The sequence below is a fragment of the uncultured Marinobacter sp. genome (assembly GCF_947488835.1).
Taxonomy (GTDB): Bacteria; Pseudomonadota; Gammaproteobacteria; order Pseudomonadales; family Oleiphilaceae; genus Marinobacter.
In genome coordinates, this window is sequence record NZ_CANLBK010000001.1 from 865073 (window position 1) to 980415 (window position 115343).

The following is a 115343-nucleotide window of genomic DNA, read 5'->3' on the forward strand; positions in this document are numbered from 1 at the left end:
ATTCAGCATATCTATCAGCAGCATCGAGACCCGGGCCAAAGCGAATCCTTAGCTCCTCAATTATTGTCAACGCTGGAAAACCACCCTTGGCCAGGGAACATTCGCCAGTTGGTAAACGTTTTGAAAGTAGCCATTGCCTTGGCTGATGGGGAAGACGTACAAATTTGGCACTTGCCTGCAGACTTTCTGGCCGAGTTCGGCGGTACGGCACCCCCGGACGAAACTGCAGCTCCAGAATACTCAGAACGACACACACCGGAACCGGCAAAAGTTCCCATTCAGCGGGAGGGCGGCGAGCACAATAGCCATGCCCATATACTGCAGGTTTATCACAGGTGTAAAGGTAACGTTTCCAGCGCTGCCAAAGAGCTTTCGATCAGCCGAAACACGCTATACAAACGACTTCGGGAACTGGGGCTGCGCTAACCCTCAGTTCCCGACCATACCTAATCATTTCAAGAGATCTGATCAGAGCTTCTGTACCGCATGAATCCATCCCTCATACAACTCATCACGCTTTTGTTTTGTCATGATGGGCTCAAAGCTGCGGTCACACCGCCAGAGGTCCGAGAGCTCGTCGAGCGATTCATAGACCCCTGCTTTAAGCCCTGCCAAATACGCCACACCCAAAGCCGTAGTTTCTATAACTGAAGGCCTGTCTACCCTCGCGCCCAGAATGTCTGCAAGGAACTGAAGCACCCAATTATTCGCTACCATTCCGCCATCAACCCGCAGAGTAATCGGGCGCATGCCGTCTTTTTCCATGGCCTTCTGCAAGTCTTTGGTTTGATAACACACCGACTGCAGCCCCGCAGTTACGATTTCTTTTATGCCCGTATCTCTGGTCAAACCAAAAATCGCTCCCCGCGCGTTGGGATCCCAATAAGGCGCCCCCAGCCCGGTAAATGCAGGCACAAGATACACACCGTGATCTAGCGGCGTATCCTTTGCCAATGGTTCTGTGTCGCAGGCGTTCTCAATTAACTGCAGACCATCGCGCAACCATTGAATCGCAGCGCCCGCCACAAAAATACTGCCTTCCATGGCGTAGGTAGGCTTGCCATTCAGGCGGTAGGCCACGGTTGTTAACAGCCTGTGCTCTGATTTCAAAGCCTTCTCGCCCGTGTTGAGCATGAGGAAGCAGCCGGTGCCGTAGGTGCTTTTGGCCATTCCTACATCGAAGCAGGTTTGGCCGAACAGGGCTGCTTGCTGATCACCCGCCACACCCAGCACCGACACGCCATTGAGGGCTTCACACTCAGTAATCTCACCAAAATCGTCGGCAGAATCCAAAACCTCGGGCAACAGGGATTCAGGAATATTGAACAGTTCGAGCAGATCCGGATCCCACTGCTGGGTGTGAATGTTGAACAACAAAGTTCGGCTTGCATTGGTGGCGTCAGTTTTGTGCACTCGCCCGCCAGTCAGGCGCCACAAAAGAAACGTATCGATCGTTCCAAAAGCCAGCTCTCCCCGCTCTGCTCGCTCGCGAGCGCCAGGAACATTATCAAGAATCCAGCGAATTTTAGTGGCTGAAAAATAGGGATCGATCAGCAGGCCCGTTTTGCTGTGGACCGCAGGTTCACGGCTTTCGCTCTTGAGGGTCTTACAATAGGACGCTGTTCGGCGATCCTGCCACACAATCGCATTGTAAACAGGCTTGCCTGTCTTCCTGTCCCAAACAATGGTGGTTTCCCGTTGGTTGGTGATGCCTACCGCAACCACCTCATCGTCTGTTCCGCACTCCTCCGCCATGACCTCAGTGCACGTTTTGGTCACGGTTGACCAGATATCCTCCGGATCGTGCTCAACCCACCCGCTATCCGGAAAATGCTGAGGGAACTCCTGCTGGCGTACGGCGTGAATGTTGCCTTTCAAATCAAACAGAATGGCTCGGGAACTGGTTGTGCCCTGATCAATGGATAGCAGGTACTGGCTCATTGCTATTTCGTCCTCGCTTTCTTATTTGTTCGTATGTTTACTTTTTTGAATATGATTGCCAAGATATTTCGCAACCATCATCTGCTGACGAACAGTTAAGTGGCTCTAAATGCTGTATAAAACGCTCAAAAAGACTAAACTTTACTCTACCTGAGTTTATAATTGCTCATTATTTCGCATAAGAACAACCACAGGGTGGAGGCTTTTTGAATGGCACAGCGGCGGCGACAGGATCAGATTATAGAGCTGATCCAACAGAACGGCTTTGTAACCACCGAGCAGCTGGTAGACCAATTCAAGGTAACCCCACAAACCATTCGCCGGGATCTGAACGAACTCGCCAAAGAGAACAAGTTACGCCGACATCATGGCGGGGCCGGGATTGACTCCAGCACCATGAATACTTCCTACCATGATCGAAAGATCATGGATCTGGAAGCAAAGGAACGCATTGCCGAAGCCATGGTTGCAATGATTCCTGATAACTCGTCAATGTTCATCAATATTGGCACCACCACCGAAACCATCGCCAAAGCTCTGCTCCAGAAGAATAACCTGCAGATTGTGACCAACAACCTGCACGTTGCCTCCATCCTTTCTGCCAAGGAGGATTTTCATGTGATTATTGCCGGCGGCGAGGTCAGAAGTCGTGATGGCGGCATTGTTGGCGAGGCAACCCGCGACTTTATTAATCAATTCAAAATGGACTTCGGCATTATCGGAATCAGCGGTATCCACAATGATGGTTCCCTGCTTGATTTTGACTACCGCGAAGTTCGGGTGGCGCAGGCTATTATCGCTAATTCCAACCAGGTACTACTCGCCGCCGACCATTCCAAGTTTGGCCGAAATGCAATGGTAAGACTGGGTAATATATCCCAGGCAGATCACGTATTTACCGACCAAAGGCCACCTGCCGAAATCTCCCGAATTCTGAAAGAGCACAGCATCAAACTTCACATTGTTTAATTAGCACCAGGTATTGAGCCTCCTGCTCCCCATTAGCACCCCTCACAATCTTCGTTTATTTTCCATATTTTCCTTTACGAAAACGAAAGTCTTTCGCATACTACTCAAACAACCTATTTAGCTTCAGAAAAGTTCGCTTGCAGCACCTCAAAATGGCGCCTTTTCCCACAGCATCAGGAGATGAGTAGCAATGACTATGGGGCATGAACAGTACGATGTTGTCGTGATTGGCGGCGGCGTTAACGGCACAGGCATAGCGATGGATGCGGCTGGCCGCGGCCTGAAAGTGCTGCTCTGTGAAATGAACGACCTGGCATCTGCAACCTCCTCGAACAGCAGCAAACTCATTCATGGCGGGCTTCGTTATCTGGAGCACTATGAATTCCGGCTTGTGCAGAAAGCATTGGCCGAGCGCGAGTCTCTACTCAAAAACTCACCCCATATCATGCGCCCAATGCGCTTTCGTCTTCCGCATCGCCCTCACCTGAGGCCAGCCTGGATGATTCGCACAGGTCTGTTCCTTTATGACCACCTGGCGAAACGTGAAATGCTACCCGGGTCACGTTCAATCCGCTTTGATAAGTCAGGGCCATTGAAGCCAGATATTACCAAAGGGTTTGAGTACTCTGACGGGTGGGTTGATGACGCAAGACTGGTCATCCTCACTGCGAAAAAAGCACAGGAATCCGGTGCAACCATTCTCACCCGAACCAAGTGCGTGAATGCCGTGCGTGGGGACAAGAACTGGACCGTCACCCTCCGCAATATGGTCAGCGAAGAAGAAAAAACCGTTTCAGCCAAGGTTATTGTTAACGCTTCTGGACCCTGGGTAAGCAAGCTGTTTGGGGAAACCCTCTCCATGCCTGCCCCCAAAACGATTCGAATGGTCAAAGGCAGCCATATTGTTGTGCCCAAGATCAACGAGGATCAGGAGGCCTACATTCTCCAGAATGAAGATGAGCGCATCGTGTTTGTGATCCCCTATGAGGACCAATTCTCTCTGGTGGGCACTACAGATGTTGAATACGAGGGCGACCCCAAGGATGCAAAAATCTCCCCGGAAGAGACAGACTACCTGCTGAAAATTGTGAATGCGCACTTTGTCAGGCAACTGGAACCATCAGATGTGGTCTGGTCCTACTCCGGTGTCAGGCCGCTAATGGATGGTGAAGAAGAAAATGCCCAAAAAGCCTCCCGCGACTACTCGTTTGAGATTGACCAAGCAAAAGGCAAGGCGCCTTTAATTTCAGTTTTCGGCGGCAAAATAACCACCTACAGAAAGCTTGCTGAGGTCGCAACCAACAAGCTTTGCCACTTCTTCCCGGAAGCCAGTGGCCGCTGGACGAAAACCGCAGTTTTGCCTGGTGGCGACTTTGCTACCAAGGATAGCCTTTCAGCAGAACTCAAGCAGAATTACCCTTGGCTAGCGGACGACATTATTAGCCGTTATGTGAGAACTTACGGCACAGCCTCCCGCGAACTACTGCAGGGTTGCACCTCTATGGAGGAGTTAGGCCAGCTCTTTACCGGCAACCTGTATGAGAAAGAGGTTCAGCACCTTGTGAAACACGAGTGGGCAATGACCTCAGAGGATATCCTTTGGCGCAGAACCAAGCAGGGGCTCTATGCATCAGTCAGCGATGTTGAAGCGCTTGACGCCTATCTTGAGATAAACTCATAGCAGCTGCGCTATCCGCTCCTGAAGCTCCGGAATCACCTCGTTTTCAAACCAGGGATTCCGGCGCAACCAGAGGTTATTACGCGGGCTCGGATGGGGCATTGGCAGCTTTTCTGGCCAGTATTGTCGCCAGTTCTGGACATTTTCAGTCACGGACTTTTTTGCATCTGGCAGATGCCAAGCATGGGCATATTGGCCTATCACAAGAGTCAGCTCTATATTAGGCAAGCGCTCCAGTAATGCGCTACGCCAAGCAGGCGCGCACTCCGGCCTTGGTGGCAGATCTCCAGATTTCCCCGTTCCGGGGTAACAAAAACCCATGGGCAAAATGGCCAGCTTTCGGTCATCGTAAAACTCTTCCTTCGTAACCCCCATCCATTGCCGAAGCCGGTCACCGCTGGGATCGTTGAATGGCAAGCCCGTTTCGTGAACACGCCTTCCAGGGGCCTGTCCCACCACAAGGATTCGGGACTCCTCAGACACCTGCACAACGGGTCGTGGGCCCAATGGCAAAAACTCCGCACATAGGATGCAGGCACGCACTTGGCGAACCAGTTCACCGAAAGGTAAATGTGCAAGGTTATCCGTCATAAGTTCCGAATCATCCCGGCGATTGCATAATAACCGTTTTCCCGTAACCATATAGCTCAAAACGCAATGCGGCAAGCAGCCTTAATTTGCTCACCACAACACAATCAGGTATTCAAAATGAACGCAAAAGCAGGCCCCCTACCCTTGCCAGAAATTGATGTTGAGGAGTTTCGCAAGGTCGTTCGAAGCCGCCGGTCTGTTCGACGCTTTACGGATGAGCCTATCCCCGATGCCGTGCTTGAGGACTGTCTGGAGCTTGCGACGCTGGCACCAAATTCCAGCAACCTGCAGCCTTGGGAGTTTTTTGTCGTCAGAACACCAGAACTGCGAGGCAAGCTTGCCGAGGCCTGTCTAGGCCAGAACGCTGCGACCACTGCCCCGGTATTGATTGCAATTGTTGCGCGCCCAGACACCTGGAGAAAGCACGCTCGCCTTGCGCTGGAAGAATGGCCAAAGGATGAAAAGCTGCCTGGTATTGTTGAGAAGTACTACAAAAAAATCGCACCTATTCACTACAACCAGGGGCCATTTGGTGTCTTGGGAGTGGCCAAAAAATCCCTCGGACTAGCCGTAGGGCTGACCCGCCCGATTCCCCGTGGCCCATACTCAGTGAACGAAATGAAGGTGTGGGCAACCAAATCCACCGCCTTGGCGGCCCAAAACCTGATGCTTGCACTTCGGGCACACGGCTACGACTCATGCCCTATGGAAGGCTTTGACGAGTGCCGTGTGCGCAAACTGCTAAAACTCCCCCGTAAAGGGCTGGTCACCATGGTATTGGCCGCAGGCCGCCGAGCTGAAAATGGCGTCTACAACCAACAATACAGGTTCGATCAGGACACCTTGATTCACTATCTGTGAGGGATCAGAGATCAGCTGCCCAAACCCTTATGGCAGCTGGTCTCCGAACACACTGGCACCTTCTTCCGGCGTGCTGACCGCGCGCCGCATCCAGCCAAACAACTCTCGACCAAAACCTTTTTGATACCCCGATAAGTCTGGCTTCGCGGGTTCCCGGCTTGCAAACTCCGTTTCATCCACAAGGATGTCCAGGGTGCACTTATCCGCATCCAGGCATATAGCGTCACCATCTTTAACCCGGGCAAGCGCTCCACCTTCAAGGGCTTCCGGGTACACGTGAATCGCTGCGGGAACCTTGCCGGACGCCCCAGACATTCGACCGTCCGTAACAAGGGCAACCTTGAACCCTCTATCCTGCAATACCCCGAGATACGGCGTCAGCTTGTGCAGCTCCGGCATACCATTGGATCTTGGACCCTGAAAGCGCACAACAACAACGCAGTCTTTATCCAGTTCGCCCGCATCGAACGCAGCTTTCAGTTCATTCTGATCATTGAACACCACAGCGGGCGCTTCAACTTTGTGGTGCTCTGCCGCAACCGCAGAAACCTTGATCACGCCCCGCCCAAGGTTGCCGTGCAATACCTTGAGGCCACCGTCTGGCGCAAAAGGCTCAGATGCAGTGCTTAGCACGTCTGGGCGCAGGCTTTTTCCAATAAATGGCTGCCACGCCAACGTGCCAGATTCCAATATTGGCATTTGGGTATAGCGTTCCAGCCCGCGCCCTACAACCGTCTCCACATCGTTATGCAAGAGCCCGTTATCAAGCAGTTCCCGAATCAGGAAGGGTGTTCCACCAGCTTCGTGGAAGGCGTTCACATCTTCTTCGCCATTAGGGTATATGCGGGTCATGGACGGCACAGCAGAGGACAGATCGGCGTAATCATCCCAGTCGATAATAATGCCGGCAGCGCGGGCAATCGCCACCCAATGCAGCGTATGGTTGGTGGAACCTCCCGTTACCAGAAGTGCAACCAGCGCATTTACAATGCTTTTTTCATCAACCATATCACCCAAGCCAAGTTCTCCCCCCTGAGGCTTGGATAGACGGATCACTTGCTCGGTTGCAGCACGGGTTAGCTGATCCCGCAACGGGGTGTTCGGGTGAACAAAGGCCGCCCCGGGTAAATGCAGCCCCATAACCTCCACCAGTAACTGGTTGCTGTTCGCAGTTCCATAAAAGGTGCAAGTGCCTGGGCTGTGGTAGGACTTGCTCTCAGCCTCGAGCAACTCCTCTTTGCCAATCTTTCCTTCTGCGTACAGTTGCCGGATTCGCTGCTTTTCTTTATTCGGAAGGCCAGAAGGCATAGGGCCGGCTGGAACAAGAATGGTAGGCAGGTACCCAAAACTGAGGGCACCAATCATTAGCCCCGGAACAATCTTGTCACAAATCCCCAACAACAACGTCGCATCAAACATGTTGTGGCTCAGAGCCACGGCAGTGCTCATGGCAATAGTGTCCCGAGAGAACAAGCTGAGTTCCATGCCGGGCTGGCCTTGGGTCACGCCATCACACATGGCCGGCGTACCACCAGCAAACTGGGCCACAGACCCCATACCATGGGCGGCTTCACGAATAACATCGGGAAAGCCCGCGTATGGCTGATGCGCTGAGAGCATGTCGTTATAGGCCGAAACCATGGCCACATTGGCTTTGCTCATGAGCTTCAAGGTGTCTTTATCGCTCTGACCGCAAGCCGCAAAGCCATGGGCAAGATTGCTGCAGGAGAGCGCCCCCCGGTGCGGCGACTGTGCTTTAAGCTCATTCATCTGGCCAAGGTAATCCTCTCGAGAGGCGCGGCTGCGGTCGATAATTCGCTGGGTAACTTTTTGAACCGTCGGATGCATCTTGAAGCTCCAATATCTGCCAGTTATGCAATAACACTCAATAGTACGTAATTTTACCTTCTTTTTATTGCAATCATTACTACGATGTTCATAAACGAGCATTATTTTGTTATATTTACTACATTAACAACAAAGTTCGAGCGAGAATCGAACACAACATCCAGATCAGGATCCAGAAAATGACAATTCGTATCGCAATTAATGGTTTTGGACGGATTGGCCGCAACATCCTCCGCGCGCTTTATGAAAATGACTACCGCAACCGACTCCACGTAGTTGCAATCAACGACCTTGGCGACGCAGAAACCAATGCCCACCTCCTAAAGTATGACAGTGTTCACGGGCGTTTTAATGCAGAAGTCAGCCACGATTCCGAATCTATCAGCGTAAATGGCGACCGGATTGCTATCACCGCCACTCGCAACCCGGAAGACCTACCCTGGGGCGAGCTGAATGTTGACCTTGTTTTAGAGTGCACCGGATTGTTCACCAAGCGTGATGAGGCAGAAGCCCACATCAAAGCCGGCGCCCGCAAGGTTATTATCTCGGCTCCAAGCCCGGATGCCGATGCCATGATTGTTTATGGTGTAAACCACAACACACTCACGGCACAGCACTCTATTATTTCCAGTGCATCCTGCACCACTAACTGCCTGGCGCCGGTTGCCGATGCGCTACATAAAGCAATAGGCATCGAAAGCGGGTTAATGACCACCATACATTCCTATACGAACGATCAGAATTTAAGCGATGTGTACCATACTGATCTCTACCGCGCCCGCTCCGCAACCCAGTCGATGATCCCTACCAAAACTGGCGCCGCAGCAGCCATCGGGAAAATCATTCCCGAGTTGGATGGTAAGCTTGACGGCCTGGCAGTGCGAGTGCCAACGATCAACGTATCGTTGGTCGATTTCGGTTTTATCGCAAGCCGGGAAACCTCCATTGAAGAAGTAAATGCGGTGGTAAAGGCCGCGGCTGAATCCAATCCGGTACTAGGCTACAACATAGAGAAACTGGTCAGCATTGATTTCAACCACAATGCCCTATCCAGCATTTTCGACGCAAACCACACTCGCGTGCTTGGCTGTCATGTAAAAGTCATGGCTTGGTACGATAATGAGTGGGGATTCTCAAACCGGATGCTGGACAATGCTCTCGCACTGATGGAAGCCAGCCAATAGAGGCGACCACTCCGGAACAAGCGTAAACTTGAACGACATTAACCCGAACAACCAAGGGACACTATATATGCTCAGGCGTACCAAAATTGTCGCCACCCTAGGCCCTGCTACGGACTCCCCGGAGTCCCTGGCTGCCATCATCCGTGCTGGAGTCGATGTTACCCGGCTCAACTTTTCCCATGGCAGCGCAGATGAGCACATGGAGCGAGCCCGTCGAGTGCGGGACGCAGCTGCAGCACAGGGCCGGTTTGTAGCACTGCTCGCAGACCTGCAAGGCCCAAAGCTCCGCATTGCCCGATTCACGGAAAACAAAGTCATTCTGAAGGCAGGCCAAACGTTTGTACTGGATGCCTCGATGGACAAAGAGGCTGGCACCGAAGAACGCGTCGGCATCGACTATGAGCAACTGATCAACGATGTAAAGCCCGGCGATATTCTTGTTCTCGACGACGGCCGCATCGAAATGGAAGTGCAGTCTGTAGAAGACCACTGCATTACCTCAACCGTATTGATTGGCGGCCCGCTCTCCAACAATAAGGGCCTTAACAAACGTGGTGGTGGGCTATCTGCCGATGCACTGACCGAGAAAGACAAACAAGACATAGTGACCGCAGCGCGCCTTGGTGCAGACTACGTGGCAGTGTCATTCGTGCGAACAGCAGAAGACATGCACACAGCTCGCAAGCTCCTTAAAGAGGCAGGCTCTAATGCCGGGCTCATTGCCAAAATCGAACGCGCTGAACTGGCCCATGATGTCGCAGCTCTGGATGCGGTTATAGAGGCCTCTGATGTGGTTATGGTCGCCCGAGGCGACCTTGCTGTTGAGATAGGTGACGCGGAGCTTGTGGGCGTGCAGAAGCTCATCATTGCCCGAGCCCGGGTTCTTGACCGCGCGGTTATAACAGCAACCCAGATGATGGAATCCATGATCACCAGCCCCATGCCGACTCGCGCGGAAGTGTCTGATGTGGCGAACGCTGTTATGGATTACACAGACGCGGTTATGCTATCTGCCGAAACAGCAGTAGGCGACTACCCGGTAGAGGCTGTTGAAGCAATGGTGCGCATCTGTATAGGTGCAGAAAAGCACCCGACAATGCACCAGTCGAATCATCGGATTCACGAAAGCATGGAGCTTGTTGACGAGGCCATTGCCTTGTCGGCCATGTATGCAGCAAACCACTTGAACGGCGTTACTGCCATTATTTGCATGACAGAAACGGGCGCAACTCCGCGTTTAATGTCCCGCATAAAGTCCAGCCTGCCGATCTTTGCCTATTCACGGCATCATTCAACGCAGCATCGGGTGGCTATGTACCGGGGAGTGCAAACCGTTCCTTTTGATTCTGCGAAAATCCCCAACGAGCGCACGAATGCACAGGCTGTGTCTGAGTTGATTACCCTGGGCGTGGTCAATGAGGGTGATCTGGTTGTCATCACCAAGGGCGACTATGTGAACGCCCAAGGTGGAACCAACACCATGAAGATTGTGCGAGTCGGCGCCGATATCAGCTAAGAGCAGCCAGACTGGCCTCTGCGATCTCGGTAATCCTGGGCCAGTCCCTCTCTGCTACAACGCCGCCTGGGGTTAACCAGCTCCCCCCCACCGTTAGCACATTGCCCAAAGCCAGGTAATCCCTGGCCGTTTCCCGGCGGACACCGCCCGTTGGACAGAAAACCGCATCCGGGAAAGGGCCTTCAAAAGCCTTCAAGGCGGGAGGCCCACCCGCCACTTCTGCGGGAAAGAACTTGAACTCCCGGTAGCCCAAGCCGTACCCAAGCAGCAACTCGGAAGCGGTAGAAATGCCCGGCAAAAGAGGCGCCTCAGAGGTTAAAGCAAAATCCAGAAGCGCTTTGGTAACTCCGGGGGTGACAACAAACTGAGCGCCTGCCATTTCAGCCTGCCGGTACTGATCCACACAGGTCACGGTGCCAGCGCCAACCCAAGCTTCCGGCAGGGCTTCTCGTACCTGCTTTATCGCCTCGATCCCATATTCCGTGCGCAATGTTATTTCCATCACTCGGATACCGCCCTCAAAGAGCGCCCGACAAAGCGGCACCGCGTCATCAGGATGCTTGATTGTGATCACAGGCATAAGCTGAGACGCTGCCAGAACGGATCTGATGCGGTCGCGATGAAAGTCGGACACGTAATTCATGATTCTCTCCACACGGGCTAAAAAGAGGCCAAATAAGGCTCAGGGGCTCCAGAAGACCTGGAGGCCCGGCTTCAGGAATCCACGAACAGGCATCGCAAACGTACGGCCGGGCTCACTTAATGCTTTCTTCAGGGTGTCCAGTTTATCGTTGCCCTTGAGATGCAGCGCAACAAAGCGGGCCCTGTGCATAAAGGCATAGGTAAGCGTAATGCGCTGATGTACTTGGGAAGGTGGCGTCATCGCAGCCAAGGTTTCCCGGCTTTCCAGGCTCATGCCATGGGCCAGCTCCGGAGCATCAGGAAACAGAGATGCGGTATGGCCGTCATTACCCATCCCGAGAATCAGCACATCTAGCGGACGAGTGAGCTTAACAAGCTCTGCATTAGCTGCGGCCAAGCCGTCTTCCGGTGTATCACCCTTCTGCTTGAGAGAAAAATACCTGGCCGCTGCTGCGTTATTCTGCAACAGGGTCCCTTTGACCAGCCGAGTATTGCTGGCGTCATCGGCTTCTTCAACCCAGCGCTCATCCACCAGCAATATATCCACCCTCTCCCAATCCAGCTCCTTGTGCGACAAGGCCTGAAAAAATGGCAAGGGGGTAGAGCCGCCAGAAACTGCCAGACTCGCACGCGGGGCACTTTCAAGACGCATTCGCAGGAAATCAGCAACTGTGCTGGCGAGTTGATGTGCAACCTGTTGAGGCGTCTCTCCAAAACGCGTCTCTATACCTTCGGGTAAATCCAGTTCAGGCATCTTCATACCAACTCCTTCCATCCCGCGTGATCATTGCGATGGAGGCCACTGGCCCCCAGGTTCCCGAAGCGTATCGCTTCGGTGGGTCACCACCATCACTCCAGTTCTGAATAATCTGATCAACCCAGCGCCAGGCATGTTCTACTTCATCCCGCCGAACAAACAGGTACTGGTTGCCCTTCATGACCTCCCAAAGAAGACGCTCATATGCATCGGGAATGCGCTCCGCTTCAAAGGTTTCCGAAAAGGTCAATTCCAGCGGTCCCTGGCGAAGGCGCATGCCTTTGTGCAAACCTTGATCCTTGGTAAGTATTTTAAGCGACATTCCTTCATCCGGCTGCAGCCGGATAATCAGCTTATTGTTTGCCAGATGTTTTTGGTCCGGATCAAAAATATAATGGGGGGCTGGTTTGAAATGAATAATAATTTGTGACAGTTTTTCAGGAAGACGCTTCCCGGTGCGTATATAGAACGGCACGCCCGACCAGCGCCAATTGTCGATTTCCACTTTCAGTGCCACAAAGGTTTCTGTCTCGCTCCTCTTATTGGCACCTTCCTCCTCCAGATAACCCGGAACCGGCGTTCCAGTGCTGGCGCCGGCTGCGTATTGCCCCCGCACCACGCAGGTATCCATCATATCCGGCGTGATAGAGCGAAGCGCCTTGAGCACTTTTACTTTTTCATCACGGATACTGTCGGCAGTCAAGTCTGAAGGTGGGTCCATGGCGATCAGACACAACAGCTGCAACATGTGATTCTGGATCATGTCGCGGATTTGCCCTGCCTTGTCAAAGTAGCCCCACCGCCCCTCAATTCCAACACTCTCCGCAACCGTAATCTCAACGTGGGAGATATGATTCTGGTCCCACTGGGAAGCAAACAGGTTATTGGCAAAACGCAAGGCAATCAGGTTCTGGACGGTTTCCTTGCCCAGGTAGTGATCAATCCGGAATAGCTGGCTCTCGCTGTACACCTCACCAAGCTCATCGTTGATCACACGGGACGAATCAAGATCATGACCAATCGGCTTCTCAACCACCACACGGGTGTTTTCGGTACAGCAACTGGCAGAGCTGAGATTGCGGGCAATGACGCCGTACATGGAGGGAGGGCTCGCCAGGTAAACGATGAGTTGATTATCGTATTCGGTGCGCCAACTGTTAAGCACACCGAACCCCTCCTCATCATGAAAATCCAATATCTGGTATTCAACCCGCTGCAGAAAAGCTTCGGCTACCGAGGGCTCAAACTCGTCGGGCTTCACGTGCTTCTCAAGCCTCTCCATCAACTGCTTACGAACCGCTGCCGTATCAAGCTCCCTGCGGGCAATCGCCAGTATTCTGCTGCCATCGGCCAGGAGCCCGGCTCTTTCAAGCTGGTAAAACGCTGGAAACAACTTCCGCTGAGCCAAATCACCCAGAGCTCCAAACAGCATTATGTCGCATCGGGTCGTCATTCTGTGGGCCATTAAGCACTTTTCTCCGGTGAGTCAGGCGTTAACAATGCATCTTGCACGTTTCTAAATGTAGTAGTTTTATCTAAATAATGGCACCAACCCCGGATTAATCCAAGGACCTCATCAGGCTGATGATACGTTTACTACCCCAAATACGCTAAAATCCCGGTATAATCACCCAATATTCGAAATGATCTCATCCGAAATTCAGGGAGCAGCTTTGATGGCCGCAAACCATGCGCATCGTGACGACAACCTTCTGGAGGACATACAGTCCAGACTTGATACTCTGAATAAATCAGAGCGCAAAGTCGCAGAAGCAATCCTGCGCGACCCCAGTGCAGCAACACGCTACAGCATTGCAGCTTTAGCTCGAGCCTCCAACGTAAGCGAGCCCACCGTTAACCGGTTTTGCCGGGGCTTCTCTGCAACGGGCTTCCCAGACTTCAAAATACGCCTCGCACAAAGCATTGCCACAGGAACCCCTTATATAGGCCAGAACATTGAGCCTGATGACACCGTTGCAGAGTTTGCCGACAAAATCATGCTGAGCACCATGGCCAATCTGGAAAAGGCCCGGCAGGCGCTGGACCCCCGCGCACTGGCAACGGCGATTGATTATCTGATCCAGGCTAAGCAGATCAACTTTTTCGGCATGGGGGGTTCCGCGTCCGTGGCGCTGGACGCACAGCACAAGTTTTTCCGATTTAATATCCCGGTGATGTCTTATGACGATGCACTGATGCAACGAATGGTCGCTGCCGGCGCCAGTGTCGGGGATGTTATCGTTATGATTTCCTACACCGGGCGCACCAAAGAAACCGTGGATATTGCCCGCATCGCACGAGACAACGGCGCTGCCGTTATCGGCATTACAACACCAAACTCTCCTCTGGCGGAGGTTTGCACCGCCACGCTGGAAATCACTGCTCCGGAGGACATTGAGGTGTATATGCCCATGTCATCCAGAATCATTCACCTGACGGTTATCGATATCCTCGCCACCGGCGTTACGCTAAAACGCGGTGCAGACTTCCTCGGGCATTTAAAGAAAATTAAAGACAGCCTTATGCCGACGCGCCTTCCGTCAACCCCGGAGTAAGCGCCTCTACCAAAATTCAGGCAACAAAAAACCCGGACAATTACTTGCCCGGGTTTTTTTGTGCTTGCCTCAACCTACGGTCGGGATACTTCAGCGGTGCTCCTCAGGAACTGCTGGTAAGCAGCGTATTCGCGCTGGCCTTCCAGTGAAGCCAGGAACGTACGCAACTGATCCAGATCAGCACTGTTGTCTTCTGTGCTACCTTCATGGACTGCATCCAGTGCGACCACGACAACACCGCTCTGAGTCATCGCAGAGCCGTAACTTGGCGTATCCTCAGCAGGCCGGGCCAACGAGAAGGCGGCCTGCACAACCTGTGGATTGACACCCACAGCATTACGCGCCTGCTCCTCAAACTGCTCCCATTCGCCGGCATCAAACGCATCCAGCGCCTTGCCTTCTTCAAGTCCGGCAATGATGGCATCTGCACGCTCATTCAACAGCTTCCGCGTTTGGCGAGCCTCAAGGGTTCGGCGTATATCGTCTCGTACGTCGTCCAGAGCGAGCTTCTGGGCTTTGCGGTGCTCTCTCACGCGGGCAACAACGGAAACATTGTCACCCACATCGATCAGCTCAGTGTTATAACCACCCTCAAGAACATCCTCCGAGAACAGCTGGCGAACGAGCCCTGCATGGTCAAACGGCGCCTGCCCACCATTTTCGGTGACTCCAGTAGCCTCACGAATCTCCAGACCCAGTTCCTTCGCAGGGCCGGCCAGATCGTCTGCGGCGTAGGCTGAATCCGCCAGTTCTGCTCGGACTTCTGCGTATCTCTCCTGTGCTCGTTCAAGGCCAAGTTCTGTGCGTAGCTGCTGCTCAAGCTCGGCCAATGATGGAACATCTGACCGACGAACATCGTCCAGGCGGATCAAGTGCACACCAAACGTAGTTTTCACAGGGTCTGATACCGCGCCTTCTTCCAGCGCAAACAAAGCTTCTTCGAAGGCTTCGTCATACACGCCGCGGCCTGCATAGCCAAGATCGCCACCGTCTTTCGCAGAAACAGTATCTACCGAGAACTCTTTGGCCAACGCCTCAAAGCTTTCACCCGCACTCAGGCGCTCTTTGATGGACGCCAGAGTCTCCTCCGCATCGGCACTGTCCTCAATCAGAATGTGGGAGGCACGACGCTCCTCACGGGCAAGATCGCCTGACCTTTGCTCGTAGTAGGCCTCTAATTCTTCCTGGCTAATCTCAACTTTTTCTGCCATGGAACCTAAAGACAGGGTTATATACGCAGCATCCACCTGTTCAGGTTGCTGAAAGGCGGCACTGTTACCCTCATAAAAAGACTCGATATCTGCATCCGTAACCTCAACGTCTGTAGAGACAGCGGTTGCAGGAATCTCAAGAATACGAAAATCCCGGGTCTGGTTCTGAATTCGCAACAGCTGCGCGGCGTTCTCATTGGCGACCAAACCGCTTTGCATAATACCGGTACGAATCTGGTTGACCACATACTGCTTGCGCATGGCTTCCCGGAACTCGCCAACGCCCATACCCAAGTTCCGCACTGACGCTACAAAACGATCACGATTGAATTGCCCTTCTACCTGAAACTGGGGCATCTGAGTAATCAACGCACTAATTTCATCATCACTCAGCGCAAGCCCCTGGGCACTTGCGTCCTGGATCAGTACCTGCTCCTGGATCAGTGAATCAAGTACGTCCTTACGAATCTGGTCTTCATTCAGCAAGGCAGGATCGGGACGCTCCATCCCGGCCAGGCGACGCTGGCTTTCCATCTGAACTACCCGCAGGAAGTCCCGCTCTGTTATGTCCTCACCGTTCACTGTCGCCACTTCCGGCTCGCCGGAGAAACCGCCAACAATGGCATCCATTCCCCAGACGGAAAGAGACACGACCAACAGACCGATAATGATCTTGGCAATCGTTCCTTGGGAATTTTCCCGCATATCTTGAAGCATATTTATCCCGAATCCCTATGCCGATAATCTCAACGTAAAAAGGCGCACCCTGTTGGAATGCGCCTTCAATTCTTCTTGGTGGCTCCCTTTAACAGGCACCACCGGAGAAAGAACCGTTACTTAACGGCGTCTTTCAGAGCCTTACCTGCTTTAAACCCAGGCACTTTGGAAGCCGCGATCTTGATCTCGGCACCCGTCTGCGGGTTACGACCAGTGCGTGCTGCACGGTCTTTAACAGAGAATGTACCAAAACCGATCAGAGTTACCTGGTCGCCGCTTTTCAGAGCACCGGTAATAGAATTGGTCATTGCATCCAGAGCACGGCCAGCGGCGGCTTTGGAAATATCTGCTGATTCTGCAATTGCATCGATAAGTTCGGACTTGTTCACACTAAACCCCTTCGCTTTCAGGTTGAAGATGTTCTCGGTTGGATTGTTTTTTCTTGGACGTTCTCGACTATCGCACAAGCGGTCGGAGAATTCCATTCTTCGGTTTTCTTATTCCTTTCGGCATTCAACCGGTGTTTGGAATAGGTACACACTGCGCGGGAGCCCTTGGTATTGGCTGCTTCACGGCGAAACAGTTATACCAATGGGTTCTCCGGCGTGTCAACAACTCATCTCGGGTTTAATGCGTATTTATGCGCTCTGCACTGTCATTTTCGTCATCGCGGGGCTTACCTGAACCCTTTTCAGACGATGAACTGGCGGTGTGCGGCTCGGGTGCATAAGCCAGCGCAATGTCCAATACTTCATCAATCCATTTAACCGGAATAATCTCCAGAGACTCCTTTATATTATCCGGTATCTCTTTGAGATCTCTAACGTTTTCATCGGGAATCACAATGGTCTTGATGCCGCCGCGATGCGCTGCAAGAAGCTTTTCCTTGAGCCCGCCAATCGGCAAAACCCGACCGCGAAGAGTAATCTCACCGGTCATCGCGACGTCTGCACGGACCGGAATTTTGGTTAATGCAGAAACCAGCGCTGTGCACATGCCAATACCGGCGCTAGGACCATCTTTGGGCGTTGCACCTTCCGGTACATGCACGTGCAAATCGTGTTTTTCATGAAAATCGTCTGCAATTCCAAGACCCGCTGCACGACTTCTGACAACCGTGAGCGCTGTCTGGATAGATTCCTGCATCACATCCCCAAGTGACCCGGTTTTAACAACCCTGCCCTTACCAGGCGTGAGAGCGCACTCAAGTGTAAGTAGCTCACCACCCACCTGGGTCCATGCAAGGCCAGTCACCTGCCCGATCTGATTGGTTTCTTCCGCCAGCCCGTAATTGAACTTCCGTACACCGGAATAGTCCTCAAGCATGCCGGGCTCGATCGTGATAACAGCTTTGTCGTTGGCTTCCACATGCTCGCGAACAACCTTACGGCAAATCTTGGCGATTTCCCGCTCAAGCCCACGGACACCGGCTTCCCGGGTGTAATAGCGAACTATATCTCGCAGGGTATCATCACGCAGTGTGAGCTCATCCTTACGCAACCCGTTGGCTTTGATCTGCTTTGGCAACAGGTAACGTAGTGCAATATTGACCTTCTCATCTTCGGTGTAACCCGGGATCCGGATAACTTCCATGCGATCCAGCAACGCAGAGGGAATGTTCATGGAGTTGGAGGTGCACACAAACATCACATCGGAAAGGTCGTAGTCCACTTCCAGGTAGTGATCGTTGAACGTGTGGTTCTGCTCAGGGTCCAGAACTTCCAGCAAGGCAGAGGCCGGGTCACCGCGGTGATCCATGCCCATCTTGTCAATTTCGTCGAACAGGAACAGCGGGTTTTTAACACCGACTTTGGCCAACTTTTGCAGCAACTTGCCTGGCAGGGCCCCAATATAGGTTTTGCGGTGGCCACGAATCTCGGCCTCATCCCGCACACCGCCTAGCGCCATGCGCGTGTATTTGCGGTTGGTTGCCCGTGCAATGGACTGCCCGAGGGAGGTCTTACCCACACCAGGAGGGCCCACCAGACAAAGCACAGGCCCCTTTACTTTTTTCACACGGCTCTGCACTGCAAGGTATTCAAGAATGCGCTTCTTGACCTCATCAAGGCCGTAGTGATCCTGATCAAGAATCTCCCGTGCTTTTTCAATGTCGTGACGCACCCGGCTGCGTTTTTTCCAGGGCACTGCCAGCATCCAGTCGATATAGCCACGGACAACCGTCGCCTCGGCAGACATGGGTGACATCATTTTCAGCTTGTTCAGCTCCGACTCTGTCTTTTTACGAGCCTCTTCTGGCAGCGCCGCCTCTTCAAGCTTCTGCTCAAGCTCTTCAAAATCGTTATTACCCTCTCCGAGGTTACCCATTTCTTTCTGGATAGCCTTCATCTGCTCATTGAGGTAATACTCGCGCTGACTGCGCTCCATTTGCTTTTTAACGCGGCCACGGATGCGCTTTTCAACCTCAATAAGGTCGATCTCGCCATCAAGCTTTCCAAGCAGAAGCTCCACACGGAGACGAATATCGAGTGCTTCGAGCAATTCCTGTTTTTCAGGGATGCGCATTTCCAGATGGGCAGCCATGGTGTCAGCAAGGCGCTCCAACTCTTCAATACCCGTCAAGGCGCTGGAGACTTCCGAAGGCACTTTTCTGGACAGCTTTACGTACTTTTCAAACTCTTCGGTAAGGGTCTTCATAAGCACGTCTTCTTCGCGCTCAGGAAGGCTCTCTTCGTCAAGCAGAGTGGCATCACCGGACAGATATTCGCCCTCTGACACGTTACTGATCGCGGCCCGGGCATTGCCCTCAACCAATACCTTCACAGTGCCATCTGGGAGGCGCAGCATTTGCAATACTGTCGCCAAGGTGCCCATTTCGAAGACGTCATCGGGGCCAGGCTCATCGGTGGAAGCATCCCGCTGGGCCACCAGGAGGATTTCCTTGCTCCCTTCCATTGCGGCTTCAAGTGCCTGGATGGATTTCTCGCGGCCCACAAACAGGGGGACCACCATGTGCGGAAACACCACCACGTCCCTAAGGGGGAGAAGCGGGTATTCTTGCACGATATCTTGGGGTATCCGGGTCATAAGGAATCCTCTGACTGTGTTTCATTCAGCATACCACCCTTCATTGGGGCGACCTCTGAAATTGCAATCTTTTTACCAAACAGCACAGCGCACCGTCCTGTTGATACAAACCATTAAAAAAGGGGCGTTTCCGCCCCTTTTTCTGATTTCTTCAGGTTATTTAATCAACCCGGCTATGCAGAACTGATTAATCATCAGGCACCGCTTTAGCATGATCATTGTTCGCGTATATCTTGAAGGGCTCAGAATCTCCCTTAATTACGCTTTCATCAATCACAACCTTGGAGATATCGTGCTCCGAAGGAATCAGATACATGGTGTCGAGCAACGTGGCTTCCATGATGGATCTAAGTCCCCGGGCGCCTGTTTTACGCTCCAGAGCCTTACTCGCAACTGCGCGCAGTGCGTCATCCCGGAAATCCAGCTCTACGCCTTCCATGTCAAACAGCTTCTGATACTGCTTGGTCAGCGAATTTTTCGGCTCTGTAAGAATCTGCACGAGCGCTTCTTCATCCAACTCAGTCAAGGTAGCTATGACTGGCAAACGCCCAACAAACTCGGGAATCAAACCGTATTTGACGAGATCTTCCGTCTCAACGTTCTTGATCACATCACCGGTGTTTTTGCTCTCATCCCGGCTCGCAACTGCTGCCGAAAAGCCGATACTGCTCTTTTCAGTGCGGTCACGGATAACCTTGTCCAGCCCGGCAAACGCACCACCGCAGATGAACAGCATATTGCCTGTATCAACCTGCAGAAACTCCTGTTGCGGATGCTTGCGACCACCCTGGGGCGGCACAGAGGCAACAGTGCCCTCTATCAACTTCAACAAGGCCTGCTGAACGCCTTCACCTGAAACATCCCGGGTGATGGAGGGGTTATCTGACTTGCGTGAAATCTTGTCGATCTCATCAATATAGACAATACCACGCTGGGCCTTGTCCACATCGTAATCGCACTTCTGAAGCAGCTTCTGGATGATATTCTCAACGTCCTCACCCACGTAGCCCGCTTCAGTAAGCGTTGTGGCATCGGCAATGGTAAAGGGAACATTGAGCATCCGCGCCAGAGTTTCCGCCAATAACGTTTTACCGCTACCCGTCGGGCCAATCAGCAGAATGTTACTTTTACCAAGCTCTACGTCGCCCTTACCTTCACCATAGCGAAGGCGCTTGTAGTGGTTATAAACCGCTACCGCGAGTACAACCTTGGCTCGGTCCTGGCCAATGACATATTCATCAAGCGTGTTGCGGATTTCAGCCGGCGTTGGGAGGCGATCACTCGGCTCCTCCTGTGCGTTCTCCTGAATTTCTTCGCGGATAATATCGTTGCACAGGTCGACGCACTCGTCGCAGATGAACACCGAAGGCCCTGCAATGAGCTTACGGACTTCATGCTGGCTCTTTCCACAAAACGAGCAGTAGAGCAACTTGCCGTTATCGTCGCCTCTGCCGTTTCTTTCATCTGCCATTGAAATACCTCTGATCTCGTTTTGCCGGCGCGCTAGATAAACGATGAGGCGCCGGCCAGGGTGATGCAATTACTGCCAGTATTATTTATTCGGCACGCGCTTATCAAGTATCGAGTCGATCAACCCGTACTCTTTCGCCTGTGTCGGATCCATAAAGTTGTCACGATCCGTGTCCCGGGCGAGGGTTTCCAGATCCTGACCTGTGTGGTGAGCCAGTATTGAATTCAGCGTATGCCGGATTTTCAGAATTTCGCGGGTATGTATTTCGATATCCGTTGCCTGGCCCTGATAACCTCCCAAAGGCTGATGAATCATAACCCGGGAGTTAGGCAGACATGCACGCTTACCAGCAGCGCCGCCAGCCAGAAGGAAAGCGCCCATGCTCGCAGCCTGACCTACACACAGAGTTGAAACATCAGGCTTGATAAACTGCATGGTATCGTAAATTGACATCCCAGCTGTCACAGAGCCACCCGGGCTATTAATGTACAGATGGATGTCTTTGTCCGGGTTTTCAGACTCCAGGAACAGAAGTTGCGCTACGATCAGGTTAGCCATGTGGTCTTCCACCTGCCCAACCATGAAGATCACCCGCTCCTTGAGCAGACGAGAGTAAATATCAAACGAGCGCTCCCCACGGGCGGTCTGCTCGATAACCATCGGCACCAGGGCGGACCTGGTATCCATTGCGAGACCATCGATTGGTTTCTGCATCATGATTCGCCTGAACTCCTTATGGATAATTGGGGCGTGGCATAAAACCACGGCATCCTCAGCTTTTTGCACCTGTTACTTTGCCAGCCTCAAGCCTAGATGAAAACAGCCGGACATGCCGGCTGTTAATTTCATTCGGCCAGCACCGGAGCCAAACGCATTCTGGCTCAGGTACTGTCACGCCGCCAATATCAGCGCTGGGGCTGCCCTGCCTGAATGGCTTCTTCGTACTTGACCTTCTTCTCTTTGACATTAGCCTGAGAGAGAACGTAGTCAACAACCTGGTCTTCCAGAACTGAAGATTCGATCTGACTCTTCTGCTCCGGGTTACCGGTGAAGTGCGCAATGACTTCATCTGGCTGTTCATACGTTGACGCAATTTCCTGGATCTTTTCGTCAACCTTGGCCGCATCTACTTTCAGGTCGTTTGCCTTTACAACTTCCTGGAACAACAGGCCGGTCTTCACACGACGCTCAGCCTGCTCCTGGAAAATTTCCTTGGGCAGCTGCTGAAAATCAACCTGCCCGCCAAAGCGCTGGACCGCTTCCTGACGTAGACGATCGATTTCCTGATCTGCCAATGCAGCCGGGATATCAAACTCGGTTGATTCGAGAAGGCCGTCTACAACGTCATTCTTGACCTTGTTGGATACAGCCTGCTTCAGCTCACGTTCCATGTTCTTTTTAACTTCTTCACGGAATGCCGCTTCGTCTTCCGCCTCGATACCAAACTTGGTAAAGAACTCGGCATTCAGCTCAGGCAACTGAGGCTCTTCAACCTCATGAATCTTGATTTCAAACTTCGCAGGCTTACCTTTGAGCTCTTCGTTGTGATAGTCCTCAGGGAACGTCACTTCGATTTCCAGCTCCTCACCGGCCTTTCCGCCAACGATGGCTTTTTCAAAACCAGGAATCATCTGATCCGAACCCAGAGTCAGCTTGTGGCCTTCTGCAGCACCACCTTCGAACTCCTCACCATCAATAAAGCCCTTGAAGTCGATGGTCAGCACATCCTTGTTCTTGGACTTACGCTTAACAGACTTCATGGTGGCCTGCTGACGACGCAGGTTATCGATCATGGTGTCGATATCTTTGTCGGTGATTTCAGAGGTCATTTTCTCAATAGAGACTTTGCTCAGGTCGCCCAACTCTATTTCTGGCAACACTTCAAAAATGGCAACAAACTCGAGGTCTTTGCCCGCTTCCATGGTCTTGGGCTCAAGCTTGGGCCAGCCAGCTGGATTGATATCCTGCTCCTGCAAGGCCTTAATGTAGTTGTCGCGCATGATTTCGCCGACTATTTCCTGGCGCACGCTGTCACCGAAACGACGCTTGACCACGCTCATGGGCACCTTGCCAGGACGGAAACCGTTCAGGCGTACAGTGCGAGCAGTTTCCTGCAGGCGTTTCTGAACCGCCTGTTCAATTTCCTGGGCGGGCACACCAATCGTCATGCGACGCTCGATGTTGGAGGTCGTTTCTACAGACACTTGCATGGAAGATCCTCAAAATTCAGGTTCGGTATGTGAATGAAATTAAAACTAAAAGACCATTCCGAAGCGTTTCCCCGGAAATGACCCAAAATTAAAAGCCGATAGTTTATCACGGTTTACCCTGACGAGAGAATCATCTCCCAAATGTAGTTTCAGGGATCGTGACGCCAGCGGCACTTGTAGGCAGGAGTTTGGGACGAAAACTGCAAAATAAAGGGGGCAGGAGCAATAAAAAAAGGCCCTTAGATTATCTCTAAGAGCCTTCTCAAGGTGGTCGGGTTGGGGAGAATCGAACTCCCACTCCTCTCGGAACCAGAACCTAAATCTGGCGCGTCTACCAATTTCGCCACAACCCGGAATTCTAAAAACCTGTACCGCGTTGCCGTATCACTTAATCGCTGACACTTAACAGGTGTTACAGCGCTGACACATTCAACATATGCGGATTTCATTACTTTGAAAAGTGGGGTGGACGAAGGGGATCGAACCCTCGACCGCAGGAGTCACAATCCTGAGCTCTACCAACTGAGCTACGTCCACCACATCGGGACATACCTTTCGGTATCTTCGATAACCTGGATTAACTGCAACCAAACTTCTCTGCAGATAATCTTTAATCCTAAACCTGTTAACTTTGCCTGCAGTTCGGTTTCGATCAAGCCGACGGCTTTAATGGCGCGCCCGGCAGGACTCGAACCTGCGACCCTCGGCTTAGAAGGCCGATGCTCTATCCAGCTGAGCTACGGGCGCTTGACCGTTGGCCTAGCTGAACATGTAGAAAAGTGGTCGGGGTAGAGAGATTCGAACTCCCGACATCCTGCTCCCAAAGCAGGCGCGCTACCAGACTGCGCTATACCCCGTTCAAACTGATCAACTCTTGCTTCAGCAAAGTTGGCGCGCATATTACCGTCGCAATTTCGCTTCGTCAACAAAGAAAATCAAATTCTCTCTTAAATCAGTAATTTTGACGCTCAACCTGCACCGGGGCTGCGACAACTCCCCATGCTCCACTGATTGGAGTTAGGCGACAGGCGTGCGACAATAATGCCCCTTTTAATTACCAATGCCAACCGACAAGACGAATCATGAGCGCCAAACTAATCAATGGAAAAGAAATTGCTGCCGCAGTCAGACAACAAGTCGCTTCCGGCGTAGAGACCCGCATACAAAATGGACTGCGCGCACCCGGCCTTGCCGTGGTTCTGGTGGGCAACGATCCGGCTTCCGAAGTGTATGTAGGCAACAAGCGTAAAGCCTGCGACGCTGCCGGCATCCTGTCTCTCTCCTACGACCTGCCCTCAGATACCACACAGCATGCCCTGGAGGCTCTGGTTGATGAACTGAATGAAAATCCGCTGGTGGATGGGATCCTTGTACAACTGCCACTGCCCAGCCACCTGGATGCCGACCCGATATTGCTGAAAATCCGACCAGATAAAGATGTTGATGGCTTCCACCCTTACAACATAGGCCGCCTGGTGCAGCGTAAGCCTGCGCTGAGGCCCTGCACGCCCGCTGGCGTGATTACCCTACTGGATAGCATCAACACCCCCTACAAAGGGCAGCACGCGGTGATTGTGGGCGCATCTAACATTGTCGGTCGCCCCATGACCATGGAGCTGCTACTCAAGGGCGCCACCACTACTGTGTGTCACCGTTTCACACCAGATCTGGAAAAATACGTTCGTGACGCAGACATTCTCATCGCTGCCGTAGGAAAGCCTGGCCTGATCAAAGGTGAATGGGTAAAGCCTGGCGCAACCGTGATCGATGTCGGCATCAATCGAATGGAAAACGGAAAGCTGCAGGGCGACGTAGACTTTGAAACAGCTTCAGCCCGGGCAGCCTATATCACTCCAGTACCTGGCGGCGTTGGCCCTATGACCATTGCTACGCTCCTGCAAAACACCCTGTACGCTGCAAACGAACTGCACACCAACTAATCCCGCGGCGCCCCCAATCTTTAAAGAACACCAAAGCACGCACAAAAAAACCCGCCGAAGCGGGTTTTTTTGTCTCGGCCGAACTTACTGGCCAAGCGCCTGCTTCGCCTTCAAGCGATACGCGTGCAACAGCGGCTCAGTGTAACCACTCGGCTGCTCGCGACCCTTGAGAACCAAGTCCATGGCCGCATTGAAAGCAATGCTGCCAGCAAAGTTTGGCGCCATAGCCCGGTAAGTTGGATCGCTGGCATTCTGCTTGTCCACAACCTGCGCCATACGCTTCATGGTTTCTTCAACCTGAGCCTCGGTGCAAATGCCGTGATACAGCCAATTAGCCAGATGCTGAGAGGAGATACGCAGGGTTGCGCGGTCTTCCATCAGACCAATATCGTTGATATCAGGAACCTTGGAACAGCCAACACCACTATCGATCCAGCGCACAACATAACCCAGAATACCCTGGGCGTTATTGTCCAATTCCTGCTGAATATCTTCCGCTGTAAGCTTGGAAGGATCTTCCATCACCGGCACTGTCAGGATATCGTCCAGGCTGGCACGGGCACGGCTTTCCAGCTCTTTCTGGATGTCCGCAACTGATACCTGGTGGTAGTGGGTCGCGTGCAGGGTCGCTGCCGTTGGCGAAGGAACCCAAGCAGTGTTGGCACCAGATTTCGGGTGACCAATTTTTTGCTCAAGCATAGCCGCCATCAGGTCTGGCATTGCCCACATACCTTTACCAATCTGTGCAACGCCACGGAAGCCGGTTTCCAGACCTACATCTACGTTCCACTGCTCGTATGCACCAATCCATGCGGCCTGCTTCATTTCACCCTTACGGATGAACGGACCAAGCTCCATAGAGGTGTGCATTTCATCACCGGTGCGGTCCAGGAAGCCAGTGTTAATGAACACTGCACGCTCTTTGGCGGCGTGGATACACGCTTTCAGGTTAACCGTGGTGCGACGCTCTTCGTCCATGATGCCGACTTTGAGAGTAAAGCGCGGCAGACCCAGAGCATCTTCGACACGACCAAAGAACTCGTTGGTAAACGCTACCTCTTCAGGGCCATGCATTTTCGGCTTAACAATGTATACAGAACCTGTTGCGGTGTTCTGGAACTTACCGTCGCCCTTCAGATCGTGAATGGCGATCAGGGAAGTAAGGATACCGTCCATCAACCCCTCAGGCACTTCACTGCCGTCTTTCAGCAGAATGGCCGGGTTGGTCATCAGGTGACCAACGTTACGAACAAACATCAGGCTGCGGCCTTTCAGTTTGATCTGGCTACCGTCAGCTGCAGTATATTCACGATCTGCGTTCATTTTACGGGTCAGGCGCTCGCCGCCCTTCTCGAAAGTTTCTTCCAGATCACCCTTCATCAGGCCGAGCCAGTTGCTGTATGCCAGAGTCTTATCATCGGCATCTACTGCAGCAACAGAGTCTTCGCAGTCCATGATGGTGGTCAGCGCAGACTCCATCAGTACATCTTTTACGTGAGCGCCGTCATCTTTGCCAATGGGGTGAGTGGCATCGATCTGGATCTCAAAGTGCATGCCGTTCTTGACCAGCAGAATGCCCGTAGGCGCATCAGCAGCACCGGTGTAACCCACGAAACCAGATTCATCTTTCAGGCCGGTCACATCGCCATTTTGCAGTTTAACAGCCAGCTTGCCGCCAGAAACCTGATACAAGACTGCATCTTTATGGCTGCCTGCAGCCAAAGGCGCAGAGTTATCCAGCAAGTTGCGTGCAAACTCAATAACCTTGGCACCACGAACCGGGTTGTAACCACGACCCTTTTCAGCTCCACCCTCTTCGGAAATAGCATCGGTTCCGTAGAGCGCATCGTAGAGGCTGCCCCAACGTGCGTTTGCAGCGTTCAGCGCAAAGCGGGCATTCATGATTGGCACAACTAACTGAGGGCCAGCCATGGTTGCCACTTCAGGGTCAACATTCGCAGTAGAGATACGGAAGTCCGCTGGCTCTTCTACCAGATAACCAATTTCTTTGAGGAAGGCTTTGTAAGCGGCCATATCGAGCTTCTGGCCCTTATGGTCGCTGTTCCAGCTGTTCATTTTTTCCTGGATAGCACCGCGCTTAGCCAGCAGCTCACGATTTCTCGGCGCCAGATCGTTTACGATCTTGTCGAATTCCGCCCAGAATTTATCTGCATCCAGCCCAGTGCCTGGAATTGCTTCGTTAGTTACGAAGTCATACAAGTTCTTTGCGACCTGAATGCCGCCGAGTTGTACGCGATCTGTCATCGTTAATAAGCCTCAGTGGGTTAGCCCTGTCCCAACCGCTACTCAGCAGCCGGGCTCGAAAAATCGAAGGCCGCATTATACGGGAAGTTCCTTATAAGGTCATTTCCCTGAGTACAACGCGACCTTGGTATCAGCGTTAACTGCGCCGCCAACTTGTTCCCTCACGGGAATCGTCCAGAATAACGCCCTGCTCTGCCAACTCGTCACGAATGCGGTCGGCACCCGCAAAATCTTTGGCTTTACGGGCATCAGCGCGGGCCTGAATTTTCGCTTCAATGTCTTCTGCCGTCAGCTCTCCACCGGAATCAGCCTGAAAAAAAGCATCCGGGTTTTGCTGCAAGATCCCGAGAACATCACCAAGCCGGATCATCACAGCTGCCGCCTGCCTTGCGTCATCTTCACGGCCTTCCCGGCGGTGTTGATTTATGTCATTGGCAAGCGCGTGTAAAACCGAGATACCCCCCGGACAGTTGAAGTCATCGTTCATTAACTCAACAAAACGACGATCTTGCTCAGCTTCAGGCACGTCGTTTGAATTCATTGGCTCTATGCCACGCAGTGCATGGTATAGCCTGGCCAGAGAACGTCCTGCCTCAGCCAGATTGTCTTCAGAATAATCGACCTGGCTGCGGTAGTGACTGGAAACCAAAAAGAAGCGGACCACTTCGGGCGGGTAGGTTTCCAGTATTTCCCGTATGGTGAAAAAGTTGCCCAGGGATTTGGACATCTTTTCTTTATTCACACGGATTGCGCCCGCATGCATCCAGGTGTTCACAAAGGTATGCCCGGTAGCGCACTCGGACTGCGCAATTTCATTTTCATGGTGAGGGAACAGCAAATCCGGTCCGCCTCCATGAATATCAAAGGTATCGCCCAGGCATTTTGTTGACATGGCAGAACATTCAATATGCCAACCCGGTCGACCATTCCCCCAAGGTGAAGGCCAGCTGACCTCACCTTCATCGGCGGCTTTCCAAAGCGCAAAATCAGCAGGGCTTCGCTTGGCTTCCTGTACGTCGATGCGCGCACCGGCCAGCAGATCTTCGAGTTTTTTCTTGCTGAGTTTTCCGTAGTCTTTGAACGACTCTACAGAAAAATAGACGTCGCCATTGTCCGCGGCATACGCATGGTCGGATTCGATCAGCGTATTGATCATGGCTTTAATGTCAGCAATGTAATCCGTGGCACGAGGCTCTGCGCTGGGTGACAACACACCAAGCCTTGCTTCATCCTCGTGCATCGCCGCGATCATACGCTCGGTCAGCTCGTTAAACGGTTCGCCATTTTCCTCGGCTCTGCGAAGAATCTTGTCGTCTATATCAGTGATATTGCGCACATAGGTCACATCGTAGCCGCGATTGCGCATGTAGCGCGTTACCACGTCAAAAGCCACCAGCACCCGTGCGTGACCCAGGTGGCAGTAGTCGTAAACCGTCATACCACACACGTACATGCGAACCTTTCCCGGCTCGATGGGCGTAAAGACTTCTTTTTGCTGGGTGAGCGTATTATAAATCCTGATCAAAGCTGGTCTCCCGAATGCTTACCCTTATTTACTCTTTATTTACCCCACGAATCCCGCAAGGTAACGGTGCGGTTGAATACCGGCTTCCCGGCTTTGGCTGTCAACTCCTGATCACAGAAGAAATAACCTTCGCGCTCAAACTGGTACGGCAAGTCTGTAAGCGGCGTTGCCAAGCTTTGCTCTACCCGTGCACCCTTCAACACCACAAGCGATTGCGGGTTAACGTGATCCAGGAAGTCTCCTTCCTTGTCACTGTCCGGAGATTCGTGGTTGAACAGTCGGTCGTACAGGTTAATATCGCACTCCACACTGTTACTGGCAGACACCCAGTGGATCACGCCGTTGGGCTTGTAACCCTCGGGGTTAACACCCAGTGTGGCCGGATCGTATTCACAGCGCAGCTCCACAATTTCGCCACTGGCATCGCGCACAACTTCCTTGCACGTCATCACATAGCCGCCGCGTAAACGAACCGCTTGCTCAGGTGCCAATCGCTTCCACTTGCGCGGTGCCTCTTCCACGAAGTCATCCCTGTCGATAAACAGGGTCTGGCTCCAGGTAACTTCTCGCTGCCCCATATCCGGGTTCTGAGGATGCACAGGCAAGGAGAGCGTTTCGATCTTGTCGGCCGGGTAGTTGGTCAGCGTCACTTTCAATGGGCGCATCACGCACATGGCACGGGGTGAACGAGTGTTGAGATCCTCGCGGATAGCGAATTCCAGCATCCCCATATCCACCGTTCCGCCAGCCTTGTTAACACCGATCATGTCGCAGAACGCACGGAGCGATTCCGGCGTATAGCCGCGACGGCGCATACCCGAAATAGTCGGCATGCGAGGGTCATTCCAGCCTTCGACCAAATGCTCATCCACCAGGCGCTTGAGTTTACGCTTGCTGGTGATGGTGTAGTTCAGATTCAGACGAGCAAACTCTATCTGTCGCGGCTGACATGGCGCAGTAATGTTATCAAGCACCCAATCATAGAGGGGGCGGTGATCTTCAAATTCGAGCGTGCACAGAGAGTGAGTAATCCCTTCCATGGCATCTGAGATGGGATGAGTGAAGTCGTACATCGGGTAGATGCACCATTTATTGCCCGTCTGATGATGCTCAGCAAAACGAATGCGATACAGAATAGGGTCTCGCATATTGATGTTAGGGGACGTCATATCAATCTTCGCCCTTAACACCAGCTCACCGTTTTTGAACTTACCATCCCGCATGTCACGGAATAGCGTTAGGCTTTCATCTGCAGGGCGGTCGCGATAAGGGCTGTTTTTGCCCGGTTCAGTCAAGGTGCCCCGGTACTCCACCATTTCATCTGCAGTTAACGCACAAACATACGCCTTGCCTTTCTCGATTAGTTCCTCTGCAAAATAGTAGAGAGAATCGAAATAATCAGAGGCATAACGTACTTCCCCATCCCAGGTGTAACCCAGCCATTCAACGTCTGCCTTGATGGCATCGATGTACTCCTGGCTCTCCTTTTCCGGGTTAGTGTCGTCAAACCGTAGGTTACACACACCGGAAAACGTATTGGCGATGCCAAAGTTAAGGCAGATAGATTTCGCATGGCCCACGTGCAGGTAACCATTAGGCTCAGGGGGAAATCGGGTCACAACCTGGCCGGTATGCTCGCCTTTGGCAACGGCGTCTTCAATCAGGTTCTGAATAAAGTTATGGGCTTTCTTCGGCTCGGCGCTCATACAATCTCTATTAAAAGAAGTGGGTCGTAAACCGTCTATTATACTCATAAATCCAGACCGGACTCATGCATCACCGGAAACTCTTGCGTACAATACCGGCTTTAAGCGATTCCAACTCAATGAACAGGAAACCCTGATGATTCTGCTGACAACCAACCACGGCGATATCAAGCTCGAACTGGATTACGAAAAAGCCCCAGAAACCGCAAAGAATTTTGAACAGTATGTTCGCGACGGTTTCTACGACGGCCTTATTTTTCATAGAGTTATCAGTAACTTTATGGTTCAGGGCGGTGGTTTTGAGCCTGGCATGGTGGCACGCAAAACCCGCGACCCAATCAAAAACGAAGCGGACAACGGTTTGAGCAATATGCAAGGCACCGTCGCCATGGCCCGTACTATGGACCCACACTCGGCTTCAGCCCAGTTTTTCATCAACGTGGAAAACAATGGGTTTCTGGATCACACAGCAAAAAATTCCGAAGGCTGGGGTTACTGTGTTTTTGGCAAGGTTGTAGAAGGTATGGAGACAGTTAACGCAATCCGCGCCGTCCGTACCACCATGGATTCCGGCCATCAGGACGTACCCTACGAGGACGTGGTCATTGAAAAGGCCACTGTTATCGAGGACGGAGGCGCAGCGTGACCACGCTGTTTATTTCCGACCTGCACATGGAAGAGTCACGCCCCGATATTATCGGGGCGTTTCTTCGCTTCCTTGAAGAAGAAGCACCCGGTGCAGAGCAGCTGTTCATACTTGGCGATTTCTTTGAGGCCTGGATTGGTGATGATGAGCGTACCCCTCTCCAAGACCAGGCTGCAGCCGCACTGCGCACCCTGAGCGACAGCGGTACCCGCATTTTCCTGATGCACGGCAACCGGGATTTTCTGCTAGGCGAGGATTTCTGCGCACGTGCCGGCGCCACTCTGCTGGATGACCCCACACTCATCGATCTCTATGGCACCCCTACTCTGCTGATGCATGGTGACAGCCTTTGCACCGCTGATGTGGAATACCAGAAATTTCGCGCCAAAATGCGTAATCCGCAAATGCAAAAGATGATTCTGTCCCGCCCTCTTGAGGATCGCCAGCAAATGGCACGGCAACTGCGGGAAATGAGCATGGCATCGAACCAGGGGAAAACCGAAGACATCATGGACGTAACCCCGGAAGAGGTAGAGCGAGTTATGGAAGCCCATGATGTACCTCTCCTAATTCACGGACACACCCACAGACCTGCCGAACATTTTCTGGAGGTAAACGGGAAATCCGCAAAGCGAATCGTTCTGGGCGACTGGGACACGCATCTCTGGTGGCTGGTTGCGCAGTCTGAACAAGAGCCAGAGCTGAAAAAGATGCCGTTACCAAACTCCTGAGGCGCCCACTGCTTTATGATTCAGGGGATCACTACCTAGAGCCGTCCATGCAAGGAGTGCAGAATATGAAGCAACGTCCGACCCATTGTGCAGCTCTGGCAACATACATGGCCGGCTTTATTCTTCTCTGTTCTCTGGCATTTCCTGCCTGGGCCGAAAACTCCGGGGATACAAACACGCAATCAGACACAGCCACCCGGCAAAGCAAAGAAAGCGCTGAACAGCCAGAGGAATCGCGACCGGCCGTTCAACCAGAACTGGAAGCTGGCACGGATGCTCCTCCCGAAATCAAGCTACCAGAGGTGGCCAACTCAGACATTCTGGAGCAGGTGCGCACGCTGCAATCCTCGCTAACGCAGCGTCAGACAGCAGTGAAAGACAGCCAGGAGCGGCTAACCTATGCCGAATCCATTCTGACCCGCTTGCAGGATGAGTATAAGAGTTTTGAGCTGAGACTTGAGAAGGCGGGCCTCAACCTTACTGCAAACTATGCCAACTTGTTAAAGCAGAGACTTGAGCGCCTACAAAGACAGAGTATTGCCAGCGATTTGATAGAAGGCATTGAGAATAAGCTTGCTTCCGCAAGAGAAGAGCAACTGAGACTGGAAGAGTTTGAAGCCATTGCGGAGCCTGGTGATGATGCCCGCGGGCAACTGCAAACCCACCGCTCCGAGTTGCTACGCGAACTGCACAAAGCCGTTACAGAACACATTGATGTGCTCAATGAATACTACAGCACAGTATCGGCCCTTCAAGACCAGGTTCAGGAATATCAGAAGCTTCTTCAACAGCGCCTGTTCTGGCTGCCAAGCGCTGCTGTTGTGAGTACTGAAACCGCGGGCGGGCTTTACCAGTCTGCAAAATGGTTTGTCTCCCAACTGCGCTTCGGTGCCATCAGTGACACCATCGCCCTGTCCTGGAAAGAACGTGGCACTCGCATAACCCTTGTTGCCCTGCTGTTTCTGGCCCTGCTTATAACGCGAAAAGCCATCGCGGGTAATCTGATCGAAAACAGCCGCTACATCGGTAATGTTGGCCATGACCGCATGGCGTTTACCATAAAGGCACTGATTAACAGCTTCCTGCTGGCATTGCCCGGCGTGCTTGTATTTTCTTTGGCCGCCCTGCTGCTGATGGAAGGCAATGAGTTTTTCTCTGCCCTTTCGAAAGGGCTGACAGCGGCGGGTTTCATCATGTTTTTGCTGGCGTTTATCCGCAACGTAGCACGCAAGCACGGCCTTGGTGAAAACCACTTCCACTGGAACCCCAACTCCCTGCTGGTTATCCGCCGGGAAATCCCCCTGCTGATGGCATTCGTATTGCCAGTAACCATCATAACCACATCGACAACCTCAACCCCTGAAGGCGCACAGTTCGACGACAGCCTGGGCCGTCTGTTGTTTACCCTGGTGTCCATCGCACTGGCGGTATTTGCACAGCGCATCATGAAAGCCGTGAGGGCGTACAAATCCCAACATGGCTTCCTGGTATTCCTGCACATTATCGCCGTTATCACCCCCCTTGTTCTGGCCCTTGCGGCGCTGTTTGGCTACCACTACACAGCCCTTCAACTTGAACGCAACTTGTTCATCTCCATTTGCTGGCTGGCTTTCACTTCATTGCTCTACTATCTGGGATTGAGGGCTCTTTCTGTGCGTGAACGCCGCCTCACCCTCGACATTCTGCGCGAACAGCGAGCAGCGGAGCAAAAAGCAGCTGAAAGCCGGGAAGCCGACGACACGTCCGAAGAGAACATTCTGCCTTCACTGGATATGCCAGCAATGAACCTAAAGGACATCAGTCATCAGAGCACATCACTGCTGGGCATCGTAATAGCCGCACTGGCCATTACCGGGCTGACGATGCTTTGGGCCGACGTTTTCCCTGCACTCAAACTGTTTGACAACATCACGCTGTGGACCATCGCTACCGACCTGCAAGGTGGAGATCCGCTCCCCATAACTCTTGCTGACGTGCTTCTGGCTGCTTTGATTGGCGCAGGAACCATATTGGCAGCCCGCGACCTCCCGGGCACCCTTGAAGTAACCATTCTGAGCCGGCTGAACCTGGAGCCCGGCACCGGCTATGCGATCAAAACTCTCACAGCCTATCTGCTGGTGTTCGCTGGCGTGATAACCTGTTTCGCGGTAATAGGGGTTCAGTGGTCAAAACTGCAATGGCTCATTGCCGCCCTGGGTGTCGGCCTCGGGTTCGGACTTCAGGAAATCGTCGCTAACTTTGTCTCGGGCATCATTCTTCTGTTTGAACGCCCTATCCGGGTGGGTGACATGGTCACAATAGATGGCATTACCGGCACGGTTGCCCGCATACGTATTCGAGCCACAACACTGGTCGACTGGGACAGAAAAGAACAGATTATCCCAAACAAAACCTTCGTGACCCAGGACCTGACCAACTGGACCCTCTCGGATCCAATTACACGAGTTACCCTTCGGGTGGGAGTCGCCTACGGTTCGGATGTAAATAAGACACAGGAAATTTTGATCGGCGTTGCTGGCAACAATGAACGGGTAGTGAGTGACCCCGCTCCCGAGGTATTCTGTGTAGGGCTGGGGGATAGCAGTATTGATTTCGAGCTATGGGTATACATCAAAGACCTGCAGGACATGATGCCCCTGTCCCACGAAATCCACGCCTCCATTACGAGTGCGCTCACCGAAGCCGGCATTGAAATTCCTTTCCCGCAGCGGGACGTTCATGTGCGCAACCTGCCTGAGATTACCAAGGCGCCCCAAGGTAGTTGCGCAACCTGAGAATAGAAGCTCGGAAAACCTCAGGAAGAAGCGCCAGTTACCGACCCCATATCGACGGGTTCTTTATAGGTGTCCAGGCGCTTTAGCCACCCAGCGAGCCAGCGTTCACGCTCAACCGGGTTGTCGGCATTCCCGGCGCGGCGGGTTAACACTTGCGCAGCCGCTTTCCGGAATTGCGCCAGCACATCGCCAGTCTGCGTCGCCTCCGGCATGGCCAGTAAAACCTGAAGCAACCCCCAGCCCTCATCGTTATAACGCTCGCTCAGGGAAAGCCCCTCACCCTTGAAATTCACATAATCCATCAGGGCATAGACACCACCCGGCGTTTGGCTCAACGCCCGCAGCTTGGCTTGCACATCCCCTTGACGGGCGTCAGGCGCGGCCTTCACCACCTTGACTAGTGACTCCTTGGCACGGCGAAAAATAAACTCGGCCTGAATGCCTTGGCTGCCTGCAAGAAATTCTCTCAGTTCGGCCACTTGGGGCGAGTCAGCAACCTTGAGAAAGGTTTCCCGATTTGGCCAGGGCGCATAGAATGGCTCAAGCTCTCGTAGCCATTCAGGAATATTACGCTGGCGCTGCTCCATGTATTGGTAAAGTGCAGGAAAACTCTCGGTAAACCTCCCATTCACACCTTCCGGGTACCAGATAAAATGGCCAATACCCAGCGAGGGGAACGCCTCCGATTCGTTCCAGTGAACAAGGCAGTCGAACTTGCCCGCACATTCATTCTGAAATATTTTCTGGCCGACCCAGTCTAGCTGGGCAGGCGTGAGGGTGAGAGAAATGTCACTGAAGGGCTTCTCGGAAGCCAGACCAGTATTTTCAACCAAAGCATCGATTCCTGCCTCGGTATTTCCAGAACTGCTTTCGGAATTACAACCTGACAACATCACAATGGCCACTATACACAGCAATCCAGGCGCCCTGTTCAAATCGTTTCCCCTCACCAAAAAAGTCGCCCAGTAGTATGAAGAGATTATTTTTAATATAACAGCGCAAGCACCCCTTGGCTCGGTGTGTCAGCCGCAAATTTCCGCTGCGATCAAGCTCTATTTTCTGAGCGCACTTACAAAAAACCCCGGCATGGGCCGGGGAAATGTCATCGTCAAATTAATACACGCTCATTCTTAACCGGTAAGCTGACTCCTCAGCACGTGCTTTTGCAATTTCCCCGTCGATGTCTTCGGCAAGTCATCCATAAATACAATTTTCTTGGGTACTTTGAAGCCTGCTAGATTTGCCCGGCAATAGGTTTCAATGTCCGCTGCCGTGAGGTGATCGTTGCCGGATTTCAAGGTGATAAACGCACAGGGTATTTCACCCCAGTGGTTGTCGGGTGCTGCAACAACCGCTGCTTCCAGTACCGCAGGATGATCGTAGAGCGTACTTTCCACCTCAAGGGTCGAAATATTCTCTCCACCCGAAATGATAATATCTTTGGAGCGGTCTTTAATTTCCACATAGCCGTCGGTGTGCCATACCCCCAAATCTCCAGTATGGAACCAGCCTCCGCCAAAGGATTTGGTAGTTTCCTCCGGGTTGTTCAGATACCCCTTCATAACGGAGTTGCCTCGAACAAACAGCTCACCAATCGCCGTACCGTTCTGTTCAACTGGCTCGAGGGTCACAGGGTCTGCCACCATCATGTCCGCCATGGACAACGACAGTATCCCCTGCCGAGCCATTTTCGCCGCTTTGCCTTTGCCATCCAGGGAATGCCACTCATCCTGGAACTCACAGATCAAGCTGGGGCCATAGGTTTCTGTCAAACCATACAGGTGCACTACTTTCACCCCCATGGATTCCATAGCTGCAATCGTTGCCGCGGGAGGTGCCGCACCACCGGTCGCTGCGGTTACTTGCTGGCTGAACGGCTTTTTATATTCTTCGGGGGCGTTAATAAGCATATTCAACACAACCGGTGCAGCGCACAGATGGGTAACCCCGTACTCGGCAATGGCATCATATATTGGCTTAGGTTGTGGAGAGCGCAAGCACACATGAGTGCCTGCCACAGCGGTTACCGCCCATGGATAACACCAACCATTGCAATGAAACATCGGGAGTGTCCAGAGGTAAACCGCACCTGATGGCAACCCAAAACCGATGATATTGCTCAAAGCGTTCAAATGCGCGCCACGATGATGGTAAACCACACCTTTGGGGTTCCCGGTAGTGCCTGACGTGTAGTTCAGGGCAATTGCCTGCCACTCGTCGTCAGGCATATCCCACGCGAAATCGTCATCACCCATCGCCAGCAAATCTTCGTAGGTCATCTTGCCGATCAGTTCGCCGCCAGCGAAATTAGGGTCATCAACATCAATAACAATCGGCTTGGCGTCACAACCGACAAGAGCATCACGGGACCGATCACTGTACTCCATGTCGGTAAAGAACACTTTTGCACGCCCATGGTTGAGCATGAAGGTCATGGTTTTGGAATCAAGCCGGGTGTTCTGGGCGTTCAGAACAGCTCCAATCATTGGCACCGCAAAATGCAATTCCAGCATTTCGGGGATATTTGGCAAGAGTGCCGCTACTGTGTCCCCTTTCCGAACGCCCAGTTTTCGCAGGGCAGATGCCAACTTTAAGCAGCGTTGGTAGGTTTCGGCCCATGTCCGACGGATGCTGCCGTGGATAACCGCGGTGCGGGTTGGGTGCGCCAGGGCCGTTCTCTGTATAAAAGAAATCGGCGTGAGGGGCGTGTAGCTAGCGTCTGTTTTATCGAGCCCGAGCTCAAACATATTATCCATTACTTTAAACCCTTGGTTGTTCGTTCAAACGTGCTTTGCCGCAATCAACTAACGTTGTTCGGTTGCGGTATCGTCTGCCATTTCGTCATCGTGATGCTTTGCAACGTATGCATCCGCAAACCAGTTCTTCTCCAGGAAGAACCAGAGTACAAGGCCGACACCCAGCCCCCAGGCTGCGCCCTGCACGGCTAGAACGGAACCGACAATAACCGCGATGCCACGCTCAAGATTGGTCTGACGATCAAGCATTTCGATGGCGAGATACCCACACAGATACCCTTGGATCAGCAACGTAAGCGCCATGCCGATATTGAGACCAGGCTTGAATAACGTCACAACAGGAACCAACACAACGGCAATGGTCATGCCCCAGTACAGGCTGGTCGCACCACCCCAATAGCTGTCCATCACCGAACGTGGGTTATTCATGTAGCGGTTAATCACCAAAGCTTGACCACCGGTCCACGCTGGGCCAGATAGACTGATAAAGGGTGCAAAGATTCCATGCACCAAATTGCGAATACCCACGATGATGCTGTTCCGGCGCGGGCTGAAAACCAGTTTTTCGTCCTTGCGAACAGCATCAGCATTCTTGAACAAAGAATCCATAACCAATATGTCGCCAAAGGCAATAATATAAGCCGCCAGCGCAAGAGGAATCGCATCAATAAAGTATTGCAGTGGCGGCATGCCCAGCCCGAACACGCTGTAGTCTCGCAAGATAGTGCCCAAAGGAATGGTGGTAAAACCCCACTCAATAACAGGCGCATCCACCTCACCGATAATAAGGCCCAAAACATAAGCAATCAGAAAAGGCACAGCTATGCCGTATTGGGCGACAAAGCGAAAGAAGCCGTATCGAGCACGAAGTGGGCTTGCTGTCTCTGAGAACAACATGAAAAAGCCCAGCACAGCGCCCGTCAATATGGTAATCGGCATTGTCCATACACGGCCATCCGCGCCAAACTCGCCCATGATGGCCGAAATACCCGCACCGATTAAAATGCCTGATTTCAGTGACGCTGGCATTTTCCGCACCAGCGCATCAGCCCCCTTGAACACCCCCAGACCAAGAAATATAGCTGAGACGGTTAACTGTAAGGCAATTAACGCCAGTATTCTGGCGTCCCCCTCTGGGTAGCTCGACAAGAAGGCTACATACAGCGGAATCCCGGCTGTAATCCAACCGGCAACCGTGGGATCACCGAAATGCGTGTGTACCAGATAGAGAATGTTGTTGAGGAGGACAAAAGCAACCGCGATTTCAAACGGAATCCCCAGAACAGATGTCATCAGTGCGGTAATACTCAGCGGAACGACACACAAGATCGCACCTTGCAGAATATCCGGAATCTCAATTTTGTAATGCACAAAGGGCACACGAAGGTTTAGTGCACCCAAGGCTGACGGCTGCTCACCGCCAGTTGATCTCTTTTTTAGGGACATTGTTGTTGTTCTCCATCCAACTGAATTTCGAATTGCATAGCGAAGAGACTATCTCCGCCCAAATACTAGTCACTAACACCTGCCCGATCAAGGGTTTTTACTTGAAATTTTAAGCCAATATTCTTTAATTCGGGTGCCACTCAATAGCGCAAGCACATTTCTTGTCACTGACCAGGTGCTACACAGGTAAAAAACTGAAGGTTCAGGAGCCCGGAACAGCTTCGCTACGGATTGCAGGCGGCGAAAAGGCGCCCATCGGCATAGCCGAAGCTTCCCCCTCAAACAATTCAATTTCCACGAGGCATGACAATGCACTCGGCCCCTGGGCCAGGCGGGATGTTCCGTCATCCCGGGTAAGAACATTCGGGTTACCATGCCGGCAAGATATCGCTGAATCTCCCGGCAGTGGTGGGTCAAACCAGGCTCCCGTACTCAGCTGCAAAACTCTGGGGCGCACTTCGTCGCTCACGACGGCAGAGCACAAACAGGCGCCCCGTCCGTTGAAAAGGCGAACCAAACTGCCGTCTACAATGTTTCTGGCCTTTGCATCAACCGGGTGAATAACCACTGGCTCTCGGCCATTTATCTTCGACTTCCGGCTATAAGAACCGTGATCCAATTGAGAGTGCAGTTTGTTTTTCGGCTGATTGGAAATCAGGTGCAAGGGGTATTCGGGGGATTCCTGCCCTAACCACTCTTTGGGCTCACTCCAAAATGGAAAGCCTGGGCATTCTTCATAACCGAAGCCAGCGACAGTTTCAGAGAATATCTCTATTTTCCCACTTGGCGTTCCAAGTGGATTCGCCGCAGGGTTCTCGCGGAAGGCTTTCATTAAAACCTGGGGTTCTTTCGGCATCGAGTTTTCGAACCACCCCTTTGCCTTGAACGCTTCAAAAGTTGGTAGATCAATACCACTGTCACCCGCTTTTTGCCGGGTTTCGTCATAAATGACCTGCAACCATTGCTCTTCATCGCGGCCTTCTGTGAAAGCTTCTCGCGCGCCTAACTCTTCTGCCAGCGCGCTGAATATTTCATAGTCTGTCAGGCTTTGACCTACAGGCTCAGCAGCTTTTTGCATGTACACAAGGAAAGGATCCCGGCTGGATGAAGCGATGTCATTGCGCTCTAAAAAGGTCGCTGCCGGCAGCACTATATCTGCGTGTTTAGCCTGAGCGTTCCAGCACCATTCATGGACAATAATCGTTTCGGGCTTCTGCCATGCCCTTCTCATGCGCACAAGATCCTGATGGTGATGAAAAGGGTTGCCACCCGCCCAGTAAACCAACCGAATTTCCGGATAGGTTCCAACTACGCCGTTGTATTCAAAGCGCTTACCGGGATGGAGAAGCAGGTCCGTAACTCTAGCGACAGGAATAAAGCTCTTTATCGGGTTTTTACCTTGGGGAAGAGAGGCGCCGGGAATGCCTTGATAATTAGCACCGATAGCATTCATGGCGCTATACCCAAAACCAATACCACCACCAGGTAGTCCTAGCTGCCCCAACATGGAAGCAACTGCGATTGCGGCCCAATAGGGTTGCTCACCGTTGTCCTGTCGGGTAAGAGACCAGCTCACAGAGATCATTGTGCGCTGGCGAGCCATATCTCGCGCCAAATCCCGGATGCGAGAAGCTGCGATTCCCGTCTTGATCGCGGCCCAAGAGCAGTCTTTAACGACACCATCGGTCTCGCCCATAAAATACTGCTGAAAGCGTTCGTAGCCCACGGTATAGGTCGACAAAAACTCAGTATCTGCCAGATTTTCAGTATGGAGGGTGTGGGCAATACCCAGTAGAAGTGCCACATCGCTGCCCGGATAAAGAGCGACCCAGTCTGCGTCCATTTCATCCAGAACATCTGAACGCAAGGGGCTAACATTCACGACCTTTACTCCGTTAGAAGCTGCATCCAGCATGCCCTGCTTCTGCACATGACGACCAACCCCTCCATTGGTCACCTGACCATTCTTGGCGGGCGCCCCACCAAATGCCACGAACAGGCTTGTGTGCTCCTTGATAACGTCCCAACTGGTTGCGCCATTGACCATGGAATAGAAGTCCCCGAGCACGTGAGGCAAAGTGACTTCAGCCGCTGCATAGCTGTATGTATTCAGTGAGTAGGTGTACCCACCAACCGAGTTGAGAAATCTCTTTAGCTGGCTCTGGGCATGATGAAAACGGCCTGCACTGGACCAGCCGTAGGACCCACCATAGATGGCCTGGTTACCATAGCGATCGCGCACACGATTTAGTTCTTCCACCACCAACTTGATTGCTCTAGGCCAGGATACCTCGACAAACTCATCGGCTCCCCGAGCGCCCCCTGCATTTCCCGGCCCGTTTTCCAGCCATCCACGTCGAACCATTGGCTTTTTAATACGCATGGGCCCGTCCAGCACATCAACGATACCTTGTCCGATGGGCGATGGATCTTCATCCCGCTCGAACCCTTCTAAAGCGGTAATACTTCCGTTATCTGCATGAACTCGATAGGTTCCCCAATGACTACTGGTAAGCGTCCCTTTTTTCGCGTGCTCAAATGGCATGGGTTGAGCCCTCTTCATTTTGTTATTAGGAAAAGACAGCATAGACCAAACTCAAGTATTTGTACTCGGTTTGTGTAAATTTAATTAAGCGTAAATACTCGCATCTGTATGGGTATGCACTCAGGCACGACGGGGAGCGGCATGACGCACCCATGCCAAAGCTGGCTTACGCGCCAGGAAGGGGCGGACAATTTGACATACATACTGCCGTGCGCAATGCTCCGACTCCTTTAGCCCAGACGAAAGGGGGAACCGAAAATGGCAGCTGACGCGACTAAAGATTGGACTCTGGAACAGTTTCCGCATCGCACCTACGACAAACTGCGCTATGCAGACACGGATCGACAGGGGCATGTGAACAATGCGGTATTTTCAACGTTTATTGAAACGGGGCGAGTTGAGCTGATCTACGATTCGGAAGCACCACTCACTTCACCTGGTACCTCCTTCGTAATCGTCAATCTGAATTTGCAACTGCGCGCTGAAATTCACTGGCCAGGAACCGTAGATATTGGAACGGCCGTCACGCGTGTTGGCAACAGCTCGATACAGCTATATCAGGGCATTTTTCAAGATGGGGTATGTTGCGCGACCGCTGAAACGGTGATTGTTTGCGTTGACGACAACACCCAAAGACCGATCAGGTTACCGGACGCTGCAAGAGAAAACCTCGCTCGGCTTTGACCCGTTAGGCGGTTGGATTTACAAGCTTGTAATACCCTGTACCAATCCTAGCGCGATGGCTACCTGTACCAGTTCCGCAAACGAATCTACTTTCATCTTTGCGGTCATATTGGCCCGGTGGCCTTCAACTGTTTTCCTGTTAATACCGAGTTCGTCTGCCGCCTCCTGGTTAGACAACCCCTTAACGATCAACTCTAGTACTTGACGCTCTCGCCGGGTCAAGCGTTCATAACAGTCCCGTATACGAGACTGTGAGCGACGATGAACAGACCGGCTCCTATCTCTTTCCAATGCGTTATGCACATGATCGATCAGGGTTTGGTCATCAAATGGCTTTTCGATAAATGTAATGGCACCCTGAGTCAGGGCCGTCACCGCCATATCGACATTACCGTGGGCCGAAATCATGATCACCGGCAGCTCAATATTGTATTCCGGCAGCTTTTTCTGAGCGTTAATGCCGCTCAATCCTGGCATTCGCACATCCATCACGATACAGCCACTCGCGCCGGTATCGAAAGCTTCAAAGAACGCCATCGCATTCTCGTAGGTTTGAACATTGAGACCTACAGACTCAAGCAACCACTTCAATGAATCTCTCACGTCCGTGTCGTCATCAATAACGAAAACTGTTTGTGCGTCGTTTTTAGAGGTCATGAATTATCAGTCAGTAATATTGAGAGTAAATGAAAAACGTGCGCCGCCCGTAGGGAGGTTTTCTGCCCAAAGCTCGCCACCAAGATTCTCTACCAATGAACGGCTTATGGCCAGCCCCATTCCTAGCCCAGTTTCCTTGGTTGAGAAAAAGCGATCAAAAAGACGAGACATATCCACCTCGGAAATCCCCCGCCCCTGATCCTCAACTTCTACTCTTAATTGCCCACTCTCATGAGGTACAACTCTGACTCGCACAATGGCAGCGTCGTCACGATCAGCAGAACCACTCGCCTCCACAGCATTCACGATCAGGTTCAACACTACCTGTTCCAACTGCACCCGATCACCTTTAACGTCTGGCAAATTCAAGTCGGGCTCGAAAACTACGGACACGTTGTGTCTTTCCGCCGTACTCTCGCAGAAGTTGATCATCTCCCCGATCAAATCCGGTAAATTGAGGCGAGTAACGACTGGCTCCTGCTTTCTCGTGAAATCCATCATCCGATGGATGATCTCACCTGCTCTCAACGCCGTCCGGATGCTTCGGGTAATCGGCAGTTCCACATCGCTCCACGCGAGAGTGGGCTTGTCCGCAAAACGCCGTTCAATGCCCCGGAGATAATTCACCATAGCGGAGAGTGGCTGGTTCAACTCATGGGCCAGGCTCGATGCCAGTTCGCCCATAGTGACCAACCGGCTGGCATGATCAATTTCGGCCTGATACTGCTTGAGTTGGTCTTCAGCTGCTTTTTTTTCGGTGAGATCGTGTGCGACCAGTGAGAAATACTCAATATCCCCATGCAAGGAGCGGTGAGCCAAGAGCTCGAGCAGGACCGGTATGCGAGATGCGTTCAGGTTTTGCATCGTTAGCTCTCCACGCCAACTCCCTGTTTCCTTTGCTGCCGGAAAGCCTTCTTCCATCAAGGTGGCCAGGCCCTTCTCGGTCACAAGCCTCGAGAGCGGGAAAGAGCTGTATTCCATGCACTCCATTTCAAGAGCTTTCCGGGCGGCTTCGTTAAGGTGCGAAACGGTAAAATCCAGATTGGCAAATATAACCAGGTCCTGAGTGCTCTCCAGCACCCGCGCCAAACGCCGGCTTGCTTTATCTGCCATGATTCGATGGGTTGCATCCCGAGACACCACAAGGATTTCCCGGATATCATTGGTCTCCGGGTCTCGAATGGTCCGGCTGGTACTTTCCAACCAGATGTAGTGTCCATCTTTACAGCGAAAGCGATAAGTATGGGTGTACAACCCCCGGTCATAACTCACCGTGGGTGCCCGTAACCGGAAGTCTTCAACATCGTCTGGATGGTAGAGATCGTAAGCCGAGATACCAACAATTTCTTCGACCGTATAGCCCAGCAAATGCGTAACCGCCGGAGACGCATAGATAAACAGCCAATCCTCCGGTGTGTGCCGGGAAATCATATCGGTAGACTGCTCAGCCATTTCCGCCAGCAAGCGGTTGCGCTCAGCGTCGTCGGTCAGGGCGGTAAGCCCTTCTTCCGGGGTGCGATTTTTCATGGGTAACGGGTTCTCGGAACGCGGGTTGCCTGGTCGGACCCTATTCTGACGGTCTCCGGGGCCCTTAGCCACAAGGCATCAGGACCCCGTGACTTGCTAGCGCAGGAACTCTTTGCTGAAAGCCTTGAATTGAGCCGCATCAGAACGTCGTATCCACTCGAACCCGACCATTTCTTTTGTGACAATTCTGGCACCGGCCTGCTCCATACGACGCAGTGCTACTTCGGTGTCGTATGAGTTACGTGCAGAAATGGCATCAGCCACCACAAATACGTCCAACCCCTTCTCCAGCAACCTGACGGCTGATTGCATCACGCAGGCTTGAGACTCCATGCCGCACAGGACAACCTGTTTTCGATCATGCGCCTGGAATGCTTTTTCGAACCCGGGGTCGTCAATGCATGAAAAGTAAGCCTTGCCGTATATATTGGCCGGGCCCACCAATTCACGCAAACCTTCTTCAGTGGGCCCCAGCCCATCCGGGTATTGCTCCGATCCCACCACTGGGACATCCATCAGCTTTGCCAGACGAACCAACCAACTGCAGTTATTCACCAGTTTATCGGCTTCATGCACTCCACCCAATAGTCGGGCCTGAACATCAATAACCGCAACGATGGACTTCTCTATATCCATTAACATAATAGTCTCCAGACTCACGCAGGGCGGCGATCAACCATGTTGGTGGCGACACCTTCCGCAACAACCTTATCACCCACCTTGCAGATGGTTTCCAACTTTACTCGGCGACGCTCTTCGTTTATCTCGATAACTTTTGCAGACGCAACCACCGTATCGCCAATATGAACCGGTGCTTTAAATTTAATCTGCTGATCTATATATATCGCCCCAGGGCCAGGCATACGCGTACCCAATACAGCTGAAATCAGTGCTGCACTGAACATGCCATGAACAATCCGCTCTTTAAACGGCGTGGTCTTCGCGTACTCAGCATTAATATGTACCGGATTGTCGTCACCACTGATGCCCGCGAACAAAACCACATCTGCTTCAGTAATAGTCTTGGCGTAGAACGCCTCCATTCCAATTTCCAGATCTTCCAGATAGTACCCGTGTAATTCTTGCATTGTGCTTCCTCATGTTGATCCATTCACCGACTACACTACTGGTTTATATCCATCAAACCAAGTACTTTTACTTGGTTTTTTCAAAATGCTCTGGTAGCCTTCTCTCATCAATCCAAACAACCCCGCTTTGCACCAAGGGAGTCGCAGTCATGCAGAGGCAACCCGTAAGCATTTTTGAAAGGGCCTTCAAGAAGCTGGTTTCAGGTGGACTGGAATCCGTAGGCCGACGTGGCTCAGACATCCTGAGCGTTGCGGAAGACCTCCCGGAATCTGACATCGCAATCGTTAAGGAGTGGATAGACGACTGCCTCTCTGAGAATGGCGGTCAGGTAGAAGCTCGCAAGCGGGCCGCTTTGTTGGGCCGCGCCTACCTGAAGCTGACTACGACCGGAAGGACACGCTTCCTGGGATTGCTTGCAGAGCATTACGGCGTTAACGAGGCATCCGTCGAGAGCGCTATCGATCAATGGCACAACGCCAAACACAACGAGAAAACAGAAGCCGCCCAGTCCTTACGCAAGGCTTTGATACCCAGCCGAACGGCACTATTGAAGCAGTTCAACGGGGTTCCTTCCGGGGTGAAATTCCTGGTGGATATGCGAGAGGAACTGCTTCGCCTGCGCAAAGATTATCCACAGCTGAAGCCATTGGAAACGGATCTTCGCGACCTGCTCGCCACGTGGTTCGACATCGGTTTGTTGCAGCTGGAAGAGATCAGCTGGAACTCCAGTGGTGCCATGCTCGAAAAGTTGATCGCCTATGAAGCCGTGCACGCCATCAAGAGTTGGAGCGACCTCAAGAACCGACTGGACTTCGACCGTCGCTGCTTCGCCTTTATTCACCCGAACATGCCAGACGAACCACTGATTTTTGTGGAAGTGGCTTTGGTGAATGGCCTTGCCGACAATGTTCAAAGGCTTCTGGACGAGCACGCGCCGACAGAGGACATCGATAAAGCCGACACCGCCATTTTCTACTCGATCTCTAACGCCCAACAAGGCTTGGCGGGTATCAGCTTCGGTAACTTCCTGATCAAACAAGTGGTCAGCAAGCTGCAAGTGGAGTTCCCTCAGCTTAAACAGTTCGCCACCCTGTCACCCATCCCCGGCTTCCGCCGCTGGCTGGACAGCACGCCAGCCGACCAGCTAATGCTGTTACCTGGGGGTGAACAGTGGCTCAACACACCGCCGCCACGTGATCCCGTGCTCGCTAGTCAGGGGGATGCCACTGGCACCCAGCAAGAAGCCATCATGAAACTGGCTGCGACCTATCTAAGCTCGACCAAGCCTGGCACCTCCCGTGCGAACGATCCTGTCGCAAACTTCCATTTGAGCAATGGTGCGCAACTCGCGCGGCTCAACTGGATGGCAGACACATCGGATAAAGGCCTAAAGCAATCAGCCGGGTTGATGGTGAACTATCTATACGAGCTTCCAAAAATCGTACATCGCAGTAACCAGTACACCTCACAGGGAACCATTTCCCTGTCATCCAATATCAAGAAACTTTTGAAATAAACCACCCTGAAAAGTAAGGAGAACACCATGACTAATCGTATCGCAGTTATTACCGGAGCAGCCGGTGGCCTGGGTACCGCCATGTGTAAGGCACTGGCCGCTCAGGGCCGTAAAGTGGTGGGCACTCACCTGCCCGGTGAAGAGTTCACAGCCCAAGCAAAAGACTGGCAGGCCAACCTTCGTGAAGAGGGTGTTGACGTGGCTATCTACCCGCTCGACGTAACCGACTTTGAAGCCTGTAAAGCATTCACAGCCGCTGTAGAACAGGATTTGGGCCCCATCGACATTCTGGTCAACAACGCCGGTATCACCAACGACGCACCGTTGAAGAGAATGCAGCCAGAACAGTGGAATCAGGTTATCAATGTGAACCTGACTTCCATGTTCAACATGTGCCAGCAAGTGTTCGAAAACATGTGCGAGCGCGGTTTTGGCCGCATCGTTAACATTTCGTCGCTCAATGGAGAGAAAGGCCAGTTTGGCCAAAGCAACTATGCCGCAACCAAAGCAGGCATTTATGGATTCACCAAATCCATTGCTCAGGAAGGCGCCCGCAAAGGCGTAACTGCAAACTCGGTTTCCCCCGGCTACATCGACACTCCCATGGTGCGCCAAGTACCCGAAAAAGTGCTGAATAACATTGTTGCGGGCATCCCTGTTGGCCACCTTGGCAAGCCTGAAGACATTGCCCGAGCCGTTGTCTATCTCACAGCGGACGAAGCAAGCTTCGTGACCGGCACCAATATGTCGGTCAACGGCGGCCAGTACATGAGCTAAGGGAGTAAACCATGACAGCGTTCAGAGCACCCACCCGTGAGATGATGTTCACCCTGCAGCACGTCGCCGGGTTTTCAGAAATGGCCAAAGCGTGCGGCTATGAAGACGCTTCCGAGGATGTCGTCGCCGCCATTCTTGACGAAGCCGCTCGCTTTGCAAGTTCCGTCATCGCACCAACCAACGTCATCGGAGACCAAACCGGTGTGCGTCTGGATTCTGACCTCAATGTGGTCACGCCTGCCGGCTTCCGAGACGCATACCAGCAGTATGCGGAAAGTGGCTGGGCCAGCCTGCAGTTTGACCCGGAGTTTGGCGGCCAAGGCCTGCCTTTCTCACTGGCCATTCCTGTTCAGGAAATGTGGCATGCCGCAAACATGGCCTGGGGGCTCTGTCCGCTGTTGTCTCAGGGAGCGGTTGAAGCGCTTTCCGAGAAGGGCAGCGATCAGCTTAAACAGCTGTTACTGCCAAAAATGATTTCCGGACAATGGACCGGAACCATGAACCTTACCGAACCGCAGTCTGGTTCGGACCTATCGGGCATTCGCACTCAAGCCCGTCCGGATGGCGATGTATACCGAATAAAGGGTCAAAAGATTTTCATCACCTGGGGTGAGCACGACATGGCGGAGAATATCATCCACCTGGTGCTCGCCCGCTTGCCCGACGCGCCTGCCGGGGTAAAGGGCATCTCACTGTTTGCCGTACCCAAATATCTCCCGGATGCTTCCGGTGAGCCCGGGGAGCGAAACGACTGCCAGGCGGTCTCGCTGGAACATAAGCTCGGCATCCACGCCAGCCCAACCTGCGTCATGAGTTATGGCGACAATGAGGGTGCCATTGGCTATCTGGTGGGCGAGGAAAATCGTGGTTTGGCCTGCATGTTCACAATGATGAATAACGCCCGCCTGACCGTTGGTTTGCAAGGCGTGTCCATTTCCGAGCGAGCGTATCAACAGGCACGGGATTACACCCTGGAACGCACTCAGGGCACGGCTCCGGGCGAACAAGGCGTGTCACCTATCATCAAGCACCCGGACGTACGCCGTATGCTGATGATCATGAGAACCTTGACCGAAGCAGCGCGCGGACTCGCCTACACCGGCTGCGTGGCCGTCGATTACGCCAATGCGGAGAACCTGCCAGACGACATCAGGGCTCGTTATAAGCGCCGAGTAGACCTGCTGACACCACTGGTTAAGGGCTGGTGCACTGAAATTGCCCAGGAAGTAACCTCTCTGGGCATCCAGTGCTATGGCGGCATGGGATTTATCGAAGAGACGGGCGCTGCACAGCACTATCGTGACGCCCGCATTCTGCCGATTTATGAAGGTACTAATGGCATTCAGGCACTGGACCTGATTGGTCGGAAAACCGTTCGCGATCAGGGTCAGGCAATGGCTGAACTGATTGAAGACATGCGCCCGTTCACTGGCTCACTGCAACGCAATTGTGTGTTAACCGCTGAGCGCCAAGCGAAATTTGACCAGGCAGTCGCCTTCCTTGAGGATGCGACACGCGTGGTTCTCGAGCGGGGTAATGACGACCAATTCACCGGTGCCGTTGCATTCGACTACCTTATGTTGAGCTCCACAGTAACGGCAGGCTGGTTGATGCTGAAAGCAGCTATCGCTGCGGCAAATGATCTGGGTGACCAGAGCACATTTGCAGCCAGCAAGCTGGCGACAACCAGCTTTTTTATTGACCACATCTTACCGCGTTGTTCATCACATCTGAGCGCGATACGATCTGGTGACGATGCCATAATGGCGCTTCCAGAGATTGAATTTTAATACCGGCCAGAAGGTAAAGCCTCATGTACATAAACGGTGAATGGTTAACCGGGCGCTCTGAGCTCTCGGTCACCAATCCGGCAACGGGCGAGATCATCGGGCAAGTGCCCAATTGCACAGACCAAGACATTGAGGCCGCCATCGCGGCCGCAGATTGCGCATTTAAAGAATGGAAGAAAACCACGGCTCATTACCGTTCCTCACTGCTTTACCGGGCTTGGGAGCTGATGATTCGGCAGAAGCGTGAGCTGGCTGAATTGATGACCCGCGAACAGGGAAAACCCCTTAAAGCATCACTCAACGAAGTACAGTACGGTGCAGATTTCCTGCTGTGGTTCGCTGAAGAAGCCAAGCGTGTATACGGGCAAAGTATCCCTTCCGCCCGTGAAAATCAGCGTTTTATTGTCCAGAAATCACCCGTGGGTGTGGTCGGCGCAATAACGCCCTGGAACTACCCGATTTCCATGATTACACGCAAGCTGGCACCTGCATTAGCTGCCGGCTGCACGGTGATACTGAAACCCGCCGAAAGCACGCCCTTGTGTGCTAAGGCCATGGTTGAGATTTTTGCAGAAGCAGGCTTTCCCGCCGGAGTTGTCAACATGCTCACTGTGCGGGATCCAGCGCGGGTAGGCGACGCTTTCTGTACTGATCCAAGAGTCCGCAAACTGACGTTCACAGGCTCCACTCCCGTTGGCAAAAAGCTGAACGCGCTGGCGGCAGCCAACATGAAGCGAGTGTCTATGGAACTTGGCGGACATGCACCCGCCATTGTGTTCCCCGATGCCGATCCAGTGCACGCAGCGAAAGGTCTGTCTCTGGTGAAGTTTCTTAATACCGGCCAGGCCTGCATTAGCCCTAACCGGATATTTGTGCACGAGGACCACCTGAAGCCGTTTATTGCGGAACTAACCAGTCGGGCCAATCGCCTTGTAGCCGGTAATGGCATGTCCGAAGGCGTTGGTATCGGACCGTTGATCAATGAGCAGGCCATTCAAAAGGTCGATGCGCAGGTTCAAGATGCAATTGCTCAAGGCGCTACGTTGGAAACCGGTGGGCAACGTTTAGCAGAAAACGGCCTGTCAAACGGCTATTTCTACGCTCCAACCGTGCTATCCGGCGTAACGCCGGCAATGAAAATCTACCGGGAAGAAACCTTTGGCCCGGTCGCTCCTGTGATCACCTATCGCTCCGACGACGATGTGATTGCGATGGCCAACGACACCGAGTTTGGGCTAGCGGCATACATCTACAGCAACAACATGACGACAGCGATGCGCGCATTTGAAGCTCTGGATTTCGGCATTATTGGCATCAACGACATTAACCCAACAAGCGCAGCGGCCCCATTTGGCGGCATGAAAAATAGCGGGCTTGGTCGGGAGGGTGCTCAGGAGGGTATTGGAGAATATCTGGAAACCAAACTGGGTGGCTTCGCGATCTAGTTAAACGATCCAAATATGTGCCCCTGCGTGTAGGCACGTTTTTCTTGAAATCAAGCAGGACGGAAATTACGCTTCCGTCCTGCTTGCACACTGTGCTTAACGAGCGCGGACCTACTTCTCCACAAACGCCCTTTCAATGACGTAGTGACCCAAATCGCCACCCCGAGCTTCCTTGAAGCCCATTTCATCAAGAATGGAGCAGGTGTCTTTAAGCATGCTTGGGCTACCGCAGATCATGAATCGATCATCTTCAATGTTCAGATCAGGCAAACCAAAATCACTGGTGATTTTGCCACTCTGCATAGCGCGGGTTAGCCTGCCTTCATTACGGAACGGCTCCCGGGTAACCGTCGGGTAGTACTCAAGCTTGCCTTTCACCATCTCGCCGAAGAACTCGTTTTCTGGCAACTCTTCAATTTCTCTCTGGTAGGCAAGCTCTGAAATATATCTCACGCCATGGGTCAAGATGACTTTATCAAACGCCTCATAAATCTCAGGATCTTTTATAATGCTCATGAATGGCGCCAGCCCGGTACCCGTGCTGATCAACCAGAGATTTTTACCCGGCAGAAGGTTATCCAGAACCAGGGTGCCAGTGGGCTTACGACTGACGAGAATCTCATCACCCACCTGAATTTTCTGCAGGCGGGATGTCAACGGGCCGTCCTGAACCTTAATTGAGAAAAATTCCAACTCTTCTTCATAGTTTGCACTGGCAATGCTGTAGGCGCGCATTAAAGGCTTACCTTCAGACTCCAGGCCAATCATCACAAAGTGACCATTCTTGAACCGAAACCCGGGGTCGCGGCTGGTCTTGAAGCTAAACAAAGTATCGTTCCAGTGATGAACGCTGGTTACCGTTTCTTTTATCAGGTTACTCATTGAAGCCCCTCACCCGTTCGATTCATTATCGGCGGAGAATGTTTAAAATATGAATTGCCTAAAGTCTAACCTGCCTTTAACCTATCGATGAAATGGGATATTCCCATAACCCTATTCGGTTTCATCGATTTAGAGCGTTTTGGTATGAAATACAGTTTCAGGCAACTTGAAGTCTTCCTGGCTGCCGCACACTTTCAGAACATTACCCGGGCCGCGGAATCGCTGGCGATGTCTCAATCTGCTGCCAGCAGTGCGCTTAAAGAACTGGAAAACCAGTTCGACATCCAGCTGTTCGACCGTGTTGGCAAACGCCTGCAACTGAATGAACTTGGGCGTCTCTACCGACCCAAGGTGGAAGCTGTCCTCGCCCAGGCCACAGAGCTGGAACAAGCGTTCAGCAAAAACTCCGAAATAGGCGCCCTTAAAGTCGGAGCCACCTTAACTATAGGTAACTATCTAGCCGTAGGCGTTATGGCCCAATACATGAATACCCCTACTCGCCCCCGGGTTGCACTGGAAGTTGCCAACACCAGCACCATCGTACGGAGAGTCAAGGATTTCGAGCTGGATATAGGGCTTATAGAAGGCGAACTGCAATCTTCCGAGCTTGAAGTTTTGCCATGGCGCGGAGACCAATTGGTTGTGTTCTGCTCACCAACCCACCCACTCGCCAAGAAAGAAACTCTGACAGACGAGGATCTACGAGGCGCCACCTGGATTATGAGAGAGCAAGGCTCTGGCACCCGGCAGAGCTTTGAGCGTGGTATGCATGGACTGTTACCGGACATGAACGTACTGCTCGAGCTGGAACATACTGAAGCGATTAAACGCGCTGTGGAGGCCGACCTGGGTATAGGGTGCCTGTCGGAAGTGGTACTGGAAGATGCGATCAGGCGGGGCAGCCTGGTAGCTCTGAAAACGCCTCAACACCGAAGTTTTGAACGACAGTTCTACTTTATTCTACACAAGCAGAAGTACCGCAGTGCCGGTATTGATGCCTGGATCAAGCTGTGTCGGGCCCTACCCTGAATCTCAGGCTACAGGGCCACTATGGAATCGGAACTCAGTATCCGGCTCCAGAATGAGTTGTTTTTCAATGGCAATGAAATCCGCAAGCCGTTCATCAACGGGCCCCTTATTGGCCTGCACGGCCAGCGCGAGGTAATCTCGATAGTGTCGCGCTTCCGACTTGAGTAGGCTGCCATAGAAATCCGCGAGTTCATCATCAAGAAACGGCACCAGTGCCGCAAAGCGCTCGCATGAGCGGGCTTCGATGATGGCACCCACTAGCATTACATCTACCAGTCGCCCCGGATCGTCGGTGCGCACTTCTTTACGCAAGCCGGCAGCATAGCGCGCAGGGGTAAGATGGCAGTATGGGATGCAGCGCTTATCAATAATGGCCAAAACCTGTTCGAAATGACGCAACTCCTCCCTGGCCAGCCGCGACATTTTGTTGAGCAAGTCGCTGTTATCTACATAGCGGTACATCAAGCTCAGCGCCGTCGATGCAGCTTTTTTCTCGCAATGTGCGTGATCGATCAACATCAGGTCCTGATTGGCTAATGCGTTATCAATCCACTGCTTGGGCGTAGCACAAGGCAGAAAATCGTGAATATCTTGCAGGGCTTTGGTTATGGAATCAGTTTTCTGGGTCATGGTAAGCAACAGCGTCAATTCAAAGGGTGGGCGATTATAGCGCAGCTATCCGTGTTCTCCGACTTCTGGCCAGCTTAACTTTATAGGTGCTTTCCTATAGAATACAGCGCCAACTTAAAGTCCATCCGCCATAAAATTCCCGCCAGGCGTGTGCTAAAGGCGCGGGACATACCAACTGATGAGGGTTCAAATCGTGTTAGAAGCCTACCGTGAACACGTTGCAGAACGTGCGGCTCTGAATATTCCCCCCAAGCCGCTGAACGCAGAACAAACTGCAGCGCTGGTTGAGTTGTTGAAAAACCCGCCTGCTGGCGAGGAAAACACTCTGGTTGACCTGCTGGAAAACCGTATTCCACCGGGTGTAGATGAAGCCGCTTACGTAAAAGCTGCGTTCCTGACCGCCATTGTGAAAGGTGAAGCTGCATCCCCCCTGCTGGACAAGCCTAAAGCTGTTCAACTGCTGGGAATGATGCAAGGCGGCTACAACATTGAAACTCTGGTAGACCTGCTCGACGACAGCGAACTGGCCGAACTGGCTGGCGAGCAACTGAAGCATACCCTGCTGATGTTCGACGCGTTCAACGATGTGAAAGACAAAATGGACGCTGGCAACGCTATTGCCAAGTCTGTTGTTGAATCCTGGGCCAATGCCGAGTGGTTCACCAAGAAAAACAAGGTTGCCGAAAGCACCAAGATGGTGGTGTTCAAGGTTACCGGCGAAACCAACACCGACGACCTGTCTCCGGCTCCGGATGCATGGTCCCGCCCGGACATCCCGCTGCACGCCCGCGCTGCCTATAAAATGGAACGCGACGGCCTGAAGCCGGAAGAGCCCGGCGTAACTGGCCCAATGAGCCAGATTGATGAAATCAAAGCCAAAGGCTTCCCTGTTGCTTTTGTTGGCGACGTGGTTGGTACTGGCTCCTCACGTAAGTCTGCCACCAACTCTGTGCTTTGGTTCTTCGGTGACGACATCCCGGGCGTACCAAACAAGCGTGCCGGCGGTGTGTGTATCGGTAACAAGGTTGCCCCCATCTTCTTCAACACCATGGAAGATGCCGGCGCGTTGGTATTCGAGGCCCCCGTAGACAACATGAACATGGGCGACGTAATCGAAATCCGCCCATACGAAGGCAAGATTCTGAACGAGGCTGGCGAGACCATTTCCGAATTCGGTTTCAAGTCTGACGTTATCCTGGACGAAGTGCAGGCTGGCGGACGTATCCCTCTGATCATTGGCCGTGGCTTGACAGCCAAGGCGCGCACAGCTCTGGGTCTGGGCGCGACTGATCTGTTCCGTCTGCCAAACGATCCCGCTGCTGGCACCAAGGGCTTCACCCTGGGTCAGAAGATGGTTGGTAAGGCATGTGGACTGGAAGAAGGCCAAGGCGTTCGTCCAGGCACCTACTGCGAGCCTCACATGACCACTGTAGGCTCTCAGGACACCACTGGTCCTATGACCCGTGACGAACTGAAGGATCTGGCTTGTCTGGGCTTCCAGGCGGATCTGGTTATGCAGTCTTTCTGTCACACCGCCGCTTATCCGAAGCCGGTTGACGTTGAAATGCAGCACACCATGCCGGACTTTATCCGCAACCGCGGTGGTGTATCCCTGCGCCCAGGCGACGGTATCATCCACTCCTGGTTGAACCGCATGCTGCTGCCTGACACTGTGGGTACCGGTGGTGACTCTCACACCCGCTTCCCAATGGGCATCTCTTTCCCGGCCGGTTCTGGCCTGGTTGCATTTGCTGCAGCTACCGGTGTTATGCCACTGGATATGCCAGAGTCTGTTCTGGTTCGCTTCAAAGGCGAAATGCAGCCAGGCATCACTCTGCGCGATCTGGTACACGCTATTCCGCTGTACGGCATCAAGCAAGGCATGCTGACCGTTGAGAAGAAAGGCAAGATCAACGAGTTCTCTGGTCGTATCCTGGAAATCGAAGGTCTTGAGCACCTGACTGTTGAGCAAGCATTCGAACTGTCTGATGCTTCTGCTGAGCGTTCTGCGGCTGGTTGTACTATCAACCTGTCTGAAGAGTCTGTTGCCGAGTACCTGCGCTCTAACATCACCATGTTGCGCTGGATGATTGCTGAAGGTTATGGCGATGCCCGTACTCTGGAGCGTCGTGCCCAGCAGATGGAAGCATGGCTGGCTGATCCCAAGCTGATGCGTGCTGACAAAGATGCTGAGTACTCACACGTAGTTGAAATCGATCTGGCTGACATCAAAGAGCCAATCGTTTGCTGCCCGAACGATCCTGACGATGCCAGGTTCCTGTCTGAAGTAGCTGGCGACAAGGTAGACGAAGTGTTCATCGGTTCTTGCATGATCAACATCGGCCACTTCCGTGCCGCTGGTAAATTGCTTGAGCAACACAAAGGCGGCCTGAACACCCGCCTGTGGATGTCTCCACCTACCAAGATGGACCAGGCGCAGTTGATGGAAGAAGGTTACTTCAACATCTACGGCACCGCCGGTGTTCGCACCGAGATGCCAGGCTGCTCCCTGTGCATGGGCAACCAGGCGCGTGTAGCTCCCAAGTCTACCGTTCTGTCTACCTCTACCCGTAACTTCCCGAACCGCTTGGGTGATGGTGCCAACGTGTACCTGACCTCCGCGGAACTGGCTGCTGTGGGCGCTATCCTGGGCAAACTCCCCTCTCCTGAGGAGTACATGGAATACGCCAAGGATCTGGACAGCATGTCTGCTGAGATCTACAAGTATCTGAACTTTGATCAGATGGAGAACTACACCAAGAAGGCTGCGGAAGCGACTGTCGCTTAAGCATTAAACTTCAAGGTTTAGATCTACGAAAACGCCAACCTTCGGGTTGGCGTTTTTTTATGGATACTGAAAAACTACGAAGGTTATCGCAGTAGAAGTATCTTGCCTGTAGCTAGCCCGGATTCAAGACGACGATGGGCATCGCCCACATCGGCAAACGAATACTGTTCCTTGTCGAGCAACGGTTGTAACACCCCCTGTTCCAACATATCGCTCATGGCAGAAATAAGCCGCGGCTGATCATCCATCCCAATTCCGTGTAGCAAAGGAATAGAACGAAAAATCACATGCAGCGTCAGGCCTTTGGCATGCATCAAGCTCAGATCATGGCTGGAGCGAGTATTAATGGAGCAAAGACGCCCGGAAATGGCAGTTGCCTCGATTGCCCGATCCACGTTCTCTCCACCCACAGTATCGAAAACCAGGCTGAAACCTCGCCCGTCAGTCAACCGCTGCTTGTAGCTCTCTACAGACTCTTCGCGGTAAAAAATAATATCGTCTGCACCCAGCTTCTTTGCCAACGCTGCTTTTTCAGGCGTAGACACGGTTGTAGCCACTCGCGCACCAAAATGCTTGGCTATCTGAATGGCAACATGCCCCACCCCACCTGTGCCAGCATGAATCAGTACATGCTCACCAGCCTGGATTTCTGCGCGCTCAACAAGAGCTGCCCAAGCAGTCAAAAACACAAGCGGTACTGCAGCACATTCAGCCAGAGGCAGTTTCATAGCGGGCGTGCGTTTTGCGAGTAGCCTGGCATCGGCCACCATGAAGTCTGCAAGTGCACCAGGCCAGCCCTTTGTCCCGCCTGCGCACCCGAATACCTCATCACCCACGGCAAAAGAGGTTACGCCCGGGCCAATCTTGTCTATAACGCCAGACACATCCCCATTGAGGATGGCCGGCATATCGGGCCCGGCTTTTACAAATCCTGAGCGTATTTTGGTTTCAATAGGGTTAATACTCGAAGCCACCACCTTGATTCGAACCTGCCCAGCCGACGGCTCAGGCGTCTCTACTTCCCGCTCTACAAATACCTCGGGGCCACCAAACTCCTCGATAACCATCGCCTTCATTGCCCTATCTCCTTCTATCAGAAAGTGATCAGTAAACGATTAATCGAACCAGAATCGCCGCGGCCATCACAAGGGTAATCCACTTCACCCATTGCGCGCCCTCATTGCTCAGATTCACCTTAACGGCTACAAATGCTCCAGTAATATTGCCGAGCGCCAGAACCAACCCCATACCCCAGCGCACTTGCCCATTAAGGGCGAAAATCATCAATGCGGGAACCGTGTAAAGCAGAATAATAGACACCTTGAAAACATTGACCTGGCGTAGATCAATGCGCAGCAACCGGTACAAAACCACGATAAACAGAGCCCCCACACCCACCTGAATAAACCCGCCATACACGCCAATCACAAACATGGCGATGTAAATCACCGGGCCAAGCCTGTTTACAGTCAGCGGGTTGGTTTCCAGCCGGGGTTGTGGCAACAGCATGAACGCCGAAGCGAAAATCATGGCAAAAATCAGCACCCATTCAAATACCACGTCGGGCACCCATGTGGCCACCCAGGCACCCAGTAGAGATCCAAGAACCGCCGGTACCGCAAGGTGCAAGCTAACACGGAGATTACCGTGACCCATGCGGCGAAAGCCGGCAACAGCGGTGGTGCTTTGCAGAACAATTGCTACCCGGTTGGTGCCATTGGCAACCTGAGGAGGAAGCCCAAGAAACATCAACAATGGCAGCGTAAGCATTGACCCGCCTGCCGAAAGCACATTAATGAATCCGGCAATTCCACCTAGCGCCAGCAATGCAATAACGTCTGTAATGCTCATGCAGCGTTCGCACTTCCTGCGTTATTCCCCGAGCGATCTCCGCTGAGACGTTTACCACAACGACTGCTCCACACCAGAACAGCGATAAATATAATGAGCCCTGCCCCATCGATCAGTAGCTGCCCATGGGGCCATAGCATCAAGGCACCAAGGGGAAACATCAACGCTCGAACCAACAGGTTGAGCTTGTGCTCCAGATAACCCTCAAGGCCCGCGATGATGGCGTAGATACCGAATAGGGCAAAACAGAATACCTGGATCATTTCAGTAAAATCACCAGTAATCAGTGGCGAATAGGCAAACAGAAGCGGCACTATGTAAAGCCCCTTTGCCAGCTTCCAGGCAGTAAACCCGGTGCGCATCTGTGGGGTTCCAGCAATAGCGGCCGCAGCAAAGGCTGTAAGGCAAACCGGAGGTGTCACGTTAGAATCCTGGGAAAGCCAGAAGATGACCATATGCGCAGCCACCAGCAACATGGAAAGTGATTCCGGCGATAAAGCCTGCTCAAGGAGTTGGCTACTGAAGGTATCTGGCACCAATGCGAGCATCTGTCGCGCGGTAGTGGCATCCATGGGGCCATCCAATAACGACAGTTTATCCGGTGCTGCGAGCATGAAGATGGCTTTGGCCTGCTCGGGAAGATTGCCATTTACCATCAACTCCAATAACTGGCTTTGTGCGATCAGGTTGTAAATCGCCGGTGCTGAAAGTGTCGCAAGAACAATATACGCCGCCGTTACTGGTAGCCCCATTCCCAAAATCAGCGAAGCCAGAGCCACCAGAAAAATGGTGATCAACAGGCTTCCGCCGGCCCAATCGGTAATCATCAGCGAAAACGTATTACCTATGCCCGTGGTGGACACCACCATCACAATAAGCCCGACGGTAATCAGCAGGACCGCTGTGGTCGTAATGTTTCGCGTCCCCATCGCCAGAGCGTCGAGTATATCTCTTAGCCCCATTGGGTTCTTCGATAGCCATGACGCAGCAATAACAGACACAATGGCTATCCCCGCAGCGTAGGTTGGTGTAAACCCGTAAACAAGCGCGGCCACAAGAACGACCAGTGGCAGCAAAAAGTGCCAACCGCCTTTCAGCACGTCCTTTAGCGAGGGCGCAGCTTCATCTTCCAGTTTGTCTGCATGGCTGCGTTTGGCCTCGATGCGTACAAACATGGCGACCGAGATGAAATAGAGAAGGGCTGGGAGTGCAGCAACAGCAATGATGGTGAGGTAGGAAACTTGAGTGTAGGAAGCCATGATAAAAGCACCCGCACCCATCACTGGAGGCATCAATTGCCCCCCGGTTGAAGCGGCGGCTTCAACGCCTGCAGCAAAGCGTGCGGGAAAGCCCGCTTTTCGCATCAACGGGATGGTAATAACACCGGTAGAAACCGTATTGGCTACGCTGGATCCGGAGACAGACCCCATTAGGCCGGAGGCAAACACCGCCACAAATCCGGGACCGCCCACGAAACGCCCTGCGGCACAGCGCGCCAGTTCGATGATAAAGTCCCCGGCTCCGGATTTCACCAGAAAGGCACCGAACAAAATGAACATGAATACGTAGGTCCATGAAATACGTGCGATGGAACCCAGCATTCCCTGACCACCGATATATGAGCGATACAGAACTGTCTCCCAGGAAAGCCCGGGGAAATTAAAGATGCCGTCAACGTATTGGCCCCACCAAGCCACATAGGTCAGAGCCACAATACATAGCACGGGAATAAACCAGCCTACTGTGCGACGTGCCAATTCCAGTATCAACGCCACGGATGCGATGGAGAAAACCCAGTCCCCGGTAGAGAAATTGAACCCGCGCTGATACAGAGCATCTTCAAAGAAAATCAGATAAAAAGCACAGGCAAGTGCAGCAAGCCCGAGCATCACATCTACACCAAGCGCTACCCTCTGCCCACCAACCGTTTGAGCCTTGAACATGGGGGTGGTTAGCGTGCAGATCAGCCCGAAAAGACCAAAGTGCAGAGCTGAACTCCACAGCTCAGAGAGCGTCGAAAAAGTGTTGAAATACAGATGAACCAGCGCAGTGGCGATCGCGAGCCAGAAAATCACTGGCCCTAACAACCAGTGATCTACTCGCTCACTCGCCTCGCTGGCACTTTCATCCCGAACCGCAATTGCGGATTCGCCTTCTGCTTTACCTGTCACCATTACTTCGCAAGCAGACGTTCAGGAATGGACAGGCCCTGCTCTTGATAGAAACGGGCAGCCCCGGGATGGAGCGGCATTGGCAGACCTGCTATGGCTTTCTCCAGCGCCATCGCTTTCGTTGCCTGATGTATGTTGTTCAAGAACGGAAGGTTCTCGTAGATGGTTTTCGTGATTTCATAGACATCGCTCTCCGAGACATTATCTCGAACTGCCAGGATATTGGGCTGCGCAATGGTATTAATATCCTCGGCCTGCTTGGGATAGGTTCCTGCTGGGATGGTATAAGGCGTCCACAGCTCAAAGTCACTGTTGACCTTGGCAACCTGCTCTGGCGTAAAGTTCAGGGTGGTAATTTTGTCACCCACATTGGCATAGGCTCTTGTTACCGCTGCCGCTGGCACGCCCGCTGGTATATTCATGCCATCGATATTGCCATTCTGCAGGGCATCCGCACTGGGCCCATAGCCTTGATATGCGAGGTTTACTTTTTCCAGATCAATGCCAACCTTGCCCAGAATAAAGCGACCGGAACCCTCGGTTCCTGAGTTTCTGGCACCAATGGAGAAACTCTCCCCGTACAGATTTTTCATATCGTCGATCGTGCCGGTTTTGGCGATGCCCTTGGTTACTACGAAGTGCTCAACGTTCTGCCAAAGCATTGATACCGAACGCAAGTTCTTATAAGGCTTGTTAACCGGCCCTGTGCCGTTCCAGGCGTAAGCTCCATATAGCCCCTGAAGAATGCCGAACTGGATCTGATTTTCGTCCATAAGCTTCAGGTTCTCAGCAGAGCCTGCTGAACTGATGGCTGAAACCGATATGTTGGTCGAAGGCTCCAACTTAACTTTGATCAGCGTTGAAATAGCAACGCCCACCGGATAATAGGTACCGCCCGTTGTGGCTGTACCCATCACGTAATTGCCCTCCGCCTGTACACCGCTGGAAAGAGAGACTGCGGCAGCTGTCAGCAGCCCCGCGGCGTATTTCAAAACCCTGCGCTTACTCATGGATAACTCCCTTTTTATCATTGTTCTTGCCCAATCATAGAAGTGTAACTAACTAAAGATAGTTGCACTCCACTGGATCTACCAGTCCATACGGCTAAACAGGCCACAAAAAAGGGCCCCCGCAGGAGCCCTTTTTTACTTACTTATAATGCATCACCGCACTCGCGGTTAGCTGTACTGCTCTGCCTGATACTCATTGGCATCGGAAGTGATAAGACTAACCACTATGATTGCAATGAAAGATGCTGCAAAGCCTGGCATGATTTCATAAACGCCGGGGCCTCCCATGAACTCACCATTCCAGCCCAAGGATACCCAGATCATTGCCGTACCGGCACCTGCGATCATACCCGCCAGTGCGCCAGCACCATTCGTGCGCGGCCACATGAGTGCGAGAATGATCAGGGGCCCAAATGCCGAGCCGAAGCCCGCCCATGCGTTACCAACCAGGCTCAGCACGTTTGAGGTTGGGTCAGATGCGATAACCGCTGCCACCAGACCAACAAGCACTACGCACACCCGACCAACGTTTACACACTCGCGGTCACCTGCTTCTTTGCGCAGGAACAAGCGGTAAAAGTCTTCGGTCAGTGACGAAGATGCTACCAGCAACTGGCTGGAGATGGTGCTCATTACTGCGGCCAGCAAGGCTGCATACAGGAAGCCTGTAATTAGCGGGTGGAACAGCAAGTCTGCGAGAATGATAAAAATCGTTTCGGGATCGTCAATTTGCATGCCATTACGCACGGCATAGGCGCGGCCGAAAATACCGAGACCAATCGCACCAATCAAGGAAATCGCCATCCAGGACATGCCGATATTACGAGCAGTCGGTACTTCTTTCACTGAACGGATTGCCATGAAGCGAACGATGATGTGCGGCTGGCCAAAGTAGCCCAAGCCCCAGGTCACTGCGGAGAGCCATCCAACAAAGGTAAGCCCTTCTGTCCAGGATAGCAGGGTGGGATCTACCTCATTCAGCGTAGCGGTCGCCTGGGCAAAGCCGCCACCGCCTTCGCCAAATAGCACAACGGCCGGCATGAGAACCAGCGCAATCATCATGATGCAGCCCTGCACAAAGTCCGTCATACTCACCGCCAGGAACCCGCCAACCACGGTGTAGGCAAGTACAACACCCAACGTTATGACGATACCCACGCCGTAATCACCCATACCGCCGAAGTTGAATATTCCGGCAAATGCACTTTCAAAGAGCTTGCCGCCGGCTACCAGGCCAGAGGCTGTATAAACCGAGAAGAACACAACGATAACGATCGCCGCCACAGTTCGTAGTGGCAACGCCTGAGTGGGGAAACGGTTGGCCAGAAAAGCTGGAATAGTCAGGGCGTTACCGTAATGAACTGTTTGTGATCGTAGCCTCGGAGCAACAAGAACCCAGTTAAAAAACGCACCTACAAACAGACCAACGCCGATCCACGCTGAAGCAAGGCCTGACACATACATCGCCCCCGGAAGACCCAGAAGCAACCAGCCACTCATATCGGAAGCGCCAGCAGACAAAGCGGCTACTTTGGGGCTCAGCCCCCTACCACCAAGCATGTAATCTTCGGATGAAGAGGTAGATGTGCGCATCGCAAAAAGGCCGATGCCAATCATCACCGCAAAATAAGCAAATAGACTAATCCAAACACCAATAGCCATGGAACTCCTCCGGTTTAATGAGTCGGATTATATCCGCTCGCTATGCACAGCCTTGGCGAGAGCGCCAGCAAACTGTGTCGTTCTTCTTGTTTACGGGTATGCCTTACGAATCTGAGCGAAACAACGTATCGCACACTCAGGCTTAACTATAGTTAAGTATTGCCATTTTGCGACCGAACCAAGCAACAGATTCTCAGCATGAGATTTGACGCAACCAGCCTAGTATTACTACGTATTATCCGCTTACAAAATCCTACGGTAATTTTGTCGAATTCTACGGGAATGACGCAACTTCAGATTAGATCAGGCAACGTTATCACGAACTTGCAGTTTTGTAGGGGTAGTTCCTTTGTGTTTGCGCAGTGCATTGGTCAACGCACTCTGGGATGAAAAGCCAACCCGATAACTGATTTCCGAAACAGAAAGCGGCGTCGAAATTAAAAGTTTCATGGCCTGATCCAGCCGAGCCTCCAACAAAAACTGGTGCGGTGTGGTTCCTACCACCTCACGAAACACCTCATGAAAACGGCTTACGCTCAAACATGCCTCACTGGCGAGATCCTGCACTCTGATTTTTTTATGCAGATTTGCCCGAATATAACGGTTCATGGCATCCGGGTTCAGGCTGTGGCGGTGAGACGTCCGAACTCTCTGATCAACCACTCTGTCAGCCATACAATAGAGAATACTGGCCGCAAGATGACCCTGCATTGCCTGATTTCCGGGTGACCGATCGAATTCGCCGGCCGCAAACTGGACCAGGCCCTGCAACCGTCTATCCATATGAATGGTACGGGGCTTTTCAAACACACGAACCATGCGCTCATAGTCAGCATGATTTGGTGTAGAAATAGCAGGCGTTGATGGATCAAGATTGATGACCATCACGTGATTCTGATGATCACCGCAATAGTCGTGCCTGGCCTCTGTGGGCACGAGGCAGGCCTTCCAGGTGTCCAGATGAGATCCGGTCCCGTCAACGCTCAAATCTGCCTCGCCCTGAACACCTATAACGATCTGGTGATGCTCATGGCGGTGCTGGTGAGCTGCTATGGGCAATTTGAGTAGACGGGCATCCAACATAGACGCGACCGGAACCTATAATTGAGAATGTGACTCAATTAAAGCAGATCTGATTGGAACTTGCACATAAGTTCACGGATATGGGCGCTAACCTGCTCCAATGGGTCTGCCGCATTCACAATGCTGTAGCGAGAAGGGGCCGCTTCGGCGCGAGCCAGATAGGTATCACGAATGCGCTGAAAAAAGGCCACCGCCTCTTGCTCAAAACGGTCCAGCTGCCCTCGATTCCTCGCGCGGGTCATGCCGGTTTCAACAGGCGCATCCAATAGGACCACCTGATCCGGGCGCACATCACCCTGCACCAGGCTTTCCAGCAGAGCAATCCGTTCACTTGGAACACCACGCCCTCCGCCCTGGTAGGCAAAGGTCGCATCGGTAAAGCGATCGCAAAGCACCCACTGCCCTCTCCCCAACGCAGGAAGAATCAATGTGTGCAAGTGTTGCGCACGGGCTGCGAACATCAACAACAACTCAGTGAGTTCGTTCACAGACTCATCCCGCGGCGCCAAAAGCAATTCACGAATCGCTTCGGCCATGGGCGTACCGCCCGGCTCACGGGTCACAATGCAATCAACACCGAGTTCTTTGAGGGTTTCAGCAGCGGTGGCTATCTGAGTGGATTTCCCTACCCCCTCGGTTCCCTCGAAGGTAATAAACCGGCCACGAACAGTCATTCTTTGTCATCCTTGCCAGGAGCAGGTGAAGATCGGTAATCCGACCGACGATTCAACTGAAACGCGCGAACTGCCTTCTGATGCTCCGCCAAAGTGTTTGAAAACTTGTGGGTACCATCGCCGCGAGCCACAAAATACAGAGCCGAACCAGAGCCCGGGTGCAAGGATGCGTGTATGGCCTCACGACCTGGCAAAGCAATGGGTGTTGGCGGCAATCCATTGATACGATACGTGTTGTAAGGCGTGTGAGTACGCAGATCACGACTGCCAATACGGCCTTTATACTTGTCGCCCATTCCATAAATGACAGTAGGGTCTGTTTGTAAACGCATGCCTTTCTGAAGACGGCGAACGAACACACCCGCTACTTCATTTCGCTCATGGGGGGCACCGGTCTCCCGCTCTACGATCGAAGCCATAATCAGGGCTTCATAGGCGCTATCGTATGGAAGACCTTCTGCCCGACCTTCCCACTCTTCATCAAGAACGGACTCCATACGCCGATACGAACGCCGGAGCAGATCAAGGTCGGATTCACTGCTGGTAAACAGGTAAGTGTCCGGGAAAAACCGGCCTTCCGGGTGCTCACCCTCTGCGCCAACGGCTTCCATGATCTGCTCATCAGACCATTCTGTAGTGAGTTTCTTAAGGCGATCGGTAGCGGCCAAAGCTGCGCGCATGTCCTGGAACGTCCAACCTTCAATAAATTGAACGGACCAATGCTTGGTGTCACCCGTGACCATTTTATCGAGCATGGCTCTAGCGCTCATGCCATCGATAAATTCATACTCTCCCGCCTTTATTCTGGCTTGATCTGGATACAGCCGACCGAACACACGAACCCACAAGCTATCTTCGACCAACCCGCGAGCTTTTAATTGCCTCGCAACATCACTGAACGCTGTGCCGGCCGGCACATCAAATAGTACCGGCTCATCCATAGCTACGGGCTTCGATAAGGACCCTAGCCCCTGCCAGACCCATAACCCTGTGCCCGCAGCCACGAGCAAGGCAGCGCAAATTCCTGCAATTAAGAGTTTCTTGAACAAATGAATTATTCCAGCATTTCGAGAGGATTGAAGATTGTCGCAACTCCGCCATCTACAGGCAAATCTTGGCCGGCAAGCCGCCGCACAGGAACCACTCCTATAACGCTGTTCAAGAGGAAAAATCCCTGACAGTGGGAGCCCATAATATCTGCGATGCTCACCGGGCGTTCAAAGACGGACTCTCCCCGCGCACGCAGCCGTTCCAGCACCCACTGTCGCATGATACCGGCAACAGCAAGGCTTTTTAATGGAGGCGTTACCCAGCCATCAGGCACTTTGAGAAGCAAATTAGTGCGAGTCCCTTCAACCAGGTTGCCGGCACTGTCAGCCATGATGACCTCATACAGTTCCCCGTTAATTTCTCTGGCTGCCATAACCTGTTCGAGTCGGTTCAGGGATTTGATGCCAGCAAGCAGAGGGTTAACGGTGAGCGGTATTCGGGAAAAGTCAGCGATAACACCTGAGCTTGCCGGTGATTCAGGCATGGGGCCAGCGGACACCATCAGGTTTGGCCGGGCTCCAACACTTGGCTGGTAGCCACGGCCACCTTCGCCTCGGGTAAGCATCAGCTTGAGCACCCAGCCACCCTCTGCGTCGGCTTTGTCGAAACGTTCCAGATAGCGATCGATAGCTGCCGTGCAGGCTTTGCGAAGATCCGTAAGTGCAACGGGAATCCCCAGCCTGCCCGCATCACGAGCCATGCGATCCAGGTGGCAAGATAAAAGCACTCCCCGATCACCATGCATTCTTACGGTCTCAAAAAGGCCATCACCGTATGACGCTCCCCGGTCACCCGCGGGAAGTCCTCTTTCATCCGCCCAGTACAGGTTGAACATGGCCCCTTAGCCTTCGTAGCGGCGCATAATCAAGGTGCCGTTGGTTCCACCAAAGCCGAACGAGTTGGATAAAGCCACGCGAACATCAGATTTTCGGCAGGTATTAGGCACCAAATCCAGATCGCAACCTTCATCGGGATTATCCAGATTGATCGTGGGCGGCAGTACGCCATCACGTATAGCAAGCAATGAAAATATAGCTTCAACCGCACCGGCTGCACCGAGCAAGTGCCCTGTCATGGACTTGGTGCTGCTCATTGCCAGTCGGCCCGCGTGTGCACCAAATACCCGCTTGGCGGCTGCAATCTCTGCCACATCGCCGACCTGCGTTGAAGTGCCATGGGCGTTGATGTAATCAACATCTTCCGGTTTCAGGCCTGCGTCTCTCAGCGCATTGTCCATCGAGCGGGCAGCGCCCTCGCCATCTTCCGGCGGCGCGGTAATATGGTGAGCATCATCACTCATACCAAAACCCACCAGCTCGCCATAAATGGTCGCACCACGCTTTTTGGCGTGCTCCAACTCTTCCATCACAAGAACCCCGGCACCGTCACTCAGTACGAAACCGTCGCGATCCCGATCCCATGGGCGACTGGCTTTTTCAGGCTCGTCATTACGGGTTGAAAGTGCGCGGGCGGACGAGAAGGCCGCAACGCCTGTGCGCGTTGTTGCCATTTCAGAACCACCTGCAAGCATGACATCGGCATCGCCGTAAGCAATAGTGCGGGCAGCGTATCCAATGTTGTGAGTACCGGTAGTGCAGGCGGTCACTATGGCAATGTTCGGGCCTCGGTACCCGAAGCGAATGGCGGCATTACCGGAGATCATGTTGATCACCGACGCGGGAACAAAGAACGGCGACACTTTGCGCGGGCCAGACTTTTCCATTGTAAGCACGCTCTTTTCGATATACTCAAGCCCGCCAATACCTGAGCCGATAGCAATACCAACTCGATCCTTATCCAGCGCTGCATATTCTGCAAGCCCGCTGTCATCGACAGCTTGCTGAGCGGCAATCAGGCCGTAGTGAATAAACGCGTCCAGTTTTCTGGCATCTTTTGTCGAGAGATACGACTCCAGATCCAGGTTTTTGATTGCACCACCAATGCGGGTGCCATACCCGGACGTATCAAAACGGTCGATCATGCCGATCCCGCTGCGCCCGGCAAGAACAGCCTCCCAGGACGTCGCTACATCGTTTCCCAGTGGAGACAACATCCCCATGCCCGTGATAACAACCCGTCGTTTACTCATAACTGCGCTCACCTGGTCATTTCATGCGTCAGTGTTACTGAATGAACCCGCATTTCGGGTCATTTTCAGGCAATAAAAAAGCCGTCCTTCACTGAATGACAAGGACGGCTTTTCGCCTGGCTAACTACAATGCAGAGTATCAGGTATGCGCGACGATGTAGTCGATCGCGTCCTGAACACTGGCCAGCTTCTCGGCTTCTTCATCAGGAATTTCAGTTTCAAATTCCTCTTCCAGTGCCATCACCAGCTCAACGGTGTCCAGTGAGTCAGCGCCAAGATCCTCTACAAAAGAAGATGAGTTCTGAACTTCGGACTCTTTAACGCCCAGCTGTTCACAAACGATCTTCTTAACGCGCTCTTCAACTGTACTCATAATGTCCTCACTTATTGTGTATCTACCAAGCAACTCAAGTGCTGCCAGTTTAGTGTAAACCCTACCTGCAAACAAGCAGGGATCCGGTTAAACATGTTGCGCGACAACGAGTTGCGCACGAGCTCCGATGCTGGAGCCTATCCCATGTACATTCCGCCGTTCACATGAATGGTTTCCCCAGTCACGTAACCGGCAACATCCGACGCCAGGAAAGCAACAAGCGCTGCCACCTCTTCCGGCTCCCCCAAACGACCCGCGGGTATGATTTCCAGCATAGCCTCACGCTGCTTGTCGTCCAGTTTTTTTGTCATATCTGTGTCGATAAATCCAGGGGCTACACAATTCGCTGTGATGCCACGATTCGACATTTCTTTAGCAAGGCTGCGGGTAAACCCCTCAACGCCGGCTTTTGCTGCACAGTAATTGCTCTGCCCGGCATTGCCCATACTGGCAACCACAGAGCTTACGTTGATAACGCGCCCCCAACGTGCCTTCGCCATGCCTCGCAACACAGCTTTAGTCGTACGGTACACGCTTGAGAGGTTGGTTTCGAGAACCGCCGCCCAATCATCATCTTTCAACCGCATCAGCAGGTTATCACGGGTGATGCCAGCATTATTGACCAAAATCAGAGGTGCCGCAGATTGATTGGCTATTTCTTTCAGGCCAGCTTCAATGCTTTCGGCATCCGCTACGTTCATCACGATGCCATAACCGTTTGCACCAGCCGCCTGGAGGTTTTCGGTAATAGTTGCTGCCCCCTCTGCGGTTGTGGCAGTGCCGACAACCTCTGCACCTTGCTTTGCGAGCGCCAGAGCAATAGCTTTTCCGATTCCGCGAGTCGCACCGGTTACCAGTGCTGTTTTACCTTCCAGAGACATGCACAACTCCATTTACATCAAGACGGTTCAAATGCCGCGAGTGCAGCAGCCAATGCCTCGGGGTCTTCGATGCCATGAACGGCGAGCCCCCGGTCAATTCGCTTGGCCAGCCCTGCAAGCACTTTGCCTGTGCCACACTCAAGGGCAACCTTAACGTCATTCCCCACCAGTGTGCGAACCGAATCCGTCCACAATACCGGAGAATACAACTGCTTCAACAGATTTGCCTTTAGTGTAGCTGAATCTGTAACCGCTGCAGCGTTAACATTCTGTATAACCGGGATGACAGCATCGTTAAAACGAACCTCATCCAGAGCCTGACCCAGCTCTTCAGCTGCGCCCTTCATTAAAGCACAGTGCGAAGGAACGCTGACCGGCAAAGGCATAGCCTTACGCGCGCCCCTGGCTTTACAGGCTTCAATAGCCCGATCAACAGCGGCAATTGAGCCGGCAATGACAACCTGGCCGGGCGCGTTAAAATTAACCGCTGCCACCACATCGCCATTCGCAGCTTCTTCACAGGCCGCAACAACATCGGCGTCCTCCAGGCCAAGAATAGCCGCCATTTTGCCTTCGCCAGCAGGAACGGCCTCTTGCATCAGCTCACCGCGCAGGCGCACCAATTTCACAGCCTCTACAAAATCAAGGCTTTCAGCAGCTACCAGCGCACTGTACTCACCCAGACTGTGCCCCGCCAGAAAATCGGGCCGCGGCCCACCGGCAACAAACCACTCACGCCATAGTGCGACGCTTGCAGTCAGCATCGCGGGCTGGGTAATCATGGTCTGATTGAGCTCTTCTGCCGGCCCTTTCTGGCAAAGATGCCACAAGTCGTAGCCCAGCACATTCGAGGCTTCTGCAAAGGTTTTGTTGATCATGGGCCAAGATTCGGCAGCGATGGATAGCATGCCAACCGACTGGGAACCCTGTCCGGGAAATATAAAGGCTGATTTCATAAGCGGGATCTTATCGTCATTGGGAGTTTCAGGAGATTAGCCAATAGTACAAGTTGGCTGGATTTTGCGCGAATAAACCGAATGATTTCAAACAAGCTCTTTTTCAAGGAGCCAGAGGCAGAGGGCAACTCAAAGCATCAAATCGTCGAGGCGCTCATTAATGCGCCTGGGCACCTCAAGCTCAACCTCAAGAACGGCTTGGCGAATGGCCGCAAGCATAGCCCGCTCATTGGCGTTGCCGTGGCTTTTTATAACCACGCCCTGAAGACCGAGAAGGCTGGCACCGTTGTGCCGCGAAGGATCCATCAGGCGGAGAAGCCTACCGATGATAGGACGTGCGAGAAGACCTACAAAACGGCCGTAAAGAGTGCGGGTAAATGCCTGCTCCATCAACTCAATAAGCAACCCGGCGACACCCTCGCCCGTTTTCAGCGCGATATTACCCACAAAGCCATCACAAACCACTACATCCGCAACATCACGAAACAGATCACTGCCTTCCACGTAGCCGATGTAGTTAATGGAGTCGCATTGGGCGAGCATGTGAGAGGCAAGGCGAACTTGCTCGTTGCCTTTTATCTCCTCCTCGCCTACGTTCAGCAGCGCCACGCGTGGCTCGCCCTGACTGCAGATTGCCGATGCCATCAATGAGCCCATCAGAGCATATTGGTAGAGGTTTTCCGCACTGGAATCAACGTTGGCGCCAAGATCCAGAACATGGCAGCGCCCCCGTAGCGAGGGGATAAGTTTGGTGATTGCAGGGCGTTCAATGCCCGGATACATACGGATAATGGAACGACCAAATGCCATCAAGGCCCCGGTATTCCCCGCACTGACACACCCCTGAGCCTCGCCATCACGCACCAGCCTCAAGGCAATTGCCATGGACGAGTTTTTTTTATGCCGCAACGCATGGGACGGGCGCTCGTTCATGCGCACAACATCGGCAGCTTCAACAATTCGAATTCGTGGGTGCCCCTCATGCAACAAAGCCTCGAGCTCACTCCGGATTCCCACCAGAATGAAACTCAAGGCTTTGTTTTCACACACCGCTTCGAGGGCCGCTGCAACTACTACTGCCGGGCCTCGATCGCCACTCATGGCGTCAACCGCTATGGTAACCGGATTCACCGCTTGCCCACTCGACTGAGGTTTGCGCGGCTATACAACGAGATTACTCGTCGTTAGCTTCGATTACCTGCTTGCCACGGTAAAACCCGTCTGGAGATACGTGGTGACGGCGATGAACTTCACCCGTTGTTGAATCAGTGCTCAGAGCTGCAGTGCTCAGGGCATCGTGGGCACGACGCATGCCACGCTTGGAACGAGTCTTACGGTTCTTCTGTACAGCCATGGTTCTACTCCTGACCTGTTAACGTAAACTTTACTTGAATAGGGTTACGAATAACGTGTGTTCGTTTGATTGCGCCGGCGCCCACTAAGGATGCCCACGCCCTGATTAATGCTTTGTATTCTTGAGCCCCGCCAGCACACTGAACGGGTTTTCGCCTGCCTTCTTCTCAGGTTTTGCAGAAGAACCATCTGGCTCATAAGCTTTCAGGTCTTCGTTAGCCGGGCATTCGCCCCGATCGTGAAGAGGGTACGGTGCCAAAACCAGCAGCAACTCGTCCTCTGTCATCGACCACAAATCCGCACTGAAATCATCAGTCAGAAAAGGCTCAAGGTCTTTAGGCAAACCTTGGGCCTGCTCATCACTGGTCACCAGCCCAAGTACGAACTGAGAAACCAACACAGATTTCATAGGCCCCATGCAACGCTGGCACTCCAGATTTACCGGAACCTCCAACTCACCCGAGACGATGCGGCGACGCTCGCTATCCTTATAAAAGGACAGCTTTACGCGACAGACAGCACCATCTTCAAACCCAAAAACAGCTTCACGGAAACGAGACAATGCACTGAGAGGAATTTCTCCCTCCAGTACGCTGTTGTGCTCCGCCAACTTATATGGGTCGACTATTTTCGGTAATTCGGCACTAGACGCATTTGACATAGGCGCGCAATTCTAGGGGCGAAGCTCGCTGCTGTCAAAGACTTCGTCCGCTTTTGCCAAGGGCTTTCCGTTTTCGTAGGTGTATTTTACGATACGGGCACAGAAATTGGCCCAAAATTATCGAAGGAGCACCGACTCATGCCCCAGAAACACCTGCTGCTGGCATCTTCTTCCCCATATCGCCGGGAGCTTCTAGCCCGGCTCGGGCTGCCCTTCAGCTGTGCAAGTCCGAATATTAACGAATCACCAGTGCCAGGAGAAGCTCCCGGGGCTCTGGCAACGCGTTTGGCCGAAAGCAAATCCAGGGCCCTGGCCTCCAGTTACCCAAGCCACTGGATTATTGGCTCGGATCAAGTTGCCGCCCTACCCAACGGCACTCTGTTAAATAAACCCGGAAATTACTCAACTGCCTTCCAGCAACTGGAGCAGTGCAGTAACAAAAGCGTCAACTTCCATACCGGACTTGCGCTTCTGGACGCTGACTCCGGAAATTTACAAACTTATTCTGAGCAATTTACCGTACATTTTCGCGACCTGACGACCCGGGAGATCGACGCATACCTGCGCAAAGAAGAACCTTACGACTGCGCAGGCAGCTTCAAAATGGAAGGCCTGGGAATAACCCTGTTCCGGGAACTGCAAGGCAGAGACCCGAATAGCCTTGTCGGCCTTCCACTTATCGCGCTCAACGAAATGCTGATAGCCTGGGGCAGAAATCCGCTACTGGAGCCCTAGCAACCTCTCCCGCCCGCTATTAGCGTAATTCCAGTCGAGACTCCACGAGTTGCGAGGCAATGCCCTGGCCAAAAGAGACACCAAGCTGGTCCACAAGATCTCGCAGCGCTCCCTTGCGGCGACTGTAATCGACCAGGTCTTCCTGACCAACAATCTGCCTGGCAACATAGGAGGTGCTTCCCAGGCCATCAATCAGCCCAAGCTCAAGAGCCTGCTCTCCACTCCAAACCAACCCGCTAAACAGCCGTTCATCGTCCGCAAGGCGGTCTCCGCGCCCTTTCTTTACAGCCTCTATAAATTGCTGATGCGTGTTCTCGAGCACGCTTTGCCAGAAAGCCACCTCCCCTTCTTGCTCTGGGGAAAACGGGTCCAGGAACGCCTTGTTATCGCCTGATGTATAAAGCCTCCGTTCAACACCCAGCTTATCCATAGCACCTGTAAACCCGAAACCACCAGCCACAACACCAATAGAGCCCACAAGGCTGGCGCGGTTTGCGTAGATTTCATCAGCCGCTGCCGCAATATAATAAGCGCCGGACGCACCGATATCCGAGATCACCGCATAGACTTTCTTTTCCGGGTGCTCGCCCCTGAGGCGCTTGATCTCGTCGTAAATATAACCGGACTGAACAGGACTCCCTCCCGGACTATTAATACGTAATATCACCGCCACAGCATTCTCTTGCTCAAATGCTGATCGCAACGAGCCAACAATATTGTCGGCACTGGCAATCTCATCGGCAGAAATTGGCCCGTTAATTTCGACAACCGCTGTGTGCTCGCCAGTTGTGGCCTCCAAGCTCCCACCGAGCGGTGACCAAACAATCGCCAACAGTGCAAACAAGTAAGCAAAGGTAAGGAACTTGAAAAAGATACCCCAGCGCCGGCTACGACGCTGCTCGGACTGCAATGACATCACCAGCTTTTCTATCAACTTCCAGTCACGCCCTGTCTCCGGCGGCAGGTTTGGCTTGCGTCGCAACGCACCTTGCTCAGCAGGTTTATCTCCCCACTCAGGCGCTTTATCGGAATCCCAGTCACTCATGCATTTTTCCCGTCAGAAATGGATTTACCAAAACTTACTTATAAACCGAGTACGTCGCGAAGGTCCGTAACAGTATCTACAATTGCGTGAGGTGCATAATCACCAAGCACGTCGCGCTTGTGCACACCCCACTCCACACCAATAGAAGGCATGCCGATTCGCTGCGCCATTTCCAGATCATAGCGGGTATCGCCGATCATGACGGCTTCAGCAGGTTTGATGCCATAAAAAAGCAAAATCTCTTCCAGCATGCGCGGATCTGGCTTGGATCGGGTTTCATCGGCGCAGCGGGTAATATCAAAGTGCGACCCCAACCCACTGGAAACCAGCGCGGGCTCCAGCCCTCTGCGACTTTTGCCAGTTGCTACCGAACACCCGCGACCAGAACTCCGAAGATCCAGCACAACATCCGCCATACCCTCAAAAAGATTCTGTGGCGTTGTTACTTTACGAAAGAAATAATTCGCATACCCTTCTCGTATGCTTGTTATCTCGTCGCGACCAAGCCCCGGATAAAGCCGCTCCAAAGCCTCAACCATACCCAAACCAATTATGTCCCGGTATGCCTCTCGCTCCAGCGCCGGGTACCCGAGATCCGTGGCTGCCTGATGCAGGCTCTCGGCAATATGGTCCACGGAATCCACCAAGGTCCCATCCCAATCGAAGATAACCGCTTTCACATCCATTAATCTGCTCCCGTCGCACGCACTTCAAGCCTGCCTAGCACGTGACTGAATACATCATCATAAGGCGCCTCGAACCGAACCGCTTCCCCGGTAACAGGCAGGGAAAACTCGAGCGCTCTGGCGTGCAACATTAAACGCTGCCCGCCGACAGCCCGAAAAGCTTTGAGGCTTACATCATCCATATACTTGTCATCACCCGCTATCGGATGACCGGAACACAAACTGTGAACGCGAATCTGATGGGTTCGGCCAGTAATGGGCGAGGCCTCCACCAGACTGTACCCTTTGTAGCGCTCCAGACAACGAAAGGTTGTCAATGAGGCCTTGCCAGCTTCATCTACCCTGACCCGACGCTCCCCATTAGGCATTTCATAGCGCAACAAAGGCTCCTCAACACGATTAAGCTTATCCGGCCAATCCCCGGCTACCAGTGCATGGTACTGCTTGCGAATGCGCCTTTGCCGAAGCTCATCTTGCAAAAAACGCAAAGCAGAGCGTTTCTTGGCAACCATAACCAGACCGGAAGTGTCCCTGTCCAGGCGATGCACCAACTCGAGAAAGCGCGCCTCCGGCCGAGCTGACCGTAGCACCTCAATCAACCCGAAACTGAGACCACTACCACCGTGCACTGCTATTCCAGATGGCTTATTAACCACCAGCATCTGGTCATTCTCAAACACTACCGCCGCCTCTACGACACTCTGCACCCGACTACCTGGAGCAGCTTGCGGCACTTTTTCTTTCCGTATCACCGGTGGGATACGTACCTGATCGCCCACCACAAGACGGGTATCCGGCTTCACCCTGCCTTTATTAATTCGCACCTCGCCTTTGCGCACGATGCGATAAATGATGCTTCTGGGCACCCCACGAAGCTGCGCCAATAAAAAATTATCCAGGCGCTGCCCATGGTTATCTTCATCTACCGTTACCCATACAACCCCCTGCTGCACCGCCTGCGGGCCAGGGCTAGCCTGCTTGCTGTCTTCGCGAGACACCGGATGAGGCGCCGACTTTCTCACCCGGGATTTAGCGGGCTTTCCGGTAGCAGTTTTGCGGGACATAAGGTTCCTTTCACGGGTGGTAAAACTGGCGACAAAAGCAGGATTGAACGGTTCTTTGAATACTGTTATATTCCGGCGTGATCTGTCGTTTGTCTACGGCCTGACCTACTCTAGTCAGAAGCCGGAGCGGCAGAAGAGTATACCGACACTATTCAAGAGTTTGAACGCCGGACGCCCAATCACTATCGGGCACGGCGTAAGAAATGCTTCCGGAGTATCAGAGCAGACCCGTAAAAAGAAACGGCGAGCTGACACCGGAGAAACTGAAACCGCGCGGAAAACCGCCGGGCGATATCGCGAAGAATCACTGCCACGCAAGGCCGGGCCGTCCAGCTTACGAATACGACGTGAGACCCAGGCACTTGTGTGAACTAGAAAACGGATTATATGCGCCAACAGACACGAACCCTATACGACTCTTCTCTGCCATTAGGCAGGCGGATTGTCAGCGGTGGTCTCAGATCAACAGGATCATACCCCGGAAGGGAATGATTCGTCTGTCCGCCGCTCACCCCCTGATGTAACAGGGCCAGCGGCATGCATATCCCTGCTTCGCAGATGCGACGCCCTATGGTTTTCTGTCAAAATTTACTGACAGGAATAACCACTTTCCATGAAAAGAATGCTCATCAATGCAACTCACCCAGAAGAGTTGCGCGTCGCCCTGGTTGACGGCCAGCGTCTGTTTGACCTCGATATCGAATCCAGCTCCCGTGAGCAGAAAAAGGCCAATATCTACAAAGGGCGAATTACCCGCGTAGAGCCGAGCCTGGAAGCTGCATTTGTAGACTTCGGCGCAGACCGCCATGGCTTTTTGCCATTAAAAGAAATCTCCCGGGATTACTTCAAAAAGTCACCAGGCCAGATTGAAGGCAAGGTGAACATCAAGGAAGTGGTTGCCGAAGGTCAGGAAGTCATTGTTCAGGTTGATAAAGAAGAGCGTGGTAACAAAGGTGCCGCACTGACAACCTTCATCTCCCTTGCCGGCCGCTATCTTGTGTTGATGCCCAACAACCCTCGTGCAGGCGGCATCTCCCGCCGCATTGAAGGGGAAGAGCGTGCACAGCTAAAAGACGCCATGAACAGCGTTCAGGTGCCCAAGTCCATGGGCATTATCGTGCGCACAGCAGGCATCGGCCGCACGTCTGAAGAGCTTCAGTGGGATCTCGACTACCTGGTGCAATTCTGGGAAGCCATTACCCAGGCCGCCGGTGAGCGCAAGGCACCCTTCCTGATTCATCAGGAAAGCAACGTTATCATCCGTGCTGTTCGCGATTACCTGCGCCAGGATATCGGAGAGGTACTGATCGACTCGGAAGGCGTTTACGAAGACGTGCTTAACTTCGTTCGCGCAGTGATGCCAACCTTCGAGAACAAGATCAAGCTGTACAAGGACGAAATCCCTTTGTTCAGCCGGTATCAGATTGAAGGCCAGATTGAGACCGCATTCCAGCGTGAAGTAAAGCTTCCCTCCGGCGGCTCTATTGTTATCGATCCAACCGAAGCTCTGGTTTCCATCGACATCAACTCATCCCGTGCCACCAAGGGCCAGGATATCGAAGAGACCGCTTACCAGACTAACCTGGAAGCAGCCGAAGAAATTGCACGCCAGCTCCGCTTGCGAGACATGGGTGGCCTGATCGTCATCGACTTTATCGACATGACCCCAGCCAGACACCAGCGCGAAGTCGAGCAGAAAATGCGCGAAGCCCTGGAAATCGACCGTGCCCGTGTTCAGGTTGGCAAGATCTCACGCTTCGGCCTGCTGGAGATGTCACGTCAACGGCTGCGCCCTTCTCTGGGAGAAACCCGCAGTGAAGTATGCCCGCGCTGTGAAGGCCAAGGCACGATCCGTGGCATCGAATCCCTGGCGTTGAGCATCATGCGCCTTATCTACGAAGAGTCATCCAAGGACAAGACCGGAGAGGTCCGGGCTATAGTGCCGGTATCTGTGGCCACCTTCCTGCTTAACGAAAAGCGCAAGCAGCTTGCCGATATTGAAGCCCGCCAGGAAGTGAATATTGTTATTGTGCCGGTTCCCCACATGGAAACGCCGCACTTTGAAATCCTGCGTATGCGCGACGACGAAGCAGCTCCCGAGCATGTGTCGAGCCACCAGGTAGCTCAGGAATACAGCGAGCGCGAAGAAGAAGTCTTTGAAACGCCAGCGGCGGACAAGCCTGCTCGCGAACAGGCTGCCGTAAGGGCTATTCGCCCAAGAGCCCCTGTTCCGACAGCAGCAGCCCCGCAAGCAGCTGCCGCCCAAGCGTCAGCGGAGCAAGACGATGGCCTGTTCCGCAGAATTGGCCGCAAGATTGCGTGCTTCTTTAGCGGTGAAGAAGAATCTCAGAGCGAAGTCAGCGGCAAAGCCAAGGTAAACGCTAACCGCGAGGATCAGCGCAACCAGGCTCGGCAAGATCGTCGTAAAACACGTGTTGCCCGCGATGGCCAAAATGCTGGCGGAACCAACCGCAAGCCTAACGAGCGCCGTCAAGGCAACAACCAGTCAAACCGCGGTGACGAAAACCGTTCACGCGGCCGCAACCGCAACGACGACCAGGCCCGCCCCAATCAGAATCGTCAGGCTGCTGACACTGACACCAAGGGCTCTGACAACAGAAATGGTGAAAGTCGCGGTGGCGATAACCGTCGGGACAACCGCAAAGATGGCCAGAACCGTGGTCAAAACCGCAATCGCCCGCAGCGTGAAGCTAAAAATAACGGTGATCAAAAAGACACGGTTCAGCAAGATGCCCCACAAAAGGCCTCTACTGAAAAGTCCAACTCTGACGATAGCCGTCGTAAGCCACGCCGCCCCCGTAATCGGGACGGTTCACCTTCCGAGAACCCGGCATCTACTCCCGCTGCCCGCAAGAACACCCGCAATGAGCGGCATCAGAAGGACACTCAGCCTGAAGCAGGTAACGACAACGCTGATGTGAAAACAGCAGCCGCAGCTGTGCCTGAAAAGGCCAATGCTCACGTTACTGCCAATGCGCCAGCGGTTCAGCAAGCCGAGCAAAAGCAACCGGAGCAGGCGAAAAATCCTCAAGTTCCAGCTAAAGATTTGGCAGCGGAAAAGCCCGAAGTACCTGCTGCCAAGCCAAAAGTTGATGCACCTGAAACGACAACTGAGACGAGCAAAGCATCCCCTGCCCCTAAGGCTAAGGAGCCTGAGGCCCAGAGCGTGAGCGAGCGTGCCCCTGAGCCTGTCAGTAAGCCCACAGCTGAACCAGTGCAAAAGCCTGCTGCAGAGGCCGAGCAGAAGCCCTCGGTAACAGCCGAGCCCACAGTAAAAGCTGCAGCGGAGTCATCCGCTAAAGCCGAAGAGCCATCTGCCAAAGAAGTTAAAGAGCCCTCGGCTAAAGAGACTAAAGAGCCCTCAGCTAAAGAGACTAAAGAGCCTTCAGCCAAGCAGACTAAAGAAACACCCCCTGCAAAGGCTGAACCAGCCGCTCCTGAAAGCGAAGCCGCTCCGGTTCGGAAGCCAAGATCAGCGCCCGCCAGAAGCAAAGCCAAAGCTGCCGCTGAGGATAAGCCTGCAGAAGCTGAGGACAAGTCTGTAGGGAAGGCACCGGCAGATAAGCCCGCGCCAGAACAGAGCAAACCTGCTCCGGCAGCAGCAGCCTCGCCGGTTACTGATACTGGCCTTCCAGTAACCCCCGGGCGCGCATACAACGACCCTCGTGAAGTGCGCAAGCGCCAACGAGCGGCCGAAGCAGCCAAAAAATCCGAGGAAAACTAACCGATGCTGTCCAATTCCGACATCGAAGCGCTGGAAGACATCCTGTTCGCAGAGCCTTGGGGCGATGAAGCTCTGGACTTTTTCGGCTTTCATGGCGTGGTCTGCGCCAGTGTCGTCGGGCCAGCCAAACTGAGCGTGGAAACCGTCTTCCGGCTTGTAACAGGCACCGATGACACACCCGGCGGCGGAATACCGGAAACCTTCCGCCAGTGCGTTGCGCAACTGGCGGGAGACATGACCAAAGCCCTCGATATGGGCCAGGCTATTGAGCTTCCGGAACCGGAAGACGGTGACCCGATGAATGCACTGGAAAACTGGTGTGCGGGCTTTGTGGACACCTTCCTGGAGCATGAAGATGAGTGGCTGGATGCCGCAAGCGAAGAAGAGACAGCCGACCTGATGGTGCCCATGCTGACACTATCAGGACTGTTTGATGACGAAGACTTCCAAAACGTTCGCAGCAGTGAAAAGCTGTCAGGTCAGATGGCAGATGCTATTCCTGACTCTCTGACTGATCTTTACCTGCTGTTCCACGCACCGGATTAATCCAGTGCGTGGGCGTCAGGAATCTGCTTGAAATGATGCCAGACCGGCTCCAGCCCGTCTGGCATTTTCATTATTCGCCCCAGCTCACACCAAGGCGCACCAGGAAAGTGAAAATCACTGCCCTGAGACGCCAGAAGCTTCTCCCGCATACATAACTCGGTTAAAAACCCAAGATCACCGCTGGATTGCCCTGATGTACTCACTTCAATGGCCTGCCCTCCGGCCCGGCGAAAATCCGCCGTCAGTTCCTGCAACTTCGTTGCGGTAAGCTGATACTTTCTCGGGTGAGCCAGCACCGCAATCCCACCGGCTGCATTAATCCACTGCACAACTTCCGACAGCTCTGGCCAGTAGGCCTTCACATCACCCACCTTTCCCGCCCCAAGGTGGCGCTTGAACGCCTGTGCAACATTCTTCACCACGCCAGATTCCACCATAACCCTTGCAAAGTGGGGTCGACCTGGCACATCACCGCCGGCCTCATTAGTCGCGCGCTCAAGCAAGCCCGGAATGGCAAGCTTGTTCAGGCGCTCGGCAATCATCGCCGCTCTGGCCCAGCGGTTACGATTTTGTTGCTCCAGCGCAGAATTGAATTCGTGGCTGTTAACGTCAAAATCCAAACCAACAATGTGTATGGTGCGACTGCGCCACAAACAGGAAAGTTCAATCCCCGAAATCAGCACCACGCCAGCGGCTTCAGCTGCAATCTGTGCCTCTGCAAGGCCGCTAATCGTATCGTGATCCGTTAGGGCGAGATGCGTAACCTTTTTCTCAGCAGCGCGCGTTAATAAATCCGTGGGTGAGAGAGCCCCATCCGACGCGGTACTGTGGCAATGCAGATCAATGCACAAAACAGGGTCTTGCGGTATAGTCACGAAAATTCCCAAATGAAATAAATAACGGAGTGAATGGCAACCCAAGCTCGGACCGGACTATGCTAGCCAGAGCTTACAGTGTACCAGCCCCATAACTCCATGCATCACTTTACAAGGCCCCCAAGGAACCGGAGACCCCATGTACTACGCCATTATCAGTGAAGACGTCGACAACAGCCTTGCACTGCGCAAGAGCGCACGACCTGCCCACATTGAACGCCTGGAGCAGTTGAAAAAAGAAGGGCGACTTCTCGTTGCAGGGCCACACCCTGCTATCGACACACCAGATCCAGGCGATGCCGGTTTCTCAGGCAGCCTCGTGGTAGCGGAGTTTGACTCCCTTGTTGCAGCCGAGGCATGGGCGGCCAGCGACCCCTATATGGATGCCGGTGTTTACGGCAAAGTAACGGTTAAACCGTTTAAAGTAGCTCTGCCCTGACGCTATCGATAGAATTCCATGAGCTTATTGTAATGACGGCTCGCTTGAACCACCGTATATCTGTGACAAAATTGCGGCTTTGATATTAACGAGTTTTTAAACCGAACATTGTGGGAACCTTGCCAGTGACGCTTTTTCGCCTTGCCATCAGTGCGTTTTTTGTATTGTCATCCATTGCCATGGCTCAGGCGAAAACCGTCTGGGTTGATGATCAACTTTACCTCCCCGTTCGCTCGGGCGCCGGCACCCAGTTCCGCATCATTGAAAACGCCGTACCCAGCGGCACGGCTTTGGAAGTTATCGACGTTTCTGATTCCGGCTATACTCGAGTACGTACACCAAAAGGCAATGACGGCTGGGTTTCTACCCAATACCTCAGTGAAACGCCCATCGCAGCGGACAGACTGAAAACCGTCAGCCGTCAACTCGAGCAAGCGCAAACAGAACTGGCCTCACTGAAAGGGCAGCTGAAGGACGTGTCCAGTGAGCGGGACACATTGAGTTCGGCAGAATCGACGCTCTCGACCCAGACAGAGGAATTGCAGCAGGAACTCAGACGTATCAAAAGCATAGCTTCAGATTCAATTAATCTGGCTCGCCGAAATCGTGAGCTACTGGAGGAGAATCAGAAGCTGCGCAACGACCTGGAAGTATTAACCGCTGAGAACGAGCGGCTGGAAGCCGGCAAGGAATCTGATTTCATGCTGGTTGGTGCTGGCCTTGTACTTGGAGGTGTTCTTCTGGCTCTGCTCATACCGATGCTCAAACCCACAAGAAAAACTGATAACTGGGCGTGAATTATATGAAGGACTATTCGGAGAAGCGCGATTTTCATCGCATGCAGGTTGAGTCAGAAATAGAGATCACTGATAGCAAAGGAAGAACGTTTGCTGGAATTTGCAGAGATCTCAGTGCTACGGGCATGCAATTGCTTGTACGAGACCCTGTAGCCGTTGGAGAGGAACTGAGCACGATGCTACACCCGAGCAACGATCAGTTCCCTCCACTGGAAACAATATGCGAGGTTATCCGTTGCGAACCTGAGGGTGACGGCTTTCTGCTGGGGGCCAACATCAGCGAAGTCACCCGCTAGGCGCACTCCCCTGGCGCTATACCAGGGATTTCTCTGCCACGATGATGCCGTTGTTGTCAGCATACACGTAGTGGCCTGGACGGAAGGTCACGCCGTGGAACGTTACTGGCACATCCAGGTCGCCAAGACCGCGCTTTTCACTTTTCCGGGGATAGGTAGCTAGCGCCTGCACCCCCAGATCCGTCTTCCCGATCTCATCGACATCCCGCACACAGCCGTAGATGATTAAGCCTGCCCAGCCATTACTGGCGGCTTTTTCAGCCAGCATATCGCCGAGTAGCGCATGGCGCATTGAGCCACCACCGTCTACCACCATCACACGACCCTTGCCAGGCAGGCCAACCTGCTCCTTAACCACAGAGTTGTCTTCAAAGCACTTTACGGTGACGATTTCGCCACCGAAGGCCTTGATTCCGCCATAGTTATTGAAGCCGGGTGCAGCCACCTCAACTTCCGGAAACTCATCACACAAATCCGGAGTAATAATCGTTGTCACCTTATTGCTCTCCTTAATTGCCAAAGTAAGTGCAAGAAACAGTCAGTCGATTTTTTCGTCTGCCAGGAAGAACCAGGTATCCAGCACCGAATCCGGGTTAAGAGATACGGTATCAATACCCTGATCCATCAGCCATTTTGCAAGATCCGGGTGATCAGATGGCCCCTGACCACAGATGCCAATGTACTTACCTGCCTTTTTGCAGGCCTGAATGGCACTGGACAAAAGAATCTTGACGGCCTCATCCCTCTCGTCAAACAGGTGCGCGATAATACCCGAGTCACGATCCAACCCAAGAGTTAACTGGGTCAGGTCGTTGGAGCCGATAGAGAAACCATCAAAGTGCTCAAGGAACCTTTCCGCCAGCAATGCGTTGCCTGGCAGCTCACACATCATGATCACCCGCAGGCCGTTCTCGCCGCGCTTAAGACCGTTTTCAGCCAGCAACTTGACCACTTGCTCTGCTTCACCCACGGTGCGCACGAAGGGCACCATGATCTCTACGTTGGTCAACCCCATTTCATTGCGCACTCTCTTGAGCGCGCGGCACTCCAGCTCGAAACAATCACGGAAGGTTTCAGAGATATAGCGGGAAGCCCCACGGAAACCCAGCATCGGGTTTTCTTCGTCTGGCTCGTACAAAGTGCCGCCAATCAAATTGGCGTACTCATTGGATTTAAAATCAGACAAGCGCACGATGACCTTCTTGGGTGAGAAGGCAGCAGCCAGGGTAGAGATTCCTTCCACCAGCTTATCTACATAAAAATCAACGGGTGAGCTATAACCGGAAATACGCTTTTCTACAGTCTGCTTTATATCCCGAGGCAGGCTGTCAAAATTAAGAAGCGCTTTGGGATGCACACCAATCATACGGTTAATAATAAACTCGAGGCGCGCAAGGCCAACGCCTTCATTGGGAAGTGACTGGAAATCGAAGGCACGATCCGGGTTGCCCACATTCATCATGATCTTGAACGGTATATTGGGCATCGAATCTACGGTATTTTCACGCAGCTCAAAGTCCAGTGCACCTTCGTAAATCAGACCCGTGTCGCCTTCAGCACACGAAACGGTTACTTCCTGCCCGTTTGTCAGTACTTCGGTGGCATCCCCACAGCCCACAACCGCCGGGATACCCATTTCACGAGCAATAATGGCTGCGTGACAAGTACGGCCACCGCGATCTGTAATAATGGCAGAAGCCCGCTTCATAACAGGCTCCCAGTCCGGATCTGTCATATCCGTTACCAGCACATCGCCATCCTGCACCAGGTCCATTTCCTTGATGCTGGTAATAATCTTGACAGGGCCTGCACCGATTTTGTGGCCAATACTACGGCCTTCCACCAGCACCGTGCCGGTTTCATTGAGCAGGTAACGCTCCATCACGTTTGCAGACGCCCGGCTTTTAACCGTCTCCGGCCGAGCCTGCACGATGTAGATTTTTCCGTCGTCGCCATCTTTGGCCCATTCGATATCCATGGGCCTCTGATAATGTTTCTCGATGATCATGGCCTGCTTGGCCAGCTCTTCAACTTCTGCATCCGTAATGCAGAACCGACCGCGCTCTTCCGGATCTACCTTAATGGTCTCTACAAGCTGGCCCGTGTCCGGCTCTGAGTGGTAAACCATTTTGATGGCTTTACTACCCAGGTTACGGCGCAGAACAGCGGGCCTGCCTGCTGCCAGTGTGGGCTTGTGAACGTAGAACTCGTCCGGGTTTACCGCACCCTGCACTACCGTTTCACCAAGGCCATATGAACCAGTGATGAACACCACATCACGGAAGCCGGACTCTGTATCCAGCGTAAACATTACGCCGCTGGCCGCAGTTTCACTGCGTACCATTTTCTGAATGCCGGCAGACAAGGCTACAAGCTTGTGATCAAAACCGTGGTGGACGCGGTAGGAAATAGCGCGATCGTTAAACAGTGACGCAAACACCTCCTTGACCGAGGTACGAACCTGCTCCAGGCCAACCACGTTCAGGAAAGTTTCCTGCTGGCCAGCAAACGAGGCGTCCGGCAGATCTTCGGCGGTTGCAGAAGAGCGCACGGCTACCGCCATACTCTCATTGCCGTCCTGCATTTGAACGTAAGCTTCCTTGAGAGACTCTTCCAACGCATCCGGAAACGGCGTATCAATTATCCACTGGCGGATTTTTGCCCCTACGCGGGCAAGTTCGTTCACATCATTTACATCAAGCGTATCGAGGAGGTTATCAATTTTATCCTTCAAACCATCCTTGGCGAGAAACTCACGATAGGCATGGGAAGTGGTAGCAAAGCCGCCAGGAACGGTTACACCTGCGTTGGCGAGATTACTGATCATTTCACCGAGGGAGGCGTTTTTACCGCCTACCCGGTCAACATCGGACATTCCCAGGTGATCAAACCAGATTATGTAATCTTCCAAAGCGCGTCTCCCTCGAATCTGTGTACTGAAGAATAAAACCGGGCCAGCGGCAGCAAGCGTAAAAAGCGGACAACAACCACTGCGGAGTCTCTAACTTGCCGTGTATGATACTGTAACCTTCGGAATTTACCTAGGGAGCCCCTGAGAAAGTACACTGTACTTTGCTGGGAGCCCCTGACAAATGCGCCCCGACATTTCTCCTGACACGGACCCGGAAAAACATCATGAAACGCACAGCCTTCTTCATTTCAGACGGCACCGGCATTACCGCCGAGGCTCTTGGGCACAGCCTTCTGGCCCAATTCGATAAAATTGATTTTGAACGGGTTACCGTACCTTACATAGACGATGTTGAGAAAGCCCGGGACATGGTCAAGCGCATTAACAGTGCAGCGGAAACCGACGGTGCCCGCCCACTGGTCTTTGATACGATCCTCGATAGCTCCATTCGAGAGGTTATCTCTGATGCCCAGGGCTTCATGATAGATATATTCGGGACTTTCCTTAAACCGCTCGAGGCTGAACTCCAATCTTCGTCGTCCTACTCTGTCGGCAAATCCCACTCTATCAATAATGAAGGGGTTTATGAGCGACGTATCGCCGCGGTGAACTTTGCGCTGGATAACGATGATGGTGCACGCACACGGCATTACGATGAAGCGGACCTGATTCTGGTTGGTGCGTCCCGTAGCGGAAAAACCCCAACCTGCCTGTACCTTGCACTTCAGTATGGCGTAAAAGCCGCCAACTACCCGATCACCGAAGACGATCTGTCAGACCAACAGATGCCCAATGCTCTGCGGCCGCACAAGGAAAAGATTTTTGGACTGACAATTGAGCCAGAAAGACTGGCGACCATTCGTAATGAGCGGAGGCCGAATTCACGCTACGCCTCGATTCAGCAATGCATGCATGAAATTGAAGAGATTGAGCTTATGTACCGGAGGGAGCGCATTCCATTCCTGAATACGACCGCTTACTCCGTGGAGGAAATTTCGACCCGCATTATGGTTACCACGGGGCTTAAGAGAAACCGCTGAAATCTAGCCTGTTGAATTAGCAGGCAGGCCGTTGCCGGCCCGCCTGCCCTGCAACTTACAGCTCCTGAACAGCCAGGCCCAGGTCTTCAACCAGGGCGCGATTTTCAGACCCAGTGACAACTGCTGTGCTGGCCTTTTCAGCCTGCAGCCAGGTTGTCGCAACCCGCTTGAGATCATCAAGCGTCACTGAGAGCACCCGCTCACGGAAACGTGCACGCTGCTCAGCACTGCGCCCAAACAGCTTGTTATGGAACGCATGTCGCGCCGCACCCGCCGGTGACCGTGGGCGGTCTAGCTGGCCAATCACTCCAAGAATGGATTCCTCCAGCTCCTGATACTCATGCTCCGTCTCCTGAAGCCATATCAAGGCCCTATCAAAGTCTTCAAGGGTTTCGGTCAGGCGCGGATCCCGGTATGAGAAAAAGCGGAAAGTGCCATTCACACTGTCTTGAGATGCGCCACCACCATATGCGCCACCCTTCTCCCGGATAGCCCGGTGCAGATACCCATTGCGCAAGAAGCCGCCCAGCACCGTGAGTGCCGCCGCATCCGGATGATCAATCGGAACAGTGCTGTAGGCGCGTGCACAGAAGTTGACCTGAGTGGAGGTCAGCCAGGCTTCGCGGGTTACGAAGTTCACAGGCTCCATGGCCCAGCTGGATGAAGCTGTGCCTTCATCGCCTTGCCAGCAGGATTTGAGGTCATCAATCAATGCAGGAAGATGCTCATCCTCACCAATGAGCAGGAATTCGCGAGCCTGCTGGCGAATTCGGTCGTGCAGACTTGCCAACTGCTTACAAAAAGCATCAAGTGCTGCCGGATCTTTCAGGGACTGATCCAGTTCTTTGGTGCCACGAATACCTGCCAACCCTCCAAGACGGAAACTCAGCCAGGCGCCAGGCCCCATACCCTGGGATGCGGCCCCCATGGCCAATGCGTGGCCACTGCCGGTGACCGACTGCTCCCGACGGGCGCGGATCTGGGCAATAATCTCCCGAACACGGTCTTTTTCATCGAACCGCGCACTGGTGTAGACATCACGGAGCAGTTTCGTCAGCGCTGTTCGGTTTCGGGCAAGCGCCTTACCACTGAATATCATGTAGCCGGAAAGGCTCTGAACATCATCAACGCGGCCTTTGGCGCTGAACGACGCCCCAATACCACCGGATTCCGCCGAAATCCGATCCTGCATCTGAAGATAATCCAGATCACCGCAGCCAACTTCGGAAATCAGAGCACCGTAATACGGCAGGAGCAGGAGCTCATCGTCAGTCAGGTCGGGCAGTGGCAGCACAACTTGCTGATAAATCAGCCCGTTGGTTCCCCGTGCATAAACCGTTGCTGAAATGTCCCCGTCAAAACGCGCTTCCGGCTCAGGCATTTGCAGCGGCACATCCGTGAGATCCACTTTCGGCAGAATGGAATCATCATCCTTACGCATCTGCCGCTCTTCCAACGCTTTAGCCCGCTCAACAATCTGCGCGACCTCTTCGCTGGTGAGCTCTGCCTTGCGTTTCGCCAGGGCTTCACGAATAGCCTGCTGGCGACGGCCATCCAACTTGTCGTCTGGTCGCAGAGTGAGCGTTACCCGATGCGGGTTATTCATCAACTTGCGCCGAATCAGATCGGGGATATATTGCGGATCGCGAATTTTCTCACGCAATGTAGCCAAAACAGGCTCCAGATCAAGCAATTCAACCGGATCGCCACCGTGAACCATGGGCGCGATCGCACTCATGATCAACTGAAGACCATAAGGAAAGCTGTCTCCCGCAATTTCGCGTTGATGCAATTCCAGCTGGTGAAGAATCGCTTCCAGTCGCTCTTCACTAACGCCTTCCTCAACCACTTTCTGAAGCGTAGTCTCGATCAAGGCTTCCAGATCTTTCAGTTTCTCTGGCTCGCTGCCCTCTATACCGCAAACAAAGGTCATTTCCCTGTTGGAGTCTTCCAGCCCGCACATAGGCGAAGGTGCATGGCCGATATCCGTGGTTTCCAACGCACGCATCAACGGCGATGCGCTATTTTCCAGCAGCACCGAAGACAACAACTGCCCTTCAAGGTTTTCCTGCAGGTCAAAACTGTGGCCCAACAGCCAGCCCATCACAATATGGGTTTTACCGGCGGTATCTTCGCCTTCGGTAACGCCGTAGCCCTGCTCTACACGAACCGGGGCATACATACGCTTTTCATCACGCACCGGCAGTTCGATATCCAGCTTGTCGAATCGTTTGAGAGCCAGCTCTTCGAAGCGTTCGTGGTGCTCATGGGCCGGAATATTGCCGTAAGTGGCAAAAATGGCGTTACTTGGGTGGTAGTGGTGCTTATAAAAACGAATCAGATCGTCATAGCTCAGATCAACAATATGATCCGGCTCGCCGCCGCTGTTGTAATGATAGGTCGTTGTCGGGAACAGGTGGCTGCTCAGGTTCTGCCAGAGCTGGGAGGTTGCCGAACTCATGGCGCCTTTCATCTCGTTATAAACTACGCCCTTGTACACCAGGTCAGTGCTTGGGTCATCGGGCTTTTCAAACTCCAGTCGATGCCCTTCCTGGGCAAAATCCAGCGGATCCAGCTTGGAGAAGAACACTGAATCCAAATAAACCGACAGGAGATTATCAAAATCTTTACGGTTCATGCTCGCGAAGGGGTAAGCCGTCCAGTCGCTGCTGGTGAACGCATTCATGAACGTATTCAGGGAACGTCGAATCATCATGAAAAATGGATCGCGTACCGGATAACGCTCGCTGCCGCACAGTGCCGTATGTTCAAGAATATGGGCAACGCCGGTAGAATCCATGGGAAAGGTTCTTAGCGCCACAAAAAACACGTTTTCATCGTTATCCGCCGCAAGGTGGAGATGGCGGGCACCGGTTTTAATATGACGATACTCTTCAACATCAAGATTAAGCGTGTCAATCCGGTGACTGCGAAGCTTCTCAAAAGCCGGGTGGATTGCGTTATCGATCACTGCAGCCATTCAAACTATTCCTGTCGTTAAACAATTGGAGAATGACAGGGTAACACGTAGTATCGGTTATCCTGTATCCGTCACCCTAGCTATAAGGTAGCTGCCAGGATCATGAGCACATTGTCAGGCCCCAAAAAAACAGCCCAGGCTCCCGAAGTTGCCGCTTACTGGGCAGAACGCCGTCGATACCTTGAACGCATCCGCAAATCCCCTGAGGTGCGACAGCGCTTCTGGAGAGAGGTGGCCATCTACCTGGCGCGCCGCGTACTTTGGTCGTTTGGCTTCTTTCCGATATTCATGGCGTTCTGGATTCCGCTGGTACTGTCCAGCTTCAACCCGGTTGTAATGGCGTCGGATTTGATTCCCCTGCTCCAGGACTTTGTGAGCGGCAACCCGGAAGTACAAGCTACAACGCTCAGCACCCTGGCCATCGCCTGGGCATCGGTTGGCTTCTTCTTCCTCATGTTTGATTTTGTGCTGACACCGTTCAAGTCGCCTTACGAATATGAAGCCGATGTCTACATGAGGGCGTGGGAGCAGCTCAACCATGACCAGCTTCCGTCTAAAGTGTGATTTGGCCAGCATTCTCGCCAAGTTCAGACACTTTCTGTTACATAACGCCGCTTTCGCTGGGTAAGATGAAGTTGCTCGCGAATTTGTAGAATGCAGGATTAAGAGGTTCCGCCATGGTCGATTTCAGACCACTTTTGTTTTTGAATGCACTGGCTCTTATGCTTCTGGTAACAGCCGGCTTTGCTTCTGTTCTAAGTGAACTGCCGGTCGCCGCTGCCCCTCTGCAATCGCTGCAAGATGAAGCGCCACTTAAGCCCGCCAGCAAACCGGTGGAAACGCAAAGCCCACAAACCGTTGCTGAAGCACCTGAAACTGCACCCACACCCACACCCACACCCACACCTGCACCTGCACCTGAAACTGTTGCTGAAGCGACCGTGGAAGTGAAAGCCGCGCCTATGGAACAGCCAGGGAGCACCGAGCAATTCAATATTCCAGATCTTCCGGATGAGGCGGTCATGCTTGCCTCGGCCGAACCTCCAGCAGCAATAGCCACCTATACCGCCAAAGCTGAGCCAGAACAGCCACCAGCCCCGACTACTGGCGCCCTTACACTGCGCTCTAACGTGGCGGGCGACCGGGTTGAAATCAACGGCAAGGATTACGGCGCAACCCGGCTGGATCTTGAACTGTCCCCAGGCAAATACGATATCACCATCAGTAAAGACGGGTTCCGCCCTTGGCAGAAAAGCGTTGCCCTCGATGCTGGCAACGAGCTGACCCTCGTAGGCAAACTGGAAGCCTACACCTCCGTCAATTACCAGAACGGGAGTTGGCGAGGCGGCATAAAGACCGGCGACGGAACCTATGAAAACAAAGACGGCCTTAAATACGAAGGTCAATTTTTAGATGGCGCTTTCCACGGTTCTGGCACTGCCTGGTACCCGGATGGAACCCGCTATGAAGGTGACTGGGACAATGGCAAGCGTGCGGGCGAAGGCGCATGGCGCGACGCAGATGGCTCACGTTATACCGGGCAGTTTGCCGCCGATTCGTTCCAGGGCCAGGGCACCCTCACTCTTGCCAACGGGGACATCCTGACCGGAGAGTGGTCACAGGGGCGGCTCAACGGCCACGGCTCCCTGACAACAGCCGACGGAATGCTGTACGTCGGCGGGTTCCGCAACAGCGACTTTCATGGGCGCGGCACCCTCACCTACCCCGATGGCCGTCATTACGAAGGCGACTTTTCAAATGGTACTTTCCATGGTCGCGGCTCGGAAGTTTTTGCCAATGGCAAGAAATACGAAGGTGAGTATATTGAAGGCAAGTTCCACGGAAATGGTTTGCTGCGCAACCCGAATGGCAGCTCCATCGAGGCTACATTCCGCCACGGTGAACCCTATGGTCAGGTTCGCCTGACCACGGCTGCAGGTGAGATTTTCACTGCACGAACAACAGAGCCCGGCGTGTGTTATCGGGACAAAAGCTACAGGGCCACACAGTGCCCGAAACTCGAAGGCTGGTAGCTCTAACAGTAAAACCAGCCCGATAACCAACGCGAATGAAGTAACAGCTTGAGGTAGTAAGATGGCGATCAAGAACGCTCTTCTGGTGGATGACTCCAAGGTAGCCAGGTTTGCTCTGAGCAAACTGCTGGAAAGCCGCGACATGCATGTCAACATGGCAGGTTCAGCTGAAGAAGCTCTGGATTTTCTGGACAGCAATGAACATCCGGACGTCATTTTCATGGATCATCTGATGCCCGGCATGAATGGCGTGGAAGCCACCAAGGCCATCAAGAGCAATCCGAATACCGCGAGCATACCAATCATTATGTGTACGTCTCAGAAGTCGTCATCTTTTACCAAAGAGGCGAAAAACTTCGGGGTATACAACATCCTGACCAAGCCAACTCAGCCTGAGGGTCTTGGCCTGGTGCTTGAGCAACTCGCCAGCGACGTAAAAAGCGGAACCCTGCCCCTTTCTCCTCTATCGGAATCAGGGCTTGACGATCTGGCTGTTGGCACGGCCGAAAGCGAATCGCTGGAAATGTCAGCGGAGCCATCTGATCTTGAGGCTGCGCTCAACGGCAAGAAAACATCCAGCACCGTGCCACTCACAAGCGACCTGATTGAGCAGATCGCCCGCTCAGCGGCCCATGGCCAGGTTAATAACAATCTGCATGAACTACTCAACTCGTTGTTTGATGAACAGTTTGAAAATCTCAAGCGCGCACTGGATGAGTCCCGCGGAAAGCAGGAAAGCATTATTGAAGAACGCTTGGGCACCATGAGCGCAATGCTAGAAGAGCGGACACGACACCTGCGCGATGATGTTGCGGCTGAGGTAAATCTCAGTCTAGGTCGGGAGCTTGCGGATCTTAAAAAGGATCTCTCACGCAACTCAGGCTTTACCGCCAACCACATGGCTGAACTGAAGGATCACATTACCAGCGTACAGACCATTGATACGGAGTTCTGGCAGACGCTGCAATCTGAAGCCATCCAGCAAGCCCACGAAATCTCCCGCGAAACTGCGGAAGACATCGCCCAGCGCACGATCGACTTGTTTGTAGCGCAGCAGCGTTCCGCATCGTCCAGAATCTACACCGTCGGGCTAGCGGTTAGCCTTGGGGTGTTCAGTCTCGGAATTGCGTGGCTTGCAGGGCTCTTCGGTTAAGTTCTTCCCGAACCCTCACCCAATCTTCCGGCGTGTCTATGTCGTCATGGACACCCGGAATATTCAGACGCGTTGCATTGGCTTCCGACAGCAAGCGACCAGCGCCTCGATCACCGTCCAATGCCAACACGTCAGGCCACAGCCATCGCGGCAGATAAGCCGGCACGCCCGGGCGCCGGCCATAATCCGCTGCCGCTGGCACCGTGGGAAAACATCTCGCGGCTTTACCCAACGCCTGAAGGGCTCCTCTATCCAGCAGTGGCTGATCCACAACCAACACAAACACACCTTTTGCCCGAGGCCCCAGGCTTTGGATGCCCGCCACTAATGAAGCCGCCATACCCTCATGCCAGCCAGCCACAGGGACCCAACGGGAAGGCTGCTGGCGACAGCGAAAACGGATTAATGGATACCAGGCGCCACATACAACACGCACATCGCGGCTTAGTAACCTGGCCTGCCCTATAGCGTTGCCCAGTAACGTATCGTTGGGCCCTTCCATGCCTCCCACGTTCAACAGGGCTTTAGGTTGCCCAAGCCGGCTGGAAGCCCCAGCTGCCAGCACAAGTGCCGGAAAATCCTGATCGAAGTCATGGCGAGAGGCAGTTATGATGTCGCTCCTGATAAGGCAATGAACATGAAAAAGAGTGAGGAGAAAAGCCTCAGTGCTATAACTCGACAAAACACTCACTAAGGGATTTTTGCTAGAATCCCCCCATCAATCAACTATACCCGCCCGGAAATTTAATGAACCATCTGTTTGTAGACAACCTCACCGTTATTGATTTTGCTTACCTGGACCCCGCCCGTGGGTTAGTAGGGGAAAGCTGGATTGCCGACGTTGTGCTGGGAGGTGAGCTTGATGACCAGGGCATGGTATTCGATTTCAGCAACGTGAAGCGCACCATCAAGCGCATCATCGATGAACGCGTAGATCACCGGCTGGTAATACCCCGGGGTTACGACGGCCTCTCCTGGAACCAAGACACGCCCGACACCTTCACCTGGGCGCTTACCGATGGCAGCCACATTATCCATCGCTCTCCCGACGAAGCCGTTGTATGGCTGTCTGCAGACCGGGTTATTCCATCGGCTGTCGCCGCCCTGCTCGAACGTGAATTGTTGGCGGTTCTACCTTCCAATGTCACTTCCGTGCAGATCAACCTACGGGAAGAAGTTCTTGAAGGGGCTTACTATCACTACGTACACGGCCTGAAAAAGCATCTGGGCAACTGCCAGCGCATCGCCCACGGCCACCGCTCACCTATTCGGATAGACCGCAACGGCAAGCGTGATGGGGAACTGGAACGCTCTTGGGCCAAGTTATGGCAGGATATTTACGTGGGTTCTGAGGAAGATGTCGTACGCCGCCATATGGAAGATGGCGTGGCCTACATAACCTTCGAATATGAGTCCAACCAGGGTGAGTTTGCCCTGACCCTGCCCGAGGCGCGGGTTTATATGATGAACACAGATACGACTGTGGAATTCATTGCCGCCCACATTGCTGATGAACTTAAAGCTAAGCTCCCGTCCGATTCGATCCTGGTGAAAGCCTACGAAGGCGTTGGCAAAGGCGCCATAGCTTCCCGCTAAAATCGGCCGCATCGAAAGCAGGCCACTCCATAGCCAAGTGAGCAGGGTGCCGCCTCCCAAAACTGTGTGTTGCCAGGGATGGCAACACCAAGCCCCCATGGATGGGTTCACGGCGTGTTTTGGGAGGCGGCACCCTGCTCACGGTTCGTGGCACATAGCTGGACTTCGCTTTTCTTCAGGCACAAAAAAACCGCCCGAAGGCGGTTTTTTTGATGGCTATCCGGTGGACTAAACCGTCAAGCCGTATTGGCGTCCCCTAGGGGGTTCGAACCCCTGTTGCCGCCGTGAAAGGGCGGAGTCCTAGGCCACTAGACGAAGGGGACTAGAAAATTGGTGGAGCCAGACGGGATCGAACCGTCGACCTCAACACTGCCAGTGTTGCGCTCTCCCAGCTGAGCTATGGCCCCAACGGATGCGTATATTAAGGATCCACCCCATGGTCGTCAACCTTTCGCCCCACTTTTTTCAACTTTTCTGAACTTCCCTGTCCATCGCGTTCATTTCTTGGCCAAACTGGTCATTAAGCGCCCAAAGCCGCGTACTCTTTCTCTACCTTCTTGGTTTCTTTCTTGGAGAAACCACCAAGCACCTCCAAAGCGTGGCGCAAGCGAGCGCGGGTCATGTCTGGACCCAACATGTCCATGGAATCCATAACCGACCAGGAGTTCGGGGTACCTGCAATGGCCACAAACACGGAAAACATGAAATCGCCCATTTTCAGATCCATGGCTTTCGCCAAAAATTTGATATCAGCGAAAATGGTGTCTTTGCTCCAATGGCGCTGAGCCTCCAGCTTCCACAGGGTGAACTGCAACACCCGTTTGATCTGAGATTCTTCCAGTTTGTTATGGGCAAAGCTTTCGGGCTTCAGGTCCAGCATGCCAGAAAACATGAACTGGGCCATGGGCGCCACATCGGAGAACACCTCTGCCCTGCCCTGGATATGGGGTACCAGTGCCTTGAGCGAATCCTTGTTGAACCACCACTGGCTCATGCGCTCGACAAACTGGTCTTCTGTGAGCTCATCCCGTAGCCATTGGCCGTTAAGCCAGCGCAACTTCTCAACATCAAAAACCGGCCCGCCGAGGGATACACGCTGGATGTCGAAATTACCGATCATCTCATCCAGAGTGAACTTTTCACGCTCATCCGGCATGGACCAGCCCATGCGGCCAAGGTAATTGGTTACCGCTTCCGGCAAAAAGCCCATGCGCTCGTAAAAGTTAATGCTGGTGGGGTTTTTGCGCTTTGACAGCTTGCTCTTGTCCGGGTTGCGCAGGAGCGGCAGGTGGCAAAGTACAGGCATATCCCAACCAAAATACTCGTACAGCAGCTTGTGCTTGGGCGCAGAGTTAATCCACTCTTCGCCACGCAATACGTGGGTAATTTCCATTAGATGGTCATCAACCACGTTGGCCAAATGGTACGTAGGCATTCCATCGGACTTCAGCAGGATTTGGCAATCCACCTGCGCCCAGTCGATTTCAATAGTGCCCCGGAGCATGTCATCAATTTCGCAAACACCTTCATCGGGCACTTTCATGCGGATAACATAGGATTCACCCGCATCCAGGCGGCGCTTGATCTCTTCCTGAGATACTTCAAGGTTTCCCTTAATGCCCGGGTTCAAACCTTGCACCTTGCGCTCTTCGCGAATGGCATCCAGCTCGTCCGGCGTGCGGAAACAATAGAACGCATGGCCAGCCGTTACCAAGTCTTCAGCGTACTGAGCATAGGAGTGCTTGCGCTCAGACTGGCGATAAGGGCCATGGGGGCCGCCCACATCGGGACCTTCATCCCAGTTGAGGCCAAGCCAGCGCAGCGCCTTGAGAATATCCTGTTCGGATTCCGCCGTACTACGGGCCTGATCGGTATCTTCAATGCGCAGGATAAACTTGCCGCCGTGCTGTCGGGCAAAACACAGGTTAAACAGGGCCACGTAGGCGGTACCAACGTGTGGGTCACCGGTGGGTGATGGGGCAATTCGGGTACGTACAGTCATGGAACCTTCCTGAAAATCGGTGGCCGTTTGATTAGCCAGACATTATACCGGCCCGGGCATTATTTCGCATGAGTGCAAATCGTATCATTGGGCTGGCGCTTCGAGACACAACAAGATTTTGCGATTACATCACCTTCAGTGTTACATTATAACATTACCAACAAACATCAGGATTCCGACCTAAAATGCGCGCCCAAATCATAGCCTTGGCTCTATCGCTGACAACCACCACCCTGCTCTATTCCGACAACACGCTTGCCGACACTCGCATTCTCACTTCCATCAAACCACTGGAACTTCTGGTGCGCACGATAGCCACGGAAGACATGCAGGTAAGCACTCTGGTGCCGCCAGGCGCCAGCCCTCACAACTATTCAATGACACCGTCAAAGCGTCGGGAACTGGAAGATTCCGATGTGATTTTCTGGGCAGGCCCCAAAATGGAGACGTTTCTGAATCGCCTGCTGACGGGCAGCGAATTTGGCGGACGCTCGATCATGCTTATGGAGCACGATGAAGACAGCGAACACGATGAAGACAGCGAACACGCTGATAGTGCAGATAGCCATGATGAACACAGCCACGAGCATGACCATGGAGATGGTGAAGACCCTCACATCTGGGTGGACCCTCACATGGCGCTAACTATGGCAGAAACAATCCGGGATACTCTGGCCCAACGGAACATGGCAGACAAGCCTGCCCTCGATGCCAACCTGGAAGCATTCAGAGCATCACTGATAGCCAAAGAGCAGCAGATCCGGACGCAACTGGAGCCCTTGCGGGATACCAGCCTGTTTGCATACCACAGCGCCCTCACACGGTTCGCAGAACACTACAACCTGAATATAGAGGGCGTGCTTACACTCAACCCTGAGCTATCACCAGGGGCGCGGCACATTGCAGAAGTGCAGAGCAGCTTGCGCAATGCAAATCATCCCTGCCTGCTAACGGAGCCCCAATTCAACCGGCAGTGGTGGCGCTCCATCACCACCGGGCTGGATGTGACATTCAGCACTTGGGACCCACTGGCTACAGACATAACCGCAAATCCAGAGGGGTATGTGGCCTTCCAGCAAAGCATTGCCGATGCCGTGCTCAAGTGCCTACCAGAGAATGCTGAGCATTAAGGGAATCGAAACCATGGCCAGCAGCGTCTGGCCACTTATGATTCCCGCCATCAAGGGTGCATCGCCACCCAGCTGCCGCGCCAGGATATAGGCCGAGGTCGCTGTTGGCAGAGTGGCCAGCAGTATCGCGACCTGCACCAGGGTGCCATCAAGGCCCAACAGAAGAGCCAAGCCTGCGGCCATAAACGGGAACAGCAACAACTTTAAAACAGACGACACCACAAAAGGCACAGAAGCGCCTCGCAGGGCTTTTAACTGAAGCCCTGCGCCCACTGTCATCAGCCCCATTGGCAAAGCCAGATTGCTCAGCGGCTCAAGTGTTCCTGCGAGGAGCGGATGAAAGTCAATCTCGAAAAAGCTCCAGGTCACACCAAGCACCGACCCTATAATCAGTGGGTTTGATGCAATGGCGCGCACCACAGGCCCCAGCCGGGCCGGGCCGTCGGTTGCCACAATCGAAAACATCAGAATGCACAGCAAATTAATCAGCGGCACCATGACGGCAACGGCAATGGCCGTGAGGGACAGACCATCATCGCCAAGCAACATGCCCCCCGCTGCTAGTGCCACATAGGAATTAAACCGGATAGCCCCCTGGTACACCGAAGAAAAAACCGGCCCATTCCAGCGCCAGAAGAACTGCACAACCACCAAAAGCAACGTCATCGCCAGCAGCATGGCCGCGATAAGCAAGGCCGTATCGCCATAGGCGGAGACGGGTAAACGAGCCTGCCCAAGTTTGAACACCAGCATGGCGGGAAAAAGTACGTAGTAGGTAAAACGCTCGGCCTGAGGCCAGAATTCAATCGAGGGGAATGCCCAGCGCCTGAACAGGTGCCCTAGTACAATCAGCGCAAACACAGGCACGAGCGCCTGAACCATAACCGGCATACTGAATACTCCAGCATCAAAAACTGATAAATAAATATCTATCCCGAACTTTTTACCGGGAAACCGCCGAGCATATCAGATGAGTAATAACCCGTCCCGAAGTGGTTGTTTTTCTGCCTCCCTATGCCCACAGTCATCTGCCCCGGTAGCCAGCGCGATCCATGCCTGCGAGAATAATTCACACAACACCGCCAGATTCCTTTTTAAAACCTCAGCCAGCGTAAGGGACAGCCCATGCAAAAAGGTTCAGAGCACGGAAAAGCAACCCGAATCATCCATAACCGTCGTCACAAAGACAGCTTTGGCAGCCCCTATTCGCCTATATACAACACCACTACCTACCGGTTTCCGGATACAGCTGCGCTGCAAGAGGTCATTGCAGGCCGAGCGCCGGGCAACCTGTACACTCGCTGGGGCAGTAACCCGTCCATTCAGGAACTGGAGCAAGGCCTGGCCAGCCTTGAAGAAGCGGAAGATGCACTGGCCTTCGCCTCGGGGATGGCCGCCATCTCGGCAGCGTTATTTGCCCATGGCCGCAACGGTATTGTGTGCGTGGGGGATCTATACGGTGGCACACAGGAGCTACTGACAAAACATTTCGAACCGCTGGGCATCCCCGTTACCTTCCTGTTAAAACATGATCCCCAGCAACTGGCCCACGCCCTGAACAAACCCGGCATGCTGGTGTACTGCGAATCACCAGCCAACCCCACGCTGAGCATACTGGACATTCGGGAATTGGCGCAGCAAGCCCACGCCAAGGGCGCACTGCTTGCAGTAGACAATACCTTTGCATCTCCAGTGAACCAGCGGCCATTGAACCTGGGAGCAGATCTGAGCCTTCACAGCGCGAGCAAATTCCTTGGCGGACACAGCGACATCACGGCAGGCGCAGTCATGGCCTCTGCAGAACAGATAAAACCTATCGCCCAGTGGCGCAAAAATCTTGGCCAGATTCTGGCACCGGAAACCGCCGCTCTGCTCTCTCGCAGCCTCAGAACCCTGCCCCTGCGGGTAAAGCAACACAATGAGAACGCTTTGGCGGTTGCCCGCGCGATGGAAGGCCATCCGGCCATAAAGCGAGTGCTCTATCCTGGCTTGCCTGACTTCCCGGGTCACAACTTGGCCAAACAACAAATGGACGGCTTTGGCGGTGTGTTGACGATAGAGATCAAAGGGGACCGGGAACAGGCGGTGAAAGTTGCGGACAACTTGCAGGTTTTCTTGCTCGCCACCAGTTTGGGCGGTGTGGAAAGCCTGGTTTCCCAGCCATGCGCCACAAGCCATCATGGCATCAGCCAGGAGGAGCGAGAACGCCGTGGTATTACCGACGGCATGCTGCGGCTGTCTGTTGGGCTTGAAGACGCTGAAGACCTGGTAGCAGACCTTCAGCAAGCCCTTGGCAAATTATAGATCGCCGTTATCGAGAAAGTCGCGAAGGGCTACAGCGTTGTTGTGCTCTGTATCCTTTGCGGCGAATACCAGGGTTATGCGTTTGTGCTCCTTCACAATCGCTTGCAACTCCTTCAGAGCCTCAGCCGTATCCCCTTCCTTCGCGGCCTTCAACTCCTTCAGGTAGCGCTGCCGAAACTCTTTCCACTTCTCAGGATCATGATCAAACCATTTTCGTAGTTCAGTGGAAGGCGCTAACCCTTTTAGCCAGGCCTCGATATCTGCGTCTTCCTTGGCGACGCCACGGGGCCATATTCTGTCGACCAGAACGCGCGGGCCGTCAGAGCGTGCCGCGTCTTCATAAGCTCTCTTGATTCGAATATCCATCATCAAGCCTCCGTTTATCGTTCAGATAAGATCATCCGGACTCAACTGTTCTACCGAATTCTTGCCTAGCAGTGCAAGAGTCAGCTCCACCTCATAACGGAAGTTTTCCAGCATTCCTGAAACCGCAACCTCACCACCGGCTGCCAGTGCATAAGCCCATGCACGGCCCACCAGACAGGCGTTCGCGCCAAGGCAAAGCGCCCGCACAACGTCCTGGCCAGACTGTATGCCGCCATCAAACAAGATCTCGGTTTTTCCGGATACGGCTTCTACGATGGAAGGTAACGTCGAGATGGTTGAGGGCGCGCCATCCAGTTGTCGCCCGCCATGGTTTGAGACAACAATACCATCGGCACCCACATCCACCGCGGAACGAGCGTCGTCAGGGTCCATAATCCCTTTGATAACCAGTTTGCCCGGCCAGTGCTGGCGCACCCATTCGAGATCCTTCCAGGTAACCGATGCATCAAACTGCTGGTCTACCCAGGCTTTGAAATCTTCAGGATTGCGTCCCGAAGGCACGGCATCGGAGAGGTTGCCAAACGTCAGGGGCTTGCCCTTGATGGCAACATCCCAAAGCCAGAGGGGATGGGAAAGCAGGTCCGACAGCTTTTGTATCTTGCCCCAAGGCGAGAGGCCGCCATTCATACCGTTACGTATATCTCTATAACGTACGCCGAGCTTGGGAAGATCCACCGTAAACACCAGAGTGGAATATCCAGCTTTGTGGGCACGGTTAAGCAAGGCTTCCGAGTAGCCCCTGTCTTTCAGAACATACAGCTGAAACCAGTTAGCCGCACCGGTTGCCGCGGCAACCTCTTCCAGCGAACAGATGGACACGGTGCTGAGACAAAAGGGCACACCCGTTTTCTGAGCTGCCCGCGCTACCTGAACCTCTCCCCTGCGGGCGAGCATGCCGGCCAGACCAACGGGCGCAAGAGCCAACGGCAAGGAGACATCCTGGCCCAGTATTTGTGTGGCGGCAGAGGCGTTGGACACATCCCGCATAACCCGTTGGCGAAAGTGCAGCTGTTGGAAACCCCCTGTGTTCTCCCTGAGAGTCTGCTCTGAAAAGGCGCCCCCATCAAAGTAGTCAAACATCATCCGAGGCAGTCGGGCTTCGGCGATTTTGCGGTTGTCCGTTGTATTTGCGGGCGTAATCATTATTTTACGTATTCTCCGGCAGACCATTCAGGATAGGGCCGCCACTGTTTTTTCCAGGCTGCCATTTTCTCCGGCTTCATGGGTCTGGCAATAGCGTAGCCCTGAGCATGATAGCAACCAAGGCGAATCAAAAGCTTGCCGTGCTCCATGGTTTCTACCCCCTCCGCCACCAGCTTTTTGTCGAAAGCATGAGAAAGGCCAATTATGCCTTTGAGGATCGCTCTATCGTCACCATTCAATAATGCACTGCTTACAAAGCCCTGGTCGATTTTCAGGGTTCTGACGGGTAGCTTTTTGAGATAGGAACTGCCCTAAGCATAGACCAAATTGCGGCCATTCTTTTCATCACCGCTACTAAATGAACAACATAGACAACCGCCATGCGCTGGATCATTCCCGAGTCGTACAAATTGATATATCCGTAGGCGAAAGCTGCCTGCCTCTGCTAGAACTTTGGGGGTTCAACATCATATGGAGCGCACGCTTACCCGACAGTTGGTCCTTTGCGCTTCAGCGAGGCAACGAGGGATAACGCAATGGAAACTATCACTGTCCAACTCTATCGCTACAACCCGGAAAACGATAACACACCCTATGTGCAGGATGTGGAAGTGGATGCCAGTTACCGCAACCGAATGGTACTGGATGTTCTTGAGCACCTTAAAACGGTCGATCCCACACTTTCTTTCCGCCGCTCCTGTCGCGAGGGTGTCTGCGGCTCTGATGGCCTTAATATTAATGGCCGTAATGGGCTTGGCTGCATTACACGGGTGGCTGATGCGCTTGGCAAGTCGCCCAAACTGGTCATCCGACCGCTCCCCGGCATGCCGGTGATCCGCGATTTGGTGGTAGATCAAACCCTGTTTTTCAAACAATACAAAAGCATTCAACCCTGGTTGATAAACGACCAGCCCCGACCCGCGATTGAGCGCCTCCAAAGCCCGGAAGATCGTGCAAAACTGGATGGATTGTACGAGTGCATTCTGTGCGCCTGTTGCTCATCCGCCTGCCCCTCCTGGTGGTGGAACCCGGAAAAATACGTGGGACCAGCGGGGCTGCTGCAAGCCCACCGGTTTTTACTGGATTCCCGAGACACTGCAACCACTGAGCGCTTGGCAAAACTGGAGGACCCGTTCAGCGTATTTCGCTGCAGGGGGATTGGCAACTGCACGGCTTATTGCCCGAAGGGACTCAACCCCATGAAGCAAATTGGCCGAATCAAGACAATGCTTGTCCGCCAGCATATCTAAACCGCGGATTAATGCATGTTAATCTGATTTTAACGGCAAATGGCGCGCAAATGCTTACACTTATGCCTTGACTGATCCAAAATCACAATCTGAAGCAATCACGACAGGAGCAGCCTAATGCAAGCCATCAGATCTTACACCCAGTCCGTTTCCGCCATCATGGCGCTGGTAATGGTATTGAGTTCTATGTGGGCAATTCCTGCATCTGCCAACATTGTTGGTACTGGCGAGCTCCTGACTGAACAAAGGGCTGACATCGACCGCGAAGCCTTGATGAGCATGCTGGACCGCGAGGACGTAAAAGGCACACTGGCCAGTATGGGCGTGGGAGAACAGGACGTACGGGACAGAATTCAAAGTCTCACACCGGCTGAACTTGCGGACTTCAAACAGCAGCTTGCCGAGGCGCCTACCGGTGAAGGTGTTGTGGGGATAATCGTGCTGTTCCTGCTGGTTTTCATTGTTACAGACATGCTGTGCGCGACGGATATCTTCCCGTTTATTAACTGCATCCGTTAAGCAGCACTGCAATGCATGCTTCCCGGCCACAGATGGCCCGGTTTCTGGCAGCGGCGCTCCTGGGAGTTCTCCTCTCAGGCTGCGCCAGCCAACCAAAGTGGCCCGATACTTACGAAACAGCCACGCTTACCAACGTACCCTTTTATCCTCAAGAGCTATACCAGTGTGGCCCTGCCTCTCTGGCAATGATGCTCAACGCTCAGAACGTGCAGGCAACGCCTGACGAACTGGTGAGCAAGGTATACCTGCCTGAGCGCAAAGGTGCTTTACAAGTTGAGATGGTGGCAGCGGCTCGCCAATATGGCATGTTGGTATATCCACTGAAGCCGGAATTGGATGTTGTACTAAAGGAAGTTGAAGCTGGACATCCGGTACTGGTTTTGCAGAATCTCCGTTTTGGATGGTGGCCACAATGGCACTTCGCCGTGGTGATTGGCTACGACAGCAAGAAGGAAGTGCTAATACTGCATTCCGGCACCGAAGAGAATTACCGTTTGCCCGCCAGCGCATTTATGGCGACTTGGGATCGCTCGGAACGATGGGCACGGGTAATACTGCCGCCAAATCAGATGCCCGCCTCGGCGGAACCGCTAGAATTCCTCATGGCCGCCCATGACCTGGAAACAACTCAGCAAACAAAAGCGGCAAAAGTGGCCTACAGCGCCGCAGCCCAAACCTGGCCCGATCAACCTGCCGCCTTGCTTGGCCTAGGTAATCTGGCCTATCAGCAAGGCAATTGGTCAGAAGCGGAGAAACACTACCGCGCCATGACTGAACAGTTTCCGGATATCAGTGCTGGCTGGAATAATCTGGCTGAAGCTTTGTCCAAACAAGGCAGAGACAGAGAGTCTTCTGCAATGCTGAACAAAGCCCAGGAAATGAAGGGACTTTCAGAACAAACGAGTGCTGATTAACCGCTCTCTGTGGAACTATCCACGCTGGGCTCTTTGCCTAAAAACAGCTTCTCCAAATTCAGTAAACCATCCTGAATCAGATCGAAACCTTTATCGATTTCTGCACCCAAGGTTTCGTTCATCATGCCCAAAGCAACTATCTGCTCTCGTGCTTCGGAATAACCTTTCTCAATGCCCGCGCGGGCCTGGGACATCAGATCTGTCAGCTTCTCCAAATCTGCGCCACCGTCTGCTTCTGCTTGCAGTCGGTTTTGCACAAACCCGAGGATCACACTGGCGACATCCGAAGCGGTAGGTGGCTGGGCCTGTGCGGCGTACTTGTCCGCCCCGGAAACGGCTTTGTTCTGGCCGCCCATGGCTTCCTGAAGCCGCTGTTCCATACGCGCCCGCATCACATTGATAGCATCGGCAGGTGTTCGGATAGTCGCCTGCTTTTCGATTCGTGCCTCGGCAGCTACGCGATTTGCGGGCTTGGCTTCGGTGGGGCTCGTGTTCACTCGACCGGTCACATCCGGCCCGCGACCAATGATTGGCGCTACCATAACCTTAACCTCCTGCAAGGGCTTATGTGTAATGGTTAACGGCAGGCACGCGCCAAACCTTAATATCGATTGGCTATAACGCTCTTACCCCGTAACCGATACCTTCTATTTCTTTAGCCAGCGCTCACCTACCAGTATGTACTGCCCAACGGGTGTTTTTTCGACGGCTTTCTGGCCCGCAACTGTCTCCACTTTAGTGACCGCAATGCCGTGTTTTTCAGCAATTTCTTTATAGGCTTCACGGCGAGCATCGTTTATTGCGCTCACAATGTCCCGTGCCTTCTGGTTCGAGCTTACAGCCGCCAGATAGCCCGCTGGTGTTTCTCCTACAAGGCCTTGGCTTTTTGCAGATTCGAGGGCGTTTTTGGCTTCATCCAAACTCATTGCCATTGCCGGCAACGCGAGACAGAAGGCTACAATCAGGGCGCTGAATCGGGCAAATAATGTCATGGTTAACTCCTTAATCATTCGTTTTGTACAAAACACCAAGGCGATCAGAACAGGCCCTTTTCACTGAATAACTCGTCTACGTCTTTATCAACTTTCACATAAATTTCATGCTGAATTTTTACGTTCAAGTTCACAGTAATCGGCTCCTTGGGCGCAGCCACCTGAACGGTTGGAGTGCAGCCCAGCAATAAGCTGCCCATCACCAGACTCGCCAACAAGGCAAATGCACGTTGGGGAAACCTCGAACCAAATTGCGTCATATCGATGTACTCCTTTGTTACCCTTTACTCTAACAGGTCGTCTGAATCCCGCTCGCGCTTCTTCAGTAAATTTTTAACCCGTTCCGCCACAGCATCGCTCACTCGGCCGCTTAGCTGCAGGCTGGTTAGCAGCGCCGGTATATTCTCTTCCAGGTTGATGTTCAGCACTACAGGCTGGCCTTGGCCAACTTCCGGGCTATTGCCTTCAAGGTGGAGCTCCAATATCAGAGTGCCGTTCTCATCGTAATCGATACCACTATCGAGCACAGAGTAACGGAAATCCTCCAATGCACGCGCAACCAGCTCCATGGACTCACTTTGGCTGGCAAGTGCCTTTAGCCTCTCCGCCGTCACCTCCAGCCGTCCGCCTGGCTTGAGTGCATCGATTCGACCCTTTTCCACCCGAATGCCGGTAGCAGGATCAAACAACACCGGTACTGTTCCACTGAGGATGCCTGTACCTGCCAGCCCTTCTGCCGGGTAGAGCTGTAATAGACGAGCGAGACTGAGTTGATGGAGCTCAACGGGAATCGTCACTGGCGCCTGCGCCAAATCCCAGCTTCCGGGCTGAATGTTTAATTCTCCACCCAAAGCACCGGTGCTGGCTTGCTCCAAATTTATCACCCCTGCCGCAAGGTGGGCCAGAGGCGCTTCGTAATGGCCAGCCAAGCGCACTGGACCAACAGGCAGCCCCGGGTTCACTTCCTCTACAACCAGCTCCGTTGTCGCTACTTTGATACGCTCGTTTTCAAGAACGAGCTCCGTAGCACCGTTCATGTTGGTCCACGCCGTGCGGTCGTAGGTGCCACTCCAGTCCGCAAACACCAGCTTTCCCGCCAATCGCACTGGGCCATTTTGGGGTCGCTCATACTTGGCATTCGCACTGACAGTGCCGCCGGATACAAGCATGGGCTCTGGCCATGCTGTAAATATGCGGGACAATGCCTCAGCTTCGCTTTCACCGCTCACACGAGTGCTAGCTTCAAGAGATAATGGCCCGTTATACGGGAATGCCAGATCGAGGTTTACGGATGCCCCGGCTTTGGCCTTCAGCAAGCCTTTAACATCGGTACGGTCGAGTGTGGCATTCACGTGGCCATCCAGCTGCCAGGACTGCGGTTGTAACTGCGGATGCCGGATCTGTTTTGCCTTGACGCCCAGCGACCCAATCAAAGACAGCTGGCTCAGCCCGCCCTGCTCGCCACGGTAACCCGCTTTAAAGGCCGCTCCGGACAAGTCCACACGCAGGCCATTTAGCTGCATACCATCAGCTACGGCTGCCGTGCCGGAAAGCGGCTCAAGTTCCTCAGCTTCCACGAATGCGGGCTCTCCGAATTTCAACGCGGCTGTACTGGTGTCCAGCCAACCTGTCAGTGATGCCTCTACTTTGGGTTTGGTCAGCCGCCAGCCGGCCACATCAAGTTGTCGCAGTGCTGCAGAGACCTGCGTACTCCCCAACTGCAGTCGCCATGGAGGACTTGTGGCCACAGCCAAGTGGGAATTTATGGCAAGATTTGCGCCCCCACGGCTGGTCACCGCCAGATTTAGCGGTAGCAAAGCAGGCTCTGCCCTGGCTTGGGTAGCGGCAGCTCCGCTAGCCGTCAGGGGTATAGCCTTTGCGGGCCGAACAGAGAGTTCGAGAAGCTCCGGGCGCATCAATTCTGGTATATTTTTGATCCAGGATGCTGGATGGCTCAACTTCAGATCCGCCTGCAGGGTTTCGGGCTGCCATATGCCTTCATCAACCTTCAAAGCCACCTCAGCATTGCCACTGATTGTTCCAACACCGGGTGCCGACCAGGGTTGAGGCAGTCGTGCTTGCACCTTCACGCTCCCCGTCGCTCTGGCCAAAAAAGTTGCGTCTCCGGGCCCCTGTAATTGCCAGCTGGCAGCAGCAGAGCCGGTCTCTGGCTGTTCCGGCCATTGCTCCATGGGTATGCTCTGCCAGGTTTGTAGCCAAGCCAGCAACCAATCTGCCCGGGGTAAGTCCGGCACATCAACAAAGCCCTGCCACGACACCAGGCCATTGGCGCTTCGGGTACTGTAAGCCGTATGCGCTGAAAGGTACTGCACACCGTCAATCGATACTTCTGCTGACAAGTTCAGATTATCGCGCCCCGCGCTATCAAGAGTCGCCAACACTGCAAGCTGATGGCCTTCATGGTCGAGTTGCACCTGGGCCTCAGTAACCTGAGTCTCATGGGAGTTGGCCAAGGCCAGACTACCGGCCAATGGGCAGCGGCCTGTCTCACATGGCAAGGTAACTTCAAACTGCTGTACGCTTACTTTCGAAGGCAGCAAAGCCAGCAATTGAGGTTGCCACTGGATCGGCTGTTGCGGTCCCGGTGCCGTTTCGGACTGAGCTACCGGTTTAGTGTACAAATCGAGCCTCAGGTACTCCGCGGTCAACGTAGTTAACTGCGGCTGCCATCCGCCTCCCCATTCCGGCCAGCGCCAACCCAGCGACAGGTATCGGCCTTGCAGGGCAAGATCTCTCTCCGGGATAGATTGAGTTAGCGTCAGTTCGCGAACAGATACACCACTGAACGACAGTGCCAGCCCCTGCCACTCCAGCGATTCGATTCCGTTTTGCTCCAGCGCCTGATTCCAGAAGTGACGAGCTGCCAGAATGCCCGCCAGCACAGTGAGCAAAAATACTGCAAACAGTCCCCAACCAACTGATTTCCAGGTAATTCGCATTTTATTAGCCTGCTGGATCGATGCGCCGATTCTGGAGGCGCCTGAGTGAAATGGCAACAAGAGCAATCAGCAGCCCCGAAACCCCGAACGCCACCCCAAAGCCACTCACGCCAAGTAACACGCCGAAGAACAGCGGAGCTACAAAATGAACAGCCCGATTGACCATCAACCGCATGCCAAGCGCTCCCGATCGTTGCTCCGCCCCCACACTTTCAGCCAGAACCACCATGGAAAGAGGCTGCGTAAGACCTCCTCCAAAACCCACAAGCAGGGCCACAAGTGCAATAGATGGAGCACCGGTTGCAAATCCTAAATATGCCAAGCCAATTGCTACACCGCCCAACGCGATGGTTGTTGCATTTCCGCGCCCTCCTGCGGCATGGATAATCCTGGGAATAAACGGCCGTATCACCATCGACACGCCCGCCCTCAGGCTAACCAGCACACCAATCATCACAGCGCTCATCTGCAAGCTATCGAGGTACACAGGTAAATAGCTTCCATAAACACCCAGGGTAAACATGCCCGCCACCGTAATGGCGATAGACACCTGAACACCGATATTGGTTCGCGCCAACCTTGCCTGCGCACGAAACCCGGTTTGCTTGCCAGTAGCTCGAATACCCCTGGTGGCATCGCCCGTCAAAGCAAAACCGGCCAGCGCGCCCACCAAGGCAATTCCCGCCATCACCAAAAACAGCTTACCAACACTACCGGCCCCCTGAATCCATGCTCCAGCAATCAAGGGCCCGACCACCTGCCCGCCAGATAACCAAGTAGAGTACCAACCAAAGTAGCCTTCAAGCTTTGGCCCAGTGGCCAGAGAAGAAATCATCGTTTGAGCAGACAACACCATCTGCAGATGCGCCAGCCCGATCAATAGCTGGCCACCAATCAGCCCGTAGTACCCAGGCACAGCCTGTATCAGAAGCAAACCCGCAACCATTACAAACGCACCGATCACTAGTGTGACCCGGCCACCGTGGCGAGTAACCGCGCCGCCCAAAGGAATGGCCAACAAAAAAGGAAGCAGATATTGAGAGCTGAGAATAACACCCAGCATTAGAGGAGAAGCGCCCAGTTCCAAGCCGTACACCGGAACTGTCACCAGCAGCATTGAGTAAACAACAAAGCAGAATGTGAGAGATACGCACACTGCCGTGAAGTTTTGGCCGGCATCATCAGCCGGCCGTCTCAGAATAGTTTTGCGCGTTGGTTTGTTAATACATCACCGGACAGTCGTACAAGTAGATCCACTATCCGTATTCTATTACGTTTATATCAGTATTTCAGAGCAGGCTCGCGGGCCTTCATAGTTGCCACAAATGACCCGACAACCACGAGCGTCGCGGCTAGCGGTAACCGCCAATCTGGCGCTGCAACTCCCGCAATAACCAGAAAACCAGCAGCCAGTACGGGCACACCATAGGCCAGGCTGCCAACCAACGCAGCTGGCCCGCTCCTGAGCGCCAAATCCCATGCCAGCATGGCAAGCCCATATGGCCCAACACCAAGGCCAATACCAACCACAAGAGCCAGCCCAGTGGGCAGCCCGAAAGCCGTCCCTGAGAAAAGATCCGCGATTGCCGCTCCTGCAGCCGCCAACAAGAACAGCCTGGGCATTATTGGCGCAATAGCAACCGGTGCCGCTTGGCAAATCCAGGAATAGAGTGCCCAGCAGCATGCCGCCATCAATGCCAAACCATACCCCAACACGTACTGGGTATAGCCTTCACTTCCTGCGCCCGGAGAGAGCAGCACCGCAGCACCGGAGAATGCGATGAGCGCTCCACACAGCACTGGAAGTGGTATCCGGCGATGAAAGAGCCACTGACTGATCACAATAAACATGATCGGCCAAGTGTAGGTAATCAACGCTGCCTCCGCTGTCGGCGCCATGCCAACGCCTGTCAGATAACCACCTATAGCACCCAGTATCAGGACGGGCAGCAATCCATAAACTGCCAATTTCCAATTGAGCGTTAAAGCCGCCTGTGGCGCCTGAAGACTGCGCCTCCGGCGTTTGCGAATACTAGCAGGTAACGCGACTACTGCTGCACTAAGCAGCGCAATGGTTGTGAGCTGAAAAGGCGGAACCGAACTGGCCAGATCCACCAACAGGGGCGCGCCGGCCCAGAGCACAACGGCAAAAAGGGCGGCAATGATACTGATATAAAGTGGGCGAGAAGGATTGATGATCGCATGCACCGTCGTGGCTCCTTACAAGGTTGGTGGATTTGATTCGACACTGACATGCTATACAATCCTGAATCATCACAAAAACAATGCTTTTTGATGAATCGCATCACAGGAATTGATTAATTGAGAAATCGCATTCTGGATCTCAACATGCTGCTGACCCTGGTGACCATTGCTGACACCGGCACAGTTACCGCTGCGGCAGAACAGCTGTCCTACACGCAATCCACTGTCAGTATGCAGTTAAACCGTTTGGAGGCTGCCGTTGGGGTTCCGCTCCATGAGAAAGATGGGCGGCGGATCAGGTTTACTCCGGAAGGACAAAAACTGGTGGGTTACGCTCGCAAAATGCTGGAGCTGAACAATGAAGCCCTCGACGATGTCCAGCAACAACAGATATCCGGCGAGCTGAACCTCGGCATTCCGGAAGATTATGCCTTTCTTCTTACATCGGTATTGTCCCACTTCAACCGGCAATTTCCCGCGGTGCAGTTACAGGTGACCTGCAGATCAAGCGTCGAGTTGGTAAAACAGGTGCAGGCTGGCAGCATGGATTTGGCGGTCGTCACCCGCCAGGCTCGATCGCCCGGGGGCGAGGTCATCCGGCGCGAACCCTTGATGTGGGCAGTAGGCGCCACCGCTCAGCCATCGTTACTGGACCCAATCCCGCTGGCACTCTACTCTCCCGGCGCAGATGTGTTCCGTGACGCTGCAGAGCAAGCTTTGGCCAGTGCGGGACGGGATTGGCGAATGGCTTACTCAAGCCAATCCATGACGGGACTCATGCCGGTCGTAGCTGCCGGTCTTGCGGTGGTTGTGGTGACACGCAATATGCTGACGCCACATCTTCGGGTACTGGATGAGCGAAACGGCATGCCACCACTGCATTCGGTTGATATAGCCCTGCACCGCCCACCCGGAAGACCCTCAGAGCCCGTGAAACAGCTGGCTGAGCTTATCCGCAGCCACCTGTCCACAGATGAACAAACCCTAAACTAATAGATACTCGGTGCGCTCACGCCATAAGAATGACGGTCACAGCGCGCCACTATGACATCGAACCGATCAGGAAAATGGAGAAGGGGCTTCTTTAAATTCCTCATACAATTCAGGGTGATCTTCCTTGAGGCGGGCCAGGTTAGCTTGCGCTCCTTCTGGCAACATTTTGAGCAGGCTTTTCTGTTCTTCTGGAGACAGTTTTTCGCGGAAGAATGGGAACAGTAGTTCTCGTTCCGCACGAAGATAGGCACCGTGAGCATCAAGGTAAGCCTTCAGATCATCGGCAAAGCGGTCCATCGGCACTACCGCGTCCAGCAGAATCATATCAATGTTCTCTGAAAGCATATTCAGGCGATCCCGCAACGCCTGGTAATCTTCAGCAAGCTTCTGACCTACCTCACCTTCTTTGAACTTTTTAGCCACCAGGTGCTCGCTGTACAGCCTTTCCAGCGGCTTAACAAAGCTTTCCATGTATTCGAGTATGTAATCCACAACCTCTCTAATAAGATGAAAATCCGGGCGTTCGCCCTGGGTCAAGGATTCATACCTTAGCAAGAGTACGTGCAGCAACCGGGCCATGTTAGCGTGGTCGTGGCGTATTTGATTAAGCGTCGCCATGTATAAGCCTCCTTATGATGGTAGCTCGTATTATAGCTATCTTTTCTAAGACCATATTGGATCGTTCGGTATTAGATTGCCAGCGCCCGCGACTACCCAAGCCACTTGATACGAAATCCACACTGAGCCCCTCAACACCCATAGATGTTCTCTCAGGCTAGCTCATCAACTTAATTTGCCAACATGCCACCTGTTTGAGCACTATTGCACCCAAACTCTGAAAACCCACCTCAGGTAGACGCAGTAATGAACTCGCCTCAGACCCATAGCATCATCACAAGCGCAGGCCACAACCTGACAGCACGCCTATTTTTATCCGAGTGCGAAGAAGTACGTGGTGTCTGTATTCTGGCGCCTGCCACCGGTGTGGCCCAGTACCTGTATGATGATTTTGCTCGCTGGCTAGCCGCAAAGGGCTTTCACGCCCTGACGTTTGATTACGAAGGTATGGGGCTGTCGGTAAACGGCCATGTAAAGCACAGCAAGAGCGACAAACTGAGCTGGGGGAAATACGACTGCCCCGCGGTGCTTGATTTCGTGAAAGAGAACTTTAGTAACCTGAAACTCATCTGGATCGGCCACAGCGTGGGCGGACACATGATTGGTTTTATGGGCCACAACCCGGATATAGACCATGTGATTACCGTTGGCTGCGGCACAGGAACCTGGTGGCATAATTCGCCACCAACCAAACGCATGGCCTGGTTCCTCTGGTATTTTCTCGTGCCCACAGTAGTACCAATTGCAGGGTATTTCCCCGGCAACCGCCTGAAGTTCCTGTGTGATATGCCCAAGGGTGTCATCATGCAGTGGCGGCGCTGGTGCCTGAAAGAAGAGTATGCCGTAGGCTACGAGGGTGTTTGGTTACGGGAGCGCTTTGCCAGTGTACGTACACCGATTACTTCGATCGAGTTTTCAGATGACGAAATGATGTCACCTACCAATGTAAGAATGCTGCACGAGTTTTTTACCAACGCCCCCCAGCAGCATATTCGGGTAACACCGGAAGATATCGACCAGAAGCGCATTGGACACATTGGCTGGCATAGAAATCGGTATGAGGTGTTATGGGAGAAGGTTTTTGCGCCGTTGCTCCAATGATGAGCGCAGCCATCAGCCCCGCGCTCACCTTGGCATCTCAACTCTATATACAAAGCTGGAATTTAAGGACAGTTGGTGGAGGCGATCTGATACTCAAGGGTTGCGCCAAGTATTGGATACCGATTGGCAATATAAGTGCTCACCTTTCCGGCACACCAATCCAAAGCCAGGTTCTTCTCCTTATAATCCACGCCATCCCAGCACTGTGCGAGATCACTAGCCCTATTCGCAGGCAAACTGGATGCTGTTTTTGTGACGGTGCAAGAACTATAAGTTGAAGCCTTGGAGCCATCAGAATTTTCACTACCACCGCAACCCGCTACAAGCGCACAAAAGGATAAGGCTACCAGCGATGTTCTCATTGAATGATTTCCCTTTTCTCTCCACACGCCAAATAGTCCAGCTTCATCCCCACCTGGACCTCTACCTTTTCACCTGGTAGACACGGATACTGCAGCCCTGAGCTGCCACCCAGCTCTCGGTACTCACCATTCATCCATAGATCGACAAGTTCATCCGACAAGTTGAGCACCGTTACCGAAGTCGCAGTCTTGGCTTCCGTACCAGCAAACGCAATGGATGACGCCAACAAACCGGCAATTACTAGTTTTAATCGCATGTGATTCCCCAGCCTGAATGAGCAATTAATGAGTTCTTGAATAGGCAGATCAAGCAGCTAGAATTTCCCCAACCGTTATGACCTGCCCCGTGCTCACTCTGCTTCGTAAATTGGATTGCCTTCAATCTCAAAGTAGTCTTGCCCATAGATGAACGGAATCCAGAAGCCACCGCGCTTTACGGTGACATTGGACAAACCAACAGCGCCCGGTCGCTGTTCAATAACATTGTCCATTGCTTCCTTCATGTTCGGGATCCCGGTGGGGATAAAGAAAATGATGTGAGCAGTATCACGATCCACCAGCCGCTCGCTTTCATCTACACGGTGCTCGGTATTTTTAACATCCATATTTTTGGTGGATGCGACGGTAAAGTCACCTAGCCTGTGTGCACAGCCACTCAAAAAAACTGTGCCACATACAACGCTAGCCAAGACTATATTTCGTGTTTTCATTACTTCTCCTAGTTGTTAGAACCAACTTCATTACCAGCCCGGATCAAACCGCGCTTCCCTATGGTCTGCGACACTCTTTCATTTTCTGGGTGCCGCCAGCGGTAAGTCCTCTCACACACCGATGCCGCCAGAGAGAATTACAAATTATTTAAGGCGGGGGGATAGTGCGTCAGATGAGCATTAAGGGGAAGCTCAACTTTGTAAAACTTAGTCATATAACCAATTGATCTTTAATGTATTTGCATAAGCGAACCAATTCAGATCGCAGCTTGTGCCCTCCACTTGCCAAACATCATAACCAACGCATTCAGTCGAGAAGGTCGCAGGGGCAAAATGATCAACAAGGCGTTAATATGCACGGTGATATTGGGTTGAAACACCAACACTGGTTCTCGAAACCGGAACTGTGCAACGTTCAAGCGACACCGGTATAAAACTGTTTTCTAGATTATTCAGAAAGGAACTGCCGAACTATGCCCTACCCCATAGAAGACAAGCTCGTGATCGCAGTGTCCTCAAGCGCCCTGTTTGATCTGGCAAAGTCTGACCGTGTGTTTCGTGAGCAGGGAGAAACAGCCTACCGGAAACATCAGGAAGCCAATCTGGACAAGCCTTTACGCAAGGGCGTTGCTTTTCCTTTCGTAAGACGATTTTTGAGCATTAACCAGAAGTTTCCTGAGCAATGCCCGGTGGAAGTTGTATTGCTGTCGCGCAATTCGGTGATCACCGGCAAGCGGGTATTTCACTCCATTCACCACCGTGGTCTGGATATTACCCGGGCTGCGTTTCTGGAAGGTAAATCACCCTACGCCTACATTCCGGCGTTTAATGCTTCGCTGTTTTTGTCGGCGAATGCCAGTGATGTGTCACAGGCGATTGATTATGGCTATGCGGCGGGCACGGTTTTGCCAAGTAAGGTAGTGGATGATGCAGGTGATACCGAGCTACGCATTGCTTTCGATTTTGATGGTGTCATTGCCGATGATGCTTCTGAGCGAGTATACAAAGCTGGTTCCCTGGAAGACTTTCAGGAGCACGAAACTTCCCGCTCCCAAATACCCCACAGCCCCGGCCCGCTTGCGGATTTGTTCCGCAAGCTTTCCCACCTGCAAAAACTGGAAGACCAGGCGCTCACAGAAGACCCGACTTATAAGCGAATATTGCGAACCGCCATTGTAACTGCCCGCAATGCGCCTTCCCACGAGCGTGTGATTACGACACTGGAACACTGGGGCGTGGACGCCAACGAGGTTTTCTTCCTGGGCGGAATGAAGAAAGACCGCATTCTGAACGTGCTCAAGCCCCACATGTTTTTTGATGACCAGCGTTCGCATCTGGAATCCGATGCGGGGGATATTCCGATGGTGCATATTCCGTTTGGGGTGGCGAATGCAGATAGAGAGCGTATCTAGTCAAGCGGGCATCGGCTTTTACTAATAGTACGATACGAGCCCCATAGACCGACGAAGTCGTTTTCCTGATAGAATTAGCCCCATTATCTAAAGCTTTTTTGCAGCACCCAGATCCGATATGCCAGCCAAACTGAGCAATAAATGATTAACTCCACAGTTTCAGAAAGCGTCGAAATTCCCGTTACACCCTCTAGAAACCTCGGACCAGAGCCATCCCGGCGCTTTTGCGTCGCGCCAATGAT

General features: G+C 53.2%; 102 protein-coding genes, 6 tRNA genes and 1 pseudogene (2 of these 109 running past the window's edge). 40 read left to right on the forward strand and 69 right to left on the reverse strand.

What is annotated here, in order from left to right; genetic code table 11:
- Positions 1 to 426, forward strand: the 3' portion of a protein-coding gene (locus Q0824_RS04010; RefSeq protein WP_298447736.1) for a sigma-54-dependent Fis family transcriptional regulator. Its footprint begins 1476 nt before the window's first position; the window shows 426 of its 1902 coding nt (coding positions 1477-1902); its start codon lies off the left edge, out of view; its stop codon occupies positions 424 to 426.
- A gap of 42 nt (positions 427 to 468) precedes the next feature.
- Here the strand turns inward: Q0824_RS04010 and glpK are convergent, their stop codons facing one another.
- Positions 469 to 1941, reverse strand: coding sequence for a glycerol kinase GlpK (glpK, locus tag Q0824_RS04015; protein WP_298447738.1), 1473 nt, complete (start codon positions 1939 to 1941; stop codon positions 469 to 471).
- 210 nt (positions 1942 to 2151) lie between these two features.
- Between glpK and Q0824_RS04020 the strand changes: the two genes are divergently transcribed.
- Positions 2152 to 2910, forward strand: coding sequence for a DeoR/GlpR family transcriptional regulator (locus tag Q0824_RS04020; protein WP_298447740.1), 759 nt, complete (start codon positions 2152 to 2154; stop codon positions 2908 to 2910).
- Between the two features lie 190 nt (positions 2911 to 3100).
- On the forward strand, positions 3101 to 4591 hold the full coding sequence (glpD, locus tag Q0824_RS04025; protein ID WP_298447742.1) for a glycerol-3-phosphate dehydrogenase: 1491 nt from the start codon (positions 3101 to 3103) through the stop codon (positions 4589 to 4591).
- On the opposite strand, the gene Q0824_RS04030 is transcribed toward glpD, so the two are convergent.
- On the reverse strand, positions 4586 to 5179 hold the full coding sequence (locus Q0824_RS04030; RefSeq protein ID WP_298447743.1) for a uracil-DNA glycosylase family protein: 594 nt from the start codon (positions 5177 to 5179) through the stop codon (positions 4586 to 4588). The genes glpD and Q0824_RS04030 overlap by 6 nt on opposite strands.
- A gap of 117 nt (positions 5180 to 5296) precedes the next feature.
- Between Q0824_RS04030 and Q0824_RS04035 the strand changes: the two genes are divergently transcribed.
- A complete protein-coding gene (locus Q0824_RS04035) occupies positions 5297 to 6040 on the forward strand; it encodes a nitroreductase family protein (RefSeq protein ID WP_298447745.1) in 744 nt (247 codons plus the stop codon).
- A 27-nt stretch (positions 6041 to 6067) separates the two neighbouring features.
- Here the strand turns inward: Q0824_RS04035 and edd are convergent, their stop codons facing one another.
- Positions 6068 to 7888 (reverse strand): phosphogluconate dehydratase, encoded by a 1821-nt coding sequence (edd, locus tag Q0824_RS04040; RefSeq protein ID WP_298447747.1) that lies wholly within the window; start codon positions 7886 to 7888, stop codon positions 6068 to 6070.
- Between the two features lie 179 nt (positions 7889 to 8067).
- Here edd and gap point away from each other — a divergent pair, with 179 nt between their 5' ends.
- Positions 8068 to 9072 carry a type I glyceraldehyde-3-phosphate dehydrogenase gene (gene gap / locus Q0824_RS04045; RefSeq protein ID WP_298447749.1) on the forward strand — a complete coding sequence of 335 codons (1005 nt, stop codon included), beginning with the start codon at positions 8068 to 8070 and terminating at the stop codon, positions 9070 to 9072.
- Between the two features lie 67 nt (positions 9073 to 9139).
- Positions 9140 to 10588 (forward strand): pyruvate kinase, encoded by a 1449-nt coding sequence (pyk, locus tag Q0824_RS04050; RefSeq protein ID WP_298447750.1) that lies wholly within the window; start codon positions 9140 to 9142, stop codon positions 10586 to 10588.
- Here the strand turns inward: pyk and eda are convergent.
- From eda to zwf, 3 genes are read right to left on the reverse strand one after another with little or no spacing between them, the layout of a single operon-like run.
- Positions 10581 to 11231, reverse strand: coding sequence for a bifunctional 4-hydroxy-2-oxoglutarate aldolase/2-dehydro-3-deoxy-phosphogluconate aldolase (gene eda / locus Q0824_RS04055; RefSeq protein WP_298447752.1), 651 nt, complete (start codon positions 11229 to 11231; stop codon positions 10581 to 10583). The genes pyk and eda overlap by 8 nt on opposite strands.
- Positions 11232 to 11270: 39 nt before the next feature.
- Positions 11271 to 11990, reverse strand: coding sequence for a 6-phosphogluconolactonase (pgl, locus tag Q0824_RS04060; RefSeq protein WP_366521626.1), 720 nt, complete (start codon positions 11988 to 11990; stop codon positions 11271 to 11273).
- Positions 11977 to 13452 carry a glucose-6-phosphate dehydrogenase gene (gene zwf, locus Q0824_RS04065; protein WP_298447755.1) on the reverse strand — a complete coding sequence of 492 codons (1476 nt, stop codon included), beginning with the start codon at positions 13450 to 13452 and terminating at the stop codon, positions 11977 to 11979. The genes pgl and zwf overlap by 14 nt, the downstream gene beginning before the upstream one ends.
- Positions 13453 to 13663: 211 nt before the next feature.
- Here zwf and hexR point away from each other — a divergent pair, with 211 nt between their 5' ends.
- Positions 13664 to 14542, forward strand: coding sequence for a transcriptional regulator HexR (gene hexR / locus Q0824_RS04070; protein ID WP_298447757.1), 879 nt, complete (start codon positions 13664 to 13666; stop codon positions 14540 to 14542).
- 74 nt (positions 14543 to 14616) lie between these two features.
- On the opposite strand, the gene Q0824_RS04075 is transcribed toward hexR, so the two are convergent.
- The 10 genes from Q0824_RS04075 to Q0824_RS04120 form a co-directional block, all read right to left on the reverse strand.
- Positions 14617 to 16470: a SurA N-terminal domain-containing protein gene (locus Q0824_RS04075; RefSeq protein WP_298447759.1), complete on the reverse strand. Its 1854-nt coding sequence runs from the start codon at positions 16468 to 16470 to the stop codon at positions 14617 to 14619.
- Between the two features lie 116 nt (positions 16471 to 16586).
- A complete protein-coding gene (locus Q0824_RS04080; RefSeq protein WP_200201015.1) occupies positions 16587 to 16859 on the reverse strand; it encodes an HU family DNA-binding protein in 273 nt (90 codons plus the stop codon).
- A 238-nt stretch (positions 16860 to 17097) separates the two neighbouring features.
- Positions 17098 to 19515, reverse strand: a complete 2418-nt coding sequence (gene lon, locus Q0824_RS04085; protein ID WP_298447762.1) for an endopeptidase La — start codon at positions 19513 to 19515, stop codon at positions 17098 to 17100.
- A 187-nt stretch (positions 19516 to 19702) separates the two neighbouring features.
- On the reverse strand, positions 19703 to 20986 hold the full coding sequence (gene clpX / locus Q0824_RS04090; protein WP_298447764.1) for an ATP-dependent Clp protease ATP-binding subunit ClpX: 1284 nt from the start codon (positions 20984 to 20986) through the stop codon (positions 19703 to 19705).
- Between the two features lie 81 nt (positions 20987 to 21067).
- Complete coding sequence (clpP, locus tag Q0824_RS04095; protein ID WP_298447766.1) at positions 21068 to 21703, reverse strand: ATP-dependent Clp endopeptidase proteolytic subunit ClpP; 636 nt, start codon at positions 21701 to 21703, stop codon at positions 21068 to 21070.
- A gap of 188 nt (positions 21704 to 21891) precedes the next feature.
- Positions 21892 to 23196: a trigger factor gene (gene tig, locus Q0824_RS04100; RefSeq protein ID WP_298447768.1), complete on the reverse strand. Its 1305-nt coding sequence runs from the start codon at positions 23194 to 23196 to the stop codon at positions 21892 to 21894.
- Between the two features lie 268 nt (positions 23197 to 23464).
- Positions 23465 to 23549, reverse strand: a tRNA-Leu gene (locus tag Q0824_RS04105).
- A gap of 108 nt (positions 23550 to 23657) precedes the next feature.
- Positions 23658 to 23733: transfer RNA gene (locus Q0824_RS04110), tRNA-His, on the reverse strand.
- Positions 23734 to 23866: 133 nt separating this feature from the next.
- A tRNA-Arg gene (locus Q0824_RS04115) sits at positions 23867 to 23943 on the reverse strand.
- Positions 23944 to 23976: 33 nt separating this feature from the next.
- Positions 23977 to 24053, reverse strand: a tRNA-Pro gene (locus Q0824_RS04120).
- 225 nt (positions 24054 to 24278) lie between these two features.
- On the opposite strand from Q0824_RS04120, the gene folD reads away from it, so the two are divergent.
- Positions 24279 to 25136, forward strand: coding sequence for a bifunctional methylenetetrahydrofolate dehydrogenase/methenyltetrahydrofolate cyclohydrolase FolD (gene folD / locus Q0824_RS04125; RefSeq protein ID WP_298447770.1), 858 nt, complete (start codon positions 24279 to 24281; stop codon positions 25134 to 25136).
- Between the two features lie 84 nt (positions 25137 to 25220).
- On the opposite strand, the gene Q0824_RS04130 is transcribed toward folD, so the two are convergent.
- The 3 genes from Q0824_RS04130 to Q0824_RS04140 all read right to left on the reverse strand — a co-directional run bounded on the left by Q0824_RS04130 (position 25221) and on the right by Q0824_RS04140 (position 30632).
- The gene (locus Q0824_RS04130) at positions 25221 to 27401 is read right to left on the reverse strand and encodes a malate synthase G (protein ID WP_298447772.1); all 2181 of its coding nucleotides are present in this window, start codon (positions 27399 to 27401) and stop codon (positions 25221 to 25223) included.
- A gap of 136 nt (positions 27402 to 27537) precedes the next feature.
- Positions 27538 to 28926 (reverse strand): cysteine--tRNA ligase, encoded by a 1389-nt coding sequence (cysS, locus tag Q0824_RS04135; protein WP_298447774.1) that lies wholly within the window; start codon positions 28924 to 28926, stop codon positions 27538 to 27540.
- A gap of 35 nt (positions 28927 to 28961) precedes the next feature.
- A complete protein-coding gene (locus tag Q0824_RS04140) occupies positions 28962 to 30632 on the reverse strand; it encodes a glutamine--tRNA ligase/YqeY domain fusion protein (protein WP_298447776.1) in 1671 nt (556 codons plus the stop codon).
- A gap of 136 nt (positions 30633 to 30768) precedes the next feature.
- Here Q0824_RS04140 and Q0824_RS04145 point away from each other — a divergent pair, with 136 nt between their 5' ends.
- The 3 genes from Q0824_RS04145 to Q0824_RS04155 all read left to right on the forward strand — a co-directional run bounded on the left by Q0824_RS04145 (position 30769) and on the right by Q0824_RS04155 (position 34783).
- Entirely contained in the window at positions 30769 to 31278 is a 510-nt protein-coding gene (locus Q0824_RS04145; RefSeq protein ID WP_298447778.1) for a peptidylprolyl isomerase, read from the forward strand.
- A complete protein-coding gene (locus Q0824_RS04150; RefSeq protein ID WP_298447780.1) occupies positions 31275 to 32009 on the forward strand; it encodes a UDP-2,3-diacylglucosamine diphosphatase in 735 nt (244 codons plus the stop codon). Before Q0824_RS04145 ends, Q0824_RS04150 begins: the two co-directional genes overlap by 4 nt.
- A 65-nt stretch (positions 32010 to 32074) precedes the next feature.
- Positions 32075 to 34783 carry a mechanosensitive ion channel domain-containing protein gene (locus Q0824_RS04155; protein ID WP_298447781.1) on the forward strand — a complete coding sequence of 903 codons (2709 nt, stop codon included), beginning with the start codon at positions 32075 to 32077 and terminating at the stop codon, positions 34781 to 34783.
- A 20-nt stretch (positions 34784 to 34803) separates the two neighbouring features.
- Here the strand turns inward: Q0824_RS04155 and Q0824_RS04160 are convergent, their stop codons facing one another.
- The 4 genes from Q0824_RS04160 to Q0824_RS04175 all read right to left on the reverse strand — a co-directional run bounded on the left by Q0824_RS04160 (position 34804) and on the right by Q0824_RS04175 (position 41530).
- Positions 34804 to 35616 carry a hypothetical protein gene (locus Q0824_RS04160; RefSeq protein ID WP_298447783.1) on the reverse strand — a complete coding sequence of 271 codons (813 nt, stop codon included), beginning with the start codon at positions 35614 to 35616 and terminating at the stop codon, positions 34804 to 34806.
- Positions 35617 to 35913: 297 nt separating this feature from the next.
- Positions 35914 to 37539, reverse strand: a complete 1626-nt coding sequence (locus Q0824_RS04165; protein ID WP_298447785.1) for an AMP-binding protein — start codon at positions 37537 to 37539, stop codon at positions 35914 to 35916.
- Between the two features lie 48 nt (positions 37540 to 37587).
- Positions 37588 to 38985: a hypothetical protein gene (locus tag Q0824_RS04170; protein ID WP_298447787.1), complete on the reverse strand. Its 1398-nt coding sequence runs from the start codon at positions 38983 to 38985 to the stop codon at positions 37588 to 37590.
- A 202-nt stretch (positions 38986 to 39187) separates the two neighbouring features.
- Positions 39188 to 41530, reverse strand: a complete 2343-nt coding sequence (locus tag Q0824_RS04175) for a molybdopterin-dependent oxidoreductase (protein ID WP_298447789.1) — start codon at positions 41528 to 41530, stop codon at positions 39188 to 39190.
- A gap of 258 nt (positions 41531 to 41788) precedes the next feature.
- Here Q0824_RS04175 and Q0824_RS04180 point away from each other — a divergent pair, with 258 nt between their 5' ends.
- On the forward strand, positions 41789 to 42214 hold the full coding sequence (locus Q0824_RS04180; protein WP_298447791.1) for a thioesterase family protein: 426 nt from the start codon (positions 41789 to 41791) through the stop codon (positions 42212 to 42214).
- A gap of 18 nt (positions 42215 to 42232) precedes the next feature.
- Here Q0824_RS04180 and Q0824_RS04185 read toward each other — a convergent pair whose 3' ends face one another.
- The 4 genes from Q0824_RS04185 to Q0824_RS04200 form a co-directional block, all read right to left on the reverse strand.
- The gene (locus tag Q0824_RS04185) at positions 42233 to 42871 is read right to left on the reverse strand and encodes a response regulator (RefSeq protein WP_247115033.1); all 639 of its coding nucleotides are present in this window, start codon (positions 42869 to 42871) and stop codon (positions 42233 to 42235) included.
- A gap of 6 nt (positions 42872 to 42877) precedes the next feature.
- Positions 42878 to 44398, reverse strand: a complete 1521-nt coding sequence (locus Q0824_RS04190) for an ATP-binding protein (RefSeq protein WP_298447795.1) — start codon at positions 44396 to 44398, stop codon at positions 42878 to 42880.
- A 96-nt stretch (positions 44399 to 44494) separates the two neighbouring features.
- Entirely contained in the window at positions 44495 to 45040 is a 546-nt protein-coding gene (locus tag Q0824_RS04195; RefSeq protein WP_298447798.1) for a hydrolase, read from the reverse strand.
- Between the two features lie 14 nt (positions 45041 to 45054).
- Complete coding sequence (locus tag Q0824_RS04200; RefSeq protein ID WP_247115028.1) at positions 45055 to 45486, reverse strand: MaoC family dehydratase; 432 nt, start codon at positions 45484 to 45486, stop codon at positions 45055 to 45057.
- Positions 45487 to 45635: 149 nt separating this feature from the next.
- On the opposite strand from Q0824_RS04200, the gene Q0824_RS04205 reads away from it, so the two are divergent.
- Genes Q0824_RS04205 through Q0824_RS04220 form a run of 4 tightly spaced genes read left to right on the forward strand, consistent with a single transcriptional unit; the run spans position 45636 to position 51015 of the window.
- On the forward strand, positions 45636 to 47003 hold the full coding sequence (locus Q0824_RS04205) for a malonyl-CoA decarboxylase (protein ID WP_247115027.1): 1368 nt from the start codon (positions 45636 to 45638) through the stop codon (positions 47001 to 47003).
- 27 nt (positions 47004 to 47030) lie between these two features.
- Positions 47031 to 47780: an acetoacetyl-CoA reductase gene (gene phbB, locus Q0824_RS04210; RefSeq protein ID WP_298447802.1), complete on the forward strand. Its 750-nt coding sequence runs from the start codon at positions 47031 to 47033 to the stop codon at positions 47778 to 47780.
- Between the two features lie 11 nt (positions 47781 to 47791).
- Positions 47792 to 49570, forward strand: coding sequence for an acyl-CoA dehydrogenase (locus Q0824_RS04215; RefSeq protein WP_298447804.1), 1779 nt, complete (start codon positions 47792 to 47794; stop codon positions 49568 to 49570).
- 23 nt (positions 49571 to 49593) lie between these two features.
- Entirely contained in the window at positions 49594 to 51015 is a 1422-nt protein-coding gene (locus Q0824_RS04220) for an NAD-dependent succinate-semialdehyde dehydrogenase (protein ID WP_298447806.1), read from the forward strand.
- Positions 51016 to 51126: 111 nt separating this feature from the next.
- On the opposite strand, the gene Q0824_RS04225 is transcribed toward Q0824_RS04220, so the two are convergent.
- A complete protein-coding gene (locus tag Q0824_RS04225) occupies positions 51127 to 51897 on the reverse strand; it encodes a ferredoxin--NADP reductase (RefSeq protein WP_298447808.1) in 771 nt (256 codons plus the stop codon).
- A gap of 144 nt (positions 51898 to 52041) precedes the next feature.
- Between Q0824_RS04225 and Q0824_RS04230 the strand changes: the two genes are divergently transcribed.
- Positions 52042 to 52926, forward strand: a complete 885-nt coding sequence (locus Q0824_RS04230) for a LysR family transcriptional regulator (RefSeq protein ID WP_298447809.1) — start codon at positions 52042 to 52044, stop codon at positions 52924 to 52926.
- A 3-nt stretch (positions 52927 to 52929) separates the two neighbouring features.
- Here the strand turns inward: Q0824_RS04230 and Q0824_RS04235 are convergent, their stop codons facing one another.
- Complete coding sequence (locus Q0824_RS04235; protein WP_298447811.1) at positions 52930 to 53556, reverse strand: tRNA-(ms[2]io[6]A)-hydroxylase; 627 nt, start codon at positions 53554 to 53556, stop codon at positions 52930 to 52932.
- Positions 53557 to 53749: 193 nt separating this feature from the next.
- Here Q0824_RS04235 and Q0824_RS04240 point away from each other — a divergent pair, with 193 nt between their 5' ends.
- Positions 53750 to 56344 carry a bifunctional aconitate hydratase 2/2-methylisocitrate dehydratase gene (locus Q0824_RS04240; RefSeq protein ID WP_298449516.1) on the forward strand — a complete coding sequence of 865 codons (2595 nt, stop codon included), beginning with the start codon at positions 53750 to 53752 and terminating at the stop codon, positions 56342 to 56344.
- Between the two features lie 83 nt (positions 56345 to 56427).
- Here the strand turns inward: Q0824_RS04240 and Q0824_RS04245 are convergent, their stop codons facing one another.
- From Q0824_RS04245 to putP, 5 genes are all read right to left on the reverse strand, one after another.
- Entirely contained in the window at positions 56428 to 57420 is a 993-nt protein-coding gene (locus Q0824_RS04245; protein WP_298447813.1) for a zinc-dependent alcohol dehydrogenase family protein, read from the reverse strand.
- A gap of 28 nt (positions 57421 to 57448) precedes the next feature.
- Positions 57449 to 58195: a sulfite exporter TauE/SafE family protein gene (locus Q0824_RS04250; RefSeq protein ID WP_298447815.1), complete on the reverse strand. Its 747-nt coding sequence runs from the start codon at positions 58193 to 58195 to the stop codon at positions 57449 to 57451.
- A complete protein-coding gene (locus Q0824_RS04255) occupies positions 58192 to 60369 on the reverse strand; it encodes a TRAP transporter permease (protein ID WP_298447817.1) in 2178 nt (725 codons plus the stop codon). Before Q0824_RS04255 ends, Q0824_RS04250 begins: the two co-directional genes overlap by 4 nt.
- A complete protein-coding gene (locus Q0824_RS04260; RefSeq protein ID WP_298447819.1) occupies positions 60369 to 61376 on the reverse strand; it encodes a TAXI family TRAP transporter solute-binding subunit in 1008 nt (335 codons plus the stop codon). Before Q0824_RS04260 ends, Q0824_RS04255 begins: the two co-directional genes overlap by 1 nt.
- Positions 61377 to 61544: 168 nt before the next feature.
- Positions 61545 to 63038 carry a sodium/proline symporter PutP gene (gene putP / locus Q0824_RS04265; RefSeq protein ID WP_298447821.1) on the reverse strand — a complete coding sequence of 498 codons (1494 nt, stop codon included), beginning with the start codon at positions 63036 to 63038 and terminating at the stop codon, positions 61545 to 61547.
- A gap of 17 nt (positions 63039 to 63055) precedes the next feature.
- Here putP and Q0824_RS04270 point away from each other — a divergent pair, with 17 nt between their 5' ends.
- Positions 63056 to 63184, forward strand: coding sequence for a hypothetical protein (locus Q0824_RS04270; RefSeq protein ID WP_298447823.1), 129 nt, complete (start codon positions 63056 to 63058; stop codon positions 63182 to 63184).
- A 157-nt stretch (positions 63185 to 63341) separates the two neighbouring features.
- Here the strand turns inward: Q0824_RS04270 and Q0824_RS04275 are convergent, their stop codons facing one another.
- The 11 genes from Q0824_RS04275 to Q0824_RS04325 all read right to left on the reverse strand — a co-directional run bounded on the left by Q0824_RS04275 (position 63342) and on the right by Q0824_RS04325 (position 72158).
- Positions 63342 to 64121: an AraC family transcriptional regulator gene (locus Q0824_RS04275; RefSeq protein ID WP_298447825.1), complete on the reverse strand. Its 780-nt coding sequence runs from the start codon at positions 64119 to 64121 to the stop codon at positions 63342 to 63344.
- A 38-nt stretch (positions 64122 to 64159) separates the two neighbouring features.
- A complete protein-coding gene (tmk, locus tag Q0824_RS04280) occupies positions 64160 to 64795 on the reverse strand; it encodes a dTMP kinase (protein ID WP_298447827.1) in 636 nt (211 codons plus the stop codon).
- A complete protein-coding gene (gene mltG / locus Q0824_RS04285; RefSeq protein WP_298447829.1) occupies positions 64792 to 65844 on the reverse strand; it encodes an endolytic transglycosylase MltG in 1053 nt (350 codons plus the stop codon). The genes tmk and mltG overlap by 4 nt, the downstream gene beginning before the upstream one ends.
- 5 nt (positions 65845 to 65849) lie before the next feature.
- Positions 65850 to 66680 carry an aminotransferase class IV gene (locus tag Q0824_RS04290; protein ID WP_298447831.1) on the reverse strand — a complete coding sequence of 277 codons (831 nt, stop codon included), beginning with the start codon at positions 66678 to 66680 and terminating at the stop codon, positions 65850 to 65852.
- A 6-nt stretch (positions 66681 to 66686) separates the two neighbouring features.
- Entirely contained in the window at positions 66687 to 67934 is a 1248-nt protein-coding gene (gene fabF, locus Q0824_RS04295) for a beta-ketoacyl-ACP synthase II (protein ID WP_298447833.1), read from the reverse strand.
- Positions 67935 to 68073: 139 nt separating this feature from the next.
- Positions 68074 to 68307, reverse strand: coding sequence for an acyl carrier protein (gene acpP, locus Q0824_RS04300; protein WP_012136033.1), 234 nt, complete (start codon positions 68305 to 68307; stop codon positions 68074 to 68076).
- Between the two features lie 137 nt (positions 68308 to 68444).
- A complete protein-coding gene (gene fabG, locus Q0824_RS04305) occupies positions 68445 to 69188 on the reverse strand; it encodes a 3-oxoacyl-ACP reductase FabG (protein ID WP_298447835.1) in 744 nt (247 codons plus the stop codon).
- A 17-nt stretch (positions 69189 to 69205) separates the two neighbouring features.
- Positions 69206 to 70144, reverse strand: coding sequence for an ACP S-malonyltransferase (gene fabD, locus Q0824_RS04310; RefSeq protein WP_298447837.1), 939 nt, complete (start codon positions 70142 to 70144; stop codon positions 69206 to 69208).
- Positions 70145 to 70273: 129 nt separating this feature from the next.
- Positions 70274 to 71275, reverse strand: coding sequence for a phosphate acyltransferase PlsX (gene plsX / locus Q0824_RS04315; RefSeq protein ID WP_298447839.1), 1002 nt, complete (start codon positions 71273 to 71275; stop codon positions 70274 to 70276).
- A 43-nt stretch (positions 71276 to 71318) separates the two neighbouring features.
- Positions 71319 to 71498, reverse strand: a complete 180-nt coding sequence (gene rpmF / locus Q0824_RS04320) for a 50S ribosomal protein L32 (RefSeq protein ID WP_298447841.1) — start codon at positions 71496 to 71498, stop codon at positions 71319 to 71321.
- A 105-nt stretch (positions 71499 to 71603) separates the two neighbouring features.
- Entirely contained in the window at positions 71604 to 72158 is a 555-nt protein-coding gene (locus Q0824_RS04325; RefSeq protein WP_298447843.1) for a YceD family protein, read from the reverse strand.
- 138 nt (positions 72159 to 72296) lie between these two features.
- Here Q0824_RS04325 and Q0824_RS04330 point away from each other — a divergent pair, with 138 nt between their 5' ends.
- Positions 72297 to 72893 (forward strand): Maf family nucleotide pyrophosphatase, encoded by a 597-nt coding sequence (locus Q0824_RS04330; protein ID WP_298447845.1) that lies wholly within the window; start codon positions 72297 to 72299, stop codon positions 72891 to 72893.
- A 19-nt stretch (positions 72894 to 72912) separates the two neighbouring features.
- Here the strand turns inward: Q0824_RS04330 and Q0824_RS04335 are convergent, their stop codons facing one another.
- The 3 genes from Q0824_RS04335 to rluC are packed head-to-tail and all read right to left on the reverse strand — an operon-like array spanning position 72913 to position 75688.
- On the reverse strand, positions 72913 to 73938 hold the full coding sequence (locus Q0824_RS04335; RefSeq protein ID WP_298447847.1) for a S49 family peptidase: 1026 nt from the start codon (positions 73936 to 73938) through the stop codon (positions 72913 to 72915).
- A gap of 38 nt (positions 73939 to 73976) precedes the next feature.
- The gene (locus Q0824_RS04340) at positions 73977 to 74624 is read right to left on the reverse strand and encodes an HAD-IA family hydrolase (RefSeq protein ID WP_298447849.1); all 648 of its coding nucleotides are present in this window, start codon (positions 74622 to 74624) and stop codon (positions 73977 to 73979) included.
- Positions 74624 to 75688: a 23S rRNA pseudouridine(955/2504/2580) synthase RluC gene (gene rluC / locus Q0824_RS04345; protein WP_298447851.1), complete on the reverse strand. Its 1065-nt coding sequence runs from the start codon at positions 75686 to 75688 to the stop codon at positions 74624 to 74626. The genes Q0824_RS04340 and rluC overlap by 1 nt, the downstream gene beginning before the upstream one ends.
- Positions 75689 to 75743: 55 nt before the next feature.
- On the opposite strand from rluC, the gene Q0824_RS04350 reads away from it, so the two are divergent.
- The 3 genes from Q0824_RS04350 (at position 75744) to Q0824_RS04360 (ending at position 79979) form a co-directional block, all read left to right on the forward strand.
- Positions 75744 to 76058, forward strand: a complete 315-nt coding sequence (locus tag Q0824_RS04350; RefSeq protein WP_298447853.1) for a hypothetical protein — start codon at positions 75744 to 75746, stop codon at positions 76056 to 76058.
- Between the two features lie 243 nt (positions 76059 to 76301).
- Entirely contained in the window at positions 76302 to 79433 is a 3132-nt protein-coding gene (gene rne, locus Q0824_RS04355) for a ribonuclease E (protein WP_298447855.1), read from the forward strand.
- A gap of 3 nt (positions 79434 to 79436) precedes the next feature.
- Positions 79437 to 79979, forward strand: a complete 543-nt coding sequence (locus Q0824_RS04360; protein WP_298447857.1) for a YecA family protein — start codon at positions 79437 to 79439, stop codon at positions 79977 to 79979.
- Here Q0824_RS04360 and Q0824_RS04365 read toward each other — a convergent pair.
- Positions 79976 to 80854, reverse strand: coding sequence for a PHP domain-containing protein (locus Q0824_RS04365; protein ID WP_298447859.1), 879 nt, complete (start codon positions 80852 to 80854; stop codon positions 79976 to 79978). The two genes, Q0824_RS04360 and Q0824_RS04365, sit on opposite strands and share 4 nt — an antisense overlap.
- A 139-nt stretch (positions 80855 to 80993) precedes the next feature.
- Here Q0824_RS04365 and Q0824_RS04370 point away from each other — a divergent pair, with 139 nt between their 5' ends.
- The 3 genes from Q0824_RS04370 (at position 80994) to Q0824_RS04380 (ending at position 82386) form a co-directional block, all read left to right on the forward strand.
- Entirely contained in the window at positions 80994 to 81293 is a 300-nt protein-coding gene (locus Q0824_RS04370) for a YciI family protein (protein ID WP_298447861.1), read from the forward strand.
- Between the two features lie 125 nt (positions 81294 to 81418).
- Positions 81419 to 82090, forward strand: a complete 672-nt coding sequence (locus Q0824_RS04375; RefSeq protein WP_298447863.1) for a TIGR04211 family SH3 domain-containing protein — start codon at positions 81419 to 81421, stop codon at positions 82088 to 82090.
- 5 nt (positions 82091 to 82095) lie between these two features.
- The gene (locus tag Q0824_RS04380) at positions 82096 to 82386 is read left to right on the forward strand and encodes a PilZ domain-containing protein (protein ID WP_298447865.1); all 291 of its coding nucleotides are present in this window, start codon (positions 82096 to 82098) and stop codon (positions 82384 to 82386) included.
- Between the two features lie 16 nt (positions 82387 to 82402).
- On the opposite strand, the gene rraA is transcribed toward Q0824_RS04380, so the two are convergent.
- Together rraA and ppsA are read right to left on the reverse strand one after the other, a co-directional pair.
- Positions 82403 to 82882, reverse strand: a complete 480-nt coding sequence (rraA, locus tag Q0824_RS04385; RefSeq protein WP_298447867.1) for a ribonuclease E activity regulator RraA — start codon at positions 82880 to 82882, stop codon at positions 82403 to 82405.
- 42 nt (positions 82883 to 82924) lie between these two features.
- Positions 82925 to 85297, reverse strand: a complete 2373-nt coding sequence (gene ppsA, locus Q0824_RS04390; protein ID WP_298447869.1) for a phosphoenolpyruvate synthase — start codon at positions 85295 to 85297, stop codon at positions 82925 to 82927.
- A 224-nt stretch (positions 85298 to 85521) separates the two neighbouring features.
- Between ppsA and Q0824_RS04395 the strand changes: the two genes are divergently transcribed.
- Positions 85522 to 86337, forward strand: coding sequence for a pyruvate, water dikinase regulatory protein (locus tag Q0824_RS04395; protein WP_298447871.1), 816 nt, complete (start codon positions 85522 to 85524; stop codon positions 86335 to 86337).
- Between the two features lie 55 nt (positions 86338 to 86392).
- Here Q0824_RS04395 and Q0824_RS04400 read toward each other — a convergent pair whose 3' ends face one another.
- Positions 86393 to 89317, reverse strand: coding sequence for an insulinase family protein (locus Q0824_RS04400; protein ID WP_298447873.1), 2925 nt, complete (start codon positions 89315 to 89317; stop codon positions 86393 to 86395).
- Positions 89318 to 89419: 102 nt separating this feature from the next.
- Between Q0824_RS04400 and Q0824_RS04405 the strand changes: the two genes are divergently transcribed.
- The 3 genes from Q0824_RS04405 to Q0824_RS04415 all read left to right on the forward strand — a co-directional run bounded on the left by Q0824_RS04405 (position 89420) and on the right by Q0824_RS04415 (position 92503).
- On the forward strand, positions 89420 to 89881 hold the full coding sequence (locus Q0824_RS04405) for a hypothetical protein (RefSeq protein ID WP_298447875.1): 462 nt from the start codon (positions 89420 to 89422) through the stop codon (positions 89879 to 89881).
- 113 nt (positions 89882 to 89994) lie between these two features.
- Positions 89995 to 91350 carry a PEGA domain-containing protein gene (locus Q0824_RS04410; protein WP_298447876.1) on the forward strand — a complete coding sequence of 452 codons (1356 nt, stop codon included), beginning with the start codon at positions 89995 to 89997 and terminating at the stop codon, positions 91348 to 91350.
- A gap of 61 nt (positions 91351 to 91411) precedes the next feature.
- Positions 91412 to 92503, forward strand: coding sequence for a response regulator (locus tag Q0824_RS04415; RefSeq protein ID WP_298447878.1), 1092 nt, complete (start codon positions 91412 to 91414; stop codon positions 92501 to 92503).
- Here Q0824_RS04415 and Q0824_RS04420 read toward each other — a convergent pair.
- Positions 92463 to 93068 (reverse strand): nucleotidyltransferase family protein, encoded by a 606-nt coding sequence (locus Q0824_RS04420; RefSeq protein ID WP_298447880.1) that lies wholly within the window; start codon positions 93066 to 93068, stop codon positions 92463 to 92465. The two genes, Q0824_RS04415 and Q0824_RS04420, sit on opposite strands and share 41 nt — an antisense overlap.
- Positions 93069 to 93250: 182 nt before the next feature.
- Between Q0824_RS04420 and Q0824_RS04425 the strand changes: the two genes are divergently transcribed.
- Positions 93251 to 94099: a 6-carboxytetrahydropterin synthase gene (locus Q0824_RS04425; RefSeq protein WP_298447882.1), complete on the forward strand. Its 849-nt coding sequence runs from the start codon at positions 93251 to 93253 to the stop codon at positions 94097 to 94099.
- A 247-nt stretch (positions 94100 to 94346) separates the two neighbouring features.
- On the opposite strand, the gene Q0824_RS04430 is transcribed toward Q0824_RS04425, so the two are convergent.
- The 3 genes from Q0824_RS04430 to gltX form a co-directional block, all read right to left on the reverse strand.
- Positions 94347 to 94422: transfer RNA gene (locus Q0824_RS04430), tRNA-Glu, on the reverse strand.
- Positions 94423 to 94430: 8 nt separating this feature from the next.
- Positions 94431 to 94506: transfer RNA gene (locus tag Q0824_RS04435), tRNA-Ala, on the reverse strand.
- A gap of 113 nt (positions 94507 to 94619) precedes the next feature.
- Positions 94620 to 96101: a glutamate--tRNA ligase gene (gltX, locus tag Q0824_RS04440; protein WP_298447884.1), complete on the reverse strand. Its 1482-nt coding sequence runs from the start codon at positions 96099 to 96101 to the stop codon at positions 94620 to 94622.
- A gap of 185 nt (positions 96102 to 96286) precedes the next feature.
- Between gltX and Q0824_RS04445 the strand changes: the two genes are divergently transcribed.
- The gene (locus tag Q0824_RS04445) at positions 96287 to 97231 is read left to right on the forward strand and encodes a zinc ABC transporter substrate-binding protein (RefSeq protein WP_298447886.1); all 945 of its coding nucleotides are present in this window, start codon (positions 96287 to 96289) and stop codon (positions 97229 to 97231) included.
- On the opposite strand, the gene Q0824_RS04450 is transcribed toward Q0824_RS04445, so the two are convergent.
- Complete coding sequence (locus Q0824_RS04450) at positions 97208 to 98122, reverse strand: AEC family transporter (RefSeq protein ID WP_298447888.1); 915 nt, start codon at positions 98120 to 98122, stop codon at positions 97208 to 97210. The two genes, Q0824_RS04445 and Q0824_RS04450, sit on opposite strands and share 24 nt — an antisense overlap.
- A gap of 234 nt (positions 98123 to 98356) precedes the next feature.
- On the opposite strand from Q0824_RS04450, the gene Q0824_RS04455 reads away from it, so the two are divergent.
- A complete protein-coding gene (locus Q0824_RS04455) occupies positions 98357 to 99535 on the forward strand; it encodes an aminotransferase class I/II-fold pyridoxal phosphate-dependent enzyme (RefSeq protein WP_298447890.1) in 1179 nt (392 codons plus the stop codon).
- Here the strand turns inward: Q0824_RS04455 and Q0824_RS04460 are convergent.
- The 3 genes and pseudogenes from Q0824_RS04460 to Q0824_RS04470 all read right to left on the reverse strand — a co-directional run.
- The gene (locus tag Q0824_RS04460; RefSeq protein ID WP_298449519.1) at positions 99530 to 99901 is read right to left on the reverse strand and encodes a DUF488 family protein; all 372 of its coding nucleotides are present in this window, start codon (positions 99899 to 99901) and stop codon (positions 99530 to 99532) included. The two genes, Q0824_RS04455 and Q0824_RS04460, sit on opposite strands and share 6 nt — an antisense overlap.
- Positions 99902 to 99922: 21 nt before the next feature.
- A complete protein-coding gene (locus Q0824_RS04465) occupies positions 99923 to 101065 on the reverse strand; it encodes an L-lactate dehydrogenase (protein WP_298447891.1) in 1143 nt (380 codons plus the stop codon).
- Positions 101065 to 101358, reverse strand: a pseudogene (locus Q0824_RS04470) (EAL domain-containing protein); the annotation flags it as partial. The pseudogene Q0824_RS04470 and the gene Q0824_RS04465, both read right to left, overlap by 1 nt.
- Positions 101359 to 101601: 243 nt before the next feature.
- Between Q0824_RS04470 and Q0824_RS04475 the strand changes: the two are divergent.
- The 3 genes from Q0824_RS04475 (at position 101602) to Q0824_RS04485 (ending at position 103748) form a co-directional block, all read left to right on the forward strand.
- Positions 101602 to 102315, forward strand: a complete 714-nt coding sequence (locus Q0824_RS04475) for a succinate dehydrogenase iron-sulfur subunit (protein ID WP_298447893.1) — start codon at positions 101602 to 101604, stop codon at positions 102313 to 102315.
- Positions 102316 to 102432: 117 nt separating this feature from the next.
- Entirely contained in the window at positions 102433 to 102834 is a 402-nt protein-coding gene (locus Q0824_RS04480; protein WP_298447895.1) for a PA2779 family protein, read from the forward strand.
- Positions 102835 to 102845: 11 nt separating this feature from the next.
- Positions 102846 to 103748, forward strand: coding sequence for a PA2778 family cysteine peptidase (locus Q0824_RS04485; protein ID WP_298447897.1), 903 nt, complete (start codon positions 102846 to 102848; stop codon positions 103746 to 103748).
- Here Q0824_RS04485 and Q0824_RS04490 read toward each other — a convergent pair.
- The 6 genes from Q0824_RS04490 to Q0824_RS04515 form a co-directional block, all read right to left on the reverse strand.
- Positions 103745 to 104290: a DUF5610 domain-containing protein gene (locus Q0824_RS04490; RefSeq protein WP_298447899.1), complete on the reverse strand. Its 546-nt coding sequence runs from the start codon at positions 104288 to 104290 to the stop codon at positions 103745 to 103747. The two genes, Q0824_RS04485 and Q0824_RS04490, sit on opposite strands and share 4 nt — an antisense overlap.
- Positions 104291 to 104395: 105 nt before the next feature.
- Entirely contained in the window at positions 104396 to 104740 is a 345-nt protein-coding gene (locus Q0824_RS04495; protein ID WP_298447902.1) for a YdbL family protein, read from the reverse strand.
- A 44-nt stretch (positions 104741 to 104784) separates the two neighbouring features.
- Entirely contained in the window at positions 104785 to 105000 is a 216-nt protein-coding gene (locus tag Q0824_RS04500) for a YnbE family lipoprotein (RefSeq protein ID WP_298447903.1), read from the reverse strand.
- 24 nt (positions 105001 to 105024) lie between these two features.
- Positions 105025 to 107700: a YdbH domain-containing protein gene (locus Q0824_RS04505; protein WP_298447905.1), complete on the reverse strand. Its 2676-nt coding sequence runs from the start codon at positions 107698 to 107700 to the stop codon at positions 105025 to 105027.
- Between the two features lie 4 nt (positions 107701 to 107704).
- Positions 107705 to 108925, reverse strand: coding sequence for an MFS transporter (locus tag Q0824_RS04510; protein WP_366521640.1), 1221 nt, complete (start codon positions 108923 to 108925; stop codon positions 107705 to 107707).
- A 56-nt stretch (positions 108926 to 108981) separates the two neighbouring features.
- Positions 108982 to 109908 (reverse strand): DMT family transporter, encoded by a 927-nt coding sequence (locus Q0824_RS04515; protein WP_298447907.1) that lies wholly within the window; start codon positions 109906 to 109908, stop codon positions 108982 to 108984.
- A 114-nt stretch (positions 109909 to 110022) separates the two neighbouring features.
- Here Q0824_RS04515 and Q0824_RS04520 point away from each other — a divergent pair, with 114 nt between their 5' ends.
- Positions 110023 to 110898, forward strand: a complete 876-nt coding sequence (locus tag Q0824_RS04520; RefSeq protein WP_298447910.1) for a LysR substrate-binding domain-containing protein — start codon at positions 110023 to 110025, stop codon at positions 110896 to 110898.
- 66 nt (positions 110899 to 110964) lie between these two features.
- On the opposite strand, the gene Q0824_RS04525 is transcribed toward Q0824_RS04520, so the two are convergent.
- Complete coding sequence (locus Q0824_RS04525) at positions 110965 to 111516, reverse strand: hemerythrin domain-containing protein (protein WP_298447912.1); 552 nt, start codon at positions 111514 to 111516, stop codon at positions 110965 to 110967.
- Positions 111517 to 111762: 246 nt separating this feature from the next.
- On the opposite strand from Q0824_RS04525, the gene Q0824_RS04530 reads away from it, so the two are divergent.
- Positions 111763 to 112617 carry an alpha/beta hydrolase gene (locus Q0824_RS04530; protein WP_298447914.1) on the forward strand — a complete coding sequence of 285 codons (855 nt, stop codon included), beginning with the start codon at positions 111763 to 111765 and terminating at the stop codon, positions 112615 to 112617.
- Between the two features lie 358 nt (positions 112618 to 112975).
- On the opposite strand, the gene Q0824_RS04535 is transcribed toward Q0824_RS04530, so the two are convergent.
- Both Q0824_RS04535 and Q0824_RS04540 read right to left on the reverse strand, forming a co-directional pair.
- The gene (locus Q0824_RS04535) at positions 112976 to 113236 is read right to left on the reverse strand and encodes a hypothetical protein (RefSeq protein ID WP_298447916.1); all 261 of its coding nucleotides are present in this window, start codon (positions 113234 to 113236) and stop codon (positions 112976 to 112978) included.
- A gap of 93 nt (positions 113237 to 113329) precedes the next feature.
- Entirely contained in the window at positions 113330 to 113689 is a 360-nt protein-coding gene (locus Q0824_RS04540) for a hypothetical protein (RefSeq protein WP_298447918.1), read from the reverse strand.
- A 473-nt stretch (positions 113690 to 114162) separates the two neighbouring features.
- Between Q0824_RS04540 and Q0824_RS04545 the strand changes: the two genes are divergently transcribed.
- Both Q0824_RS04545 and dusA read left to right on the forward strand, forming a co-directional pair.
- On the forward strand, positions 114163 to 115101 hold the full coding sequence (locus Q0824_RS04545) for a 5'-nucleotidase (protein ID WP_298447920.1): 939 nt from the start codon (positions 114163 to 114165) through the stop codon (positions 115099 to 115101).
- A 141-nt stretch (positions 115102 to 115242) separates the two neighbouring features.
- A protein-coding gene (gene dusA / locus Q0824_RS04550) for a tRNA dihydrouridine(20/20a) synthase DusA (protein ID WP_298447921.1) crosses the window boundary here: on the forward strand, positions 115243 to 115343 show its 5' portion. The gene runs 970 nt beyond the window's last position; the window shows 101 of its 1071 coding nt (coding positions 1-101); it begins with the start codon at positions 115243 to 115245; its stop codon lies off the right edge, out of view.

Excerpts from the sequence above, each read along its gene's own strand:
- glpK (WP_298447738.1), bottom strand. The coding sequence starts at position 1,941 with ATGAGCCAGTACCTGCTATCCATTGATCAGGGCACAACCAGTTCCCGA.
- Q0824_RS04020 (WP_298447740.1), top strand. The coding sequence starts at position 2,152 with ATGGCACAGCGGCGGCGACAGGATCAGATTATAGAGCTGATCCAACAG.
- glpD (WP_298447742.1), top strand. The coding sequence starts at position 3,101 with ATGACTATGGGGCATGAACAGTACGATGTTGTCGTGATTGGCGGCGGC.
- Q0824_RS04030 (WP_298447743.1), bottom strand. The coding sequence starts at position 5,179 with ATGACGGATAACCTTGCACATTTACCTTTCGGTGAACTGGTTCGCCAA.
- Q0824_RS04035 (WP_298447745.1), top strand. The coding sequence starts at position 5,297 with ATGAACGCAAAAGCAGGCCCCCTACCCTTGCCAGAAATTGATGTTGAG.
- edd (WP_298447747.1), bottom strand. The coding sequence starts at position 7,888 with ATGCATCCGACGGTTCAAAAAGTTACCCAGCGAATTATCGACCGCAGC.
- gap (WP_298447749.1), top strand. The coding sequence starts at position 8,068 with ATGACAATTCGTATCGCAATTAATGGTTTTGGACGGATTGGCCGCAAC.
- pyk (WP_298447750.1), top strand. The coding sequence starts at position 9,140 with ATGCTCAGGCGTACCAAAATTGTCGCCACCCTAGGCCCTGCTACGGAC.
- eda (WP_298447752.1), bottom strand. The coding sequence starts at position 11,231 with ATGAATTACGTGTCCGACTTTCATCGCGACCGCATCAGATCCGTTCTG.
- pgl (WP_366521626.1), bottom strand. The coding sequence starts at position 11,990 with ATGAAGATGCCTGAACTGGATTTACCCGAAGGTATAGAGACGCGTTTT.
- zwf (WP_298447755.1), bottom strand. The coding sequence starts at position 13,452 with ATGGCCCACAGAATGACGACCCGATGCGACATAATGCTGTTTGGAGCT.
- hexR (WP_298447757.1), top strand. The coding sequence starts at position 13,664 with ATGGCCGCAAACCATGCGCATCGTGACGACAACCTTCTGGAGGACATA.
- Q0824_RS04075 (WP_298447759.1), bottom strand. The coding sequence starts at position 16,470 with ATGCTTCAAGATATGCGGGAAAATTCCCAAGGAACGATTGCCAAGATC.
- lon (WP_298447762.1), bottom strand. The coding sequence starts at position 19,515 with ATGACCCGGATACCCCAAGATATCGTGCAAGAATACCCGCTTCTCCCC.
- clpX (WP_298447764.1), bottom strand. The coding sequence starts at position 20,986 with ATGGCAGATGAAAGAAACGGCAGAGGCGACGATAACGGCAAGTTGCTC.
- clpP (WP_298447766.1), bottom strand. The coding sequence starts at position 21,703 with ATGATGCAGAAACCAATCGATGGTCTCGCAATGGATACCAGGTCCGCC.
- tig (WP_298447768.1), bottom strand. The coding sequence starts at position 23,196 with ATGCAAGTGTCTGTAGAAACGACCTCCAACATCGAGCGTCGCATGACG.
- folD (WP_298447770.1), top strand. The coding sequence starts at position 24,279 with ATGAGCGCCAAACTAATCAATGGAAAAGAAATTGCTGCCGCAGTCAGA.
- Q0824_RS04130 (WP_298447772.1), bottom strand. The coding sequence starts at position 27,401 with ATGACAGATCGCGTACAACTCGGCGGCATTCAGGTCGCAAAGAACTTG.
- Q0824_RS04140 (WP_298447776.1), bottom strand. The coding sequence starts at position 30,632 with ATGAGCGCCGAGCCGAAGAAAGCCCATAACTTTATTCAGAACCTGATT.
- Q0824_RS04145 (WP_298447778.1), top strand. The coding sequence starts at position 30,769 with ATGATTCTGCTGACAACCAACCACGGCGATATCAAGCTCGAACTGGAT.
- Q0824_RS04155 (WP_298447781.1), top strand. The coding sequence starts at position 32,075 with ATGAAGCAACGTCCGACCCATTGTGCAGCTCTGGCAACATACATGGCC.
- Q0824_RS04165 (WP_298447785.1), bottom strand. The coding sequence starts at position 37,539 with ATGGATAATATGTTTGAGCTCGGGCTCGATAAAACAGACGCTAGCTAC.
- Q0824_RS04170 (WP_298447787.1), bottom strand. The coding sequence starts at position 38,985 with ATGTCCCTAAAAAAGAGATCAACTGGCGGTGAGCAGCCGTCAGCCTTG.
- Q0824_RS04175 (WP_298447789.1), bottom strand. The coding sequence starts at position 41,530 with ATGCCATTTGAGCACGCGAAAAAAGGGACGCTTACCAGTAGTCATTGG.
- Q0824_RS04180 (WP_298447791.1), top strand. The coding sequence starts at position 41,789 with ATGGCAGCTGACGCGACTAAAGATTGGACTCTGGAACAGTTTCCGCAT.
- Q0824_RS04185 (WP_247115033.1), bottom strand. The coding sequence starts at position 42,871 with ATGACCTCTAAAAACGACGCACAAACAGTTTTCGTTATTGATGACGAC.
- Q0824_RS04190 (WP_298447795.1), bottom strand. The coding sequence starts at position 44,398 with ATGAAAAATCGCACCCCGGAAGAAGGGCTTACCGCCCTGACCGACGAC.
- Q0824_RS04195 (WP_298447798.1), bottom strand. The coding sequence starts at position 45,040 with ATGTTAATGGATATAGAGAAGTCCATCGTTGCGGTTATTGATGTTCAG.
- Q0824_RS04200 (WP_247115028.1), bottom strand. The coding sequence starts at position 45,486 with ATGCAAGAATTACACGGGTACTATCTGGAAGATCTGGAAATTGGAATG.
- Q0824_RS04205 (WP_247115027.1), top strand. The coding sequence starts at position 45,636 with ATGCAGAGGCAACCCGTAAGCATTTTTGAAAGGGCCTTCAAGAAGCTG.
- phbB (WP_298447802.1), top strand. The coding sequence starts at position 47,031 with ATGACTAATCGTATCGCAGTTATTACCGGAGCAGCCGGTGGCCTGGGT.
- Q0824_RS04215 (WP_298447804.1), top strand. The coding sequence starts at position 47,792 with ATGACAGCGTTCAGAGCACCCACCCGTGAGATGATGTTCACCCTGCAG.
- Q0824_RS04220 (WP_298447806.1), top strand. The coding sequence starts at position 49,594 with ATGTACATAAACGGTGAATGGTTAACCGGGCGCTCTGAGCTCTCGGTC.
- Q0824_RS04225 (WP_298447808.1), bottom strand. The coding sequence starts at position 51,897 with ATGAGTAACCTGATAAAAGAAACGGTAACCAGCGTTCATCACTGGAAC.
- Q0824_RS04230 (WP_298447809.1), top strand. The coding sequence starts at position 52,042 with ATGAAATACAGTTTCAGGCAACTTGAAGTCTTCCTGGCTGCCGCACAC.
- Q0824_RS04235 (WP_298447811.1), bottom strand. The coding sequence starts at position 53,556 with ATGACCCAGAAAACTGATTCCATAACCAAAGCCCTGCAAGATATTCAC.
- Q0824_RS04245 (WP_298447813.1), bottom strand. The coding sequence starts at position 57,420 with ATGAAGGCGATGGTTATCGAGGAGTTTGGTGGCCCCGAGGTATTTGTA.
- Q0824_RS04250 (WP_298447815.1), bottom strand. The coding sequence starts at position 58,195 with ATGAGCATTACAGACGTTATTGCATTGCTGGCGCTAGGTGGAATTGCC.
- Q0824_RS04255 (WP_298447817.1), bottom strand. The coding sequence starts at position 60,369 with ATGGTGACAGGTAAAGCAGAAGGCGAATCCGCAATTGCGGTTCGGGAT.
- Q0824_RS04260 (WP_298447819.1), bottom strand. The coding sequence starts at position 61,376 with ATGAGTAAGCGCAGGGTTTTGAAATACGCCGCGGGGCTGCTGACAGCT.
- putP (WP_298447821.1), bottom strand. The coding sequence starts at position 63,038 with ATGGCTATTGGTGTTTGGATTAGTCTATTTGCTTATTTTGCGGTGATG.
- Q0824_RS04270 (WP_298447823.1), top strand. The coding sequence starts at position 63,056 with ATGAGTCGGATTATATCCGCTCGCTATGCACAGCCTTGGCGAGAGCGC.
- Q0824_RS04275 (WP_298447825.1), bottom strand. The coding sequence starts at position 64,121 with ATGTTGGATGCCCGTCTACTCAAATTGCCCATAGCAGCTCACCAGCAC.
- tmk (WP_298447827.1), bottom strand. The coding sequence starts at position 64,795 with ATGACTGTTCGTGGCCGGTTTATTACCTTCGAGGGAACCGAGGGGGTA.
- Q0824_RS04290 (WP_298447831.1), bottom strand. The coding sequence starts at position 66,680 with ATGTTCAACCTGTACTGGGCGGATGAAAGAGGACTTCCCGCGGGTGAC.
- fabF (WP_298447833.1), bottom strand. The coding sequence starts at position 67,934 with ATGAGTAAACGACGGGTTGTTATCACGGGCATGGGGATGTTGTCTCCA.
- acpP (WP_012136033.1), bottom strand. The coding sequence starts at position 68,307 with ATGAGTACAGTTGAAGAGCGCGTTAAGAAGATCGTTTGTGAACAGCTG.
- fabG (WP_298447835.1), bottom strand. The coding sequence starts at position 69,188 with ATGTCTCTGGAAGGTAAAACAGCACTGGTAACCGGTGCGACTCGCGGA.
- fabD (WP_298447837.1), bottom strand. The coding sequence starts at position 70,144 with ATGAAATCAGCCTTTATATTTCCCGGACAGGGTTCCCAGTCGGTTGGC.
- rpmF (WP_298447841.1), bottom strand. The coding sequence starts at position 71,498 with ATGGCTGTACAGAAGAACCGTAAGACTCGTTCCAAGCGTGGCATGCGT.
- Q0824_RS04325 (WP_298447843.1), bottom strand. The coding sequence starts at position 72,158 with ATGTCAAATGCGTCTAGTGCCGAATTACCGAAAATAGTCGACCCATAT.
- Q0824_RS04330 (WP_298447845.1), top strand. The coding sequence starts at position 72,297 with ATGCCCCAGAAACACCTGCTGCTGGCATCTTCTTCCCCATATCGCCGG.
- Q0824_RS04335 (WP_298447847.1), bottom strand. The coding sequence starts at position 73,938 with ATGAGTGACTGGGATTCCGATAAAGCGCCTGAGTGGGGAGATAAACCT.
- Q0824_RS04340 (WP_298447849.1), bottom strand. The coding sequence starts at position 74,624 with ATGGATGTGAAAGCGGTTATCTTCGATTGGGATGGGACCTTGGTGGAT.
- rluC (WP_298447851.1), bottom strand. The coding sequence starts at position 75,688 with ATGTCCCGCAAAACTGCTACCGGAAAGCCCGCTAAATCCCGGGTGAGA.
- rne (WP_298447855.1), top strand. The coding sequence starts at position 76,302 with ATGAAAAGAATGCTCATCAATGCAACTCACCCAGAAGAGTTGCGCGTC.
- Q0824_RS04360 (WP_298447857.1), top strand. The coding sequence starts at position 79,437 with ATGCTGTCCAATTCCGACATCGAAGCGCTGGAAGACATCCTGTTCGCA.
- Q0824_RS04370 (WP_298447861.1), top strand. The coding sequence starts at position 80,994 with ATGTACTACGCCATTATCAGTGAAGACGTCGACAACAGCCTTGCACTG.
- Q0824_RS04380 (WP_298447865.1), top strand. The coding sequence starts at position 82,096 with ATGAAGGACTATTCGGAGAAGCGCGATTTTCATCGCATGCAGGTTGAG.
- Q0824_RS04395 (WP_298447871.1), top strand. The coding sequence starts at position 85,522 with ATGAAACGCACAGCCTTCTTCATTTCAGACGGCACCGGCATTACCGCC.
- Q0824_RS04400 (WP_298447873.1), bottom strand. The coding sequence starts at position 89,317 with ATGGCTGCAGTGATCGATAACGCAATCCACCCGGCTTTTGAGAAGCTT.
- Q0824_RS04405 (WP_298447875.1), top strand. The coding sequence starts at position 89,420 with ATGAGCACATTGTCAGGCCCCAAAAAAACAGCCCAGGCTCCCGAAGTT.
- Q0824_RS04410 (WP_298447876.1), top strand. The coding sequence starts at position 89,995 with ATGGTCGATTTCAGACCACTTTTGTTTTTGAATGCACTGGCTCTTATG.
- Q0824_RS04415 (WP_298447878.1), top strand. The coding sequence starts at position 91,412 with ATGGCGATCAAGAACGCTCTTCTGGTGGATGACTCCAAGGTAGCCAGG.
- Q0824_RS04425 (WP_298447882.1), top strand. The coding sequence starts at position 93,251 with ATGAACCATCTGTTTGTAGACAACCTCACCGTTATTGATTTTGCTTAC.
- gltX (WP_298447884.1), bottom strand. The coding sequence starts at position 96,101 with ATGACTGTACGTACCCGAATTGCCCCATCACCCACCGGTGACCCACAC.
- Q0824_RS04445 (WP_298447886.1), top strand. The coding sequence starts at position 96,287 with ATGCGCGCCCAAATCATAGCCTTGGCTCTATCGCTGACAACCACCACC.
- Q0824_RS04450 (WP_298447888.1), bottom strand. The coding sequence starts at position 98,122 with ATGCCGGTTATGGTTCAGGCGCTCGTGCCTGTGTTTGCGCTGATTGTA.
- Q0824_RS04455 (WP_298447890.1), top strand. The coding sequence starts at position 98,357 with ATGCAAAAAGGTTCAGAGCACGGAAAAGCAACCCGAATCATCCATAAC.
- Q0824_RS04460 (WP_298449519.1), bottom strand. The coding sequence starts at position 99,901 with ATGGATATTCGAATCAAGAGAGCTTATGAAGACGCGGCACGCTCTGAC.
- Q0824_RS04465 (WP_298447891.1), bottom strand. The coding sequence starts at position 101,065 with ATGATTACGCCCGCAAATACAACGGACAACCGCAAAATCGCCGAAGCC.
- Q0824_RS04475 (WP_298447893.1), top strand. The coding sequence starts at position 101,602 with ATGGAAACTATCACTGTCCAACTCTATCGCTACAACCCGGAAAACGAT.
- Q0824_RS04480 (WP_298447895.1), top strand. The coding sequence starts at position 102,433 with ATGCAAGCCATCAGATCTTACACCCAGTCCGTTTCCGCCATCATGGCG.
- Q0824_RS04485 (WP_298447897.1), top strand. The coding sequence starts at position 102,846 with ATGCATGCTTCCCGGCCACAGATGGCCCGGTTTCTGGCAGCGGCGCTC.
- Q0824_RS04490 (WP_298447899.1), bottom strand. The coding sequence starts at position 104,290 with ATGGTAGCGCCAATCATTGGTCGCGGGCCGGATGTGACCGGTCGAGTG.
- Q0824_RS04495 (WP_298447902.1), bottom strand. The coding sequence starts at position 104,740 with ATGACATTATTTGCCCGATTCAGCGCCCTGATTGTAGCCTTCTGTCTC.
- Q0824_RS04500 (WP_298447903.1), bottom strand. The coding sequence starts at position 105,000 with ATGACGCAATTTGGTTCGAGGTTTCCCCAACGTGCATTTGCCTTGTTG.
- Q0824_RS04505 (WP_298447905.1), bottom strand. The coding sequence starts at position 107,700 with ATGCGAATTACCTGGAAATCAGTTGGTTGGGGACTGTTTGCAGTATTT.
- Q0824_RS04525 (WP_298447912.1), bottom strand. The coding sequence starts at position 111,516 with ATGGCGACGCTTAATCAAATACGCCACGACCACGCTAACATGGCCCGG.
- Q0824_RS04530 (WP_298447914.1), top strand. The coding sequence starts at position 111,763 with ATGAACTCGCCTCAGACCCATAGCATCATCACAAGCGCAGGCCACAAC.
- Q0824_RS04535 (WP_298447916.1), bottom strand. The coding sequence starts at position 113,236 with ATGCGATTAAAACTAGTAATTGCCGGTTTGTTGGCGTCATCCATTGCG.
- Q0824_RS04540 (WP_298447918.1), bottom strand. The coding sequence starts at position 113,689 with ATGAAAACACGAAATATAGTCTTGGCTAGCGTTGTATGTGGCACAGTT.
- Q0824_RS04545 (WP_298447920.1), top strand. The coding sequence starts at position 114,163 with ATGCCCTACCCCATAGAAGACAAGCTCGTGATCGCAGTGTCCTCAAGC.